The organism is Nocardioides sp. B129/18 (genome assembly GCF_055282735.1).
Genome location: NZ_JBUZJI010000003.1, coordinates 30,898 through 127,138, shown reverse-complemented (window position 1 = coordinate 127,138; position 96,241 = coordinate 30,898). Strand labels below are relative to the sequence as shown.

Below are 96,241 nucleotides of genomic sequence, written 5' to 3'. Positions count from 1 at the left end.
GCCACCGCCGCCGGCTTCGAGGTCAGCGGCGACGGCGCCGCGGTGCGGGTCGAGCCGGCGCCCACCGCGTCCCCGCCGCCGGGTCAGAGCGCGGCTGCGACCGCCGACGCGGCCGCGCACGCCGCTGACGCGCGCTCGCACGCCGACCGGCTCGAGCGCGCGCTGCGCGACGTCGCCTCCGACGTCGACGCAGCCCGGCGCCTGGCCCGCTCGCGGGTGCGTCCCGTGCCCGACCTCGACGGACTCGAGGGCGGCCGCGGCGTCGCCCCCGCCCTCGACACCGGCGACGACGGCCTCGACGCCGACCTGCGCCACCTCCTCGCCGCCTACGCCGGCGCCCACGCCACCCTCGACCGCATCCGGGAGTCCGCATGACCACCACGGGCGACCTCGTCGTCGACTACCGCGCCCTCAACGACGCCGCCGCGGCGATGAAGACGGCCGCCAGCGCCATCGACAAGGCCGCCGCGGCCTTCATGGCCGACAGCGACGTCCCCGACGACGCCTTCACCGACAAGGGCGAGAAGGCAGCGGAGTGGTACCGCGAGCAGCGCGAGGCGATGCACCTCTACCTCGCGGCGTCCAAGCAGGCCTACGACGACATCGGGAAGGCCTACTCCTCGGCCGCTCTCGTGCTGCAGGTCGTCGAGTCGCGGCTGGCCCGTCACGCGCACGGCGGGGGCCACTGATGGCCTTCGGACTGCCGGGCTGGCCCGGCGGCGACCCCGACCGCCTGCGCGAGGCCGCGAAGGCCTGGACCACCGCCTCCAGCGACCTCACCAGCACCGTCACGACCGCCGACGGCGTCGTCCAGCGGGAGTTCGCGGCCCTCCACGGCAAGACCAAGACCGCCTACCTCAGCGTCTGGAACACCTACGCCGGCAAGGAGCGCAAGGCCGCCGAGGGCGCCACCACGGTGGCCGAGCAGGTCGACAAGGTCGCCGAGACCATCGACGAGGGCCACACGAAGTACAAGCACATCATCGCCGGCCTCACCGCGGCGGCCGCCGTCGGCGTGGTCGTCGGCTTCTTCACCTTCGGCGCGGGAGACCTCGTCGTCGACAGCGCGGCCGTCGGCACGGCCGCCACGGCGATCGCAGCACTCCTGGAGTGGCTCGGCACCACCATCGAGGCCGCGGCGATCGCCGACGTCATCGGCGACATGATCGTCGGCGCGCTCGTGGGAACCGAGTTCTCGGTGTTCCTGCAGGAGGGCGAGAGCCTCGGCGCGGGCAACGGCCTGTCGGTGCCCGACTTCTCCGACACCGCCGTCGCGGCGCTGACCGGGAGCCTGCTCGGCGCCGCATCGAAGGCCGGCGAGATCGTCGGCGACCTCAAGGGGCTCTCGGCCAGCGAGACCCTGCTGCTCAAGGGACTCAGCAGCGCCGGCCTGAGCGCCGGCGGGGCCATCACCAGCTCCGAGCTCGACGGCAAGGGCCTCGGCGACCTCGAGGACGTCCTGCTCGCAGCGGCGCTCGGCGCCGGCGGCGCCGGCCTGGAGTCCAGCCTCGCCGCGGCCAAGGGCACGATCGCTCGGATCTCCGCCCTCGGCGACAACGAGTCGCGGATCGCCGTCGACCTCGCAGCCCTCTACAAGGAGGACCCCGAGCTGCTCACGGCCATCCGCAACGACCCGTACCAGAGCGACGACATCCGCTACATGGCCGGCCAGTACCAGCAGCTCTTCGCCCACGACTCCGCGATCCTCGACAACGTGCCCGAGCTCGCCACCCTCCTCAAGCAGGATCCGGCCGAGGTCACCCGCGTCGTGCAGATGAACCAGGAGCTGGCCAGGATCGCGCACGACGTCCACATCCCGCACCCCGTCCGCTACGCCGTGTTCCGCAGCCTCGCCCACCACAGCACCGAGATCAGCGTGTCGTTCGAGGGATCCAGCGACGAGGTCAAGGACTGGGTCAAGGCACACCGCGAGGTCATGGAGGAGCTCGAGGAGAAGCTCAAGGAGGTCGGCGAGTGAGCGACGGCACCGCCACCCGGCACGACGTCGTCCGGATCCAGCCGGAGATGGGCCGCGAGCAGCGTCGCGCGGCGATCGAGGGGCTGCGACGCCGTGACGCCGTCGTCGAGCTGCCGGCCAGCTGGGAGCTGCGCCACGGCGACGCCGTGCACCGCGACCACCGCGACCCCCATCGGGGCGTCGCGAGCCTGCAGGGGCGGGCCCACCAGGTGCACGCCGAGCGAGCGGTGCCCGAGTACCGCGGCAGCGTCTTCGCCCCTCGCCGGAGCCTGCTCGACGTCCCGCTCTCCTTCGACGGCGACGTCGACCCCGCCGACGGCGTGGTCCGAGGCCGCGTCCGCTTCGAGAGTCGCGCCTACGGCCGCGCCCAGATCGTCCTGACGCTCGCGCTCGTGCCCTTGCTGACGTTCCTGGGATCGCTCGGCGGCTACGGGATCGTGCCGAGCCTGGCCGTGGCCGTGCTCGTCGCCGTGGCGCTCGGCTCGATCGTCGTCATCACCCCCCGCCGCCGCGCGGCGGCGATGCTGCGCGACCTCCAGCGGTTCGCCGCGCTCGCGGCCGGCGTCGAGGTCCCGTCCCGGTATCCGACGACGCCTCGCCCGCGCCGGGTGACATGAGCGAGCCGCCTGTCGCGTCGGTGCTCCCCGAGATGACGAAGGACCAGCGACGCGAGGCCATCGCGGCGCTGCGTGATCCGGCAGCCGTCGTCGAGGTGCCGGCCAGCTGGGAGCTGTGCCACGGCGACACGGTGCATCGCGATCACCAGTACTACGACCTCCGGGGGACGATCGAGTTCACCGGCCGGGCTTCGCGGGGCCACGCCGTGCGTCAACCGCCGGAGGATCGGGGGAACGTCTATGCCCCGCGGCGGAGCCCGCTGGACCCCCCATGACTTGCTCGGGCGACGTCGACCCGGCTCGGAAGGTGGTCCGCGGCACCGTCGACCTCGACGTGCGCTCGTACAACCGTCCGTTCCTGCTGCTCTCCCCGGCCATCATCGGTGGAATCGCGATCCTCGCGAGGCTGGACGACCAGTCATGGCTGGTGGGGGTTCTGATCGGTCTGGCCCTCGCAGCGGTGATGATTCGCCTGGGGTGGATCACCCCGCGGCGACGGGCCACGTGGATGCTGCCCGACCTCCAGCGCATCGCCGCGCTCGCCGCGGGCGTCGAGGTCAAGGCGCGCTACCCCGCCCAGGTGCGGCGTCCCCGCGAGCTCTGACCTCTCGCGCCACCGCCCCTGCGGGCGCGACTGGCCCTGCGGGCGCACCCGGCCCTAGGCTCGGGCCGCGGACAGGCTGGCCGGGCGACCGCGTCGTCCCGAACGAGAGGGAGGGACGCCGAGGAAGGTCCGGGCTCCACAGGGCAGCGTGGTGGGTAACGCCCACCCGGGGTGACCCGCGGGACAGTGCCACAGAGAACAGACCGCCTCCCCGCGCGAGCGGGGCGGTGAGGGTGAAACGGTGGGGTAAGAGCCCACCAGCGACCGGGGTGACCCGGCCGGCTCGGCAAACCCCACGCGGAGCAAGGTCGAACAGCACACGCTCGAGGGCGGCCCGCCCGAGTGTGCGGGTAGACCGCTGGAGCCCATCGGCGACGGTGGGCCGAGATGGATGGTCGCCCCCCGACGGCCCGTGAGGGCCCCGGGGACAGAACCCGGCCTACAGGCCAGCCTGTCCGCATCAGGCGCACCTCGCGGCGCGCGAAAGAGTTCTTCAAGGCCGCGCTCCTAGGTTCTCGGGACGTCACCCCTCCGACCCCGGGAGCCCTGCGATGAACCGCGTCCGACCCCTGCTCGCCCTGCCCGTCCTCGTCCTCCTCGGCACCTCGCTGCTCGCCGGCTGCGGCGGCGACTCCGAGCAGGAGCGGGCGAACCGCCAGGTGGAGGCCGTCCTCGGCGACGGCGCGAGCGTCGACGTCGACGACGACTCGGTCACCTTCGGCGACGGAGACCGCACCGTCACCACCGGCGCCGACCTGCCTGAGGACTTCCCCGAGGAGATCCGGCTGCTCGACGGCGACGTGCTCAGCGCGACGAGCGCGCTGGAGGGGAGCACCCGCACGTTCGCCGTCGTCATGACCCTCGACCAGGCGCCCGCGGACGCGGCGGCCGCCGCCCGCGACGCCCTCGTCTCGGGCGGCCTCACCGTGGCCTCGGAGAGCACGATGGACCAGCTGAGCATCGTGCGGCTCAGCGGCGAGGGCTACGACGTCGGCATCAACGCGGTGCCCGCCGACGACGGCTCCGGGACGCAGCTGATGTACACCGTGACGCCGTCCGGCTCCTGACCCGCGCGGGCCTCCGCACGGCAGTGCGCTAGGTTGTTCGAAGCGGCCTGCGCGCCGCACCGCTCCTAGCTGAAGAAGACCGGCACTCGGGAGTCGCACCTGCTGGGAGCTCCATGTCCCACGACGCCCTGCGTCGCCCCCTGGTCGTGCTCCACCTCGACGACTACCCCGTCGCCGTGGCGGGCCTGCGCCAGCTGCTCGCCCCCCATGCCCACCGCATCCGTCTGCTCCACCCCACCCCGGCCGCGGACTCCCCCCGTCCTGACGTCGTCCTCTTCGAGCCCGCTCGCATCTCCCCTGAGACGCGGGACCTCCTCGAGCGCCTCGAGGCCGACGAGCAGTCGCTGCGCGTCGCCTACAGCTGGGACGACGCCGGTCGTCGTCACCAGCCCTTCGTCTCCAAGTCCCTCGGCGCGCTCGAGCTGGTGGCCCGGCTCGAGGAGCTGATCCGCGAGCGCCGCCGCACCCGGCAGGTCCGGCTCGGCACGGCCCTCGAGGAGGCGCTCGGCAGCACCGGCACCGCCGGCGTGTTCGAGGCGCCCGAGGCCGAGTGGGTAGCGGAGCCGTCGGCCACCAGCGCCGTCTCCCCGGTCGGCCGGGTGCACCGCCTCTCGCGTCGCGAGGAGCAGGTGCTCGCGCTCGTCGGCCACGGGCTCACCAACCGCGAGATCGGCATCGAGCTCTACGTCAGCGTGAACTCGGTGAAGACCTACATCCGGGCGGCCTACCGCAAGGTCGGCGTGAACCGGCGCTCGCAGGCGGTCAGCTGGTGCGTGCAGCACGGGCTCTCCCCCGCGCTGCTCGGCCAGGAGGTGCGCCAGCAGATCGCCACGTCCCCCGGCTCCCTGGGGCAGCCGATGCCCACGGTCGAGCCGGAGGAGCCCTCCGAGTCCGAGCCCGCCTGAGCGGGTCCTCCAGCCTCAGGCCTCCTCGAGGGACTCCCGACGCTCGACGATCGCCTCGGCGAGGTCGCGCAGCGGCTGGTTGCGGTGGCTCGACCAGCGCAGCAGCACCTGGAAGGACTGGTCGAGGTCGAGGCCGTAGCGCTGCATGAGCATGCCCTGCGCGGCGCCGATGAGATGACGTGAGCGCACCGCGCGCTGGAGGCCGTCGACCAGGCGGGCGGCGTCGAGGGCGAGCGCGGCGTGGGTGGCGTAGACCTCGGCGAGGTCGAGGTCCTCGCGGCTGAAGGCGCCCGGCGTGCGGGCGTAGAGGTTGATCGCGCCGACCGGCTGCGGAGCGGGGTCGTCGACCGAGGGCAGCGCCGGCAGCTGCACGCTGATGACCGAGCGGACACCGAGGTCGGCCGCGATCCGGCCCCAGCGGGGCCACCGGGGATCCGACGCGGTGTCCTGGACGATGTGCGGCTCGCGGCTGAGCGCGGAGTCCAGGCAGGGACCCTCGCCGGTGTCGTACTGGGCGGAGTCGACCTGCGCGGCGCGGTCGTCGGTGGCGCCCACCGTCTCCAGGCGGCCGCGGGCCCGGCGCAGCGTCAGCCCGGCCCCGTCGGCCGCGGTGACGACCTCGAGGCAGTGCGCGACGACCTGCTCGAGCGTCTCCTCCTGGCCGCGCTCGAGCGCGAGGTCCTGGACGAGTCGCGCGAAGTAGGGAGCGTCGCGGGTCTCGCTCCCCTGCTGGGTGGTCACGGCGTCAGTCTGCCCGACCGCTCGTGGCCCCGCGACCGCCCGAAGGTGGAGAGCCCACGGGCTCCAGCCTCACCCGGCGCGACGCCGGATCGGCCTGCGTGACGCGCAGGGCGATCTCCTCGCCCAGCGGCAGCGTGACGCCCTCGGGTGCCTCCACGCGCGCCTCGACGGCCGGGTCGGCCACCACGACGGAGCCGGTGCGGCCGTCCTCGCGCACCTCCACCACCACGCCGCGCAGCTGCTCGCCCACGCGTCCGGCCAATACGCCGGCCTCGACGAGGTCGAGCAGGCCGCGCTCGTAGGCCGACGCGCGACGGGCCGCGCCGGCGAGCTCCTCGGGCAGCGCCGGGAGCGCCTCGCGGGCCCAGGACGGCACGTCGGTGCCGGCGGTCAGGGCCAGGCAGACCTCGCCGACGTAGCGGTCGCCGAGACGACGCAGCGGCGCCGTGCAGTGGGCGTACTCGGTCGCGAGGGCGGCGTGGAGCGGCTGGGCCGGGAGCGCCCCGTCGAAGGCGACGTAGCCGCTGCCCCGCAGCAGCCGGGTGCACGCGACGAGCATCGCGGCGTGGGCCGGGACGCCGGGGTCGAGCGTGCGGACGAAGTCGGGGTAGAGCATCTCCGCGGGCCAGTCCAGGTGGAGCGCCCGGGCGGTGCGGTGCAGACGCTGCACGTCGCGCGGGTCGGGCGGGGGCAGCGTCCGCAGCAGGCCCACGCCGCCGTAGACCATCATCGCGGCGGCCGCGAACCCGGTCAGCAGCGAGATCTGGGCGTTCCACTCCTCCACCGGCAGCTGACGGCGGTACTCCAGGCCCCAGCGGTCGCCGTCGACGACGATCTCCTGCTCGGGCAGCGGGAACGAGACCCCGCCGCGAGCGGCCTCGCGCCGCAGCCGCAGGCGACCGACCTCGCCGAGCAGCACCAGCCACTCCGGGGCGTCCGGCGTCTCGACCATGGCCTGGGCCTCGTCGTAGGTGAGCTGACGGGTGGAGCGCACGCGCGCCCGCTCGACCCGCGCGTCGATGCGCTCGCCCTCGGCGGTGAGGCGGATCGTCCACAGCAGCGCCGGCCGCACCTGCTCGGGCAGGAGCGAGGCGGCGTCCTCGCTGAGCACCGGCGGGTGCAGCGGCACCTTGGCGTCGGCGCCGTAGAGGGTCTCGCCGCGGCGGTGGGCCTCGAGGTCGACGGGGTCGCCGGCCGTCACGAAGGCCGCGACGTCCGCGATCGCGTAGTGGACGACGTAGCCGTCGCCGTCGCGCTCGAGGTGCAGCGCCTGGTCGAGGTCGCGCGCGCCCTCGGGGTCGATGGTGACGAAGGGGAGGTCGGTGCGGTCGAGGTCCGGCAGTCGCGGGGCGCGGGCGGCCTCCTCGGCGGCGCGCAGCACGTCGTCGGGGAACGCGGTGGCGACGTGCAGCTCGGCCTGCAGGGCCGCGACGCCGTCGCGCAACAGGGCTGCGGCGACCTCGGCGTCGGTGGCATCGGCACGGACCCGGAGCACGCGGTTGCTCGGCATGAGGGCACGATAGCCACACCATGCTCATCCTCCTGCCGCCCAGTGAGGGCAAGGCCGTGCCGACGCGCGGCAAGCCGCTCGACCTGGACTCCCTCTCCTCCCCGTCCCTCACCGACGCGCGCGCCCGGATCCTCGACGCGCTGGTCGAGCTGTGCTCCGGCGACCCCGCCGCCGCGGCGGCCACCCTGGGCGTCGGCAGCACCCAGCACGACCTCGTCGAGCTCGACGCCGGCCTGCGCACCGCGCCCACCGCCCGCGCCGACGCGATCTACACCGGCGTGCTCTACGACGCGCTCGGCCTCGCGACCCTCTCGGCCGCCGCCAAGCGCCGCGCGACCGCCCGCGTCGGCGTCACCTCCAGCCTGTTCGGCCTCGTGCGCCCCGCCGACCGCATCCCCTCCTACCGCCTCTCCGGCGACACCACCCTCCCCGGCCTCGGACCGGTGGCCGGCGTCTGGCGCGAGCACCTCGGCCCGGCTCTCACCGACGCCCTCGGCCCGGGTCTGCTGGTCGACCTCCGCTCGACCTCCTACGCCGCCTTCTGGCGCCCGCCGGCCGACCTCGCCCCGCGCGTCGCGACCGTGCGCGTGCTCCACGAGGTCGGCGGCGTCCGCAAGGTCGTCAGCCACTTCAACAAGGCCACCAAGGGCCGCATCGTGCGCGCGCTGCTCGAGGAGGGCGCCGCCCCGCGCACGCCGGCTGCCCTGGCCGAGGTCCTGCGCGACCTCGGATGGGTGGTCGAGCTCGGTGCTGCCGGCGCGAAGGGCACGCAGCTGGACGTGGTGGTGGCGGAGCTCTAGGCCTGTCGCCTCTCCTCGGGGCCTGCTTCTTGCCTCCTCCTCGCCGTCGCCGACCTCCTGGTTCGCCTCGCGTTGAAAGGCGCAGCCAGGCGGGCGGGGCATCCGGCCCTGCATCGGTGCGCGGCCGCCGCCGGTCCCGGTGGTCGAGCGCCACTCCGGTGGTCGATCACCATCAGACCCCGGTGCTCGAGCCTGTCGAGACCCCCCGCAGCCGCGCACATCGGGTATGCACAAGGCCTTCAGTTCGAACTGGTGTTCGGATAGAATGAGGCATGGCCACTCGGAAGCCCCCCACCGCACCGCGCAGCGAGATCCTGCGCGACGCGATGCAGGCCCGGGCACTCGAGGACGCCGCCGGCCGGGAGATCCTTCAGCGGGCCGCGGACTGGGCGCTGGCCCACGTGGTCGCTGATGCCGGTGATGCTGCGTTCCTCGACGGCTGTCACACCCTCGTGCCGTTGGCCGGCGACGGGGCGCCGATGGTCTCGGAGTACGCGTGTGACGAGATCGCCGCGGTGCTGGGCATGACCACGGAGTCGGGGCGGATCTTCGTGGGCCAGGCCCTCGAGGCCTGCTGCCGTCTGCCGCGGCTGTGGACGCGGCTGGTCGACGGGGAGGTCACGTCCTGGCAGGTGCGCCGGATCGCGGAGCGCACGATGATCCTGTCGGCGGAGGCGGCTGCTCGTGCTGATGAGCTCCTCGCCGCGTACGCCCATTCGATCGGGCCGGTCGCGATCATGCGGGCCGTCAATCTGGCCGAGCAGCAGGTCGATCCCGAGGCTGCCGCGATCCGCCAACGGCTCGAGGCCGACGACCGCAGGTTCGACGTCGCCGTCGACCAGCCCAGTCTGGATGGCACCGTCGACGTCCACGGCCGGATGGACCGGGAGGACGCGATCGACCTGGACGCCGCTCTCGCGGAGTTGGCCCACCAGGCCCTCGCGCTCGGCTCCACCGACTCCCTCGACGCACGTCGTGCGTGGGCTGCTGGACAGCTCGGGCGGGAGCACCTCGACCTCCCAGACCCGTCGGTGGTCGAGCCTGTCGAGACCCCCGCACCCAGACGCCGACGCGAGACGATCCTCTACGTCCACCTCTCCGCCGACGCCCTCGGCGACATCGGCCCCATCGCGACGCTCGAGGCCACGCGATCCCCGCTGCTCCTCGACGCCGTGAAGGGCTGGTGCGCAGGCTCGTCGAAGGTGACGATCCGGCCCGTCCTCGACCTCGCCGCCGAACGTCACTGCGAGTCCTACGAGGCTGCACCCCTCCTCCGCGAGCAAGTCATCGTCCGCGACCGCACCTGCGTCTTCCCCCACTGCCGACGCCCCGCCAGGCGCGCCGACCTCGACCACATCGACCCGTTCGACTCCGGCGGCCCGACCTCGTCGTGGAACCTCGCCTGCCTGTGCAGGCACCACCACCGGTCGAAGACGCATTCCGGGTGGCGCTACCGGCCCGACCCCGAGCATCCAGGGCACCATCTGTGGACCAGCCCCACCGGCGTCTGCTTCCGACGCGGACCCACCGGCACCGTCATGCTCCTCGACGACCCCGCCGAGCAACCAGCGACCACCTGAGCACCCCAGCCCGCGACCGAGGCCCGGTCCCGGGCTGCCGGTGCGCCGTCACTCGCTCAGGCGGCGGTGGCGACGCAGGCGGCGCAGGCCGTCGGCGTCCGGAGCGGTGGCGGGGCGAAGAGCGGCCTCGAGGCGCGGGCGGACGACGTCGGGGTCGAGATCCAGGCCGATGGCGACGAGGTCGCTGGACTCCCCCGCCGGGTGGTCGACCACGTGCAGCATCCGGCCCACCACGTGCACCACCTGGCCGCGCGACCCCGAGGGCGTCGGCACCGTCAGCGTGCCCTTCATCCGGTAGGCGCCCGGGGGCGGGTCCTCGAGGAGGTCCAGCAGCGGTCCCGGGTCGACCGGGCCCGGCACCGAGACGCTGACGGGCGCCGCGTGCGTGTGGCCGTGGTGGGCATCGTGCCCGTGCCCCGGAGACGGGTGGTCGGCCCACGGGTCCTCGCCGCGCAGGAGCGCGCCGAGCGGGAGCTCGTCGGGCGGGTCCTCGGTGGCGGCGACGTCGTAGACGAGGGCGGGGTCGAGGCGGCCGCGGTCGAGGGCGACGACGGGCGCGGTGGAGCCGGCCTCGCGGACCCTCGCCTCGATCCGGGCCAGGCGCTCGGCGCGCTCGGACTCGGGGACGAGGTCCAGCTTGGTGACGCCCACCAGCGAGGCGACGGCATGCCGTGCCGGCGGGGTGCCGCGGCCGTCGGGGTCGACGGTGCGGAAGTGCTCGACGGCGTCGACGAGGTCGACGACGCCTCCGAGACGCGCGTGCTCGGCCCCGCTGAAGCGGATCATCCGGGCGAGGGCTCCCGGCTCGGCGACGCCGCTGGCCTCGACGATGACGGCGTCGAGCGCCAGGCGCGGGGCGGTGAGGCGCTCGAGGGCCTCGTCGAAGCCGTCGGAGTCGTCGAGGCAGCACAGGCAGCCGCCGGAGATCGCGGCCGCGGAGTCGACCTGGCCGGCCACGAGGGCGGCGTCGACGTTGATGACGCCGAAGTCGTTGACGACCACGCCTAGCCGCGCGCCGGGCCGGCGCAGCAGGTGGTTGAGCACCGTGGTCTTGCCGGCCCCGAGATGGCCGGTGAGGGCGATGACGGGGACGCGACGCATGGCTCAGATCCTGCCTCGTAGGGTCGGGGCATGACGATCCGGCATGTCCTCTTCGACGCCGACGGCGTGCTGCAGCACGTGCCCGACGGCTGGTTCGCCCCGCTCGAGCCACTGCTGGGCGAGCAGGCCGAGGCGTTCGTGCAGCGCGTCTGGGAGCTCGAGCATCCGATGATGCAGGGCGAGGGCGACTTCGTCGAGGTGCTCCAGCAGGTGCTCGACGAGCACGGGAGCAGCCGCACGCCCGCAGAGGTGCAGACGGCGGCCTGGCACGACATCGCGCTGATCGAGGAGTCCATCGACCTGGTGCACGCCGTGCGCGCCGCGGGCTACGGCGTCCACCTCGCCAGCAACCAGGAGCGCCACCGGGCCGCCTACATGCGCACCACCCTCGGCTTCGACGAGCTCTTCGACGTCAGCTGCTACTCCTACGACCTCGGCCACGCCAAGCCGTCGCCGGCCTACTTCGAGGCCGCGGTGGAGCGCATCGGCATCGCGCCGCAGGAGGGCCTGTTCATCGACGACCGCGCCGACAACGTGGAGTCCGCCCGCAGCGTCGGCCTCGCGGGGGTGCACTGGCACCACGAGCTGGGCCACGCGGCGCTGCGCGAGCAGCTGGCCGCGCACGGCGTCGTGCTCAGCTGCTGACGAGCGGCTCCGGCTCCATCTGACGCTGCCAGAGCACCGCGCCGGTGCCGTCGTGGAGCCGGACGTCGAGCACGCCGGAGGCGGCGATCGCCAGCTCGCCGAAGTACTGGTTCTCCGGACGCGGGGTGATGTCGAGCCGGTCCTCCTGCTCGCCCTGGGAGAAGACCACCTGCGGGCCGAAGGTCGCGTCGAGCACGGCGTCCTTGGTGTGGAACGGCGAGGCCGCCATCGGCCCGGAGACCAGCTCCCAGAACGGGTCGAAGTCGGTGAAGGCCGCGCGCTCGGGGTGGTAGTGGTGCGCGGCGGTGTAGTGGACGTCGGTGGTCACCCACAGCACGTTGCGGATCCGGTGCCGCTTGATCGCGGCGAGCACCCGCGCGATCTCCGGCTCGCGACCGAGCGGACGCCTCGGGTCGCCGTTCGCGGGGCCGTCGAGGTCGGTGGCGCGGTTGGACGGCGTGGAGAGCGGCTGGTCGGCGGAGATGACCTTCCAGGTGGCCCGCGAGGCCTTGAGCGAGGCGATGAGCCACTCCTCCTGGCGCTGGCCGAGGATGCCGGCCTCCCGCTCGGTCTGCGGGTCGTTGGCGGCGTTCGGCGCCCGCCAGCTGCGCATGTCGAGGCAGAACAGGTCGAGGTGCTGCCCGCGCGGCACCCGCCGGTAGAGGCGACGCGGGACGAAGCCGTCGTCGCCGCGGTCGGCGAACCGGCCGATCGGCACCGGCTGGTACTCCTGCCACGCGCGGCGGCCCCGGGCGGCGAGCACGTCGACGCGACGCTCGCGGTAGCGGTCGTCGTCGAGCACCTCGCCGGGATACCAGTTGTTGCAGGTCTCGTGGTCGTCCCACTGCACGACCGACGGCACCGTGCGGTGCATCGCCAGGACGTTCTCGTCCATGAGCTGGTAGCGGTGGCGTCCGCGGAACTCCGTCAGGGTCTCGGCGACCTTGGCGACCTCGGGCGTCATCTCGTTGACCCAGGTGGAGCCGTCGTCGACCCGGCGGCGCTCCACCATCGGCTCGTCGGCGTAGATGGTGTCGCCGTTGTGGACGAACAAGTCCGGCTGCAGCGCGGCGATGGCGGCGAAGGTGGTCATGCCGCCGCGGGCGCGGTCGATGCCCCAGCCCTGGCCGTTGACGTCGCCGGACCACACGATCGTCTGCGCCGCGGCGTGGACCGGCGCGGTGCGGAAGGTCAGCACCTGCGCGGCGGTGCGCTCCCCCGGACCGTGCTCGAACCAGACACGAGCCGTGTGGTCGCGCCCCGGACGCAGCCCGGCCAGTCGGGTGCGCGCGGTGAGGTCGAGCCGCCCGTCGGTCCACGGCCCGCGGACGACCCGCGACGCGCGACCGTCGTCGACCTCCAGCATCAGGCGCCCCGGGCGGGGTGCGCGCGCCCAGACGATCGCCGAGTCGGTGCTCACCTCCCCCGAGCGCACGGCCGAGACGGGCTCGGAGAGCCGCAGCAGCGACGGCGCCTCGCGACGCACCAGCAGCGGCGCCGCGACGACCGACAGGCCGCCGAGGACGCTCGCCCGGCGACCGACGCGCAGGGCGGTCGAGGCGGAGGTGAGGGAGGGGGTGGGGAGCTCGCTCCAGGAGGCCACGTCCCGTCACGCTGGTGGGGCCGGACGACCCCGCGGCCACCGGCAGTGGACGCCGAGGTGGCCGTCACCTCAACTCTGGCTCACCAGCCCCGTCTCCTACCCGTCACCAGATGCCCGGCTCCAGCGTCGAGCGCGACGGCGGCAGCGCGTTGTAGAGCCGCAGGGAGGGGCGCAGGCCCCCGCCGTCGTGGTCGGGGTGGTAGCCGATGACCGACACCGACGCCGGGGTGAGCTCCATGCGGAAGACCGCCGCGAGGGGCGCGTCGAGGGCATCGGCGACGAGGGTCTTGATCGGGGTGACGTGGCTGACGACCACCACGGTGCGGCCGGAGTGACGCTGCAGGGTGCGCTCGAGCCCGGCGTGGACGCGGGCCTCGACGTCGCGGAAGGACTCCCCGCCGGGCGGCGGGGTGTCCAGCGAGCCGAGCCACGCGCTCAGACCGGACTGGTCGCGCTCGGCGACCTCGCTGAAGGTGAGGCCGTCCCAGTCGCCGAACTCCATCTCGGCGAAGCCGGGCTCCTCCTCGACCGGCAGGCCGAGGGCGTCGGCGACGATCTGCGCGGACTCGCGGGTGCGACGCACCGGCGAGGCGACGATCGCCGCGACGTCCTCGCCGAGCCCGGCCAGCCACGCGGCGGCCGCCTGGATCTGCGCGCGGCCGTCGTCGCTGAGGCCGGGGTTGTCGCCGCCCAGGCCGCCGGAGAACCGCTTGGCGGCGGTGTGCACGGTGACGCCGTGCCGCAGCAGGATGAGAGTGGTCGAGGCTGCGCCGGCGGCCGACCAGCCCCGGGCCGGAGCCTGCTGGGAGGCGGCGTCCTCGGAGGTCTCGACCTCCTCGACGAGCGAGTCGTCGCCGGGCGCGGTGGAGATCTCGTCGCCGTCGAGGGCGAGGTTGACCAGCCGGTCGGCCGCGGTGTTCTGCGCCCGCGGGACCCAGGTGTAGGTGACGTCGTCGGGAGCCAGGGCCCGGGCCCGCTCGGCGCGGGCGGCGAGGTCGGGGTGCTTGATGCGCCAGCGGCCCGAGAGCTGCTCGACGACGAGCTTGGAGTCCAGGCGGGCCTCCACCGCCGCGCCGGGCGCGTGGTCGCGGGCCAGGCGCAGCCCGGCGATGAGGCCCTCGTACTCCGCGGCGTTGTTCGTGGCGACGCCGAGGCGTCGGCCCTCCTCGGCGATCACCGCGCCGGTGGCGGCGTCGGTGAGCACGGCGCCGTAGGCGGCCGGGCCCGGGTTGCCGCGCGAGCCGCCGTCGGCGTGGACGACGACCGCGCGGGTCACAGACCCGACTCCGAGGTGCGCACGAGGATGCGCGAGCACTCCTCGCAGCGCAGCACCTCGTCGATCGGTGCGGCCTTGATCTGGGCCAGGATCGCGGGGTCGAGGGTGATCTGGCAGCCGGTGCAGCGACGCTGGTGCAGCGGGGCCGCGCCGATGCCGCCCTTGCTGGCGCGCAGGCGCTCGTAGAGGGCGAGCAGCTCGCCGGGGATCGCCTCGGCGAACGGGCCGCGGGAGCGCTCGACGTCGGCGAGCCGGGCGTCGATCTCGGCGAAGCGGGCGTCGCGGGCCTCGGCGAGGGCGGCGAGGCGCTCGTCGGCGGCGGCGAGCTCGCCGGCGAGGGAGTCGAGGGCCCCCTGGGCCTCCTCGACGCGCTCCATGACCTCCAGCTCGTCGTCCTCGAGGCTGCGGATGCGCCGCTCCAGCGAGGAGAGCTCGGCGACGAGGCGCTCGAGGGCCTTCGGGTCGGACACCTGGCCGGCGTCGACGCGCTGCTGGTCGCGGGCGCGTCGGGCCTTGGCCTGCTCGACGTCGGCGTCGACCTTGGCCTGCTCGGCGGCGAGGTCGTCGACGACGATGCGCTGGTCGGTGATGCGTCCGGCGAGCTCGGCCCGGCTGCGGGCGAGCCCCGCGATCTCGGCCACCTCGGGCACGGCGCCGCGCTGGTGGCGCAGCTGGTCGGCGGAGGTGTCGAGGTCCTGCAGCTCCAGGAGCTCGAGCTGGACGGACGGTTCGGCTCTCACCAACGGGCTCCTCTGCGAACGGCTACCTACGAAGTGTCCACGGGTCGGTGCACGTGGTGCTGACCCGGACGGACACCGTAGCGCCGTCGGCGGCCTCGCCCACGATCGCGGCCTCCAGCCGCCGCGCCAGCACGGGCAGCCAGGTCCACTCGGCGGCCCAGTGGGCGACGTCGACGAGCGCGGGGCCGCCCTCCTCGAGGTGCTCGGAGGCGGGGTGGTGACGCAGGTCGCTGGTGAGGTAGACGTCGGCGTCGGTGCGCGCGACGTCGCCGAGCAGGAAGTCGCCCGCGCCGCCGCACACCGCGACCCGGCGCACCGGGCGCTCGGGGTCGCCGGCGGCCCGCACGCCGTGGGCGGTGGCGGGCAGCGCTGCGGCGACGCGCTCGACGAAGCCGGCGAGGGTGGTGGGCTCGACGTCGCCGATGCGTCCGGTGCCGGTCGTGGCCAGACCCGGGTCGGCGAGCTCGACGACGTCGTAGGCGGGCTCCTCGTAGGGGTGCGCGGCGAGCATGGCGGCCACGACGGCCGAGCGCGCCCGCCGGGGAAGCACCACCTCGACGCGCTCCTCCTCCACGGTCTCGGGCACGCCGATCTCGCCGATGGCGGGCCGGGCGCCCTCGAGCGGACGGAACCGGCCCTCGCCGCGGGTGGAGAAGGAGGCGGAGTCGTAGTCGCCGATGCGTCCGGCGCCGGCGTCGGCCAGCGCCGCGCGCAGACGGGCGGCGTCGGGCACCGGGACGTAGACGGTGAGCTTGTCGCGCGGCTGCGCCGGCGCCGGGAGGATCGGCGCGAGCCCGGTGAGCCCGACCGCGTGGGCGAGCGCCTCGGAGACCCCGCCCTCGGCCTGGTCGGCGTTGGTGTGGGCGGTGAGGAGCGCGCAGCCGGCCTCGGCCAGCGTCAGGACGGTGCGGCCCTTGGCGGTGGCCGAGGTGAACCCGTGCACCGGCTTGAGGAAGAGCGGGTGGTGGACGATCAGCAGGTCCGCGCCCCACGCCGCGGCCTCCTGGGCCACCGCGGGCGCGGGGTCGACGGCGAGGAGGACCTTGCGCACGGGGCGGTCGAGGCGCCCGTGCACCAGGCCCACCCGGTCCCAGGAGTCGGCGGTGCCCGGCGGATACCAGGCGTGGACCAGGTCGACGACGTCGCTCAGCGTGGGCACGCAGGCGATCCTGCCAGGCCGGTGGCCGGCGGCGCCTCTAGTTGACCTGGCGGTCGCGCCCCTCCCAGTACGGCGCGCGCAGCTTGAACTTCTGCAGCTTGCCGGTGGCGGTGCGGGCCAGCTCGTCGCGGAACTCCACCGACGTCGGCGCCTTGTAGCCGGCCGCCTTCTCCTTGCACCAGGCGATCAGCTCGGCCTCGGTGGCCTGCGCGCCCTCGGCGAGGACGACGAGCGCCTTGATGGTCTCGCCCCACTTCTCACTCGGGACGCCGATGACCGCGACCTCCGCGATGGCCGGGTGGGAGAACAGGACGTCCTCCACCTCGATCGAGGAGACGTTCTCGCCGCCGGTGATGATGACGTCCTTCTTGCGGTCGCTGATGGTGAGGTAGCCGTCGTCGCCGATGACGCCGCCGTCGCCGGTGTGGAACCAGCCGCCGGCCAGCGCGCGGGCGCTCTCCTCGGGCTGGTCCCAGTAGCCCTCGAGCACGACGTTGGAGCGGGCGAGCACCTCGCCGGCGCTCTCCTCGGAGTCGTCGATCGCGAGGGTGACGCCGAGCGCCGGCGCCCCGGCGCGGGTCAGCAGGGCGGCGCGCTCCAGCGCCGGCAGGTCGTCCCACTCGGCGCGGCGCCGGTTGATGGTCAGCAGCGGCGAGGTCTCGGTGAGTCCGTAGATCTGGATGAACTCCCAGCCGAGCTCCTCCTCGACGCGCGCGACGGTCTTCGTCGGCGGCGGGGCGCCGGCCATGATGATGCGCACCTTGTCGCGGCCGGGGATCTCGCCCTCCCAGGTCTGCGCGGCCTCGAGGATCGAGGCGGCCACCGCGGGCGCGGCGCACATGATGGTGACGCCGTGGTCGCGCACGCGACGGAGGATCTCGGCGCCGTCGATCTTGCGGATGACGACCTGGGTGGCGCCGACGCCGGTGGTGGCGAAGGGCATGCCCCAGCCGTTGGCGTGGAACATCGGCAGCGTGTGGAGGTAGACGTCGCGGTCGCTGAGCGTGGTGTGCATGGCGAAGGTGACGGCGTTGGTCCAGATGTTGCGGTGGGTGATCTGCACGCCCTTGGGTCGCGCCGTGGTGCCGGAGGTGTAGTTGATGCAGGCCGTGGCGGTCTCGTCGTGCTCCCACGGCACGGGCTCGACGCCGGGGGCGGCGTAGAGGTCGGCGTCGTCCTGCCCGATGACGACCTTGATCTCGGCCTTCACCTCCGCCAGCTCCTCGGCCAGCTCGGGGTCGATGACGAGCATCCGCGCGCCCGAGTGCTCGACGATGTAGGAGACCTCGTCGGGACGCAGGCGGAAGTTCACCGGCACCAGCACGCGTCCGAAGCCGGCGACGCCGTAGAAGGCGGTGAGCAGGCGGGCGCTGTTGTGGGAGACGTAGGCGACGCGCTCGCCGACCCCGATGCCGAGCTGGTCGAGGCGAGCGGCGTGCCGGCGGGCGAGATCGCCGAGCTCGGCGTAGGTGAGCGAGCCCTCGGCGGCACCCCCCAGGGCCGGGGCGGGCTGCATCGGCTCGTCGACGACGCCGACGCGATCGCCGTAGACGGCGACGGCGCGGTCGAGGAAGTCGGTGACGCTGAACGGGACGTGCATGGGGCCCTCCTACGACGGGTCGTGTGACGCCGACCACCCTAGGCCGCCGTCGTAGGCCGCCACCTCCGGCCCGGCTCGGGGATCGCCGTCCGGTCGCCGCCTGCGCCCGACGGCGCTCGGGCGGCGCCGAGCGGACCCCGGTGAGAGTTCGCTCATGAGATGACATCCGCGCAGGCGCCGCGAGATGATCGCCACACCATGAACCGCTCCTGGCCCGCCGTCGCGATGCTCGGCCTCACCCTGCCCCTCGTCGGGTACGTCGCCGGCGTGGTCACCACCGCCGGCGCCGACACGCCCCCGAGCCGCCCGCCGCTGCTCATCGGCCAGGAGCTCGACCCCGCGGCGACCCTCGCCCCGACCCGCAGCCCGGCGCCCTCGCGGGCGCCCGCCCCCTCCGCCACGCCCGGCTCGGACGCGCCCGCGTCCGCCGGCGGCAGCACGACCGGCGCACCCGCCTCCACCGGCGACCAGACGCCCGCCGGCACCGCCGGCACCTCGCGCACGGGTTCGCGCGGCTCCAGCGGCGACGCGAGCCGCTCCTCGTCCACGGGCACGCAGGGCTCCCGCGGCTCACACGGCACGCGCGGATCGGTCCGCGGCGCCGAGGACCAGGTGGGCTCGGTCCGCGGCGGCGGTCGCGGCTCGGGCGTGCGCGACATCGACCCCGAGGTCGAGGACGTCCCCGGCGCCGAGCTGAGCGCCGGCCCCGGACAGGGCGGCTCCGACGACTCCGACGACGACTCCGGTCACGGGTCAGGTCACGGGTCGGGCCACGGGTCGGGCCACGGGTCAGGTCACGGGTCAGGTCACGGGTCAGGTCACGGGTCAGGTCACGGGTCGGGCCACGGGCGCGGCCATGACCGGGGCGACGACGGCGACGACGGCGGCCGCGACCGTCGCGGACGCTGACGCCCCGCGGGCAGACCGACCGCGCCGCCGGCGGCGGCCGGGGCGCCAGGGAGGACGACATGCCAGCGAGCGCGCGCCCGCGCAGCCGCACCCGCGGCCTGCGCGGCCGGCTGCCGCTGCTCTCGGTGCGTGTGCGCATCATGGCGGTGGTCGCGCTCCTGGTCACCGCGACGCTGACCCTCGCGGGCCTCATCGTCTTCGCCGTCGAGCACGAGCGCATCGACGAGCAGACCACCCAGCAGATCGACCAGGAGCTCGCGGAGCTCACCCGGCTCCAGCGCTCCCCCGACGACTGGGTCGTCGACGGATCCCCGCGCGCCTCCGACCTGCTCGACACCTTCCTGCGGCGCAACGTGCCCGAGCCCGACGAGATCCTCGTCAGCTGGTACGACGACCAGGCGCAGCGGTCCTCGCCCTCGGGCAGCGCCGACGAGGCCGGCTCGCCCGAGGTGGCCCGCACCGTGCGCGCGCTGCTGCCGGCGGGCGGGTCCACCGAGGTCGATCTCGGCGAGTACGGGCGCACGCGGATCACCGTCCAGGCGGTCTCCTCGGGAGCCGATCCCGAGGCCGGCGCCCTGGTGATCATCACCTACCTCGAGCCCGGGCAGCAGGGCCTGCGCGAGACCCTGCGCACCTACCTCGTCGTCGCCCTGCTCTCGCTCCTGCTGGTCATCGGCATCGCCGGCTGGGCCGCGGGACGCCTCCTCGCGCCGTTGCGCGTGCTGCGCCAGACCGCGGAGGAGATCTCCGACTCCGACCTCTCGCGCCGCATCCCGACCAGCGGCAACGACGACATCACCGCCCTGACCCGCACCGTGAACACGATGCTGGAGCGGCTGGAGGAGTCCTTCGCCGGTCAGCGTCGCTTCCTCGACGACGCCGGCCACGAGCTGCGCACCCCGCTCACCGTGCTGCGCGGGCACCTCGAGCTCCTCGACGCCGGCGACCCCGCCGACGTCGAGGAGACGCGGACGCTGCTGCTCGACGAGATCGACCGGATGTCGCGCCTGGTGGGCGAGCTCATCCTGCTGGCGAAGTCCGACCGTCCCGACTTCCTCACGCCCGGCGCCACCGACGTCGCCGCGATGACCGACTCCGTCGCGGCCAAGGCGCGGGGGCTGGCCGATCGCACGTGGGTCGTCGACGCCCGCGCCGAGGTCACGGCGATGCTCGACGACCAGCGCCTCACCCAGGCGCTCCTCCAGCTGGCCCACAACGCCGTCAAGCACACCGACCGCGGCGACGTGATCGGCATCGGCTCCGCGACCGAGGGCGGCCTCCTGCGCCTGTGGGTGCGCGACGTCGGCCCGGGCATCCCCGCCGCCGACCGCGCGACCGTGCTGGAGCGCTTCGGCCGCAGCGCCGTCACCGCCGACGACGAGGGCTTCGGCCTCGGCCTCTCGATCGTCCGCGCGATCGCCGAGGCGCACGGCGGCACCGTGGTCATCGAGGACGCGGTGCCCCGGGGCGCACTGGTCGAGCTCCGGGTGCCCCTACGCTTCCCTGAGCCGCCCACCATCGAGGAGCTCGCATGGCCCACATCCTGATCGTCGAGGACGAGAGCAGGATCTCCTCGTTCCTGGCCAAGGGGCTGCGCGCCGACGGCCACGAGACGACGGTGCTGCCCGATGGCCAGGCCGGTCTCGACGAGGCCCTCACCGGGCGTCACGACCTGATGGTCCTCGACATCGGGCTGCCGACCATCGACGGCTACACCGTGCTGGAGCGGCTGCGGGCCAGCGGCTCGACGATGCCGGTGATCGTGCTGACCGCCCGCGACTCCGTCACCGACACCGTCTCGGCCCTCGACGGCGGCGCCGACGACTACATGGCCAAGCCCTTCCGCTTCGCCGAGCTCCAGGCCCGCATCCGGCTGCGCCTGCGGATGGCCGAGGCCGCCAGCGCCGGCCCGGAGGTGCTCCGGGCCGGTGCGGTGGAGCTCGACCTGCGCACGCGCCGGGCCAGCGTCGGCGAGCAGTCGGTGGACCTCTCGGCCCGCGAGTTCGCGCTGGCCGAGTACCTCATGCAGCACGCCGGCCAGGTGCTCACCCGTGAGCAGCTGCTCGAGCGGGTCTGGGGCTTCGACTTCGACCCCGGCTCCAACGTCGTCGACGTCTACATCGGCTACCTGCGCCGCAAGCTCGGCTCCGGCGCGATCACGACGGTGCGCGGCATGGGCTACCGCTTCGAGTCCTGAGGCTCGCTCAGAGAGCCCCGTCGAGGATCAGCACGACGCCGAAGAGCGCGAACAGCACGGCCGCGCCGATCTTGATGACCTTCTCGGGCAGGCGACGGCCCAGGACGGCGCCCACGACGATCGCGAGGGCGTCCGCGGCGACCATGCCCAGGGTCGAGCCGATCCAGGTGCCCAGCCAGCCCTCCTGGGTGGCCAGGGTGATGGTGGCCAGCATCGTCTTGTCGCCGAGCTCGGCGAGGAAGAACGCGACGCCGACGGCGATCAGCGCCGCGCCCGTGCTGTTGCGGGCCTTGGCGGCCTCGTCCTCGGTGAGCTCGTCGCCACGCAGCGTCCAGGCCGCGAAGCCGAGGAACGCGACGCCGGCGACGATGGAGATGACGCCCTGGTAGTCGGCGAACTGGTCGCCGATCACCGCGCCGATGCCCACCGAGGCGAGATGGACGACCGCCGTCGCCACCGTGATGCCGATCAGCACGTCGCGGGCGCGGTAGCGCGCGGCGAAGGTCATCGCCATCAGCTGGGACTTGTCGCCGAGCTCGGCCACGAAGATGACCGCCGTGCTCAACAGGAAGGCGTACATGGGTTCCTCTCCTCGTGCCCGGCCGAGGAGAGCGCCTGTCGAGGGGACTCTTTCGACCAGGCGATGTCGGTGCCCGCGGGTGCGGGCACGTGCCATGGTCGAAAGTCTCGTCCGCCACCGCGAGCGGTGGCCTGCCGTACCGGACCGCAGGGCGGTCAGTGTGTCGACACGGCTGTTGGGGACTACTCCCTTTCGAGGCAGGACGCTAGCGCAGCGATCGCGCCCGCCCCAAACCGAGGGGACGGGCGCGATCGTCGTGCGCGAGCGGGATCCGATGGGATCCGGTGGGATCAGCCGGCCGGCCAGGTGGCCGTGGTGACCTCTCCCCCGCGGACCTCCACGGTGAGCAGGACGTCGTCCTGCCCCTTGTGGAAGAGGTGGTAGCGCCCCTCCTGGAGCTCGGGGAAGACCAGCGACGGGACGACGCCCGACGCCGTGGGCCGGGCGACGACCGCGACGTGCGGGCGGTGGTGGTGCCCGTGCCCGTGGTCGTGATCATGACCGTGGTCGTGACCATCGTGATCGTGATGGTCGTGACCGTGGTCGTGCCCGTGCGCCATCGGCTGGCCGTCGGCGCGGTCGATGTCGATCTCCTGGTCGATCATCGAGGCCGGCGTCGTCACGATGAGCGCGCCGACGTCGTCCCCGATGTCCAGGAGCACCGAGCCCTGGCCCGCCCACGGGTTCTCGGAGGTGGCGGCGCTCACGACGCCTGGTCCACCGAGGTGGTGCCGGGGGTCGTCTGGTAGCCGCCGCCGGGGTGCCCGAGGTACGGGAAGCTGTCGAGCAGCGGCGAGTTGGTGTAGGACGAGCCGTCGGCCACCGACCCGACGACGGAGTCGACGGTGTAGCTCTTGTCGACCAGCGGGATCGTCGCTCCGGCCACCGCACGCAGCGCGATGGTGGTGACGTCGTCCTCGAGCCGCCGCCCGTTCGGGAACCCGGCGAGGTCGCCGCCGACGACGCCGAGCTCGCTCACGTTCGCCTTCGCGGTCGGCTTGATGGCCAGGTTCAGCCGCAGCATGTCGGCCTGGGTCTTGCCGGTGTAGTTCGCGAAGCCCGGGACGATGCCCTTCGGGATGCCGGTGAGCAGGATCGCGGCGAGGTCGGCGCGGTCCTTGGTGTAGGCCTTGAGGTTCGGGAACGCCCCCGGGTAGAGCACCGGCAGCAGACCGGCGAGCTCGGGCTTGGTGACGTACTTGGCGTAGGTGGCGTCGTCGGAGGGCTCCGAGGCGTTCCACTTGTCCTTGCGGGCCATCGGGACGAGGACCTCGTTGAACAGCGGGTTGGCCAGGCGGGAGACCTGCTTCCACGGACCGTTGCCCTTGTAGGTGCCGGTGGCCTCGTCGTAGACCCGCGACGCCCGACGGCTCGCGGTGGCCCACACGCCGATCGTGGAGGCGCTCGACTCGGGGTTGGTCGGCACCGTGCCGTCGCGGGTGAGCTCGCTGATCGGCACCTGCACGGCGATGGTGTGGACGTTGTAGGACTGCACCGAGTTGATGCCGTCCATCTTCGCCAGCGGGATCAGGTGCGCCTGATTGAGCGGACGCAGACCGCCGAGGTCGAAGATCGAGCCGAGGTCGACCCAGAACGCGTCGGCCCGCTGTCCGGCGAAGGCCTTCGCGCCGCCGGGCAGGTTGGCGATGGCCGACGTCGCGAGCTGGGCGTAGTTCGGGGTGCTGCGCGGCCCGACGTTGACGGGCGGGCAGGGCAGGCCCCGCGCCACGAAGGAGCTCTTGCCGTCCTTGCGACGCAGGATCGAGTACGTCTGCGGACGGTTCCAGGCCGTGCTCGTGAGCGAGGTGATCTGGCCGGTGTTGTAGAGGAAGGTCTCGGGGTTGCGCACCTTCGTGCTGAACCGGAACTGGTAGGTCAGGTTGGCCTGGGCGCCGGGACGGTTGGCGATGTGGATCTCGTAGAGGACGTCGTCGCCGAACTCGAAGAAGTTGGGACCGCTGTCGGGCTTCTGGAGGGGGATGAAGTTGGCGATGATCGTGACGAACGACGGCCGGTCAGGGCTGACGAACGCGTAGACGTCCGTGCTGTCGGCGACGGGGTCCTTGGAGATCTCCGGGGCTTCGCGGTGCGAGGACATCAGCGACCTCCCGCCGCGTTGAGGATGCGGGTGACGAGGTCGCGGTCGCGCAGCACGACCTCGCGCTCGCCCACGTGCAGCCGGACGCGGTCCGCGCTGGCGTCGTCGATGATCGCGACGACGGGCTCGGTGGCCCGGTCGGCGCGGGGAACGGCGGTCGCCGCGCTGGCCCGTCCCGCCGTCAGGCTGATCGCTCCGGCGGCCGCACCGGCCCCGGTCATCGCGATCAGTCCTCTCCTGCTGGTCTCGCTCATGACGCTCCTTCCGGCCGCCGCGTCGCGACGGCTCCCGATGGACGTGGTGATCCACGCCACAACGCATTCGACGCCGACGGCCCATCGGATGGGAAGGGCGGCACCTCATCCGATCGGGTGCCTGGAGGAGACGGTGGGCGCAGAGGGATTCGAACCCCCGACCGCTGGTTTGTAAGACCAGAGCTCTACCGCTGAGCTATACGCCCTCGACCGCGGACGCCGGGTCCGAGGCGGCGCTCAGCCTAGCCAAGCGGGGCCGCTGCTCGCCCGGCGGCATCACGGGCTGGAGAAGCGAAGAGCCGGACCGCTGGCGTCTCGGGTCACCAGCGGTCCGGCAAGAAGAACACTACGGGGGCGCCCAAGGGCTGTCCGGCGAACGGCCGAAACACCGGGGAGATGTCCGGATCCTGGACCAAGCGGGCTAGACGACCGCCGCGAGCTGACGCAGGTGCTCGTCGAGGTCGCGGCCCTCGGGCATCGCGTTGTGCACCGACCAGCGGAGCATGCCCTCCTTGTCGACGACGTAGGAGGAGCGGCGCGGGGCGCCGGTGCGCTCGTCGAAGACGTCGTAGGCCCGGGCGACCTCGCCGTGCGGCCAGAAGTCGGAGAGCAGCGGGAAGTTCAGGCCGTCGGCATCGGCGAAGGCGCGCAGCGCGAACATCGGGTCGCACGAGATCGCGAGCACCTCGGTGTCGAAGGTGACGAACTCGTCGAGCCGCTGCCGGATGCCGGCCATCTCGCCGGTGCACACCCCGGAGAACGCGTAGGGGTAGAAGAGCAGCGCGACGGCCTTGGTGCCGCGGTAGTCCGAGAGCGTGACGTCCTGGCCGAACTGGTCGCGCAGGGTGAAGTCCGGCGCCGGCCCGCCGAGCACCAGACCGGCCTCGGCCGGGGCGCCGGTCGGCGCATCGGGTCGGGTCACGAGGAGGTCAGCTCCCGCTTGAGGACCTTGCCGGTGGCGTTGCGGGGCAGCTCGTCGAGGAAGACGACGTCGCGCGGCACCTTGTAGCGCGCCAGGTTGTCCTTGACCCAGGTGCGCACGTCGTCGTCGGAGAGGCTCTCCCCCGGACGCACGACGACGAAGGCGCGCAGCCGCTTGCCGAAGTCGGGGTCCTCGACGCCGATGGCGGCGACCTCGACGACCGCGTCGTGACGCGCGATGCAGTCCTCGACCTCCTTGGGGAAGACGTTCTCGCCGCCGGAGACGATCATCTCGTCGTCGCGGCCCTCGACGTAGAGGCGGCCGTCGGCGCCGAAGCGGCCGACGTCGCCGGTGGACATGAGGCCGTCGACGACCTCCTTGCTGCCGCCGCCGGTGTAGCCCTCGAAGAGCAGGCCGTTGCCGACGAAGATCCGGCCGGGCTGGCCGGCCGGAACCTCGCGGCCCTGCTCGTCGAGGATCTTGACGATCGTGGCGTACGGCGGGTGCCCGGCGGTGCTCGGCGCGGCACGCAGGTCGCCCGGGCCGGCGATGGCGGCGTAGGCGACCTCGGTGGAGCCGTAGGTGGAGTAGAGGTTGTCGCCGAACTGGTCCATCCAGGTGAGCGCGAGGTCGCCGGGCAGGGCCGAGCCGGAGGAGGCGACGACCTCGACCGAGGACAGGTCGTGACGGTCGAGGGTGTCGGCCGGCAGCGCCAGGATGCGCTGGAGCATGACCGGGATGACCACGAAGGAGGAGCAGCGCTCCTGCTCCAGCACGGCCAGCGCCGACTCGGGGTCGAAGCGGCGCCGCAGCACGATCGTGGACCCGAGCAGCATCGAGAGGGCCAGGTGGCCGAAGCCCCAGGTGTGGAACAGCGGCGCGGCGATGTGGGTGCGCCAGCCGTAGCGCAGCGGCAGGCCGGAGAGCAGCGAGACCGCCGCCTCGACGCCGGCCTCGCTGCGCGGGGCGCCCTTGGGCGTGCCGGTGGTGCCGGAGGTGAGGATGACGATGCGCGCGTGCCGCTGCGGCGGCGTCAGGTCGGCGGGGTCGTGCGCGGCGATGAGGCCCTCGAGGGTCGGCAGGCCGTGGTCGTCGGTGTCGGTCCAGGCCAGGACGCGCTGCGCGACCGAGGACTCCCCCACCAGGCCGTCGAACTCCTCGTCGTAGACCAGCACGGACGGCTGGTCGCGCTCGAGCACCTCGCGCAGCTGCGGGCCGGCGAAGGCGGTGTTGAGGTAGAGGATGTCGGCGCCCAGCTTGGCGGCGGCGTTGGTGGCGTCGATGAAGCCGCGGTGGTTGCGGGCCATGATCGCGACGCCGTCGCCCTCGCCGACGCCCATCGCGGCGAACGCGCGGGCCAGCGCGTTGGAGCGGGCCTGCATCTGGCCGAAGGTGACCTCGCCGAGCTCGTCGACGATGCCCACGCGATCGGGCTCGCGGATCGCGAGGCTGGCGAAGCCGCCGGCGGGGCCGGGGCCCCAGTCCGAGAGCGTGCGCGCCAGGCGCGCGAGCACCAGCGGCGAGTACGGCCGGATGATGCCGGCGCGCGAGAGGACCTTGAGGCTGGTGCCGGCCGCGGAGGCGCCGGAGACGAGCTTGTTCAGCACGGGTGGACTCTAGCCCGCACGGGTGGTCGGGACGCACCCCCGACCACCGCCGGTGGACGTCGCGATGCTCACCTCGAGGCCGGCCTCGACGCCGGCCTCGACGCGCGGGACGGTCCGCGGCCGCACGGGCCCTCTCAGGAGACGGACTTCGGCGCGACCAGGCGGGTGGCCGACCAGTCCTTGCTCACCGAGGCGGTGGTGGTCTGCGAGAGGCCCGCGATGGGCGCGGCCTCGGCGATGTCGGCGGGGTCGACGGCGCCGGGACGACCGACCTTCGGCGTCAGCAGCCAGATGGACCCGCCGCCGACGAGGTCGGTGAGGGAGTCGACGAGGCCGTCGACGAGGTCGCCGTCCTCCTCGCGCCACCACAGCAGCACGGCGTCGACGACGTTGCCGTAGTCGCCGTCCACCATGTCGGCGTCGATGAGGTCCTCGATCGAGACCCTCAGGGCGTCGTCGGTGTCCTCGTCCCAGCCGAGCTCCTGGACGACCTGGCCCGGGGCGAACCCGAGCCGGGCGGCCGGCCCGGCGGCTGCTGCGTCACCGGTGGTGTCACCGGCCGTGCCGGTCTGGGTGGACCCGCCACCCGCGGTCGCGCTCAAGGGTTCCTCCTGATGCTCATGCTCTGGCCCGGGTCGCTCCCGGGTGGTGAGTAGTCCAGCGGATGTGCGAGGGCCGCGCAACCTCTTCGCACAGGTCCCTGACATCTTCTGCCGGCCCGAGTGCCCCGGAGAAACCGCAGGTCGCGACCGTCGAGGGTCCGATCAGGGCGTCCCTGAGGCGCCCCGGGAGGGCTCCGGCGAGCGGCATATCGGACGTCGTGGACCGCACTCCGGTGAGCCTGGCGGACCCGCGTCCCGCACCCCTCCGGACGTACTCGCGGGTAGATTCCTCAGCGCGGATTCGCGTGCCACGATGAGGGTGTGACCGAGGAAACCACCACGCCTTCAGGCACGACTCGCACCGGCGGCACCCCGTCGGTCATCCACGAGGGACTGCCCACCCAGCTGCCCGACATCGACCCGGACGAGACCCACGACTGGCTGGACTCGTTCGACTCGCTGATCGCCGACCGTGGCCGCTCCCGAGCGCGCTACCTGATGCTGCGCCTGCTCGAGCGGGCCCGCGAGATGCAGGTCGGCGTGCCGGCGCTGCGCAGCACCGACTACATCAACTCCATCCCGCCGGAGCGCGAGCCGTGGTTCCCCGGTGACGAGGAGGTCGAGCGCCGCATCCGCGCGTTCATCCGCTGGAACGCCGCCGTCATGGTCTCCAGCGCGAACCGCAAGGGCCTGGAGGTCGGCGGCCACATCGCCACCTACCAGTCCTCCGCGAGCCTCTACGAGGTCGGCTTCAACCACTTCTTCCGCGGCAAGGACCACGAGGGCGGCGGTGACCAGGTCTACATCCAGGGCCACGCGTCGCCGGGCATCTACGCCCGCGCCTTCCTCGAGGGCCGGCTCTCCGAGGAGCAGCTCTACCGGTTCCGCCAGGAGGTCCAGCACGGCCCCGGCGCCGGCCTCTCCTCCTACCCGCACCCGCGGCTGATGCCGGAGTTCTGGGAGTTCCCGACCGTCTCCATGGGCCTGACCGGCCTCAACTCGATCTACCAGGCGCGGTTCAACCGCTACCTGCAGAACCGCGGCGTCAAGGACACCTCCCAGCAGCGCGTGTGGGCCTTCCTCGGCGACGGCGAGATGGCCGAGCCCGAGTCGCTGGGCGCGATCCGCATCGCCGCCCGCGAGGAGCTCGACAACCTCACCTGGGTCATCAACTGCAACCTGCAGCAGCTCGACGGGCCGGTCACCGGCAACGGCAAGATCATCCAGGAGCTCGAGGCCAACTTCCGCGGCGCGGGCTGGAACGTCATCAAGGTCGTGTGGGGCCGTGAGTGGGACCCGCTGCTGGCCCGCGACGTCGACGGCGTCCTGGTCAACCGGATGAACACCACCCCGGACGGCCAGTTCCAGACCTACAGCACCGAGGACGGCGCCTACGTCCGCGACCACTTCTTCGGCTCCGACCCGCGCCTGCGCGCGATGGTCGAGCACATGAGCGACGGCCAGATCTCCAAGCTGCCGCGCGGTGGTCACGACTACCGCAAGGTCTACGCCGCCTTCGACGCCGCCACCAAGCACGTGGGGCAGCCGACGGTGATCCTGGCCAAGACCATCAAGGGCTGGACGATCGACGCCCTCGAGGGCAAGAACGCCACCCACCAGATGAAGAAGCTCACCCAGGACGACCTGCGCAAGTTCCGCGACCGGCTCTACCTGCCGCTCTCGGACCGCGACCTCGCCCGGGCCTACGAGGAGACCGGCACCGCGCCGTTCTTCCACCCCGGCGAGAAGTCCCCCGAGATCGAGTACATGCTCGAGCGCCGCGCCCAGCTCGGCGGCTCGCTGCCGCGCCGCGTCGTGCGCGCCCAGCCGCTCAAGCTGCCCGGCGACGCCGTCTACTCCGAGCTCAAGCAGGGCGGCGGCAAGCACAAGATCGCCACCACCATGGCGGCCGTGCGCCTGCTCAAGGACTGGATGAAGGACCCCGGCATCGGCGCGCGCATCGTCCCGATCGCGCCCGATGAGTACCGCACCTTCGGCATGGACTCGATGTTCCCGAGCGCCAAGGTCTACAACCCGCAGGGCCAGCTCTACGACTCCGTCGACCGCAAGCTGCTGCTCAGCTACAAGGAGTCCGCCTCGGGCCAGATGCTCCACGAGGGCATCTCCGAGGCCGGCGCGATGGCCTCGGCCACGGCCGCGGGCTCGGCGTACTCCACGCACGGCGAGCACATGATCCCGTTCTACATCTTCTACTCGATGTTCGGGTTCCAGCGCACCGGCGACTCCATCTGGGCCATGGCCGACCAGCTCGCCCGCGGCTTCCTCGTCGGCGCCACGGCCGGACGCACCACGCTCACCGGCGAGGGCCTCCAGCACGCCGACGGCCACTCCCCGCTGCTGGCGGCCTCGAACCCGGCGATCGTGCACTACGACCCCGCGTTCGCCTACGAGGTCGGCCACGTCATGCGCGCCGGCCTGGAGCGCATGTACGGCTCCACCGAGGAGCACCCGCACGGCGAGGACGTCATCTACTACCTCACCGTCTACAACGAGCCGGTCGAGCAGCCCGCGGAGCCGGCCGACGTCGACGTCGAGGGCATCCTGCGCGGCGTACACCGCGTCTCGGTGGCCGACAACGAGGGCCCGCGCGTGCAGCTGCTGGCCTCCGGCGTCGCCTACCCGTGGATCAAGGAGGCCGCGCGCCTGCTCCGCGAGGAGTGGGGCGTCGCCGCCGACACCTGGTCGGTCACCTCGTGGAACGAGCTGGCCCGTGACGCCGTCGCCGCGGAGGAGCACAACCTGCTCCACCCCAGCGACACCCCGCGCACGGCGTACGTCACCGACAAGCTCCAGGGCGCCGGCGGTCCGTTCGTCGCCGTCTCGGACTACATGACGGCCGTCCCGATGCAGATCGCCCGCTGGGTGCCCGGCGACTACTGCGTCCTGGGGGCCGACGGGTTCGGCTTCGCCGACACCCGCCCCGCCGCCCGCCGGTTCTTCCACATCGACGCCGAGTCGGTCGTCGTCCGCACGCTCCAGGCGCTCGCGGACGCCGGCGAGATCGACCCCGCGCTGGTGCAGAAGGCCTTCGACCAGTACCGCATCGACGACCCCACCGCGGTCGCCGACCGCAAGCAGGAGGGCGGCGACGCCTGACGTCGTGCCCGCCTCGGAGGGGGTCTCGCGCTGCGGCGCGGGGCCCCCTCCGGCGTCCGAGCCCCGGTCACCGACTCGAGGAACGCCCCGGAGAACGACGAAGGCCCGACCATCTGGTCGGGCCTTCCGTCCTCTGCTCCCCCGGTTGGACTCGAACCAACAACCCTGCGATTAACAGTCGCATGCTCTGCCAGTTGAGCTACAGGGGATCGCTTCAGGAGCGGTGAGTACCGTACCAAGACCGGCGTCCGGCCAGAAATCGGGGTGGCCCCCGATGACGGCCCCGGGTCAGGGGTCCAGGCCGAGCTCACCGGCGAGATCCGCACGGGCCCGCGCGACGGCCTCCCGGACCGCGGGGCGGTCGGGGTCGAGACCGGCGTCGAGGACGTCGGTGAGCACCAGGGAGCCGTCGCCGCGGCGGCGCACGGCCACCCGCACGCCCAGGCGCCCGGAGATCGGCACGTGCCGCTGCAGGACCACCGAGGCGGTGACCCGCTCGCGCACCAGCTGCAGCAGGCGGGTGGCGTCGACGAGGTCGAGGACGAGGGTGCGGTCGTCGGTGGTGCGGACGGTGAGCCGCTCCTCCTCGGCGTCCCAGCCGGCCTCGTCGACCTCCTCCCAGGCCACCCGCCCGGGGCCGGGGACGTAGAGCGCGCGCAGCGTGCCGGCCACGACGCCGCCGTCGCGGGTGGGCGCGGAGGCCAGCGCCCGCTCCCCCGCGGCGATGGCCAGGGCGGTGAGGTCGGGGCCGGTCGAGCGACCGAACAGCCGGCTCACGCGGGCCCCACGATCCGGTCGCGCAATCCCCGCCGGTGCTGCTCGAGGGTGGCCAGCTCGGCGAACATCCGCTGGTAGCCGTCGGGGTCGTCGACGGGGTTGGTGCGCTGCAGCCGCGACTTCACGTCGGCGATGCGACGCTGGGCGGTGAGCTCGAGCAGCCGGAAGACGTGGACGGCGACGTAGCCGGCGTCGGGATCGCGGGCGGTGAGCAGCGGCTCGACGGCCAGCGCGGAGACCGCCGAGGCGACGAGCGGCTCCGTGGCGGCGTCGCGGACCCGGCCGGCCCAGGCGGCGTCGCCCGATCCGGCGGCCGGCCCGCCGGCGGCGGCCACGAGCTCCCAGACGGCGCGGTAGATCGGGTGGGTGAAGTCCTGCGGGCCGATCTCGGCGGTGCTGCGGCCGATGGCCATCGGGTGCTGGAGCACCAGCTTGAGGGTCTCGCGCTCGAGGGCGAAGCGAGGGTCGCGCAGGTCGGGCAGCTGGCGGGGCGGCTCCTGGCCCTCCCCAGGCGCGGCGGTCGGCGAGGGCGCCTGCCGGCGGGGCGGCGCCGCGGACTCGCCCCGGGCGTTGCGGGCGGCCGCGCGACGCACCTCGGCGCTGGCCTGGTCGGGGTCGACGCCGACGAGCTGGGCCAGCTCGCGGGCGAAGGCGTCGACCTTCGAGCGGTCGCGGACGCTGGAGACCAGGCGCGCCCCCTCGCGCAGGGCGTCGATGCGGCCGTCGGCGCGGTCGAGGTCGTGGCGGCCCACGACGTTGGCCAGCACGAAGCGGTACAGCGGCACCCGGCCGGCGACGAGCTCGCGGACGGCCTCGTCGCCCTGCTGCAGGCGCAGGTCGCAGGGGTCCAGGCCGCTCGGGGCGACCGCCACGTAAGTCTGGGAGACGAAGTTCTGGTCGCCGCCGAAGGCGCGCATCGCGGCCTTCTGGCCGGCGGCGTCGCCGTCGAAGGTGAAGATGACCTCGCCGCGGAACTCGTCCTTGTCGTGGAGGAAGCGGCGCAGCACCCGGGCGTGGTCGTCGCCGAAGGCGGTGCCGCAGGTGGCGACCGCGGTGGTGATGCCGGCGAGGTGGCAGGCCATGACGTCGGTGTAGCCCTCGACGATGACCGCCTGCGCACCGCGGGCGATCTCGCGCCGGGCGAGGTCGATGCCGTAGAGCACGTGGCTCTTCTTGTAGATCGTGGTCTCGGCGGTGTTGAGGTACTTCGCCTCGATGCGGTCGTCGTCGAAGATCCGCCGCGCGCCGAAGCCGATGGTGTCGCCGGTGGCCTCGCGGATGGGCCACATGAGGCGCCCCCGGAACTTGTCGTAGGCCGAGCGGCCGACGGCGGTGAGGCCGGCGGCCACGAGCTCGTCGGTGCTGAAGCCGCGGCCGCGCAGGTGGCGCGTGAGCGCCTCGCCGTCGCGCGGGGAGAAGCCGACTCCGAAGTGCAGGGCGGCGGCCTGGTCGAAGCCGCGCTCGGCGAGGAACTGGCGAGCCACGAGGGCGTCGGGCCCGCCGAGGTGCTCGGCGTAGAACTCCTGGGCCTGACGGTGGGCGTCGACCAGCCGGCTGCGGCCCGGGCCGCGCGGACGATCGCGGTCGTCGTCGTTCTCGTCGCGCTCGAGCACCACGCCGGCCTTGTCGGCCAGCTGCTCGACGGCCTCGGCGAAGGAGAGGCCGCCGATCTCCATGACGAAGTTGATGACGTCGCCGCCGGCCTGGCAGCCGAAGCAGTGGTAGAAGCCGCGGCTGGGCGTCACGTGGAAGGACGGCGACTTCTCGTCGTGGAAGGGGCACAGGCCCTTCATCGAGCCGCCGCCGGCGTTGCGCAGGGTGACGTACTGCGCGACGACCTCGTCGATGCGGGCCTTCTCGCGCACCTCCGCGATGCTCTGCTCTCGGATGCGGCCGGCCACGAGCGCGATCCTACGGTCGCGGACCCACTCAGTAGTCGCCGGTCATCACGTTGTGGAGAGGCTCCCCCGCCGCGAAGCGCCGCAGCTGCGCTGCGACCAGCCGGCGGGCCCGCGGCCACATCGCGCTGCTGGCCCCGCCGACGTGCGGGGAGACCAGCAGACCGGGAGCCGACCACAGCGGGCTGTCGGCCGGCAGCGGCTCGGGATCGACGACGTCGAGCGCGGCGGTGACCCGCCCCGCGTGGAGCGCCTCGACGAGGTCGTCGGTGACCACGACGGGCCCGCGCGCGAGGTTCACCAGCAGGGCGCCGCGGCGCATCCGGCCCAGGAACGCGGCGTCGACGAGGCCGCGGGTCTGCTCGGTGAGCGGCACGATGAGGACGACGACGTCGGCCTCGGGCAGCAGATCGGGCAGCTCCTCGAGCGCGTGGACGCCCTCGCGCGCGGTGCGCGCGACCCGCACGACGGTGGTCTCGAAGGGCGCCAGCCGGGCCTCGATGGCCTGGCCGATGGAGCCGTGCCCGACCAGCAGCACGGTGCGGTCGGCCAGCGACGGGCGCCAGTGCGGCTCCCAGGCGGCGCGGTCCTGCGCACGGACGAAGCCGGGGACGCCGCGCAGCGAGGCGAGGATCAGCGTGAGCGCGAGCTCGGCGGTGGAGGCGTCGTGGATGCCGCGCCCGTTGCACAGGGCGACGCCCTCGGGCACCCGGCCGCGGACGTGGTCGACGCCGGCGGTGAGCAGCTGCACGGCCCGCAGCGAGTCCATGCGCTCCATGACCTCGCCGACCGAGGGGTCCATCCGATAGGGCGCGACGTAGAAGGCGACGTCGGCGACGGAGTCGGGCACGTGCTCGGTGGGGTCGACGACCTCGTAGCGCAGCCCGGCCGGCGGCTCGCCGAGCTCGCTGGGGTCGAACGGCAGCCAGACCAGGGGGCTCTCCGAGATGCTCATGCGCTCAGCCTGCCGCGCCGCACAACCGCGCATGCCACGAGACGGCCGTGACGTCGGTGAGCGAGGCGACCTGGTCGAGGACGACGCGGAGCCGGGCGGCGTCGTCGACGGCCTCGTGCCAGTCGTCGGCGAAGGGCCGGTCGAGGGCGTCGGGGCCGCGTTCGCGCAGCACCTCGACGAGCTCGGCCAGCAGGGTGCGCTGGCGCTCCATCTCGGCCAGCCGGTCGTCGGCCTGCATGACGTAGTGGGCGGCGATCGCCTTGAGCACGGCGATCTCGAGCAGCGTGCGCTCGGGGACGACGAGGTCGGCGCGATAGCGCACCAGCGGCCCGTCGGCGACCTGCGCGGTGGCCGACTGCACGGCGCCGCAGAACCGGCCGATGAGGTCGCTGGTGAGGTTCTTCAGCGCCGCCTGGGAGCGGCGTGAGCCGTCGTGCGGAGCGGTGGGCCAGCCGCCGACGCGGCGCAGGCCCGCGAGGACGTCGTCGAGCTCGGCGTCGTCGACGGCGCCGTGGACGCCCTCGTCGATCAGGCGCCACCCGCGCAGCGTCGCCCACACGGCGGAGGTGTCGAGGTCGTGCAGGGAGAGCCGGCCCGCGACGACGCCGTCCTCGACGTCGTGGACGCTGTAGGCGACGTCGTCGGCGAGGTCCATCACCTGCGCCTCCAGGCAGCGGCGGGCCGGGCGTCCGGCCCACGGGCCGGAGGGCGCGCCCTCGCGGAGCCACGTGAAGACGGGGAGGTCGTCGGCGTAGGCGCCGAACTTCGCGGCCGTGGGGCCCTCGGCCCCGCGCGTCCAGGGGTACTTGGTGCAGGCGTCGAGGGTGGCGCGGGTGAGGTTGAGGCCCACCGAGCGGCCCTCGGCGTCGAGGCTCTTGGCCTCCAGGCGCGTGAGCAGCCGCAGGGTCTGGGCGTTGCCCTCGAAGCCGCCGCAGGGCTCGCCGAGCGCGGCCAGCACCCGCTCGCCGTTGTGGCCGAACGGCGGGTGGCCGAGGTCGTGGGCCAGGGCGGCGGTCTCGGCGATGTCGGGGTCGCAGCCGAGGGCGCGGGAGAGGTCGCGCGCCACCTGGGCGACCTCGAGGCTGTGGGTGAGGCGGTTGCGGACGAAGTCGTCGCTCTGCGGGCCGACGACCTGGGTCTTGGCCGCCAGCCGCCGCGAGGCCGCGGCGTGCACCACGCGGGCGCGATCGCGCTCGAAGGGACGGCGCTCGGGCGCCTCCACCCGCTTCGGGGGCTCGGGCACCAGGCGGGCGCGGTCGGCGTCGTCGTAGTGGTCCATCGCGTCCGACCCTAGGGGGCCGGTCCGACACCGTGGCGGCAGGCCCGCGCCGACCTGCGGAACCCCGTCCGCGGGCGGCCTGCGGTCCCTAGACTCCGAGCCATGACGGGCCGTTCCCCCAGCCTGCGCGGAGCCGTCGGGCGATGACGCTCGCGGTCACCCCCGGCTACGCCGCCCTCTCGGCCGATCTCGCCGACGAGGTGATCGGGGCTGCGCTGCGTCCCGACGGCGCCGCGACGTGGGAGCGGCGGGGCGATGAGATGATCGCCCGCCTCCTGGCCGAGGACTGGATGCGCGTGGTGGCGTCGGCCCGGCGCGACGACGGCGGGCTGCCCGCGGCCCTCGCCTGGCGCTGCGCCTACGGCCTGCACCACCTCGGCCAGCTCCAGGACGCCCGCGCCGTGGCCGAGGCCGGCGCGTGCGACGCCGGAGCCCTCGACGCCGACCGCGCCCGCGTCGCGGCGATGCGCGCGGCCACCGCCTGGAACCGCGGCGACGAGGCCACCTGCCGCGTCCATGCCGCCGAGGCGCACGCCCTGGCCGGCGACGACCCCGCCGCGGGCGCCTTCACCTGGGTCTCCCAGGCCCTCCTGGCCGCGATCGCCGGCGACCGTGACGCCAACGCGCGCGCCTACGACCGGGCGATGACCTGCGCCCGCGAGGTGGGCGACCGGCTCAGCGAGGAGCGCATCCTCAACAACCTCGGCTCCGCGGCCCTCGAGGAGGGGCGCTTCGCCGAGGCCGCCGAGCTGCTCGCCGCCGGCCTGGCCGTCAACGACGTCACCGGCCACCACTCCGGGCTGGCCGTGCTGCGCCACAACCTGGCCGAGGCGATGGCCGGGCAGGGGCGTCTCGACGAGGCGCTGCTGGAGGTCGAGGCCGCCCGCACCCTGTGGACCGCCGTCGGCTCCCCCAGCGCCGCTGCCGCCTGGCAGCTGCTGGCCGACGTCCAGGCCGCCCGCGGCAACGCCACCCAGGCGGCACTGGCCTACCGCGAGGCCGTGCGGCAGGCCGAGGCGCAGGACGACGTCCAGACCCTGGTGCCGGCGCTGGCCGGCCTGGCGCGCGTCGTCGCGGCCGAGGACCCGCACGAGACCGAGATCGTGCTGACCCGCCTCCTGGCGCGCTCGGGCGCCGTCGGCGGCGCCGGGCAGCACCTCGCGGCGGGCTGGGTCGTCCTGCAGCGCGGCGAGGCCCAGCGGGCCCGCGCCCACGCGGCGACCGCCGTCGAGGAGGCCGGACGCCACCGCGACCTGCCCCGCCTGGCCGAGGCGCTGCTGCTCGCGACGCTCGCCGAGGACGAGCCCTCCGCCGACGACCCGCGCCCGCGGGAGGCCGTCGACATCGGCACCCGGCTGCGGGCTCCCCTCACCACCGCGGTGGCCGAGCTGGTGCAGGCCGAGCTGGCCCGCGATCCACTGCGCACCCGCCTGGCGCGCGAGCGGCTCGTCGTGCTCGGCGTGCACGACGACGCCGCCCGGATCGCCGGCCCCGTGCAGGCGGTGCGCTCGCGACGTCCGGCCCCCGGCGTCCGCGTGCAGGTGCTCGGCCGCCTCGTCGTGCACCGCCATGGCGTGCCGGTGGCGGCGAGCGAGTGGCCCTCCCGCAAGGCCCGCGACGTGCTGGCGGTGCTGGCCGGACGCGGGCCGCAGGGCATCAGCCGGGCCGCGCTGGGCGCCCTGCTGTGGCCCGAGGCCTCCGACATCGGCAACCGGCTCTCCGTGGCGCTCTCGCACCTGCGCTCGACCCTCGACCCCGACCGCCTCCACGGCTCCGACCACTACCTGCAGGCCGGGCGCGACCACCTGTGCCTCGACCTCGACCACGTCTCCGTCGACGTCGTGGAGTTCCAGCAGGCCGCCCGCGCGGCGCTCGAGGCGCACCGCGCCGACGCCCCCGACGCCGTGCGGCTCCTCGAGGCGGCCGCCGCCCTGCACACCGGCGAGGTGCTCGAGGCCGAGGCCGCGCAGGAGTGGAGCGCCGACCTGCAGGACGACGTCGAGACCACCGGCCGCGCGCTGGTCGACGCCCTCGTCGAGCGGCACGCGCGCGGCTCCGACCCGGCCGCCGTGGTGCCGTGGGTGGCCCGTCTGCTGGCGATGGACCCCTACGACGAGCCCACCTACGAGACCGCGATCAGCACGCTGTGGCGACTGGGCCGCTACGGCGAGTCGCAGCGGTTCCACCGCACCTACACGCTGCGGATGCGCGAGCTCGGCGTCCCGGCCCGGGCCTGGGAGGACCTCCGCGGAGGGCGTGACACACTCCCGGCATGAGCAGCCCGGAGGTCCTGTGGAGCCCGCCGCTGGACGGCACGACGCGACTCGAGCGCTTCGCCGCGCGACTCCACGCCGAGGGCCTCGTGGGGCCCGAGGCGGAGCGCGAGTACGCCGCCCTGCACGCCTGGTCGGTGACCGAGCCCGACGCCTTCTGGCGTGAGACCTGGCGCGAGATGGGCCTGCCCGGACGGGGCGCCGACTCCCCCGCGCTGGCCGAGGCGAGCATGCCCGGCGCCCGCTGGTTCCCCGACCTGCAGGTCAACTACGCCGAGGCCGTGCTGGCCCTGCCCGGCCGAGCCGACGACGACGTCGTCGTGGTGGCGGAGTCGCAGAGCCGCGACGAGGTGCGCCTGACCGCCGCCGAGCTGCGCGAGCAGGTGGCCCGCGCCCGCGCCGGGCTCGTGCGCGCCGGCGTCGGCCGCGGCGATCGCGTGGCGGCGTACGCGCCGAACATCCCCGAGACCGTCGTGCTGCTGCTGGCCGCGGCGAGCCTCGGCGCGGTGTTCTCCTCCTGCGCCCCGGAGTTCGGCACCCAGAGCGTCATCGACCGCTGGCAGCAGATCGAGCCGACGCTGCTGCTCGCCGTCGACGGCTACCAGTACGGCCGCAAGGCGATCGACCGCGCCGAGGAGGTGGCCGAGATCCGTCGCAGCCTCCCGTCGCTGCGCACCACCGTGTGGCTGCCCTACCTCGACGCCGACGCCTCCGCCCCCGAGGGCGCCTGGACCTGGCAGCAGCTCCTCGGCGGGGACGACGAGGGTGGATCGCTGGAGTTCGAGCCGCTGCCGTTCTCCCACCCGCTCTACGTGCTGTTCTCCTCGGGCACGACCGGCCTGCCGAAGCCGATCGTCCACGGCCACGGCGGCATCGCCCTCGAGCACGCGAAGGTGCTGGGCCTGCACCACGACCTCGGCCCGGACGACCGGTTCTGCTGGTTCTCCACCACCGGCTGGATGATGTGGAACTACCTGGTCTCCGGGCTGCTGGTCGGCGCCACGATCGTGCTGGTCGACGGCGACCCCGGTCACCCCGACCTCGGCGCGATGTGGCGCGTGGTCGAGCGCCAGCGGGTCACCGTGTTCGGCACGAGCGCGCCGTTCCTCATGGCCTGCCGCAAGGAGGGTCTGCGTCCGGCCGACGAGGTCGACCTCGGCGCGCTGCGTCAGGTGGGCTCCACCGGCGCACCGCTGCCGCCGGAGGGCTTCGACTGGATCCACGAGGCCGTGGCGCCGGGCGTGCACATCGCCTCGGTGAGCGGCGGCACCGACGTCTGCTCGGGGTTCGTCGGCGGCGCACCGACCGTGCCGGTGTGGCGCGGCGAGATCTCCTGCCGGCTGCTGGGCTGCGCCGTGGAGGCCTTCGACGAGCAGCGGCGTCCGGTGCGCGGCAGCCTCGGGGAGCTGGTGATCACCTCGCCGATGCCCTCGATGCCGGTGGGCTTCTGGGGCGACGAGGACGGCGAGCGCTACCGGGCGGCCTACTTCGCCGACATCCCCGGCGTGTGGCGCCACGGCGACTGGATCACGATCACCGAGCGCGGCAGCTGCGTCATCACCGGCCGCAGCGACGCCACCCTCAACCGCGGCGGGGTGCGGCTGGGCACCGCGGAGTTCTACACCGTCGTCGAGGCGCTGCCGAGCGTGCGCGACAGCCTCGTCGTGCACCTCGAGGACGACGAGGGCGGCGCGGGCCGACTGATCCTGCTGGTGGTGCTCGAGCCCGACGTGGAGCTCGACGACGACCTGCGACGCGAGATCGCCGGCGCGCTGCGCTCGCGGCTCTCCCCGCGACACGTGCCCGACGACGTGCTGGCCGTCAGCGCACTGCCGCGCACGCTGTCGGGCAAGAAGCTCGAGGTGCCGGTGAAGCGGATCCTGCGGGGCGCGAGCCCCGAGGACGCCGCCGCCGCGGGGGCGCTCACCGCGCCCGAGGCGCTCACCGAGATCGCGGAGCTCCGCGACCGGGTGCTCGGTCGTCCCTGAGGCGGCCCCCGCCGATGCCGGCCCCGGGCAGGTTGCGGCGCGGGTCGGGCGGCCGCCCCGGACGGGCGGCGAGGTCGGCCGGCATCTGCAGGTCGACCGGACGCAGCTCGGGCGCGGGCACCCAGCGCATCGCCAGCGCCCACGGCAGCTCGCCCCCGCCGGAGGCCCAGGCCACCAGCCCCTCCCACTCCGGGGGCCTGCCGGGCCGCTCACGGCGCCGCCACTCCACCAGCACGCCGAGGTGCACGGGGCCGTGACCGAGACTGCCCCGCAGGTCGATCCACACCGGCTGCGGGTCGATGGCCTGGAAGAGGAACCGGTCCGACGCGCCCACCCCTGAATTAGAACACACGTTCGAGTGTCACGTGACTGGGTCCCGGGATCCTCCGGGCTCCCCCGGACGGACTCCGGCCGGGGGCGACCGGCCTGGGAGACTCGCGCCATGCAGAGCGCTCCGGACTCCCCCGTCATCGTCGTCGGCGCCGGGATCTCCGGCGTCGCCTGCGCCCGCGCCCTCCAGGCGGCCGGCGTCCCCGTGCACCTGATCGATCGCGGCCGGCGCATCGGCGGCCGGATGGCCAGCCGGCGATTCGACGAGCGTCCGGTCGACATGGGCGCCTCCTACTTCACCGTCTCCGACCCGCGGTTCGCCGCCGTCGTCGAGGACTGGCGCGCGCGGGGCCTGGCCCGGGAGTGGACCGACACGTTCACGGTGCTCGAGCCCGGCGCGCCGGCCACCACCAAGACCGGCCCGATGCGCTGGGGCGCGGCCGCCGGGCTGCGCAGCCTCGTGGAGGACCTCGCCGCGCCGCTGGAGGTCGAGCAGGCCGCCGTGGCCGACGTCCGGCTCGCCGAGGACGGCCTGCGCGTCGACGAGCGTCCCGCCCGCGCGGTCGTCCTGGCCATGACCGACTCCCAGGCCCGCACCCTGCTCGGCGCCGGCCTCGAGGACGACGCCGCGGTGCTGACGCGGCCCTCGGAGCCGGTGATCGCGACGGTGGCCTGGTGGCCCGAGCGGCTCTGGGACCTCGACGGCGCGTTCGTCAACGGCGACCCCGACCTGGCCTGGATCGCCGACGACGGCTCGCGCCGCGGCGACGGCGCGCCCGTCCTGGTGGCCCACTCGACGCCGGAGCTCGCCCGGCCGCACCTCGAGGACCCCCCGCAGGCCGGCCCGCCGATGGTCGCCGCCCTGCGCCGGCTCCTCGACCTGCCCGAGCCGGCGGGCACCTACGTGCACCGCTGGTCGCAGGCGCGGCCCACCGGCGAGCGCGAGGCGCCGTTCCACCTCTCCGAGCGCGGCCTCGGCGTGTGCGGCGACGGCTGGGGCGAGGTCAGCAAGGTCGAGGGCGCCTGGCTCTCCGGCACCGCGCTCGGCGAGGAGCTGGCGCGCCGCCTGGCGTGATCACCCCGAGGCGACTCAGCGCGCGATGACGAACCCGACGCGCGTCGGCGTCCCGAGCCCGGCGACGTTGACGGCCCGGATCTCGACGCGGTGCCGTCCGGCGCTGAGCCGGGAGAGCCACACGGTCGGCTGCGGGCCGAACACGACGGCCCGCACCCAGCGCGGCCTGCGTCCGTCGAGGGAGACCCGGTAGGAGCGCACCATGCCGCCGTGGTCGGACACCACGCCGTGCCAGCGCAGCTGCGCGCTGCGGCCCTGGCGCACGACGCGCAGCGAGGCCACCCGGCTGGGCGGGAGCGCGCCGAGCACCGTGGTCGTGCTCTCCACGGTGCCGCCGGCGTGGTCGACGGCGGTGACGACCACGGCGTGCTCACCGCCGACCGGCACCGACGCGGTCAGGGCGTAGTCGACCGGCTCGTAGGCGTCCGAGCCGTGCGGGAGGTACCAGCCACCGGGGCGTCCCTCCGCCGTGCGGTCGTGCACCTCGCCGGTGACCTCGACGCCGTCGACCGTCGCGCTCAGGGAGGCGAGGTCGACGCCCTCGGGGAGCACGCCGTAGACCTCGACCAGCTCGGCGCGGCACCGCTCCTGACCCACGCAGGCCGCCGGCACCAGGTCGATCGTCGGCGAGCCGGCGGGCGGCTCATCGGCCCCGGCCGGAGCCGGAGCGGTCAGCGGCGCGAGCGCGAGGAGGAGCAGCGCGGACGCGGCGCCCGCGCGACGGGGAGGTCGCATCGGGCCATCATGGCGGGTCCGAGGCCCCTGTGGGGGCCGGACACGAGGGCAGGACGCCTCGGATCAGCTCACCGACACGTGCACGTGGTCGTAGTGGTCGGCGGTGGCCGAGCCACGGCTCTCCATCATCCGCCAGCCCTCGGAGGCGCGCTCCGGGGTCCAGATGCGCTGACGCCAGATGACGTCGTAGAGCCCGAGCTCGGAGGCGTGCGAGCGCAGGTACTCCGCGATCTGGGTGCCGAGGGTCACGTCGCTGGTCATGATGTCCAGCGCCTTGCCCGAGGCGTGCTCGCCGTGGGCGTCGTAGCCGCCGTAGCTGGTGATCTGCGGGAAGGCGTGGCAGACCGCGCGGTAGACCGCGACGGCACCGGGCGTCAGGCCGTTCTCGACCGAGCCGTCGGGGCAAGGCGCGCTCGAGAGCCCGGCGGGCGCCGCGGGCTTCGGCTTCGGCTTCTCCTCGGCCAGGTAGCCGGCGGTGACCCAGCGCGAGGCGCCCTTCACGGCCAGCTCGACGCGACCGTTCGCGGAGCGACCGGTGACCAGCACCTTGTCGCCGGACTCGACGAGCCCGACCTTGCGGGCGTCCTCGCCCGAGGTGGTCCACAGGTTGAGGTCGGCGGTGGCCCAGCGGTGGGCCGTCGCGGCGCGGACGGCCGCGCGGGTGCGGGCCAGCCTCGCCGACGCGGCGGTGGCCTCGCGAGCGGCCTTGCTGCGGTCGATCGAGCCACGCGAGAGACGCTCGCGGCGCGGGGCGGCCTCGGCCGCGCGGGCCACGCTCACCGTGCGGGCGACGGCCTGCTCGAACGACGCGCTGAGCAGCCGCTGGCTGGCGGCGTCGGCGCTCGGCGCCGGCTCGGCACCGCCCTGCAGCGCGCCTCCGAGGAGGACGGCGCCGGCGGTCACGCCGGCCGCCACCGGGAGGGCGACACGGGTGGTGCGGCTGCGGATGAGGTGGTGCAGGCGGGCGGTGTCCCGCTTGTGGCCGTGATCTGCCACAGCGCTGATCCTTCGCTGTCGGGGCCCCCGTCGCGGTGCGTCGCGGGGGTGAGCCGGCCCGGGATCACGAAGGACCGCTGCGGGCGACTCGTCGTCGAGTCAAACATGCGGGCGGGCGGCTGTCCGAATCTTCCACAGTTCAGCAGGGCTCCTTGATCCGTCGCCTCCGGTGAGCCGCGCCACGCGTTCGGCGGTCTTCTCGCAGGTGACACGCAGGGATCCGCGGACGCGGGGTGACCGGGGCCACGGGGGCGGGTGTGACCGACGCGACCAGTCCAGTCCACCCGCACGCTCAGCCGCCGGAGGTCTCCGCGGCGTCCTCGGCGAGCACCCGGCCCAGGCCGATCTCGTCCTCGAGCCAGCCGTCGGGCAGCGCGACGCGGTCGCGCGGGGAGCCCTGGCGTCCGCGCGGGAGGCCGAGCTCGCTGCGCGGGAACTCCTCGTCGGGGTCGAGCTCGGCCAGCAGGACGTCGAGCTCGGCGAGGGTCGAGATGAGCGCGAGGTCACGGCGCAGCCGGCCCCCCGCGGCGAAGCCCTTGAGGTACCAGGAGACGTGCTTGCGGAACTCCTTGCAGCCGCGCTCCTCCCCCATGTGCTGGCACAGCAGCTCGGCGTGGCGCCGCATGATGTCGCGGACCTCGCCCAGCCGCGGGGTCTCGGGGACGACCTGCGCGCCGGAGAACGCGGCGGCGAGGTCGCGGAAGAGCCAGGGCCGTCCCAGGCAGCCGCGGCCGACGACGACGCCCGCGGCGCCGGTCTCCTCGACCATGCGGACGGCGTCGGAGGCCTCCCAGATGTCGCCGTTGCCGAGCACCGGGATGTCGACGTGCTCGACGAGGCGGGCGATGGACTCCCAGTCGGCTCGCCCGGAGTAGGCCTGCGCGACAGTGCGGCCGTGCAGGGCGATCGCGGCGGCGCCGGACTCCTGGGCGATGCGGCCGGCGTCGAGGTAGGTGAGGTGGTCGTCGTCGATGCCCTTGCGGGTCTTCATCGTCACCGGGACGCCGTGCGGCTCGGCGGCGGCCACCGCGCGCTCGAGGATCGCGCCGAGGAGGTCGCGCTTCCACGGCAGCGCGCCGCCACCGCCCTTGCGCGTCACCTTCGGGACCGGGCAGCCGAAGTTGAGGTCGATGTGGGCGACGCCGTACTCCTCGCAGAGGATCGCGGCGGCCTTGCCGACGTAGACGGGGTCGGTGCCGTAGAGCTGCACCGAGCGCACGGTCTCCAGCTCGTCGAAGACCAGCATGTCGCGGGTGTGCTGGTCGCCCTCGACCAGCCCGCGGCTGGTGATCATCTCGCAGACGTAGAGGCCCGCGCCCTGCTCGGCGCACAGCCGACGGTAGGCGGCGTTCGTGATGCCGGCCATCGGCGCGAGGACCACCGGGGTGGCGACCTCGAGCGGCCCGAGTCGCAGGCCGGTCACGACGCCGGAGACGCCGAGGACGCTGCAGCCCGGGGCGCGCGGTAGGGACGCACCACGCCCGACCACGTGATGGGGTCGAAGTCCTGGGTGGGCCGGAAGCTCACGGCCTCGACGTCGCCCTTGCGCGGCACGAGGTAGACCAGGCAGGTCGAGACGGAGTCGCCCGGGCCGAACGTCGTCGGGAAGGGCTTGCTCGGGCAGGCCTTGAACGGGGCCACGAACGACGAGGCCTCGACGAGCGTGTTCTGCCCGTCGACCACGTAGAGCGGCACGGGCCGACCGCCGAGGTCGGTCTCGCCGACGTTGGTGATGCGGGCCCGCACGAAGTACGGCGCGGTGGTGCGCACCTGGTCGGAGAGCTCCAGGCCGCCGAAGGTCTGGGCGAAGGAGGTGCTCTCGACCTTGGTGACGGTGACCGAGAGCGCCCCGACGACCTTCTGGGTCGGCTGGTAGGCGACGTAGGCACGGTCACCGATCGCGAGCTTGGTGCCCTGGGGCGTCAGGCGCACGTTGATCGGCACCGGCAGGTAGTCGTCGGAGCCGGTGCTGACCGTCGGCGACGCGGACGGGCTGCCCGTCGCGCCGCTGGTGCCCTCACGGGACCCGGCGGAGGCGGGACTGGCGTCGGAGGAGTCCTCGGAGCAGGCCGCGAGGGCGCCGAGCGCCAGCACGGCGACCGCCACGACGGCGCCGTGTCGCGCGCTGCGCCGAGCTCCTGCGTCGGGGCGCAGCCCTGTGAACCTCACGTCGACTCCCTCCTCCTGACCCTCGTGCACCAGTCTGCCCCACCGGGGCGCGCGCACGCGGCTCAACAGCCCAGGAGTCGCTCGGCGAAGTAGGCCGTGACGCCGGAGAGGCTGATGCGCTCCTGGCTCATGGAGTCGCGCTCGCGGATGGTGACGGCGTCGTCCTCGAGGGTGTCGAAGTCGACCGTGACGCAGTACGGCGTGCCGATCTCGTCCTGGCGGCGGTAGCGACGGCCGATCGCGCCGGAGTCGTCGAAGTCGACGTTCCAGGTGCGACGCAGCTCCGCGGAGAGCGCCTTGGCCTTCGGCGAGAGGTCGGCGTTGCGCGAGAGCGGCAGCACCGCGACCTTGACCGGCGAGAGGCGGGGGTCCAGGCGCAGCACGGTGCGCTTGTCGACGCCACCCTTGGTGTTGGGCGCCTCGTCCTCGTGGTAGGCGTCGACGAGGAAGGTCATCAGGCTGCGCGAGAGGCCCGCGGCGGGCTCGATGACGTACGGCGTGTAGCGCTCGCCGGCGGCCTGGTCGAAGTAGGAGAGGTCCTGACCGGAGTGCTTGGAGTGGGTGGAGAGGTCGAAGTCGGTGCGGTTCGCGATGCCCTCGAGCTCGCCCCACTCCGAGCCCGCGAAGTTGAAGCGGTACTCGATGTCGACGGTGCGCTTGGAGTAGTGGCTGAGCTTCTCCTGCGCGTGCTCGTAGTGGCGCAGGTTCTCCGAGCGGATGCCGAGCTCGGTGTACCAGCGGGTGCGCTCGTCGATCCAGTGCTGGTGCCACTCCTCGTCCTCGCCGGGCTTGACGAAGAACTCCATCTCCATCTGCTCGAACTCGCGGGTGCGGAAGATGAAGTTGCCCGGCGTGATCTCGTTGCGGAAGCTCTTGCCGATCTGCGCGATGCCGAACGGGGGCTTCATCCGCTGCGAGGTGACGACGTTGGCGAAGTTGAGGAAGATGCCCTGCGCGGTCTCGGGGCGCAGGTAGTGCAGGCCCGACTCGTCCTCGATGACGCCGAGGTAGGTCTTGAGCAGGCCGGAGAACTGGCGCGGCTCGGTCCAGGCGCCGCGGGTGCCGCAGTTGGTGCAGGCGATGTCGGCGAGGTCGACGTCGTCGGGGTTCTCGATGCCCTTCTTCTCGGCCACCGCCTCCTGGAGGTGGTCGGCGCGGAAGCGCTTGTGGCACGACTGGCACTCGGTGAGGGGGTCGCTGAAGGTGTCGACGTGGCCGGAGGCCTCCCACGTCTGGCGCGGCAGGATGACCGAGGAGTCGAGGCCGACGACGTCGTCGCGGCTCTGCACCATCGCCTTCCACCACTGGCGCTTGATGTTGTCCTTCAGCTCCACGCCCAGCGGGCCGTAGTCCCAGGCGGACCGGGTGCCGCCGTAGATCTCACCGCACGGGTAGACGAATCCGCGGCGCTTGGCGAGGGAGACGACGTTGTCGACGGTGGACGGGGGCGGCTTGGCCACGACGGCTGCTCCTGGCGGGTGGGCGGGACGGCTGGCTGCCGGCCCAGGAGGCCTCAGCCTAACGACCGCACGTCGTGGTGGTTGAGGGCGGTGCCGTCCTCGACGACCTCGTAGGCGGAGGGCTCGTCGATCGCCCGGCTGAGCACCGGGACGGCCGTGAGCTTGACGTCGTAGCCCGACAGCGCGCGACGGTAGGCCCCGACGTGCTCCCAGCGGGTGACCAGCGTCCACAGCTCGGGCTCGTCGACGGCGCGCCCGATGGTGCCCTCGAGGTAGCCCGGTCGCGCGGCCAGCGCGCCGCGGGCGGCCTCGAGGTCGGCGCGGAAGGCCTCGGCCTCGGCGGGCGCCACGCGGAAGCGGTTGACGACGAGCACGGCTCCCCCGGCCTCAGGCGCTGCCGTAGCGGCGGTCGCGCTCGGCGTAGATCTCGATGGCCCGCCACAGCGCGAGGCGGTCGACGTCGGGCCACAGCACGTCGGTGAAGACCATCTCGGAGTAGGCGGCCTGCCAGAGCATGAAGTTGGAGAGCCGCTGCTCGCCGGAGGTGCGCCACACGAGGTCGGCGTCGCCGAGGTCGGGCAGGTAGAGGTGGCGGGCGAAGACCTTCTCGTCGACCTTGTCGGGGTTGAGCCGGCCGGCGGCGACCTCGCGGGCGATGGAGCGGGCGGCGTCGGCGAGCTCGGCCCGGCCGCCGTAGTTGACGCACATCGTCAGCGTCATGACGTCGTTGTGCCTCGTGAGCTCCTCGGCGACCTGGAGCTCCTTGACGACCGAGCGCCACAGCCGCGGCGCGCGACCGGCCCAGCGGACCCGGACGCCGAGCTCGTGCATCTCGTCGCGGCGCCGGCGGATGACGTCGCGGTTGAAGCCCATGAGGAAGCGGACCTCCTCCGGCGAGCGGCTCCAGTTCTCGGTGGAGAAGGCGTAGGCCGAGATGGCCTTCACGCCGATCTCGATGGCGCCCTCGACGACGTCGAAGAGCGAGGACTCGCCCTCCTGGTGGCCGCGGGTGCGGGGCAGGCCGCGCTCCTTGGCCCACCGGCCGTTGCCGTCCATGACGATCGCGACGTGCCGGGGCACCAGCTCGGGCGGCAGGGCGGGCGGACGGGCGCCGGAGGGGTGCGGCGTGGGCGGACGGACGGCGCGCTTCACGGTCGGTGAGCCTAGCCCGCGGCGGGCGCGGGTCAGCGCTCGACGTGCTCCAGGGAGCGCAGCCCGCGCTCGAGGTGCCAGGCGAGGTAGGCGGTGACCAGGCCGCTGGCCTCGCGGGAGGTGCGCGGCTCGGCCTGCGCGACGACGTCCCAGTCGCCGGCGAGGAGCGCGCCGAGCAGGACGACGGCGTCGGCCGAGGGGCTGGCCGAGCCCGGGAGCCGGCAGGTGGTGCAGAGCATCCCGCCCATCGACGGGTTGAACCACCGGTGCGGGCCCTCGAGGCCGCAATGGGCGCAGGCCTCGAAGGACGGCGCGTAGCCGGCGACGGCGAGCGAGCGCAGGAGGTAGGAGTCGAGGATCGCCCCGGGCGGACGATCGCCCGCGGTGAGCGCGCGCAGGCCCCCGACGAGCAGGAGGAACTGCTGCAGCGAGGGCTCGCGCTCCTCGGTGACCAGCCGCTCGGCGGTCTCGAGCATCACGGTGCCGGCGGTGTAGCGCTCGTAGTCGAGTCCGACGCCTGCGTGGAAGGGGGTCAGGGTCTCGGCCTGGGTGACGGTGTCGAGCGAGCGGCCCTCGGCCAGCTGCAGGTCGACGTGCATGAACGGCTCGAGGCGCGAGCCGAACTTCGAGGTGGTGCGGCGCACGCCCTTGGCCACGGCGCGGATGCGCCCGTGGTGGCGCGAGAGGAGGGTGATGATGCGATCGGCCTCGCCCAGCTTGTGGGTGCGCAGGACGATCGCCTCGTCGCGGTAGAGCGGCACGTCCCCATTGTGACGGGTCGACGTGCGTCGGCGGCGCTGGGCGCGCGGGCGTCAGGCCCCGACGGTGCGCCGCCCACGCCGAGCGCCGCGCCAGCAGGAGTGCGCGAACGCGGTGGCCAGGCCGTTGAGCCGCTCCGGCGAGAGGCGCCACTCCAGGATCGAGCGGGCCTCGACGAACGTCGCCTGCGGCAGCTCGGCGGCGAGCATCGCGGCGTCGGCCGCGGGGTGGATGGGATCGGCGGGGTGCCCGATCACCAGGGCGGGGACCTCGATGGCGCGCCGCTCGCGCGAGGGCGGCGCGACGCGTCCGAAGAACAGGCCGTGCACGACCGCGCCCATCGGCCCGGGCCGCTGGTCGAGGGTGTCGAGCACGATGCCGGCCCAGAACGGCACCGCCCGGCGCGGCACCCACCGGGTGGCCAGGCGCACCGCCGTCACCGACAGCGGGGCGAAGCGGGCGGCGAAGAGCAGCGGCGCGAAGGCGAGGATGCCCGCCTCGACGGCGTTGTCGAGCACCGGCATCTCGACGAGGAGACCCCGCACGCGCGTCGGCGCCGTGGCCGCGACCTCGAGGGCCACGTTGGCGCCCAGCGAGGTGCCGCCGACGACCGCCTGCGCGGCGCCGAGGTGATCGAGCAGCGCCACGACCTGCTCGCCGAACGCCGACACCGAGTAGGCCAGCGGATCGGCCGGCTTGTCGGATCGGCCGTGGCCCAGCAGGTCCAGCGTGACGACGTGGAGTCCCTCGGCCGCGAGCGCGCGCGCCAGCGGCTCCTGCATGCGTCGCGGCATCAGCTGCCCGTGCAGCAGCACCACCCAGGCGTCACCGCTGCCGTACTCGGTGTACTCCAGACGGTCGCGGTGGCCGTCGACCTCGAGGAAGAACTGACCGACGCTCTCGGAGACCAGCATGGCGCGACCCTAGTGCGGCGGACGGCGTCGCGGGGACCGTCTTGGGGTGGATCGGTGGCCTCAGCCCCCGATCAGGTCAGGGAGAACTGGACGTTGTCAGGGGTAGCTTCCCCTGACAACGTCCGGTCTCCCCGGATATCCGGGGAAGCCGCCGCCCCTCACGGCCAGCTCAGCGGCCGCCCGCCCAGCACGTGCAGGTGGGCGTGGAAGACCGTCTGGCCGGCGTCGGCGCCGGTGTTGAAGATCAGGCGGTAGCCGGTGAGGGACTCCTGCTCGGCGACGGCCGCGGCGGCGGTGACCAGCTCGGCGGAGGCGACGGGGTCGGCCTCGGCGAGGGCGGCGGCGTTCTCGTGGTGCGCGCGCGGGACGACGAGGACGTGGGTGGGCGCCTGCGGGGCGATGTCGCGGAAGGCGAGGGTGCGCTCGGTCTCGTGGACGATCTCGGCCGGGATCTGGCCGGCGACGATCTGGCAGAACAGGCAGGCGCTCATGGGGCCGAGCGTGCCACACGCGGCGCGTCGGCTGGCCTGGCCGTCCGCGCGCCCCCACCCTGTCGGGGTGACGATCGCCGCGAAGACAGCCACCCTCGCCACCAGCCTGCTCGTCGTGACGGCGGCGCTGGCCGGCTGCAGCGGCGACGGGAGCGACGACCAGACGCCGTCGGCCCAGGACTCCCCCGCCGCGTCGGCGTCGCAGAGCCCCTCGACGAGCCCGACCGACGCCGCCTCGCCGAGCGCGGAGCCCACCCAGCCCACCCAGGGAACGACGACGGTGCCGATCTACTGGGTTGGCGACACCCCGCAGGGGCCCCGGCTCTACCGCGAGTTCCGCCGCGTCTCCGGGACGCCGCTGCAGGCCGCCGCCGACCTCCTCACCGACGGCAAGCCCCTCAGCCCGCGCTACCGCACCCTGTTCCCGGGCGGCACGTTCGCCTCGGTCACGGTGCAGGACGGCATCATCGTCGCCACGGCGCGCGACGAGGCCTGGCAGACGCCCGGACGGCTCTCCGAGGCCCAGGGCGAGCTGGCGGTGCAGTCGCTGGTCTACACGCTGCAGGGCAGCGCGCGGAAGCGGCTGCCGGTCGAGGTGCGCGTCGAGGGCAGCGACGAGGCCGACTTCCTCTTCGGCTACGACACCGCCGGCGGCGTGAAGGCCGCCGACCAGCTCACGACGCTCTCCCCCGTCAGCATCACGACGCCCGAGACCGGCGCCGTCGTCACCGGCGGCAGCCTGAAGGCCTCCGGCGTCGCGAACAGCCCCGAGGGCAACGTGCCCTGGACCGTCACCGACGCCGGCGGGAGGACCGTCCTCGACGGCTTCGCCACCGCCGACGGCGCCATGGACGCGCTCTACCCGTGGGCCACCACCGTCGACGTGTCGTCGCTGGCGCCGGGCGCCTACACGTTCACCGCACGCACCGACGACGCCGAGAGCGCCGCGAAGAACGCCTCGGACTCCCGGACGTTCACCGTCCGCTGACGGCCGGCGACCCGGGCGGCCCGGGCGGTCCGCTCACAACCAGCGGTCGGTGCGGGCCAGCAGCGCCGCCGCGGCCGCGACGCCGGCCGTGGAGGTGCGCAGCACCTCGGCGCCCAGCCGGACGCTGCGCGCCCCCGCGGCGGTGAGGGCGGCGAGCTCGTCGTCGGGGATGCCGCCCTCGGGCCCGACGACCAGCACGACGCGGCCGGCGGCCGGCACGGGGCAGGACGCGAGCGCGGCCTCGGCGTCCTCGTGCAGGACGAGGGCGAGATCGGCGTCGGCGATGAGGGCGACGACGTCGGCCGTGGCGGCGAGCGGGTCGACCTCGGGACGCCAGACCCGGCGCGCCTGCTTGGCGGCCTCCCGGGCCGTGGCGCTCCAGCGGGCATGACCCTTCTGCGCGCGCTCGCCCTTCCAGACCGCCACCGAGCGCGAGGCCGCCCAGGGGACGATCCGGGCGACGCCGATCTCGGTGAGCACCTCGACCGCGAGCTCGCCGCGGTCGCCCTTCGGCAGCGCCTGGACGACGACGAGCGCCGGCTGCGGCTCGGGCACCCGCTCGACGTCGAGCAGCGTCACCGCGAAGAGCCGCTTGCCGGTCTCGACGACCTCGCCGCGACCGCTGGTGCCGCGCCCGTCGGTGAGCACGACCTGCTCGCCGACGCGCAGGCGTCGCACGGCGACGGCGTGGTGCGCCTCGTCGCCGTCGACCTCGACGCGGTGGCCGGGCTCGGCGCCCGAGAGATCGGGGACGAGATGGACGGGCAGGCTCATCGCGCGATCCTCCGCCAGCGGTCCACGAGGTCGGGCTCAGTGCTGGTTGAAGGCGTCGCGCAGACGCCCGAACACCGACTTGTGGCTGCCCGGACGCACCTGGCCGTCGGGCGCCTCCTCGCCGCGGATGGCCGCGAGCTCGCGCAGCAGCTCCTCCTGGCGAGGGTCGAGGCGGGTGGGCGTCTCGACGGCGACGGTGACGATGAGGTCGCCCCGGCCGCCGCGCAGCGAGGGGACGCCGCGCCCGCGCAGCACCTGCTGGTGGCCCGACTGGGTGCCGGGGCGGATGTCGAGCTCGAAGTCGGTCTCGAGCTCGGTGGGCGCCTCGGGGTCGGCGACGACGTCGGCCTCGAGCGTCGGCAGCGTCAGCACGGTGCCGAGCGCGGCGGCGGTCATCGGGACGGTGACGGTGCAGTGGAGGTCGTTGCCGCTGCGGGTGAAGACCTCGTGGTCGGCCACGTGGACCTCGACGTAGAGGTCGCCGGCGGGGCCGCCGCCGGGGCCGACCTCGCCCTGCTCGCTGAGCTGCACCCGGGTGCCGGTGTCGACGCCCGCGGGGATCTTGACGGTGAGGGCGCGACGCGAGCGGACGCGACCGTCGCCGCCGCACTCGCGGCAGGGGTCGGGGATGAGGCTGCCGAACCCGCGGCACGCGGCGCAGGGCCGCAGGGTGCGGATCTCGCCGAGGAAGCTGCGCTGCACGTGGGCGACCTCGCCCTGGCCGCGGCAGGTCTCGCAGGTGACCGGGGTGGTGCCGGCCGCGGCGCCCTGGCCCTGACAGGTCGAGCAGACGACGGCGGTGTCGACGGTGAGCTCGCGAGCCACGCCGAAGGCGGCCTCGGCGAGGGTGACCTCGAGCCGGATCAGCGCATCCTGTCCTCGACGAACGCGCGGACGCGGACCACGACCCTGGCCAGCCGCCGCGCCACCTCCGCCGAAGAAGGCGTCCATGATGTCGGTGAAGGAAAACCCGGCACCCTGGCCGAAGCCTCCTGCTCCCCCGCCGAACGGGTCGCCGCCGCGGTCGTAGGCCGCGCGCTTCTGGGGGTCGGAGAGCACCTCGTAGGCGGCGGTGACCTCCTTGAACCGGTCCTGGGCGTCCGGGTCGGGGTTGACGTCGGGGTGCAGCTGGCGCGCGAGCTTGCGGTAGGCCTTCTTGAGCGCGTCGGCGTCGGCGTCGCGGGAGACCCCGAGGAGGTCGTACAGGTCCTGGCTCACCAATGGTCCTTCGCTTGGGTCGGGGACGGGCTGGTCTGGCGGAGTCGGTCGGGTGGGGTGGGGGTGGACGAGGGCCGGGCTCAGGCCTCGTCGAGGATGCGGGAGACGTAGCGGGCCACCGCGCGCACCGCGGCGATGGTGCCGGGGTAGTCCATGCGCGTGGGCCCGACGATGCCGAGGGTGGCCAGGCTGTCGGCCGGCGGGCCGTAGCCGGTGGAGACCACGCTGGTGGAGGCCAGCTGCTCGTAGGGGCCCTCGGTGCCGATGCGGACGGTGACGGCGCCGCCGGTGCTGGCCTCGCCGAGCAGCTTGAGCAGCACGACGTGCTCCTCGAGCGCCTCGAGGAGCGGGCGGACCGCGGAGTCGAAGGAGTCGCCGTAGCGGGCGAGGTTGGCCGCGCCGCCCACGGCGATGCGGGCATCGGAGCGGTGGTCGCTCATGGCCTCGACGAGGGTCTCGACGACGGTGGGCGCGGGGTCGTCGCGGTCCGGCTCGTCGGCGAGGGTGGCGGTGAGGGCCGCGGCGGCGTCGGCGATGGTCTCGCCGACCGCGGCGAGCAGCACCCGCGAGCGCAGGGCGGCCAGAGCCTCCTCGGAGATCTCCGAGGGCAGCTCGACGACGCGCTGCTCGACGCGGCCGGTGCTCAGGATCAGGACGGTCAGCAGCCGGGCCGGCGTCAGCGCGACGAGCTCGACGTGGCGCACCGTGGAGCGCGAGAGCGTCGGGTACTGGACGATCGCGACCTGGCGGGTCAGCTGGCTGAGCAGGCGCACCGAGCGCTGGACGACGTCGTCGAGGTCGACCGCGCCGTCGAGGAAGGTGGAGATCGCCTTGCGCTCGGCGGTGCTGAGCGGCTTGACGGTGGTGAGGCGGTCGACGAAGAGCCGGTAGCCCTTGTCGGTGGGCACGCGGCCGGCGCTGGTGTGGGGCTGGGCGATGAGGCCCTCCTCCTCCAGCACGGCCATGTCGTTGCGGACGGTGGCCGAGGAGACGCCGAGGGCGTGCCGCTCGACGAGCGCCTTGGAGCCCACGGGCTCCTCGGTGGCGACGTAGTCCTCGACGATGGCGCGCAGCACGGCGAGCCGACGGTCCTCCTGCACGGGTCGCCTCCTCGCGGCCGGGGGTGGGGCTGGGTGATGCCGGGGTGGGGCGGACGCGCCGCGCTGGCACTCCCGCGTTCCGAGTGCCAAGCCTACTCCGCGACGAGGAGCCGGTGGGGATGGACCCGCAGGCGGTGGAGGCTTTAGGTTAGGCTTGCCTTACTCAATCGGAGGAGCCGCCATGATCCCCCTCGCCACCCCCGTCCCGTGCGACGACGCCACGCTCGCCCGCAGCATCCTGGCCTGCCCCGCGAACGCCCAGCTCGCGGTCGAGGACGCCGAGCACCTCGACCTCTCGCGCGTCGTGCTCTGCGACGTCGACGGCGTCGCGACCTTCGGCTGCCCGGCCGACTCCTCCCTCGCCGAGGCGGCCGCCGCCGGCCGCGGCGCCGTGCTCACCACCACCAGCGGGCTGCCCGGCCACCCCGGCACGCTCACCGTGCTCGGGCGGCTGGAGACCGTGCGCGTCGAGCACTGCCCCTGCCCGTGCTCGGAGGGCGAGCGGCACGTCGTGCGCCTGGTCGCGCGGCACGTCAGCCTCCAGGCCGGCCAGGGCCCGCGCCGCCTGGTGCGCGCGGAGCGGTTCACCGACCCCGCGCTCGCGCTCAACCCCGGCCATCTCGCCCGCACCGCCCACCACGCCAACCACCACCACGCGGAGCTGCTGCGCGAGACCGTCGCCGCGGCCACCGGCGTCGCCGCCGGCAGCGTGATCAGCGCGGAGATCACCGGGCTGACCGCGTCGGGGGTCGAGATCGCCTGGGTCGACGCCGACGGCGCGCACCGCCGCGGACTGGCCTTCCCCCGCGCGGCCGTCGGCACCGACGACCTCGCGATCCTCCTGCGCGACCTCCTCCACGCCGCCGCCCGCTGACCGCGCTCCCGGTGGTCGTAGGGTCGGGGCCGTGGAGCTGCGCGAGATCGCCGACCGGGTCTGGGTGGCCCGCGAGCCCTGGTACGACGTCAGCCTGAGCGTCATCGGCGGCGAGGGCGGCGTCGCGGTGGTCGACACCCACGCCTCCGCCGCCGCCGGACGTGTGCTGCGCGACGCCGTCCGCGCGCTCGGCGCGGGCCCGGTGCTCGCCGTCGTCAACACCCACGAGCACTTCGACCACGTCTTCGGCAACGTCGCCTTCCGCGAGGACGACCCCGCCGTGCCGATCCACGCCCACGAGCAGGCCGTCGAGGCGCTCGAGGCGCTGGTCGGACGCGAGCTCGGCCCCGACGACCTCGCCGGCGACCCCCGTCGCGAGGAGGTGGTGACCACCCCCGTCGTCGCGCCGGACCACCCGTTCTCCTCCGCTCGCGTGCTCGACCTCGGCGGACGGCTCGTCGAGCTGGTGCACCCCGGCCGCGGCCACACCGCGGGCGACCTCGTCGTCCGGGTGCCCGACGCCGACGTGCTGCTGGCCGGCGACCTCGTGGAGGAGTCCGGCCCGCCGGCCTACGGCGCCGACAGCCACCCCATGGACTGGCCGCTCACCCTCGACATCGTGCTGGGCCTGACCACCGCGGCCACCGTCGTCGTGCCCGGCCACGGCGCGATCGTCGACCGCGACCACGTCGAGGAGCAGCGCGCGCACATCGGCATCGTCGCCGAGACGATCCGCGACCTCGCCGAGCGCGGCGTCCCGCTCGAGCAGGCCCTGGACGTGGCCGAGTGGCCGTTCCCGCGGGAGTCGCTGCGCCACGCGCTCGCCCGCGGCTACGCCCAGCTGCCCCTCGCGCAGCGGCGCCTGCCGCTCCTCTGAGGCCCGCCCACCCGCTGGCCGACCCGCTGGCCCACCCGCTGGCCCACCCGCTGGCCCACCCGCTGGGGCGGTGCTCCGGGGAGCTCGGCGAGGGAGCGTGGAGCCATGAGCGAGCACCCGCACCACGCCCACGCCGACATCACCGACGACGAGCTTCCGCCCGACCTGGTGCCGGGCGAGGACAACCCGCTCGCCCGGCCGCTGGAGGACGGCGAGACCGCGGGCGACCTGCTCCACGACGGCAAGCACGCCGCCGAGGACGAGGCCCGCGACGGTCACGGCGACGGGGATCACCCGGCCGGCGCCTGACCGCGGCGCGTCGCACCGGGGCTGCGGGGCCGCCGGTGCCTAGCCTGCTGCGGTGAGCGACCGATACGGATCCGACGTCCTCAGCGGCGACTGGCGCGCCCCCAAGCGCGGCCGCGCCGTGGAGCACCCCGCCGACAAGGGCCTGGTCGTCGAGGAGGTCACCACCGACTGGTGCGGCGAGATCGTCGCCGTCGACCGCGACCTGCACACCGTGACGCTGGAGGACCGCCGCCAGCGACGCCGCACCTTCCCGCTCGGCGCCGGCTTCCTGCTGGAGGGGCGCCCGGTCATCCTCACCGCTCCCCTGCGCGCCGCCGCCCCCGCGGCGCCCGCGCGCACCGCGTCCGGCTCGATCGCGGTGCCGAACGCGCCGGCCCGCGTCGCGCGGGCCAGTCGGATCTTCGTCGAGGGCCGCCACGACGCCGAGCTCGTCGAGAAGGTGTGGGGTGACGACCTGCGCATCGAGGGCGTGGTCGTGGAGTACCTCGGCGGCGTCGACGACCTCGCCGACCACCTGCGGGACTTCCGGCCCGGACCGCAGCGCCGCGTCGGCGTGCTCGTCGACCACCTCGTGCCCGGCTCGAAGGAGAGCCGGATCGCGCAGGGCATCGCGCGCTCGGCGGTCGGCCAGCACGTGCTCATCGTCGGCCACCCGTTCATCGACATCTGGGAGGCCGTGAAGCCCGAGCGGCTCGGCCTGCAGGCCTGGCCCCGCATCCCGCGCAACGTGGAGTGGAAGCACGGCGTGTGCCAGCACCTGGGCTGGCCGCACCGCGATCAGGCCGACATCGCCCGCGCCTGGAAGCACATCCTGGGCCGCGTCGGCTCCTTCGCCGATCTCGACCCGGCCCTGCTGGGCCGGGTCGAGGAGCTCATCGACTTCGTGACGGCGCCCTGACGCGGGCGGATCCGAGGATCAGGTGCCGGGGCGGAGCGGCAGGCCCTGGGCGTCGCGGGTGTCGTCGTTGACCAGCATCATGATGCCGTCGATGAACGGCCACAGGCTGCCGATGCCGCATGTGAGGATCGTGACGACCAGCTGCCACACGCCGGTCTTGGTGTCGCCGATGTAGAGCCGGCCGATGCCCAGCGGGATGAGCAGCTGGAGCAGCGCGGCGATGATCTTCGACTTCTCCGAGTACGGCAGGCCGGTGCGCGGGTGGACGCCGTACGGCGCGCCCGGCGGGGCGTAGCCGCCACCCGGGACGCCCGCCGCCGGCGGCGCCCAGCCGCCGTTCGGGGGCGGGGCCCACTGCTGGCCCGGCTGCTGCTGACCGGGCTGCGGGTAGCCCGGCTGCGGGTGACCCGGCTGGGCGTACGGCTGCTGCGGAGGGGGCTGCTGGCCGTAGGGCGGCGGCTGGGGCGGCTGGGCCTGCTGGCCGTAGGGCCGGGTCGGCTGCTGCGGAGGCTGCTGCTGAGGCTGCTGGGGGTCCTGCTGGCCCCCGGGCTCCTGGCTCTCGGTCATGGCAGCACCCTACGGACGACGGCGTCGGCCAGCAGGCGCCCGCGCCGGGTGAGCACGAGTCGGCCGGCGTCCCAGGCCTCCGACTCGGCCAGGCCCTCGGCGACGACCTCCGCCGCGGCGGCGCGCCCGGCGTCGTCGAGCACCGTCAGCGGCAGGCCGCTGCGCAGGCGCACCTCCAGCAGCACCCGCTCGACGCGGCGGTCCTCGGCGCTCAGCACCTCACGCCCCTGCGCGGGACTCTCGCCGGCGGCGAGGCGGGCGGCGTAGGGCACCGGGTGCTTGCGGTTCCACCAGCGCACTCCGCCGACGTGGGAGTGGGCGCCCGGGCCGACGCCCCACCAGTCGGCGCCGGTCCAGTAGAGGACGTTGTGGCGGCACTGCGCCGCCTCGTCGCGCGCCCAGTTCGACACCTCGTACCAGCGCAGGCCGGCCGCCTCGAGGAGGGCGTCGGCCAGGAGGTACTTGTCGGCGAGGTCGTCGTCCTCGGGCGCGGGGATCTCGCCGCGGCGCACCTGCCGGGCCAGCGCGGTGCCGTCCTCGACGATGAGGGCGTAGGCCGAGAGGTGGTCGGGCTCGCAGGCCAGGGCCGCCTCGATCGAGCGTCGCCAGTCCGCCACCGACTCCCCCGGCGTGCCGTAGATGAGATCGAGGCTGACCTGCTCGAAGCCGGCCTCGCGGGCCCAGGCCACCGCCTGCGGCACCCGGCGGGGATCGTGGGTGCGGTCGAGCACCCGCAGCACGTGGGAGACGTCGGACTGCATGCCGAATGAGATGCGGGTGAAGCCGGCCGCGCGCAGCCCGGCGAGGGACTCCGGCGTCACGGAGTCGGGGTTGGCCTCGGTGGTGACCTCCGCGCCCTCGGCCAGGCCGAGCTCGTCGCGCACGGCCTGCAGCATCGCGCCGAGCTCGGCGGGCGTCAGGAGCGTGGGCGTGCCGCCGCCGACGAAGACGGTGTCGACCGGCCGCGTCGGCCCCAGCACCCGGCGGGCCAGGACGAGCTCCTGCGCCGCGGTGGCGGCGAAGTCGCGCCGCGAGACGCCCGGCCCGAGCTCCTCGGCGGTGTAGGTGTTGAAGTCGCAGTAGCCGCAGCGGACCGCGCAGAACGGCACGTGCAGGTAGACGCCGAGGCCGCCGGCGCCGACGTCGGCGAGCGCGGAGGCGGGGAGGGCGCCGTCGGCGGGAGCGGGATCGCCGTCGGGGAGGGTGCTGGGCACGGCGCCATCCTCACACGCGGGACCGCGCTCACCGGAAGTCGCGCGAGCGCAGGCGGCCCTCGAGGGCGGAGGCGGCCTCGGGATGGAGGTCGGCGAGGCTGGAGAGCCGGTCGGCGACCAGGTTGGTGACGCCCTCGCGGCGCTCGACGATGCCACGCACCACCATCGCCTGGGAGCGGGTGGCCACCGCCCGGTGCCTGCGCCACAGCCCCTGGCCGCAGACGACGTTGAGCATGCCGGTCTCGTCCTCGAGGTTGAGGAAGGTGACGCCGCCCGCGGTGCCCGGCCGCTGCCGGTGGGTGACGACGCCGGCCACGCTGACCCGCCGCCTGTCGGCCACCGCGGGCTGCTCGCCGATGAGGTCGACGACGCTGTGCACCCCACCGGCGCGCAGCGCCGGCCGCAGGTGGGCGAAGGGATGGTCGCCGGGCGTGACCCCGGTGGCCCACAGGTCGGCCAGCAGCACGCCGACGTCGTCCATGCCCGGCAGCGAGGGCGGCGGGGCCGCGACGACGAGGCCCTCGAGGTGCTCCTCGCGCTCGGTCCAGCCGGCCGCCCACAGCGCCTCGCGGCGGTCCATGCCCAGGCCCTCGAAGACCCCGGCGGTGGCCAGCGCCTCGAGCTGGCCGGCGTCGAGCCCGGCGCGGCGGGAGAGGTCGGCGAGGTCGCGGAAGGGACGCTCCTCGCGCGCGGCGACGATGCGCGCGGCGGCGTCGTCGCCGATGCCGCGCACCGAGGCCAGGCCCAGCCGCACCGCGAACGCGCCGTCGCGCCGGTGCAGCGGGGTGGGGTCGGGGGTGCCCTCGACGAACGGCGGCGCCTCGCCGCCGTGGTCGAGCCGGCACTGCGGCAGGCCGGTGGCCCGGGGGCGCTCCCCCGGCGGCAGGTCGACCAGCGGCTCGAGCCCGGCCTGGGCGCCCGAGCGCAGCAGGTCGGGACGCCGCACCTCGACGTCGTGCCGCTCGGCGTCGCCGACCAGCGACTGCGGGGAGTAGAAGCCCATCGGCTGCGCGCGCAGCAGCCCGGCCAGGAACACCGCCGGGTAGTGCAGCTTGAACCACGAGCTGGCGTAGACCAGCAGCGCGAAGGAGAGCGCGTGGCTCTCGGCGAACCCGAAGTTCGCGAACGAGCGGATCTGCAGGTAGATCGCGTCGGCCCGCTCGCCGGTGAGGCCCTTGCGGGCCATGCCGTCGTAGAGCTTGCGCTGGATCCGCTCGATGCGCTCGATGCCGCGCTTGGAGCCCATCGCCCGGCGCAGCAGGTCGGCGTCGTCGGCGTCGCAGTCGCCGAGCACCATCGCCATCTGCATCAGCTGCTCCTGGAACAGCGGGACCCCGCGGGTGCGCTCGAGGATCGGGACGACGCTGGGGTGGGGGTAGGTGATCGGCTCCTGGCCCATCACCCGGCGGATGTAGGGGTGCACCGCGCCGCCCTGGATCGGGCCGGGGCGGATCAGCGCGATCTCGACGGCGAGGTCGTAGAAGGTGCGCGGACGCAGCCGCGGCAGGGTGCCGATCTGGGCGCGGCTCTCGACCTGGAAGACGCCCACGGAGTCGGCCCGGCAGAGCATGTCGTAGACCGCCGGCTCCTCCTTGGGCAGCGAGTGCAGCTCCCAGTGCTCGTCGAGCTCCTCGGCGGCGATCGCGATCATGTGGTCGAGCGCGCTGAGCATGCCCAGGCCGAGGAGGTCGAACTTCACCAGGCCCATCGAGGCGCAGGCGTCCTTGTCCCACTGCAGGACGGTGCGCTGCTCCATGCGCGCCCGCTCGATGGGGCAGACCTCGCCGATGGGCTGCTCGGTGAGCACCATGCCGCCGGAGTGGATGCCGAGGTGGCGCGGCGCGCCGAGGAGCTCCTCGGCCAGCCCGATGACCGCCGGCGGGATCGCCTCGCCGGGCCGCTTCTCCCCGCCGCGGGTGGGGGCGGCGGTGCCGACGCCGTCCTCGAGCTGGGCGGCGACCACGGAGGTCCAGCTGGTGACCTGCTTGGACCAGGCGTCCTGCTGGCCCGGGGAGTGGCCCAGCGCCTTGGCGGCGTCGCGGACGGCCAGCTTGGGCCGGTAGGAGATGACGTTGGCGACCTGGGCGGCGTTGAGCCGGCCGTAGGTGTCGTAGACCCACTGGATGACCTCCTCGCGACGGCGCGCGTCGAAGTCGACGTCGATGTCGGGCTCCTCGTCGCGGTGCTGGGAGATGAACCGCTCGAAGGGCAGGCCATAGCGCACGGGGTCGATGGCGGTGATGCCGAGCGCGAAGCAGACCGCCGAGCTGGCCGCCGAGCCGCGGCCCTGGCAGAGGATGCCGTGACGGTGGGCGAAGTCGACGATGTCGTGGACGATGACGAAGTAGCCGGGGAAGTCCTTGCGCTCGATGACGTCGAGCTCGCGCTCGACGCGCACCCGCGCCTCGGCCTCCTGCACGGTGCCGACGTAGCGCCGCTCGAAGCCCTTCCAGGTCAGCTCGCGCAGCCACGACGCCGGGGTGTGGCCCTCGGGGATGCCGCGCTTGGGCAGCCGCGGGGCGGCCTTGTGGAGGTCGAAGCCGAGCTCGCGCGCCAGCGTGACCGACCGCTCCACCGCGCCGGGGTGCCGGGCGAAGCGCCGGGCCATCTCCTCCCCCGAGCGCAGGTGCGCCAGCCCCGAGACCGGCAGCCAGCCGTCGAGCTCGGCGAGGCTGCGCCTGGCCCGGATCGCGGCCATCGCCTGGGCCAGCCGCCGCTGGGCGGGCGTGGCGTAGTGGACGTTGTTGGTGGCCACGACGGGCAGCCCCTGCTCGGCGGCCAGGCCGGCCAGGACGTCGTTGGCGACGGTGTCGCCGGGGTGGCCGTGGTCGATCAGCTCGACGACGACGCCCTCGCGCCCGAAGCACTCCACCAGCCCGCGCAGCGCCGCGCCGGCCGCGGCCGGACCCTCGTCGGCCAGCGCCTGACGCACCGCGCCCTTGCGGCAGCCGGTGAGCACCACCCAGTGCCCGCGGCCGCGGTCGACGAGGTCGTCGAGGCGGTGGTCGGGGCGCCCCTTCTCATCGCCGCGCAGGTGCGCCTGGGTCATCGCGCCGGCCAGCCGGTGATAGCCCTCGACGCCGCGCGCCAGCACCAGCAGGTGGGTGCCGGCGGGGTCGGCGACGCCGAGCTGCGGGGCGTCGAGGCCCAGGCTCAGCTCGGAGCCGTGGACGGTGAGCAGATGCGGCTGGGCGCGGGCGGCCTCGGCGAGCATCGGCGCGCCGTGGAAGCCGTCGTGGTCGGTGAGCGCGAGGCCGGTGAGGCCCAGGCGCACCGCCTCGGCGACGAGGTCCTCCGGCGGGCTGGCGCCGTCGAGGAAGCTGAAGTCGCTGTGGGCGTGCAGCTCGGCGTAGGGCACCACCGGGCCCTCGGGCGGACGCACGTCGGCGACGTCGGGACGCCGCTTGCGGGTGGAGATCGGCGCCTCCGGCGGCGGCGCGGAGCGTCCGGAGAGGCGTCGCTCCAGCTCGCTCCAGGGCACGGCGGGATTGCTGAAGCCCATCAGGCGACCCCGCTCGCCTGCTCGGTCGGCTGCTCACTCATAGCCGGCCACGGCCTCCCACAGCCCGTCGCGGCAGGTGATCAGCCACGCCCGGCCGTCGGCGGCGACGAGCTGGAAGCGCATCAGCGGCCCCCGCTCGCCACCGCCGGGCTCCCACCAGGCCTCCTCGGCCGGCCAGGGGCCCGCCCAGCCGACGACCGGGTGCCAGCGGTCCTCGACGTGGAGACGGGCGGGCTCCCCGGACAGCACGCCGCGCTCGTCGACGCGCACCGGACGAGCCGCGGCGTCCTCGACCCGCGCGGGCCAGGGGGTGGGGAAGACCCGCGCGGGCGCGGGTCCGAGGATGCGGCCGGGCCAGGCCGGCTCGAGGGGACGCAGGCCGGTGGGCCGCTGCCCCCACGGCACCAGCGTCTGCCGCTCGGCCGGGGAGCGGCCGCCCTGCAGCACCGGCTGGAGGACGCGGTCGTGGCCCAGCAGGCCCTGCAGCCGGGCGATGCCGCGCTCGACGCGGGCGTCGGTGCCGCCCCACAGGCCATCGGCGTGCACGTGCTCGGGGACGACGCTCTCCGGCTCCAGCCGCACGCCGGTGACGGCGGCGCCGAGGCTGCCCAGCCCCACGCCCTGGCCGGCGCCCTGCCCGGCGAGCTGATAGCGCAGGCGGTCGAGGACGTCGACGGCGGTGAACCAGCGCGGGTGCAGCCAGGTGCGGCCCAGCACCGGCGGCTCGCCCTCGGTGCGCACCTCGATGTGCAGCTCGGTGCAGACCAGGCGCCGGGCGGTGAGCCCGGCGATCAGGGCCTCGGCGGTGCGCCGGGCGGAGAAGCAGATGGCCTCGGAGGAGTCGAGGGCCGGCTCGAAGGCGATCTCGACGCCGAGGTCGGGCGGCGGGGTGCGGGGGCTGAAGCGCTGGGCGTCGACGCCGTCGAGCACCTGGTGGACCCGCGCGACGGCCAGGCCGAAGCGAGCCCGGACGTCGGGCGCGGGCAGGGTGGCCAGCGCGCCGAGGGTGTCGATGCCCAGGCGGCGCAGCAGGCTGACGGCGTCGGCGTCGTCGAGCACCTCGACGGGGAGGTCGGCCAGGAGGTCGCGCGAGCGGCCCGGCGGCACGATGCGGCACTCCTGGGGACCGGCCAGGCGGGCGGCCTGCTCGGCGGTGAGGAGGTCGTCGGCCACGCCGACCCGGCAGTCCCAGACCCCGGCGCGCACCAGCCGCTCGGCGACGACGGCGGCGGTGGCCTCCTCGTCGCCGTAGTAGCGGCCCGGGGAGCGCATGGCGGCCAGCCCGGGGCGCAGCAGCGCGACGCCGGGACGCAGCTCCTCGAGCACCGCGAGCACCGGCTCGAAGGCGCGGGCGTCGCGGTCGGGTCGGTCGGGCAGCACCCGCAGCTCGGGGCAGCGGCTCTGGGCGTCGCGGCGCCGCATGCCGCGGCGCACGCCGAGCTCGCGGGCCGGGGCGGTGCAGGCCACGACCCGGTTGGCCGCGAACACCGCGGCCGGACGGCGTCCGACCGCGAGGCTCTCCCCCGGCGCGCCCGACGCACCCGCGTCGGAGGCGGCCGACGGCTCGCCCGCGGCCTCCCACAGCGCGGCCACGACCGGCCAGTCGGGACACCAGACGACGAAGACGCGCATCAGCCGGCCGCCTGACGGAGCAGGGGCGCCCCGGGGGCGCGCACGGGAGTCCCCCCGACCAGCGCGGCGGCCTCGCCGTCGAGCACGACGCGGACGGGCGGCGCGGCGCCGCGCTGCACCTCGACGACGGCCCGGCGGCTCGCCAGCAGGCCCTCGCCGTGCCCGACGCCGCTCCACGCGACCTCCGTGAGCCGCAGCCGGGCCGTGGCCCGCGGCCACTCCCCCAGCACCACCAGCGCCGCGGAGCGCTCGCGCAGCCGGGCGGCCAGCCGCTCGGTGACCGACGGGGCGAGCCCGGCGCCGCGGCGTCCCTGCCGGCCGGACGAGCGGGGCGGGCGGACCACCACCAGGCCCGCGACGTCGATGACCGCCCCGAGCGCCTCGAGCCACTGCTCGCCCGGCTCGGGGACGACGATGGTGCGGGAGAGCTCGACGCCCCACGCCGCGGCGGCCTCGGCGCCGAGGTCGTCGACGCCGAGCACCGCGCCCCAGGCGCCGGCCCGCGAGGGGCCGGCCAGCAGCATCAGCGCCAGGGTGGTGGAGTCGACCTGGTAGGCCCCGCCGGCCCGCAGCCGCAGCACCGGCGCGAGGGCCGGGTGGGTGACCAGCTCGACGCCGGCCTCGGCCGCGCTCAGCCCCGGGCGCTCCAGGCGCGAGATGCGCTGACGCAGCAGCGCGAGCTGGTCGTGCTGATCGCCGGGGAGGCCCGGGCCGCCGGAGACGGCGTCCCGGGCCTCACGCGGGGTCGGGGTCGAGAGGGCCACGCCCCATGATCGAACATCTGTTCGATCGATGCAACCGGAGCGGGCAGATCCTCAGAAGATCCCCGGACGATCACCGGACGATCACCCGGGGATCCCCGGCGCTCAGGCGTAGAACGCGTCGATGCGCTCCTTGTTGCGCTCCTCCACCACGTTGCGCTTCACCTTGAGCGACGGCGTCAGCTCGCCGGACTCGATGGAGAGGTCGTGGTCGAGGATCTCCCACTTCTTGATGGTCTCCCAGCGGTTGAGCTGGGCGTTGAGCTCCTCGACGTAGCCGCCGATCGCGGCACGCATCCTCTCGTGCCGGGCGATGTCGGCGTACGCCAGCCCCTCCAGGCCGTTCTCCGCGGCCCACGAGGTGGCGGCGTCGGGGTCGATGGTGACCAGCGCGACGACGAAGTTGCGCTCGTTGCCGAAGACCATGAACTGGCTGACCAGCGGGCAGATCGCCTTGAACTTGGCCTCGATCGCCGGCGGGGCGATGTACTTGCCGCCGGAGGTCTTGAAGAGGTCCTTGATGCGGCCGGTGATGCGCAGGTGGCCGTCGGCGTCGAGGGCGCCCTTGTCGCCGGTGTGCAGCCAGCCGTCGGCGTCGAGCGCCTTGGCGGTCTCCTCGGGCAGGTTGTGGTAGCCGGCCATGATGTGCGGGCCGCGCAGGAGCACCTCGTCGCCGTCGCCGATCCTGATCTCGGTGCCGGGCAGCGCGGGGCCGACGGTGCCGATCTTGTAGTCGTCGGGGTGGTTCACCGAGGCGCCGGCGGCGTTCTCGGTCATGCCGTAGCCCTCGAGGATGAGGATGCCGGCGGCGTGGAACCAGCTCGCGATGTCGGCGTTGAGCGCCGCGGAGCCGGAGATGAAGAACTTCACGCGTCCGCCGAAGCGCTCGCGCACCTTGGCGAAGACCAGCTTGTCGAAGACCCGGTGCTGCACCTTCAGCGGCAGCGGGACGGGCTTGCCGGCCCGCTTCAGCTCGTCGACCGCCTGGCCGACCTTGAATGCCTGGGTGAAGATCTTCTCCTTCGCCCCGCCCTCGGAGGCCTGCATGGTGATGATGCGGGCGTAGGCCTTCTCGAAGATGCGGGGCGCGGCGCCCATGAAGGTCGGCCGCACCACGGCGAGGTTGTCGATGATCTTGTCGACGCGGCCGTCGATCGCGGTGGCGAAGCCGCAGGCCAGCTGCGAGGAGAGCAGCACCTTGCCGAACGCGTGGGCCATCGGCAGCCAGAGGAACTGCAGGTCGTCCTCGTGGAGGATGTCCTGGACGCGGATCGCCTCGCCCTCGTAGACCCACGAGCGGTGCAGCAGGCGCACGCCCTTGGGGCGGCCGGTGGTGCCGGAGGTGTAGATGAGGGTGGCCAGGGCGTCGGGCTCGATCGCCCGGGCGATCTCCTCGACGGCGCCGGGGTGCTCGGCGAGGTAGGCGTCGCCCTCGGTGGCCAGCTGCTCGAGGCCGACGACCCAGCCCTCGGGGGCGTCCGCGGCGTCGACCTTCTCGAAGGTGACCACGCGCAGCACCTCGGGGAGCTGGTCGCGGTACTGGACGAGCTTGGCGACCTGCTCGGCGTCCTCGGCGAAGACGACCTTGGAGCCGGAGTCGGCGAGGATGTAGGCGACGTCGTCGCCGTTGGTGGAGGGGTAGACGGTGGTGGTGGCGCCACCGGCGCACATGATCGCGAGGTCGGCCAGGATCCACTCGTAGCGGGTGCCGGCCGCGATGCCGACCCGCTCCTCCGAGCCCAGGCCGAGGGCGAGGAGACCGGCGGCGAGGCGCTCGACCTCCGTGCCGGCCTGGCGCCAGGTGACCGACTCCCAGGCGGTGCCCACCGGGAACCGGAAGGCCTCCGACTCGGGGCTCGTGGCCACCCGGTCGAGGAACTGGACGGCCACGTTGCGGGGCAGGTGGTCCACGAAGCTGGTGTCTCGCACGATCGCCATGGCGAGTAACTTAGATCACGGAGCCTACTGGCGGGTCAGATGTCCGCGAGCACAGGCGAATCGGCCCGCGAGCGCAGCGCGTGCCGCACCACCGGGCCGGTCGAGGCGGCCGCCGCGAGCAGGATCGCGCCCAGCAGGAGCCAGCCGATCAGCCCCAGTCCGAGCGGCAGCAGGGCCATCACCGTGGGCGCGGCGAGCGAGGAGACGCCGTAGCCCAGGCTCCACACGCCCTGGTACTGCCCCATCGACTCCTCGCGGGCCAGCTCGAAGGAGAGCAGGAAGCTCGACGACGCCTGGCACAGCTCGCCGACGACGTGCACGAGGGCCCCGCCGACCAGCAGCACCGCCGCGAGCGTCGCCCCGGCCTGCAGGGGCCCGCCCTCCTCGGCCAGGCCGAGCAGGACGCACGCCCCGACGAACAGGACCCCCGAGACCAATGCCGCCCTGGCCGCCGCCACCGGGGTCGCCACTCGGCGGGCCACCGCGACCTGGGCCAGCACGACCACCACGGTGTTGATCACGAGCAGCACCGAGACCAGCGCGTGCGGGGCCCGGGTGTGCTCGACGACCCACAGCGGCACCGCGAGCTCGAGGATCCAGTAGTGCATGGTCAGCACCGAGGAGACCGCCACCACCAGCACGTAGGGCCGGTCGCGCAGCGCCACCAGCATCCCGCCGCGTCCGCCGGCCGGGCTCGGCGCGACGTGCGGCAGGCCGAGCAGCACCACGGCGGCCACCAGGTAGGTGAGGACGTCGAGGTACATCACGGCGCGGTAGGCCTCGCGGGTGTCGGCGTGCAGCGCCAGGGCCGCGACGCCGGTGCCGAGGGTCATGCCGATGTTGGTGATCGAGCGCAGGTAGGCCTTGGTGGCGCCGCGCTCGGCGCCGGTGGTGACCACCGAGATCAGCGCGTTGCGCACCGTGTTCGCGCCGGCCTGGAGGATCGCGATGACCGAGGAGAGCACCACGAACTGCCACCACGCCTCGACGAGCAGGTAGACCGCCGAGACCGCGGCGACGCCGACCAGAAGCACCACCTGCACCTCGCGCGGACCCCGGCGGTCGGCGAGGTGGCCCAGCGGGATGCCCGCCCCGAGCGCGAGGGCGCCGGCGATGCTCAGGCCCAGGCCGACCTGCGCCACCGAGAGCCCGACGATGCGGGTGAAGTAGAGGGCGCTCAGGGTGAAGGAGATGCCGTTGCCGGTGGTGTTGACCAGGGTGGCCAGGGCCATCCGGCGCAGGCGCGGATCCTCCGGGACGCCCCTCATCCGAGCAGGAGGTCCTCCCGGCCCTCGGCGAGGTCGCGGACGTACTGCTCGGCCTTCGCGCGCGCCTTCGGCACGAGGTCGGGGACGTCGAGGAGCCGCGGCAGGAGCGGACGATCGCCGTTGAGGGCGCGGAACATCGTCGAGACCGTCACGCCGTGGCCGGGGCGGTGCACCACCTCGACGGCGTCGCCGGCGGCGACGACGCCCTCCTCGAGCACCTTGAGGTAGGGGCCGGGACGCGCCTCGACGGTGAAGCGGCGCACCCAGGCGCGCTCGTCGTAGCCGCCGAGGCCCATCCAGCGCTTGAAGTCGTTGCAGGGGGTGCGGATCGAGCGGACCTCGAGCAGCGCGGTGCCGACGCGCCAGCGCTCGCCGACCTCGGCCTCGTTGACGTCGATCCCCTCGGTGGTGAGGTTCTCCCCGAACCGCCCCGGAGCGATCGGCGCGCCGAGACGCTCGGCCCAGATGCGCAGGTCCTCGACGGCGAAGGCGTACACGGCCTGGTCGACGCCGCCGTGGTGGCGGGTGTCGGAGACCTCGTCGCCCTCGAGCCCGAGGCGGCGCACGGCCACCGGTCCCTCGACCGCGGCCTTGTCGATCGACGTGCGGCCGATGCCGGCCCACGACGCCTCCCGAGGGCCTCCGACGTTCACCGAGATCACTCGTGCGCTGCCCTGCATGCCCGACGGCCTCCCCTGGCTCATGGCCGCATCCTCGCACCGGGCCCCGTCCTCCATCACTTGCATTTCCGGAAAGCGATTCCTACGCTTTCCCACATGGAAAGCTCTCGGACCGACCTCGAGGAGGCTCGTCGCGCCATGCTGCGCGCCGAGGTCTCCCCCTTCATCGACTACCCGCGCCTCGGCGCCTGGTACCCCGTCGCCTGGGGCCTGTGGACCGCCCTCCTGGTGACCACCGTCCACGTCGACGTCGAGAACCCCGTGCTCCAGCTCGGCATCGCCATCACGCCCACGCTCCTGGCGCTGGCCTTCCTGGGGTGGTACTCGCGCCGCCACGGCGCGCTGCCCACGTCCAGCGCCCGACGCCCCCCGGCCATCACGGCGCTGGTGCGTCGCCTCTGGGCGCTCATCGGCGTCGTCGCCGCCGTCACCGTCGCGGTCGACCTGCTCGCCGGGCGGCCCTGGTCGGCGATCGTCGGCGCCGTGCTCGCCGGCAGCACGATCGCCTGGTACGAGCACGCCTACGGCGTCGTCGCCGACCGCATCCGGGCGGAGCTGGCGTGATCGAGGAGCTGGACCCGCTCATCCACGCTCCGAAGCGGCTGGCAGCCATGGCGATGCTCGACGTCTCGGGCCAGGCGACGTTCCCGGCCCTGCGCGAGCGGCTGGCGGTGAGCGACTCCGACCTCTCCAAGCAGATGAGCGCCCTGGAGGCCGCCGGCTACGTCGGCGTGCGCAAGTCCGGCCGCGGACGGGGCAGCACCACCACCTTCTCCATCACCCGCGCGGGCCGCGCCGCCTACCGCCGTCACCGGGCCGCGCTGGAGGCGATCCTCGCCGCCACGGACCCCGCAGCGGCTCCGGACATGCCCTAGCGTCGGGGCATGACCTCCGCCGACCCCGTGCTGGTCACCGGCGCCTGCGGCCTGGTGGGCCGCGCCGTCGTCGACGCGCTGATCGACGCCGGCCACCCCGTGCTCGCCTCCGACCTCGGCACCGCCGAGCACCGCCGCTGGGCCGCCGGGCTCGGCGCGCGGCACGGGGAGCGCGGGCTGTTCCGTGCCGACTGGGCCGACCTCACCTCCGCCGAGGCCACGCGCCACCTCGTGTGGTCGGCCCGGCCCCGGGCCGTCGTGCACCTGGCGGCCGTGATCCCGCCCGGCTGCTACCGCTCCCCCGCAGTGGCACGGAGGGTGAACGTCGACGGCACCCGGCACGTCGCGGAGGCCGTCGCGGCGGCACCGGGCTCGCCGCACCTCGTCCTGGCCTCCAGCGTCGCGGTGCACGGGGCGCGCAACCCGCACCGCACCGACGCGCTGCTCGGGGCCGAGACGCCCGTCCGCCCCTCCGACCTCTACGGACGCCACAAGGCCGAGGCGGAGTCGATCGTCCGCGCCCACCCCGGCAGCTGGACGATCCTGCGCCTCGGCGGCGTGCTCACCACCACGCCCTCGGGGCTCGACGCCGACGCGATGGACTTCGAGGGCATGCTGCCCGCCGACCAGCGCATCCAGACCGTCGACGTCCGCGACGTCGCCCGCGCGTTCGTCGCCGCGGCCGCAGGCCCGGTCGAGCCCCTGGCGGGCCGCACCCTGATGATCGGCGGCGACGCCACCCACCGGCTGCGCCAGCGCGAGATCACGCCCGCCATCACCGGCGCCCTCGGTCTGGAGGGCGCGATGCCGCCCGGTCGCCCCGGCGACCCCGACGACGACGCCGCGTGGTTCGCCACCGATTGGATGGACACCGCCGAGGCCCAGGAGCTCCTGGACTTCCAGCGCTGCTCCTGGCCCGCGATGCTCGCCGAGATCCGCCGTCGCACCGGCCTGCGGCGCTACCTGCTGCGGCTCGCCGGGCCGGTCGTCCACGAGACGGTGCGCCGCCGCCCGGCCCGCCGCCGCGTCGCCGGCCGGTCCTTCGCCGACCCGTGGGGCGAGTCGCCGCCGCGTTCGGCGAGCCGGATCCGGAGGGCTGAGGATTTCCCCGGCTGACCGGGGAACTTCTGGAAGGTCAGGGGAACTTGGAGGCTCTGACGCAGAAGTTCCCCTGACCAATCTCGTCGTCATCCACAGGCGACGTCCCACGGGAGACGGCCCGCCTCAGTCCTGCACCGCCTTGGCGACGGCGACGCACGTCGTCAGCCAGGACGCCGACGACGCCAGGCGCGTGACGCCCGCGGCGTCCTCCTCCAGGCGCCACAGGGCGTTGACCATCATCCGCAGCACCACCCAGTCGCGGGCGCGGTCCTCGTCGAGCCCGGCGGCGTCGATGACGGCGTGGAAGCGGAGTCGGACGCCGTCGCGGACGTCGCCGGCGAGCTCGTCGAACCGGTTCCACAGCAGCGGGGCGGGCTCGAAGTGCGGGTCGCCGGAGAGCGGCTTGGGATCGATCACCCGCCAGGCGCCCGAGGCGTCGGCCAGCACGTTCTCGTAGTGCAGGTCGGTGTGCAGCAGGCGCCCGTCGGTGGCGGCGTCGGTGGCGAAGGACGCCGCCAAGTGGGCGGCCTGCTCGACCATCCGTCGCGGCAGCGGCGCCGAGCGCGGCAGCGCTGTGAGCCGCGCGGCCCAGCCCTCGCAGAGCACCGACAGCAGGCGCAGCTGCGGTGGGGCCGGGCGGTGGAGCGCGCCGTAGAGCTCGCCCACGGCCTCGCAGGCCGCGACGTCCCACTCCTCGCTGAGATCGCGCACGGTGAGGCGCTCGAGCAGGAGCGCTCCCCGCCGCGGGTCGGCGCGCAGCAGCGTCGCCGCTCCGTGCCCGTGCCAGTGCTGCATCGCGAGCGCCTCGTGCTCGGACTCCTCGTCGAGGAACCCCACCTTGAGCACGGCGTCGGCCCGATCCCGCGTGCGCACCGGGACGACGAGCGCGCAGTGCCCGTGCGTGCCCTCGCCGTCGAGCGCGAGGTCCCACTCCCCCAGCAGGTCGCGGACCAGCCGCGGCGCGCCCTCCACGAACGCCGCCCAGGCCGGGCCGCGGGCGGCGATGGTCTCGAACGAGGCCGGGACACGCAGCGGGGACACGCCTGCATCCCATCACGCACCCGGTCACCGGCCGCCTCCGCCTGGGCCCTGCCCAGCCACGGGCGTAGCGTCGCCCCGTGCTCCTCCGCGACGTCCGACGCCTCGACCTCGGCACCTTCGTGCGCCCGGCGTCCGAGACCGGCACCGGCGCGCCGCGGGTGGAGCCGGTGCACGCCTACCTCGTGCCCATCGCCTCCGGGCTGCTGCTCTTCGACACCGGCCTCGGCGAGGCCGATCCGGAGACCGAGGCGCACTACCGACCGCGGCGCACTCCCCTGCCGCGGGCGCTCGCGTCCGTCGACGCCGACCTCGACGACGTCGCGCTCGTCGTCAACTGCCACCTGCACTTCGACCACGTCGGGGCGAACCCGATGCTGGCCCGACGCCCGATCCTCGTGCAGGCCCGCGAGCTCGAGGACGCCGGCCAGGAGGGCTACACCGTCCCGGAGCTCGTCGAGGCGCCGAGGCTGCGCTACGAGCGGCTCGACGGCCCGGCCGACGTCGCCCCCGGCGTCCGGATCGTGCCGACCCCCGGGCACACCGCCGGCCACCAGTCGCTGCTGGTGGAGTGCGACGACGGTCTGCTCGTGCTGGCCGGCCAGGCCCACGACACCGCGTCGCACTGGTCGAGCGACGTGCTCGCCGCGCGCGCCCCGGCGCTCGGGCACGAGGAGCCCCTGCCCGCCCCGAGCCCGTGGCTGGCCGGGATCCTCGCGCTCGACCCGCAGGAGGTGCGGTTCGCGCACGACGCCGCGGTGTGGCGCCCCTGACCGTCGCGAGGACGCAGGGCTCCGCTCAGATCGTGCGGATCCAGTGGTCCGCAGGCGCCTCGGGCTTGTGGGGCACCGTCTCGCGGGTCTCGACCCAGCCCTCGCCCCACGCGGCCGTGGCCACTGAGCGCCAGAACGGACCTGCGCCCTCGTTGTCGTGCTGGAAGGGGATCTCCCAGCCGCCGGGGTGCAGGCCGATGACCTCGCGCGCCATCCGCGTCCCGTAGCCGCCGCGGCGCGCGGCCGGGACCACGAAGAACGCCTGCATGAGGTGCTTGCGCTCGACGCCGGGACGCACCAGCGCGAAGCCGACGGGGGCGTCCTCGCCGGTGTTCGGGTGCGGCTCCCAGGCCAGGTGGCCGTGGCGATCAGGCGCCGGGTAGGCGTCGAGCCACTCGTGGCGATAGCGGCCGTCGGCGTACGGGAACCCGCCGACGGCCGGGGCGAGGTCGTGGCGGAAGTCCTGCCACAGCCAGGCGACGACGTCCCACTGGTCGTCGGCGACCGGCCGCAGCGCCACGTCCGGGCTCTACTTCTTGCGCTCGGTGGCGCCCGCGCCGTCGGAGGAGAGCGCGGCCACGAAAGCCTCCTGGGGGACCTCGACGCGGCCGACCATCTTCATCCGCTTCTTGCCCTCCTTCTGCTTCTCCAGCAGCTTGCGCTTGCGGCTGATGTCGCCGCCGTAGCACTTGGCCAGGACGTCCTTGCGGATCGCGCGGATGTTCTCGCGGGCGATGACCCGGGCGCCGATGGCCGCCTGGATCGGCACCTCGAACTGCTGGCGCGGGATGAGCTCCTTGAGCTTGCCGGCCATCATCACGCCGTAGGCGTAGGCGGCGTCGCGGTGGACGATCGCGGAGAAGGCGTCGACCGGCTCGCCCTGCAGCAGGATGTCGACCTTCACCAGGTCGGCGGCCTGCTCGCCGGAGCGCTCGTAGTCGAGCGAGGCGTAGCCCTTGGTGCGCGACTTCAGCTGGTCGAAGAAGTCGAAGACGATCTCGCCCATCGGCAGGACGTAGCGCATCTCGACGCGGTCCTCGGAGAGGTAGTCCATGCCCTGCAGCGCGCCGCGCTTGGTCTGGCACAGCTCCATGATCGTGCCGATGTAGTCGCTCGGGCTGAGGATCGTGGCCCGGACGACGGGCTCGTGGACCTCGTTGATCTTGCCCTCGGGGAACTCGCTGGGGTTGGTGACGACGTGCTTCGAGCCGTCCTCCATGACGACCTCGTAGACGACGTTGGGCGCGGTGGAGATGAGGTCGAGGCCGAACTCGCGCTCGAGGCGGTCGCGGGTGATCTCCATGTGCAGCAGGCCGAGGAAGCCGCAGCGGAAGCCGAACCCCAGCGCGCCGGAGGTCTCCGGCTCGTAGGTGAGGGCGGCGTCGTTGAGCTGCAGCTTCTCCAGCGCCTCGCGCAGGTCGCCGAACTGGTCGCCGTCGATCGGGTAGAGGCCGGCGTAGACCATCGGGTTGGGGTGCTTGTAGCCGCCGAGCGGCTCGGTGGCGCCGCCGTGCAGCGTCGTGACGGTGTCGCCGACGCGCGACTGGCGCACGTCCTTCACGCCGGTGATGAGGTAGCCGACCTCGCCGACGCCCAGCTCGCCGGCCTTGACCTGCTCGGGGCTGATGACGCCGACCTCGAGCATCTCGTGGGTGGCGCTGGTCGACATCATCTTGATGCGGTCGCGGTGGTTGAGCTTGCCGTCGACCACGCGGACGTAGGTGATGACGCCGCGGTAGGTGTCGTAGACGGAGTCGAAGATCAGCGCCCGGGCCGGCTTGTCGGCGTCGCCGACCGGGGCGGGGGTCTGCGCGACGATGTGGTCGAGCAGCGCCTCGACGCCGAGGCCGGTCTTGGCGCTCACCTGGAGGACGTCCTCGGGCTCGCAGCCGACCAGGCCGGCCAGCTCGGCGGCGTACTTCTCCGGGTTGGCGCTGGGCAGGTCGATCTTGTTGAGCACCGGGATGATCTGCAGGTCGGCGCCCATCGCGAGGTAGAGGTTCGCCAGCGTCTGCGCCTCGATGCCCTGCGCGGCGTCGACGAGCAGGATCGCGGCCTCGCAGGCCTCCAGCGAGCGGGAGACCTCGTAGGTGAAGTCGACGTGGCCCGGGGTGTCGATCATGTTGAGCACGAAGTCGCCGGCCGGGGCGCCGAGCGCGTTGCCCTCCTCGACGCGCCAGGGCATGCGCACCGCCTGGCTCTTGATCGTGATGCCGCGCTCGCGCTCGATGTCCATGCGGTCGAGGTACTGCGCCCGGGCGCTGCGCTCGTCGACGACGCCGGTGAGCTGCAGCATCCGATCGGCCAGCGTCGACTTGCCGTGGTCGATGTGGGCGATGATGCAGAAGTTGCGGATGACCGACGCGTCGGTGCGGCCGGGCTGGGGCGCGGCGTTGATCGGGACAGCGGGCACGGGGTTCGTCTCGGGTCTCTCGCTCGGGTGGCGGTGCTGCGGGTGGCTGCGGGCTGGCTGGCTCCAGTGTCCCATCCCGCACCCGGCTGGGCCGAACCGATGGCCGAACCACGGTCCGGACCGCTGCCTGGACCGCTGCCTGGACCGCTGCCTGGACCGCTGCCTGGACCGCTGCCTGGACCGGCTCAGCCGCCGGGCGTCACCAGGCCGCGGTCGAAGGCGTAGACGATCGCCGCGGCGCGGTCGCGCAGGCCCAGCTTGAGGAAGATCCGCCCGACGTGGCTCTTCACCGTGACCTCGGAGATCACCAGCGTCTCGGCGATCTCGCCGTTGCTCAGGCCACGGCCGATGAGCCGGAGGACCTCGCACTCGCGCGGGCTGAGCTCCTCGACGTCCGGGGCGGCGGTCGCGGGCTCCGGCGCGGCCCGGTACGCGCTGAGCACCCGGGCGGTGACGCCGGGGTCGAGCAGGGCGTGCCCGGCGGCGACCGCGTGGACGCCCCGGACGAGGTCCTCGGCCGGGCTGTCCTTGAGCAGGAACCCCGCGGCGCCGGCGCGCAGGGCACCGGAGAGGAGGGCGTCGTCGTCGAAAGTGGTCAGCACCAGCACCGGCGGGGAGTCCGGCTGCGCGGCGAGCCGCTCGGTGGCGGCAATGCCGTCGACGCGGCGCATCCGCAGGTCCATGACGACGACGTCGGGCCTGGTCGTGGCGACCGCGGCGGCCACCTCGTCACCGTCCTCGCACTCCCCCACGACCTCGATGCCGTCGCGGCGGCGCAGGATCCGGCGCAGCCCCGATCGCACGAGCTCCTGGTCGTCGACGAGCAGGACGCGCACGAGGGCGTCGGGCTCCGGCTCGCCCGGCAGCCCGGACTGCGCGGACCGCGCGGACCGCGCGGACTGGCCCGTGCTCACTGGGTCACCACCCGGCGGATGGTCGAGAGCGCCGGCAGCGGGCAGCGGGCCCGCAGCGAGGCCGGCACCTCGCGGCTGGCACGCGGCAGCACGACGCGCACGGTCCACAGCGGACCCTCCAGGCCCGCGGTGAGACGGGCGCCGATCTGGTCGGCGCGCTCGGCCATGCCACGCAGCCCCGAGCCGCCGACGCCGCGCACGGCGCCGCGGGGCGCGGCGTTGCGGATCGTCAGCAGACCGGCGTCGCCGTCGAGGTCCAGGCGCACCAGCGCGCGGGAGCCGGGCGCGTGCTTGGCCACGTTCGCCAGCGACTCCTGGACGATGCGGTAGAGCGCGAGGGAGGTCGCGGGCGGCACCTCGGCGACGTCGCCGGAGCCCGGCGTCCACACGACGTCGAGGCCGGCCGCGCGGTAGTCCTCGACGAGCGCCGGCAGGTCGGCGACGCCCGGGAGCGCGGTGCGCTCCTCCTCGCCCTGCCCGAGGACGCCCACGACGCCGCGGATCTCGCTCATCGTCTGGCGACCCACGCGCTCGGCGTCGACGAGCGCGGCGACGACCTCCTCGACCTCCCCGCCGTCCTCGAGGTCGCGGCGCGCGGCGGTCAGGTGCAGCAGCGTCACGCTCAGGGAGTGCGCCACGAGGTCGTGGACGTCACGGGCGATGCGCTGCCGCTCCTCCAGCGCCGCCTGGCGCGCGTGCTCGACCTGGCGGCGCTCGCCGTCCTCGACCCGCAGCTGCTGGAAGCGCAGGATGAACCCGACGTCCCAGCCGATGACGATCGCGGTCATCCACACGCCGCCGGCGCCCATCGGCAGCGTGCCGTCGACGACCAGGACGAGGATGAGGGGCAGCGTGGCCGCGCAGAGCAGGCCGCTGCGCAGCAGCGGGAGGCAGGCGCCGACCTCGCCGACCATGACCACGAGCAGGAACGGCGCGAAGTCGTAGTCGACCGGGTGCAGGTGCATCAGCGCGAGGGTCGCGCCGCCGGTGAGCAGCCAGTAGAGCGGTGCGGGGGCGATCCGGCCGCGCACGGCGCCCAGCCACGGGGAGAGCGCGACGCCGACCAGCAGCGCCGCCCACGGCATGTCGCCGACCGGGCGCTGCAGCACCGTGATGAGGGCCGTGCCGAGCAGGGCGCTGTGGATGAGCGCCGGGATCCAGAGCGGGAACCCCGGATACCCGTTCGCGACCCACCGGTCGTGGGTCGCGGCCACCCGCAGGGTGACTCGCATCAGCAGGGCGCGCACGAGCCTCAGCGTAGGACTCCCCGAGCCCGGCCACATCCGACTCCGGGCGGAGCGCGGGACCGAACGCTCCGCCCCTGGCAGGGCGTCGAGGATCCGCCCGTCGACGGCCGCGGACCGGGCGCCCTGCGTCCTAGCGTCGAGCCATGCCGACCCTCACCTCCTCCCCCCGCCCGGCCCCCGCCTGGGAGCGCCACCACCTGCGCTCGGCAGGGCTGCGGGCCGTGCTGGCCGACGCCGACCGGCGCCTGGCCGCCGGCGCCCGCCTCGCCGAGCTGCGCCTCACCGTCGTCCCCGAGGGCTACGACGACCTCGACGACCTCCTCGTCCAGGTGCAGGGCACCTGGCTGCGCCGCCTCCACGTGCGCCTGGAGCAGGCGTGGGAGGTCGGCGTCGCCTCGCCGCAGCAGGCCGCCGCCGACGCCCTGGCCGCCACCGCCCGTGACCTGCCCGGCGTCCACGCCCTCCTCCGGGCGCACGCCGAGCATCCCGCCCTGCGGCGCCTCCCCCGCGCCGAGGCGCAGGCGGCCGCCCTCATCGGAGCCGTGCCCGAGCCCGGGCGCCGCTCCGCCTGATCCCCGGCGGGGCTCCCTCCCGGCCCCGCCGGCCCGTGCGAGAGTGCAGGACGTGACCGGCCACATCCCGCACGGCGCGACCGCGCGCCGACTCCAGTGGAGCTTCCTGCCGCCGGCCCTGCGCTCGGCCGTGGAGTCGCGCTGCGGCTCGCCGGTGGTCGACGCGCTCTCCTGCGACGCCGGGTTCACCCCCGGCATGGCCTCGGTGCTCACCTGCCTCGACGGCTCGCGTCACTTCGTCAAGGCGGCCTCCGTGCCCGCCCAGCGCGCCTTCGCCGACGCCTACCGCGAGGAGGCGCGCAAGCTCGCCCGCCTGCCCGAGGGCGTCCCGGCGCCGCGGCTGCTGTGGACCATCGGCGTCGGCCCCGACGGCGGACCGGCCGACGACGGCTGGGACGACTGGGTCGTCCTCGGCATCGAGCACGTCGAGGCCCGCCCGCCCGAGCGGCCCTGGCGGCGCGAGGAGCTCGACGCCGTCCTCGACGCGCTCGCCGCCACCGCCCCGCTCCTCGACCCGGCCCCCGAGGACCTCGAGCTGCCCCCGATCGCCGAGGAGTTCGGCTCCTGGCCCGGGCTGTGGCGTCGCCCGGCGCTGGCCGCCCTGCCCCGCGCCGCGGAGTGCACCGCGCTGGCCGACGCGTTCGTCCCGGCCACCGCCGGCGACGCGCTGGTCCACACCGACCTGCGCGACGACAACGTCCTGATCGCCGACGACGGCCGGGTGCTGGTCTGCGACTGGAACTGGCCGGCACGGGGCGCGGCCTGGCTCGACCTCGTCCTGCTGCTCATCGGCCCGCGCGGCGACGGGCTCGCCGTCGACGACGTCCTGGCCACCCACCCGCTCCTGCGCGAGGTCTCCGCCGAGCACGTCGACTCCTTCCTCGCCCTCTGCCTGGGCTACTTCCTGGCGATGGGCGCCGAGGCCACGCCCACCACCTCGCCCTACCTGCGCATCGCCCAGCGGTGGCAGGCGCGGGTCGTCCGCCGCTGGCTCGCCGAGCGGCGCGGCTGGCACGATGAGATCGCGCTCCTCGACGCGACCGAGGAGTCCGCCGCCAGCGACCCGCGGCACGCCCCGCAGAATGACCGGCTGGAGGACCTGCCGATTTGAGGCGGTCCGAGCGCCACTGTTAACCTCGTGCGTCGCGTGTCTGGCTGCTGCCTGCGCCGACCGCGGCTCGGCCCCCGACTCACTGCTCGGCCGAGACTCCAGACTCAGCTCCGCATCCGATTCGATCCGAAGGCATCTCAGTGGCGAACATCAAGTCCCAGATCAAGCGCAACAAGCAGAACGAGAAGCGCCACGAGCGCAACAAGGCCGTCAAGACCGGCCTGAAGACCGCCGTGCGCAAGTTCCGCGAGGCCGCTGAGGCCGGCGACAAGGACCAGGCCGTCGCGCTCGGCGCCGACGCCTCCCGCAAGCTGGACAAGGCCGTCTCCAAGGGCGTCATCCACAAGAACCAGGCCGCGAACCGCAAGTCGGCCATCGCCAAGAAGGCCGCCTCGCTCTGACGCAGGCCCCCGGCTTCTCGAAGGCCCCCACCGCTCGGCGGTCGGGGGCCTTCGGCGTTCCCGGCTTCGGTGGTCGAGCCTGCTGAGACCCCCGCACCACCCCAGCCGTCCCACCGGGGTCGGTGGTGGTCGAGGCTCAGCGGCGCTCGCGCAGACCGGCGATGGTGAGCACGAGGCGCTCGAGGGTGTAGGCGGGGTCGGAGGCGGCGCCCTTGATGTCGGCGTCGGCTCGGGCCACCGCGCGGATCGCCGCGGCGAGCCCCGGCGGGTTCCAACCGCGGGACTGCTCGCGCAGGGTGCGCAGCTTCCACGGCGGGACGCCCACCTCGCGGGCCAGGTCGGCGTCGCGGGCGCCGCGGCTCGCGCCCTGGAGCCGGGCCAGGCCGCGGGCGCTGCCGGCGAACGCGGAGGTGACCAGCACCCCCGGAGTGCCGTTGTCGAGCGCCCAGCGCAGCTCCTCCAGCGCCCGCTGGCGCTGGCCGGAGAAGGCGGCGTCGGCCACGGCGAAGGACTTCGCCTCGGCCCGGCCGCCGAAGTAGCGCTGCACCCGCTCGGCGGTGAGGGTCTCGCCGGGGAAGTCGTGGGCCAGCTGGTCGGCGGCGGCGGCGAGGGAGCGCAGGTCGTTGCCGATGGCCTGGACGAGCAGCCCGGCGGCCTCGGGGTCGATGCGGCCGCCGTGACGGCGGATCTCCGCCCCGACGAACGACGGGAGCTCGCTGGCCTTGAGCTCCTCCGAGCGCCACTCCGAGACGGCGGGCAGCTTGCGCAGCTTGTTCAGCGTCCCCGAGCCCTTGGGGCCGCCGCCGTGCACCAGCACGAGCGCGACGTCCTCCACCGGCGCGGTGGCGTAGTCGACCAGGCCGGCCGCCGACTCCTCGGGGAGGTTCTCCAGCGCCCGCACGACGATGCAGCGGGTCGTGGAGAACAGCGACGGCGCCGCGAGCTCGCCGAGGGTGGCGAGGGTGAGGTCGGCGGCAGGGCTGTCGGCGAGCTCGGCGTCGACGTCGTAGGCGCGGACCACCTCCCGCACGGTCTGGACGGAGCGCTCGTTGAAGAACTCCTCCTTGCCGGTGACCAGGACGACCCGGCCGAGGAGGTCGCCGATCTGGGGTCCGGAGGTGCGCGTGCCAGCCATGATGCGCTCAGCCTGTCACACCGCGCCGACACCGCCGTCGACTCCCCGGGCACCCCTCAGCCGACTCCTCAGCCGACTCCTCAGCCGACTCCTCAGCCGTCCGTCGCCGTCGCCAGGTCGCCGTCGGTGCCGGTGACCGCCAGCGAGCCGTCCTGATCCGTGCGCAGCACCCGCATCCCGGCCCGGCGCAGGTGGTCGAGGAGAGGGCCGTTGGGATGGCCGTAGTCGTTGTCGGCGCCCACGCTGACGAGCACCACCGAGGCCTGCAGGGAGTCCAGCCAGGCCAGGCTCTGGTAGCGGCTGCCGTGGTGGGGCAGCTTGAGCACGTCGGCCCTCAGGTCGGGACGCTCGCGGGCGAGGGCCTGCTGGCCGTCGGGCTCGAGGTCGCCGGTGAGCAGCATCGAGAGCCCGCCGCTGCGCACCAGCAGCACGACGCTGGCGGCGTTCGCCGTGCTGCCGTCGCCCGGGCCGGTGCGCGGCGGCCCCGGCTCGGGCCACAGCGGCTCGAAGCGGGCCTGGCCGACGTCGAAGGCGGGGCCGCGCGTCAGCACCCGCACCGGCACCCGGTGCTCGGCGGCCACCTCGCGCACCTCCGCGACGCCGCCGGGCGGGTCCTGGAGCGTGGTGACCAGCACGGCTCCGACCCCGCGGCCGTCGAAGACGCCGGCCAGGCCGTCGACGTGGTCGGCGTGGTAGTGGGTGAGCACGACCAGCGGGACGCTGCGCACGCCGAGGCGGTCCAGGCACCGGTCGACGAGCGTCGGGTCCGGGCCGGCGTCGACGACCACCGCCTCCCCCGCCGAGCCGGTGGACACGACCAGCGCGTCGCCCTGGCCCACGTCGCAGGCGACCAGACGCCAGCCCGCGGGCGGCCAGCCCGGGCTGGGCGGACGGACGAGCACGACGACGGCGAGCACCGCGAAGGCGGCCAGCCCTCCTGCCGGACGCGCTACCAGCCGCGGCCCGAGCACGACCATCGTCACGCAGAGCAGGGTGAGCACGAGCAGCCGCACGACGCCGCCGCCGGAGTCGACGGCCGCCAGCGGCACGTCGGCCAGGGTGCGCGCCACCAGCACGATCCATCCGACGCACCAGGCGGCGAGCGTGCCGACCAGGCGCCCGACCGCCACGCTGGGCACGGCGAGCAGTCCGCCCACCAGGCCCAGCACCGTGGCCGGACCGACCGCCGGGGCCGCGAGCAGGTTGGCGGCCACGGCGACGAGGCTGACCTGGCCCGAGAGCCCGGCGACGAGCGGAGTGCAGGCCAGCTGGGCGGCCACCGGCACCGCGATCGCCTCGGCGAGCCAGCCCGGGAGCCAGCGGCCGAGCGCGTCGCGCCAGCGCGGGCCCCACACGAGGATCCCGCCCGTCGCGAGCACCGACAGCGCGAACCCCGCCGAGGTGGCCAGCGTCGGCTCGGCGAGCAGCAGGAGCGTCACCGTGACCCCGAGCGCGCGGGTGCCGCGTCGACGTCCGTCGCCGCGGAAGGACAGCAGGGCGACGCCGCCCATGACCGCCGCCCGCAGCACGCTCGGCTCGGTGCGCGCCACCAGGACGAACCCCGCGATGCCCGCGGCGGCCAGCACCAGCGACCACCGGCCCCGCACGCCGCACCACCGGCCGACGCCGAGCAGGGCCGCCAGCACGAGGGTGAGGTTGGTGCCCGAGACCGCGAGCAGGTGGGTGAGGCCGGTGGTGCGGAAGTCGGCCGCGAGCTCGGGCGGCACGGCCACGTCGTCGCCGTCGACGAGCGCCGGCACCAGGGCGCGCTGGGCCTCGGGGCGATGGGCGACGCTGTCGCGCAGCCCCTGCCGCACGCGCGCCGCCATCCGCCACCACACGTCCGGCGGGGCCCGCACCGTCGGCGGCCCCCGCGGATCGAGCACGGCGGCGACATCGCCCTCCCCCGGCGCCAGCCGGCCCCGCGCCTCGACAGTGGCCCCCAGCGCGACCGGGGCCCACGACGGGTCCGCCATCACCAGCACCGGCGTGCGCACCGCCCATCCGCGCCCCCGCCCCTCGACGCGGAGCACCTGGGCGTGGAGGAGCAGGAGGTCCTCGAAGCGGCCGGCCACCGGGCGGGGGTCGTCGGTGACGCGCATCAGCACCGTGACCGACGCCCGCTCCTCGGCCAGCCCGCTGACCGGACCGTGGCGGAGCGGGTCGCCGTGGCCGATCGTCACGACCGCGCCCGCCGCGGCGCCGAGCAGGAGCACGGCGACGGTGCGACGTCCGAGGTCGCGGGAGCGTCGGGCACGCGCGGCCGCCACGAGACCCACCAGGACGCCGGCGCAGGCCAGGATGCCCGCCCAGCGGGCGACCTCGCCGTCCTGGACCCGCGTCGCGCCCGCGAGCGCACCCACCCAGCAGGCCGCCGCGACGGCCGGCATCCGCAGATCGACCTCGGGGACGGCGTCGAGCCTCACACGGTCACCAGCGGCGCGAGCTGACGCAGGGTGGCGTCGCCGATGCCGTCGACCTCCAGCAGCTCGTCGACGGAGGCGAACGCGCCGTGCTCGGTGCGCCAGGCCACGATCGCCTGCGCCGTGACCGGGCCGACCTGGGGCAGGGCCTCGAGCTGCTCGGGCGTGGCCGTGTTCAGGTTCAGGGGCGCCCCGGCAGCCGGGGCCGCGGCCCCTTCGGCCGCCGCAGCGCCCGGCACCGCGGCTGGAGCGGCGCGCCCGACGAGGATCTGCTCGCCATCGACGAGCACGCGCGCCAGGTTGAGCGCGCTGAGGTCGACCCCGCTGCGCGCTCCGCCGGCCGCCTTCAACGCATCGACCACCCGCGAGCCGGCCGGAAGCACCGCGATGCCGGGGCGACGCACCCGCCCCGCGACGTCGACGGTGACCCGGCCCGACGGGCTCGCCGAGGCTCCCGCAGCGGCCGGCGGCGTCGAGGCCGTCGAGCCGGCGGCTGCGTCGGACCCGGCCGACTCGGCTGGGCTCAACGGCGCGCCCGGGGGCACGCCGCCGGTGGAGATCGGGGCCGAGACGGGCACCGGACGGGCCCGCACCATCGACCAGCAGGCCCAGGCCAGGCCCAGGCACACCAGGACGGCGACGACGGCGACAGGGCCGGGCCCGAGCAGCCCCCGCGCACGCCCCAGCGCGTCGTGGATGCCGGCGACCCCCTGCACCCGGGCGCGCAGCCATCCGCCGACGTCGCGGCGATCGCGATCGTCGCGGCGCGACGCGTGACGCCCGGGCATCGGCACCCGCCACGGGTCGGGCTCCTCGCCCTCGTCCGCGCCGAGGTCGACCGACGCCTCCGCGCGCCCAGGCGCGTGATCGAGGGCGTCCTCGAGATCGGCACCGGCCAGCCCGGGCAGAGCCCGGCGCGGCGCCAGCCGGGTGTGACCGGCCCACCAGTCCGCCTGCGCGGGGGCCGCCCCGGCCTCGGACACGGTCTCGGGCGCCGCTTCAGCGACGGCATCGGAGGGCGCCGAGCCGTCGGTGGCCCGGGCCAGCTCGGCGCGCAGCTGCTCCCAGCGCCGGGCGAGGGCGTCGTCAGGGGGTTCGGGGCTTCGCGAGCGCATGCCCTCGACGCTAGGAGCGCGCAGGCTCGTCCGGCAGGGCCCGCAGCGGATCTGTGGAGGAGCCGGCAGGCAGCCCGCCTGTGGAGATCAGGCGGCTCCGGACCCGTCCTCGAATCCGGCGTCGGGCTCGTCCGCAACGTCCACCGGCGCGGGAGCCGACGGATCGACCGGGGCCACGCAGACCGCGATCATGCCGGGGCCGACGTGCGCCCCGAGCACCGCGCCCAGCTCGCCGCTGGCGATCTCGCCCACGACCTGCGCGCCGAGGCGCTCGGTGAGCCGGTCGGCCAGCGCCACCGCGCGGTCGGCGTTGGCCAGGTGCGCGACGGTGACCTCGACGGCCGCCTCGCCGGCGGCGGTGACCGCGTGCTCCTCGAGCCGGGCGAGCGCGCGGGCCGAGGTGCGCACCCGCTCCAGCGGCCCGACGCGGCCGTCGGTGATCTGCAGCAGCGGCTTGACCGCCAGCGCCCCTCCGAGCAGCGCGGCCGCCGCGCCGACGCGTCCGCCGCGCCGCAGGTACTCCAGGGTGTCGACGTAGAAGAACGAGGCCGTGGCCGCGGCCCGCAGGCGGGCCTGCTCGGCGACCGTCGCGGCGTCCTCCCCCCGCGCTGCCGCGGCCGCCGCGGCGAGCGCGGCGTAGCCGGTGGCGACGCCGACCTGCCGGGTGTCGACGACCGTCACCGGCACCGCGACCCGGCTCGCGGCCAGGCGCGCGGACTCCACCGTGCCGCTCATCTCCGCCGAGAGGTGCACCGAGACGATCGCGGTGGCGCCTTCGGCGGCCAGTCGCTCGTAGAGCGCGGCGAACACCTCCGGGCCCGGACGCGAGGTCGACACCGGCGTCCACTCCCGCAGCGCGGCCGCGACGACGTCGGGCGTCACCTCCGGCGAGCCCTCGTCGTGCACCGCGGCACCGATGATCACCTGCAGCGGCACGACGCGCACGCCGGCGGCCACGGCGACCTCCGCGGGGAGGCTCGCCGTGGAGTCGGTGACGACGACGACGCTCACCGCAGCGTCACACCACCACGTTGACGAGCTTCGGCGCGCGGACGATCACCTTGCGCACCGAGCGGCCGTCGATGGCGCGCAGCACGTCGGCGTCGGCCAGGGCCAGCGCCTCGAGGTCGGCCTCGCTGATGTCGGGCGCGACCTCCAGGCGGGCCTTGACCTTGCCCTGGATCTGCACGACGGCGGTGACGCTCTCCTCGACCAGCAGCGCCTCTTCGACGACCGGCCAGCCGGCGCGGGCGACGGTGGGCTCGTGGCCCAGGCGCTCCCACATCTCCTCGGCGGTGTACGGGGCGACCAGCGAGAGCAGGATCGCGACGGCCTCGACGGCCTCGCGCACCGCGGGATCGGCGGCGCCGCAGCCGGAGTCGATGGCCTTGCGGGTGGCGTTGACCAGCTCCATGGTGCGGGCGACGACGACGTTGAACCGGTAGCCCTCGACCAGCTGCGCGCACTCGTGCAGCGTCCGGTGGGTGATCCGACGCAGGGCGACGTCGCCGCCCTCGGCCGAGGTGCCCGGCGCGGAGTCGACGTCGCCGGCCAGGCGCCAGGCGCGCTGGAGGAACTTCAGCGACCCGGCGGGCGAGACGTCGGCCCAGTCGATGTTGTCCTCCGGCGGGCTGGCGAAGATCAGCGTCAGGCGGACGGCGTCGACGCCGAACTCCTCCAGCTGGGCGCCCAGGTTGATGCCGTTGCCCAGCGACTTGCTCATCTTGCGGCCGTCGTTGATGACCTTGCCCTGGGACAGGTAGGCCGTGAACGGCTCGTCCCAGTCGATCAGGCCGGCGTCGCGCAGCACCTTGGTGAAGAACCGCGCGTACAGCAGGTGCAGCACGGCGTGCTCGTCGCCGCCGATGTAGAGGTCGATGGGGCCCCACGCCTTGGCCAGGGCGGGGTCGAAGGCCTGCGTGGCGTCGTTCGGCGAGAGGTAGCGCAGGAAGTACCACGAGGAGTCGACGAAGGTGTCCATCGTGTCGGTGTCGCGGGTGGCCGCGCCGCCGCAGGACGGGCACACGACGTCGACCCACTCGGTGGCCGAGCCCAGGGGCGAGGTGCCCTTGGGCTTGAGGTCGGCGCCGCGCAGGTCGGGCAGCCGCACCGGCAGCTGGTCGTCGGGGACGGGGACCTCGCCGCAGGCCTCGCAGTGGATGATCGGGATCGGCGCGCCCCAGTAGCGCTGACGGCTCAGCAGCCAGTCGCGCAGGCGGAAGTTGACCGTGCCGGTGCCGTGGCCGTCGGCCTCCAGCAGCTCGATGACGCGACGGATCGCGTCGGCCTTGTCGGTGAGGCCATCGAGCGGGCCGGAGGCGACGTAGGTGCCGTGGCCGGTGGTGGCGACGCCGGACTCGGCGGGGTCCTCGGCGCCGGTGTCGACGACCATGCGCACCGGCAGGTCCATGACACGGGCGAAGTCGAGGTCGCGCTGGTCGTGGGCGGGGACGGCCATGATCGCGCCGGTGCCGTAGTCGGCCAGGACGTAGTCGCTGGCCCACACCGGCAGCCGCTCGCCACTGACCGGGTTGACGGCGTGGACGCCGAGGAAGACGCCGGTCTTGGGGCGGTCGGTGGCCAGGCGGTCGATGTCGGAGGCCTTGCGGATCTCCGTCAGGTAGTCCTCCAGCGCCGGACGCTGCTCGTCGGAGACCAGCGTCGAGGCCAGGGCGGCGTCGGCCGCGACCACCATGAAGGTGGCGCCCCACAGGGTGTCGGGGCGGGTGGTGAAGACGGTGACCGGCTCGTGGCCCTCGATCTCGAAGGTCACGTGCGCGCCCTCGGAGCGTCCGATCCAGTTGCGCTGGGCGTTGACGACCTTGTCGATCCAGGTGGGCTGCAGCTCGTCGAGGCAGTCGTGCAGCTCCTGGGCGTAGGCGGTGGTGCGGAAGTACCACTGCGTCAGCTCGCGCTTGGTGACCTCCGCGCCGCAGCGCTCGCAGGTGCCGTCGGCCAGGACCTGCTCGTTGGCCAGCACCGTCTGGTCCTGCGGGCACCAGTTGACCGGGGAGTTCTTGCGGTAGGCCAGGCCACGCTGGTGGAACTGCAGGAACAGCCACTGCGTCCACCGGTAGTACTCGGGGTCGGAGGTGTGCAGACGCCGGGTCCAGTCGAAGCTCGTGCCGTAGCGGCGCATCGAGGCCAGCTGCGTCTCGATGTTGGCGTAGGTGTAGGTGGCGGGGTGCTCGTCGTTGCGGATGGCGGCGTTCTCCGCCGGCAGTCCGAAGGAGTCCCAGCCCATCGGGTTGAGCACCTCGAAGCCGCGCTGCCACCAGTAGCGGGAGATGACGTCGTGGATCGCGAAGACCTCGGCGTGACCCATGTGGAGGTCGCCGCTGGGGTAGGGGAACATCGTCAGGGCGTACTTCTTGGCCCGCTCCCCCGCGAGCACGGCGGCGTCGTCGGCCCGGAAGGGCTGCAGCCCCTCCCACACCGGCAGCCACTTCTCCTCGGCCGCCCGGACGTCGTAACTCTCGCTCGCCTGCGTCTCGCTCATCTTCTCTCTCACCTGATCTCGGACCGGACCTGTCTCTCCTGGGCACGAAAAAGCCCCTCGGGCAGAGGGGCGGCCGCGTCGAGTCGTGCGTGTCGACGCGGCTAGGTAAGCAGGAGGCTCCGGCGCATGCCCCGATGCTATCGCGAGGCGTCGGCGCCCGACGTCAAGCACCTGTCGGCGTCCTGGGGAGAGGCGGGAGATTGGTCAGGGGAACTTGGGCGTCAGGGGCCCCAAGTTCCCCTGACCTTCCAGAAGTTCCCCGGTCAGCCGGGGAACTTCCGGCTCCCCCGGCTCACCACCCACCTCACTAGGGTGACCCCATGACCGTCACCGAGATGTTCCGCCTCGACGGCCGGGTGGCCGTCGTCACCGGCGCCAGCAGCGGCCTGGGCGTCGCGTTCGCGCAGGGCCTGGCCGAGGCCGGCGCCGACGTCGTGATCGCGGCCCGCCGCGTCGACCGGCTCGCCGAGACCGCCCGCCTCGTGGAGGCCGCGGGCCGCCGGGCGCTGCAGGTCGAGACCGACGTCGCCGACCCCGCCGCGTGTCAGCGGCTGATCGACCTGGCCATGGAGGAGTTCGGGCGGGTGGACGTGCTGGTGAACAACGCCGGCATGGGCACCGCCGTGCCCGCCACCCGCGAGACCGTCGAGGAGTTCACCCGCGTCATCGACGTCAACCTCAACGGCTGCTACTGGCTGGCCCAGGCGTGCGGCCGGGTGATGCAGCCGGGCTCGAGCATCATCAACATCTCCTCGGTGCTCGGCATCACCACCGGCGGCCTCCCGCAGGCGGCGTACTCCGCCTCGAAGGCCGGCCTCAACGGCCTGACCCGCGACCTCGCCCAGCAGTGGACGGGCCGCAAGGGCATCCGGGTCAACTCCATCGCGCCGGGCTTCTTCGCCTCCGAGATGACCGAGCAGTACCCGCCGGGCTACCTGGAGGCCCAGCAGTCGCGCATCCCCGCGGGCCGCAAGGGCGACCCGCGCGAGCTCGCCGCCACCGTGGTGTTCCTCGCCTCCGAGGCCGGCGGCTACATCACCGGCCAGACCATCCCCGTCGACGGCGGCATGACGATCGCCTGAGCCGGGAGCCACCGGGAGCCACCGCACACGCCCCTCGGCGTCTGGCTGGGTCTGGCCGGGTGCTCCCGGTCAGCGCTGGCGGAAGGCCACGCAGACCGACGGACGCGGGAAGTCGTCGCTGTGCGGCCAGGTGCTGGTCGGCGTCTCGAAGGTCGCCGTGTCGCTCTCGCCGGGGTGCTGGACGGCGAAGAACAGCGAGCGGTTGGCGTCGCCGACGAACGGGCCGCAGGTCTCCGCGCCGCGGGGCACGGTGAGGAACTGCTGCACGTGGCCGCGCTCGGGTCCGGCGACCGGCACCCGGAAGAGGCCGTCGTTGGAGCCGAGCACGTTGCCGTCGGTGGCGATCCACAGGTTGCCGGCGGTGTCGAAGGCGACGTTGTCGGGGCAGCTGATGGGGCTCACCTTCGACTTGTCGAACCCGCCGAACCAGGTCTCCGAGGCCGCGGGGTCGCCGCACACCAGGAAGAGGTCCCAGGCGAAGACGGTCGCCGTGTGGTCGTTGCGGCTGGCCGAGAGCTCGAGGATGTAGCCGTTGCGGTTGCCCGACGCCGAGGTCAGCGGCTGGCCCAGCGCGGAGCGCACCATCGAGGTGGCCAGCGGGTTGGCCTCGTCCACCGGGGTCGAGGACGACCCGCGGTTGGAGTTGTTCGTGAGCGCCGCGTAGACCTTCTGGTTCACCGGGTTGATGTCGACGTCCTCGGGACGGTCCATCTTGGTGGCGCCGACCTTGTCGGCGGCCAGGCGGGTGAAGATCAGGACGTCGTTGACGCTCATGCCGTCGACGAAGGACTCGGTGTCGGAGGCCAGCGCCACCCACTCGCCCTTGCCGTCGTAGACGCCGTCCTCGGAGCCGTCGCCGGTCAGCCGCGCGACGTAGAGGGTGCCGGTGGAGAGCAGCGTCTTGTTGTGCGCGCGGGCGCGGGAGGTGCTGGCGGGGTCGAACTTCTCCGCCGAGACGAACTTGTAGAGGTAGTCGCCGCGCTCGTCGTCGCCCATGTAGACCACGACGCGCTTGTCCTTGGCGACGACGACGTTCGCGCCCTCGTGCTTGAGACGGCCGAGCATCGTGTGCTTGCGGGGCGCCTCGGTGGGCTTGAGCGGGTCGATCTCGACGATCCAGCCGAAGCGGTGCACCTCGTGCGGCTCGACGCCGAGGTCGAAGCGGGAGTCGACCTCGCTCCAGCCGCGCGAGCCCGAGCCGGTGATGCCGTAGCGGGCGTACTGCGCGGTGTAGCGGGAGTCGAGGCTGCCGTTCTTGTCGAAGTAGCCGTTGAAGTTCTCCTCGCCCGAGAGGACCGTGCCCCACGGGGTCAGGCCGCCGGAGCAGTTCGCGAACGTGCCGCGCGCCAGACGACCGGAGGGGTCCTGGCGGGTTTTGAGGCGGTCGTCGCCGGCCGCGGGGCCCTCGATCACGAAGGGCGTCGTGGCGGTGATGCGACGGTTGTACGCGGCCTTGCGCAGGTTCGACTGACGACGCCAGGAGCCGGGCACCAGGCCCCGGGTGATCTGGACGACCGAGAGGCCGTGGCTGGCCATCGCGATCCGCTTGATCTGCGCGGAGGTGTACTTGCCCGTCGGGAACATCATGTTCTCGTTGGTGTACTCGTGGTTGGTGACCAGCAGCGCCTCGCTGCGGCTGCCCTGGATCGGCAGGACGCCCACGTAGTCGTTGTTGTAGCCGAACTGCTGCGCCGCGGCCTCGGGGGTCTGGGCGTAGGGGTCGAAGGCCGGAGCACCCGCGACGACCGGGTCGCCCCAGCGGATGATCACGTCCATGTCGAAGCCGCGCGCGGTGGTGACGGCGTCGCGCTTGTTCGGGGTGACGGAGGTGAAGGCCGCCCGCGCGAGGTCGTCGGTGGCGGTGGCGCGGCGACCGGCCGCGGAGACCGACGCCGGGGCCGCGGCGACGGGGCCCGCGAAGCCGGCGGCGAGGAGCGCGCCCGCGCCGGCGGCTCCGCCGAGCAGGGCCCGGCGGCCGACGATCTTGGCGATCTCGTCCTGGATGTGGCCGTTGGTGCTGGTGTTGGGCTCGGGCTGGTCGCAAGCGCTGGCGCAGCGGAAGTGGCAGGTCGCGTAGCTGCGCGAGCCGTGCCGCAGTCCGCCGCGCACCTCGGCGAGCGGAAGGAGGCGGCGGGACTCGGGGGCGAGGGTCATGCGGGTGACTCCGGTTCAGTCGGGGTTCGGTCGAGGTCGGGTCGAGGTCGGGTCGAGGTCGGGTCGGTGGTGACGGGATCGGGGTGCTCGCGAGCGCGGGCCGACGAGGTGGTCGGCCCCGGGTGTCGCGAGCGACGCGGCCGTGACGGTCCGGCCCGAACGGGACCGGCGCGGACGCGGGGCTGTGGGGTGGTGGCGGTGGAGCCGGCGGGTCAGCGCCGCGCGGCGGGAGCGCCGCCGTGCTGCGCGACCTGGCTGCCCTGGCTGCTCTGGTCGACGCGGTCGGCGTCCGGCGAGACGGGGTCGCCGGAGAACACGGCGCCGTAGAGCACCGAGCCGGCGACGAGGCCGGCGAGGAGGAGCGCCGCGTCACGACGGTCGCGCGCGGGGCGCGGCGGCCAGTCGGTGCGCGGGCTGGTGCGCGGAGTGGTGCGGGAGTGCGTCACGACGATGCCTTCCAGGCAGGGTCCGAGTCGCTCGTGGGGTTGCGAGCAGGCACAACCCACCAGTCGAGGGTGAACGGGTCGCGGCCCTCAGATGACGCGTCGGTGAGCGTCGCGGTACGCCTCGCCGGGGGTGCGTCCGGTCCAGCGTCGGTGGGCGCGGATGAAGGTGGTGGCGTCGGCGTACCCGAGCCGGCGGGCGACCTCCTGCACCGACAGCGAGGCCGGCGCGGCCAGCAGCGAGGCGGCCACGGCCGAGCGGACGGCGTCGAGCACCTCCTGGTAGGCGGTGCCCTCGGCGGCGAGCCGACGACGCAGCGTGCGCTCGCTCCAGCCGAGGTGGGCGGCGACGTCGGCCGCGGGCGCGCCGTCGAGGAGCCGCTGGGTGACGACGACGCGCACCTCCCGCGCGACCGGCCCGCTCTCGCGGCGGGTCTGGGCCAGGTCACGGCACAGGGCCTCGGCGGTGGCCCGCTCGACGGGCGCGCCCGCTCCGGCCACCGGCGCCTCGAGGTCGACGGCCGGGAAGCGCAGCAGCGCCTGGTCGGGCCCGATCACCAAGGTGGCGCCGACGCCGGGCGCGAGCTCGCCGAGCACGCCGGCGATCGCGGTGGCGTCGCGCGCGACGAGGAAGCCGCGGACGTCGGCGGGGATGCCGCTGCCGTCGAGGATGACCACGACGTCCTCGCCCTCCAGGCGCGGTCGCGGCAGCACGAAGGCGTGGCTGAGGTCGAGGTAGCGCAGGAACAGCTCGACGAGGTCGAGCACGGTGCGGCTGGTCGCCAGGGCGTACCCGAGGGCGCCGAAGGTGGCCGCGCGGTAGGCGTGCCCCAGGGCGGCGCCGCCGGCGGGACGCAGCCGCTGGAGGGTGCGCACGACGCGCAGCTCCTGCGCGGCGGTCACCTCGGCGGGCCGCTCGGGCCCGCCCCACACCGTCTCGAGCCCGGTGCCGGCCAGGAGCACCCGGCGGGTCAGGCCGAGCCGCTCGCCGTGCACCAGGAGCAGCTCGAGGCCGACCGAGGAGCGCGGGAAGGACCAGTCGTCGGCGGCCGGCTCGCCGAGCGCGACCCGACGCGTGCCTGCGCCACCGCCCGCCTCGTCGACCATGTCCGGCATTGTCGATCCTCCGGGGCCTCGATGCCAGTAGCGTCCCCGGTGTGAGTCCTCGCGTCGTCATCATCGGAGCCGGCTTCGGCGGCCTGGGCACCGCCCGGGAGCTGCTGCGCCGCGGCATCACCGACCTCACGGTCCTCGAGCGCGCCGACGACGTCGGCGGGGTGTGGCGGGAGAACACCTATCCCGGCGCCGCGTGCGACGTCCCGTCCCCGCTCTACTCGTGGTCGTGGGCGCCGAAGTCGGACTGGAGCCGTCGCTACGGCACCCAGCCCGAGATCCTCGACTACCTGCGCGAGACCGCCCGCGCCGAGGGCCTCCTCGACCTCGTGCGCACCGGCGTCACGGTCGTCGCCGCCGAGTTCGACGCCGACGCCGCCACCTGGACGGTCCGCTCGGACGCCGGCGAGACCTGGACGGCCGACCTGCTCGTCTTCGCCACCGGCCAGCTCTCGAACCCCGCGACGCCGCCGATCCCCGGCGAGCTCGACGGCCCGACGTTCCACTCCGCCCAGTGGCGTCACGACGTCGACCTGCGCGGCAAGCGGGTCGCGGTCATCGGCACCGGCGCCTCGGCGATCCAGTTCGTGCCCGGCATCGTCGACGACGTCGCCTCGCTGACGATCTTCCAGCGCTCGGCGCCCTACGTCGTCCCGAAGCCCGACCAGGCCTACCGGGCGCTGCACCACCGGCTCTTCGAGCGGGTGCCCGTCGCGCTCACCGCCGAGCGGGTCTCGTGGCTGTGGCTCACCGAGCGGTTCAACGGCGCCCTCACCGGCGGCTCCCCGATCAGCGGCCCGCTGCTGCGCACCATCGAGCGCGTCTGGCGCGCGACGCTGCGCCGCCAGGTCCGCGACCCCGAGCTGCGGGCCCGCCTCGTCCCGGACTACCCGCTGGGCTGCAAGCGCCTGCTGTTCTCCAACGACTGGTACCCCGCCCTGGCCCGCGAGCACGTCGACGTCGTCACCGAGCGTGTCGAGCGCATCGAGGGCGCCGGGGTGCGCACCACCGACGGGACGCTGCACGAGGCCGACGTGCTCATCTGGGGCACCGGCTTCGCGGCCACCTCGTTCCTGCACGGCATCGAGGTCACCGGCCCCGAGGGCGCCCTGGCCGACGCCTGGGCCGGCGGCGCGCGGGCCCACCTGGGCATCACCGTCCCGGGCTTCCCGAACCTCGCCATCGTCTACGGCCCGAACACGAATCTGGGGGGCTCGTCGATCATCGGCATGCTCGAGGGCCAGGCCGCCTACATCGGCGAGCTGGCCACGGCGCTCGCCGAGGGTCGCGCCCGCACCGTCGCCCCGCGAGCCGACGTCGTCGACGCCTACGACGCCGAGATGCAGCAGCGGCTGGCCGACGGCGTCTGGTCGGGCTGCAGCAGCTGGTACGTCGAGAAGACGCCCGGCGGCGGCACCCGCATCACGACCAACTGGCCCGGCCTGGTGGGCGAGTACGTCGAGCGCACCTCCCACGTCGACTGGGACGAGCTGGTCGTCACCCGCTGACCGGCGAGACGGCCGGGGCGCTCTCGAGCGCCCGGGCCTTGGCCCAGCGGTAGTCGGCCTTGCCCGAGGGCGACCGCTCGACCTCCGGCACCCGGATGACGGCCTTGGGGAGCTTGTACCGGGCGACGTGCTCGGCGGCCGCGGCGACGAGCTCGTCGTCGCTGATCTCGACGTCCTCGCGCAGGGCGACGATGGCCACCGGCTCGCTGCCCCACCGCTCGGAGGGGCGCCCGACCACGACGACGTCCCGCACGGCCGGATGGGCGCCGACGGCCCGCTCGACCTCCTCGACGAAGATCTTCTCCCCGCCGGAGTTGATGGTGACGCCATCGCGTCCGAGCAGCCGGATGCTTCCGTCCTCGAGGAGGTCGGCGCGGTCGCCCGGCACGGAGAGCCGCACCCCGTCGATCACCGGGAAGGTGCGGGCGGTCTTCTCGGCGTCGCCGAGGTAGCCCAGCGGCACCCGGCCGCGCTGGGCCAGCCAGCCGCCGCCCTCGCCGGGCTCGAGCACGCGGGTGAGGAGGTCGTCGACGACCGTGGTGGTGGGCACGGGCGTGAAGGTGGCCGTGGCGGCCTCCATGCCCTTGAGCGACATCGAGCTCATCTGCAGCCCGGTCTCCGAGGAGCCGGCCGCGTCGAGCACGATCAGGTGCGGGACGAGCGCGAGCAGCCGGTCGCGCACCGCCGGGCTCAGCGGGGCGCTGCCGTTGTTGACCGCCATCAGGCCCGACAGGTCGTGACGACCGGTCTCGATCTCGGCGATGAGCGGACGCACCATCGCATCGCCCACGACCGGCAGGCTGACGCAGCGCTCGCGCACCGCGACGGTCAGCACGTCGGCGGGGTCGAAGGTGTCGACGCGGTCGGGCAGCACGATCGCTCCCCCGCCGCTGATCAGGTGGAAGGTCGACCACTGGGCGGCGCCGTGCATGAACGGCAGCGCCATGAGGGTGCGCATGCCGCCGCCGGCCGCCACGGCAGCCGCGGCGATCTGCTCGTAGGCGGTGTACGGCTCGTTCGTGCCGAACGGGGTGCCGCCCATCGAGGTGACGTAGATGTCGTCGTTGCGCCACAGCACGCCCTTGGGCATGCCGGTGGTGCCGCCGGTGTAGAGGACGAACAGGTCGTCGCCGGTGGGCTCGGGCAGCGGGTCGCCGGCGGGGACGGAGGTCAGGGCGTCCTCGTAGGCGACGGCGCCGGGCAGCAGCGCGTGCCCGGAGTCGTCGGCCACCTGGACGAGCACGCGCAGGTCGGGCAGGTCGGCCCGGATGCGCTCGACGGCCGGGGCGAACTCGGCGTGGTAGATCAGCGCGGTGGTGCGGGCGTCGAGCAGCAGGTACCGCAGCTCGTCGTCGACGTAGCGGTAGTTGACGTTGAACGGCGCCACGCGAGCGCGGTAGCCGGCCACCATGCCCTCGAGGTACTCCGGGCCGTTGCGCAGGTACAGCCCGAGATGGTCCTGCCCGGACTCGTGACCGGCGAGCTCGCCGCGCTCGACGTGCAGGCCGAGGCCCTGGGCGTGCAGGAAGCGGGCCAGTCCGTCGACGCGGGCGTCCATCTCGGCGTAGGTGCGCCGCAGGTCGCGCCAGACCAGCACCTCCTGGTCGGGCACGGCGGCCGCGACCGTGGCGAAGACGGTGGAGAGGTTGAAGCCGTCGCGCATGCGCACTCCTGGGAGAGACCCCGAGAACCTGTTCTAGGCCGGGATGCTAGCGCGGTGTGACGTCGGGCACATCCGGCTCGCGGCGGGCGAGCAGGCTCCAGGCGGCGAGCCCCACCGGCGCGAGGAGCGCGAGCCCGATGAGCGCCATGCCGCAGCGCCCGGCGAGCAGCAGGGCGTGCGAGGTGACGTGGACGTCGTCGGGCGCCGGACCGACCAGCGGCCGGATGTCGCGACGTCGCGGGGTGTCGAAGCCGAGGATCCCGAGCCCCATCAGGAGGAGGCCCGCGGCGAACGCGGGGATGAACGCGGCGAAGGCGGCCACCCCGGGCCGCCCCGCGCGGAGCAGGGACCCCACCGACCAGAGGCCTCCCACGAGCAGCGACAGGATCATCGCCAGACACAGACCGGAGGGCACGGCGATCGCCGAGGCGAGCAGCGCGATCAGCCCCGCCGTGGCCGCGTCGCTCGGTGCGGCACCGACGAGCGCCAGCAGGAGGACGACCAGGAGGGCGTGCCCGATCCACACGCCGACGCCGGCTGCCAGGCCGCGCAGGCACCCGACGAGCTCCTCGCGCTCGGCGCGTCGCTGGGCGGCGCGCCCCCGGGGACGACGGGGAGCCTCCCCGCCCGGAGCCGCGGCCGCGGTCCGGACTCCCAGCGCCAGCCACACCGCGGCGATCACCAGGGGCGGCGCCAGAGGCAGGAGGTAGGCCAGGGGACGCTCCGTGCCGTCGTCGCCGGCCAGGACGGCGAAGGCAGCGGTGGCGGGCGCGGAGGTCAGCACCCACGCCAGCACGAGCCAGCGTGCGGGGATCCGGCGGCGGGTGTCGTCGGTCACGACGCCGATCCTCCCCCGCCGGGGATGCGAGGAATCACGACGTCCCGGGATAAGTTGCCAAGGACAACCAACAGTTCTGCGCTCAGGAGAGACCCACCCGATGTCGGTGCACGACAAGACCCCACCCGCACCCGCGGCCCCCGCCGACCCGCACGCCCCGTCGGCCGAGGCGCTCGCCGCCGAGGCCGAGATCCGCGGCCACACCTCCGCCGCGCGCGCCCGCGCCGAGCTGCTCATCGTCGGCACCGCCGCCCTGGCGGTCTCGATGGCCCAGACCCTCCTCGTCCCGGTGCTGCAGGTGCTGCCCGGCCGCCTGGACGCCACTCCGTCCGACGTCGAGTGGCTGCTGACCTCCACGCTCCTGGTCGCCGCCGTCTCGGTGCCCGTGATGGGCCGCCTCGGCGACATGTTCGGCAAGCGCCGGATGCTGCTCATCGCGCTCAGTGCGCTGGTGATCGGCTCGCTGCTGTGCGCCGTCACCAGCGACCTCGCCCTGCTGATCGTCGGCCGCGGCATCCAGGGCGTCTCGATCGCCGCGATCCCGCTGGGCATCAGCCTGCTCAGCACCCTGCTCCCCCGCGAGCGGGTCGGCTCGGCCATCGCCGTCGTCAGCGCCATGCTCGGCGTGGGCGGCGCGCTCGCCCTGCCCATCGGCGGCCTGGTCGGCGAGCACGCCGACTTCCACGTGCTGTTCTGGATCACCGTCGTCGTCGGCGCCGCGTCCCTCATCGCGACGCTGCTCGTCGTCCCCGAGTCGCCG

The 96,241-nt window shown here is 74.3% G+C and carries 89 protein-coding genes, 2 tRNA genes and 1 other RNA gene; 34 read left to right on the top strand and 58 right to left on the bottom strand.

Features of this window, described 5'->3' with window-relative positions; genetic code table 11:
• The 9 genes from ACZDWJ_RS03425 to ACZDWJ_RS03385 all read left to right on the top strand — a co-directional run.
• On the top strand, nt 1–375 hold a 375-nt coding region (locus ACZDWJ_RS03425), incomplete at its 5' end, for a hypothetical protein (protein ID WP_463519512.1).
• Nucleotides 372–689: a hypothetical protein gene (locus tag ACZDWJ_RS03420; RefSeq protein WP_463519511.1), complete on the top strand. Its 318-nt coding sequence runs from the start codon at nt 372–374 to the stop codon at nt 687–689. The genes ACZDWJ_RS03425 and ACZDWJ_RS03420, both read left to right, overlap by 4 nt.
• On the top strand, nt 689–1,978 hold the full coding sequence (locus tag ACZDWJ_RS03415) for a WXG100-like domain-containing protein (protein ID WP_463519510.1): 1,290 nt from the start codon (nt 689–691) through the stop codon (nt 1,976–1,978). The genes ACZDWJ_RS03420 and ACZDWJ_RS03415 overlap by 1 nt, the downstream gene beginning before the upstream one ends.
• The gene (locus ACZDWJ_RS03410; protein WP_463519509.1) at nt 1,975–2,595 is read left to right on the top strand and encodes a hypothetical protein; all 621 of its coding nucleotides are present in this window, start codon (nt 1,975–1,977) and stop codon (nt 2,593–2,595) included. Before ACZDWJ_RS03415 ends, ACZDWJ_RS03410 begins: the two co-directional genes overlap by 4 nt.
• A complete protein-coding gene (locus ACZDWJ_RS03405; RefSeq protein WP_463519508.1) occupies nt 2,592–2,870 on the top strand; it encodes a hypothetical protein in 279 nt (92 codons plus the stop codon). Before ACZDWJ_RS03410 ends, ACZDWJ_RS03405 begins: the two co-directional genes overlap by 4 nt.
• Nucleotides 2,867–3,199, top strand: coding sequence for a hypothetical protein (locus ACZDWJ_RS03400; RefSeq protein ID WP_463519507.1), 333 nt, complete (start codon nt 2,867–2,869; stop codon nt 3,197–3,199). Before ACZDWJ_RS03405 ends, ACZDWJ_RS03400 begins: the two co-directional genes overlap by 4 nt.
• Before the next feature lie 72 nt (nt 3,200–3,271).
• Nucleotides 3,272–3,657: RNase P RNA component class A (rnpB, locus tag ACZDWJ_RS03395), an RNA gene on the top strand.
• Nucleotides 3,658–3,750: 93 nt separating this feature from the next.
• Nucleotides 3,751–4,266 (top strand): hypothetical protein, encoded by a 516-nt coding sequence (locus tag ACZDWJ_RS03390; protein WP_463519506.1) that lies wholly within the window; start codon nt 3,751–3,753, stop codon nt 4,264–4,266.
• A gap of 113 nt (nt 4,267–4,379) precedes the next feature.
• Entirely contained in the window at nt 4,380–5,171 is a 792-nt protein-coding gene (locus ACZDWJ_RS03385) for a helix-turn-helix transcriptional regulator (RefSeq protein ID WP_463519505.1), read from the top strand.
• A gap of 15 nt (nt 5,172–5,186) precedes the next feature.
• On the opposite strand, the gene ACZDWJ_RS03380 is transcribed toward ACZDWJ_RS03385, so the two are convergent.
• The gene (locus tag ACZDWJ_RS03380; RefSeq protein WP_463519504.1) at nt 5,187–5,912 is read right to left on the bottom strand and encodes a GAF and ANTAR domain-containing protein; all 726 of its coding nucleotides are present in this window, start codon (nt 5,910–5,912) and stop codon (nt 5,187–5,189) included.
• 4 nt (nt 5,913–5,916) lie between these two features.
• Nucleotides 5,917–7,422: an RNB domain-containing ribonuclease gene (locus ACZDWJ_RS03375; RefSeq protein ID WP_463519503.1), complete on the bottom strand. Its 1,506-nt coding sequence runs from the start codon at nt 7,420–7,422 to the stop codon at nt 5,917–5,919.
• A 20-nt stretch (nt 7,423–7,442) separates the two neighbouring features.
• On the opposite strand from ACZDWJ_RS03375, the gene yaaA reads away from it, so the two are divergent.
• Nucleotides 7,443–8,222 (top strand): peroxide stress protein YaaA, encoded by a 780-nt coding sequence (yaaA, locus tag ACZDWJ_RS03370; protein ID WP_463519502.1) that lies wholly within the window; start codon nt 7,443–7,445, stop codon nt 8,220–8,222.
• A gap of 272 nt (nt 8,223–8,494) precedes the next feature.
• Entirely contained in the window at nt 8,495–9,802 is a 1,308-nt protein-coding gene (locus ACZDWJ_RS03365; protein WP_463519501.1) for an HNH endonuclease signature motif containing protein, read from the top strand.
• Between the two features lie 48 nt (nt 9,803–9,850).
• On the opposite strand, the gene ACZDWJ_RS03360 is transcribed toward ACZDWJ_RS03365, so the two are convergent.
• Entirely contained in the window at nt 9,851–10,903 is a 1,053-nt protein-coding gene (locus tag ACZDWJ_RS03360) for a CobW family GTP-binding protein (RefSeq protein WP_463519500.1), read from the bottom strand.
• 30 nt (nt 10,904–10,933) lie between these two features.
• Here ACZDWJ_RS03360 and ACZDWJ_RS03355 point away from each other — a divergent pair, with 30 nt between their 5' ends.
• Nucleotides 10,934–11,548 (top strand): HAD family hydrolase, encoded by a 615-nt coding sequence (locus tag ACZDWJ_RS03355; protein WP_463519499.1) that lies wholly within the window; start codon nt 10,934–10,936, stop codon nt 11,546–11,548.
• On the opposite strand, the gene ACZDWJ_RS03350 is transcribed toward ACZDWJ_RS03355, so the two are convergent.
• The 5 genes from ACZDWJ_RS03350 to ACZDWJ_RS03330 form a co-directional block, all read right to left on the bottom strand.
• The gene (locus tag ACZDWJ_RS03350) at nt 11,538–13,151 is read right to left on the bottom strand and encodes an alkaline phosphatase D family protein (protein ID WP_463519498.1); all 1,614 of its coding nucleotides are present in this window, start codon (nt 13,149–13,151) and stop codon (nt 11,538–11,540) included. The genes ACZDWJ_RS03355 and ACZDWJ_RS03350 overlap by 11 nt on opposite strands.
• Before the next feature lie 103 nt (nt 13,152–13,254).
• Entirely contained in the window at nt 13,255–14,427 is a 1,173-nt protein-coding gene (locus tag ACZDWJ_RS03345; protein ID WP_463519497.1) for a bifunctional RNase H/acid phosphatase, read from the bottom strand.
• A complete protein-coding gene (locus ACZDWJ_RS03340) occupies nt 14,424–15,167 on the bottom strand; it encodes a zinc ribbon domain-containing protein (protein WP_463519496.1) in 744 nt (247 codons plus the stop codon). The genes ACZDWJ_RS03345 and ACZDWJ_RS03340 overlap by 4 nt, the downstream gene beginning before the upstream one ends.
• Nucleotides 15,168–15,189: 22 nt before the next feature.
• Complete coding sequence (locus tag ACZDWJ_RS03335) at nt 15,190–16,326, bottom strand: Nif3-like dinuclear metal center hexameric protein (protein WP_463519495.1); 1,137 nt, start codon at nt 16,324–16,326, stop codon at nt 15,190–15,192.
• A gap of 37 nt (nt 16,327–16,363) precedes the next feature.
• A complete protein-coding gene (locus ACZDWJ_RS03330; protein ID WP_463519494.1) occupies nt 16,364–17,926 on the bottom strand; it encodes an AMP-binding protein in 1,563 nt (520 codons plus the stop codon).
• A 198-nt stretch (nt 17,927–18,124) separates the two neighbouring features.
• Here ACZDWJ_RS03330 and ACZDWJ_RS03325 point away from each other — a divergent pair, with 198 nt between their 5' ends.
• From ACZDWJ_RS03325 to ACZDWJ_RS03315, 3 genes are read left to right on the top strand one after another with little or no spacing between them, the layout of a single operon-like run.
• On the top strand, nt 18,125–18,835 hold the full coding sequence (locus ACZDWJ_RS03325) for a hypothetical protein (RefSeq protein ID WP_463519493.1): 711 nt from the start codon (nt 18,125–18,127) through the stop codon (nt 18,833–18,835).
• Nucleotides 18,836–18,894: 59 nt separating this feature from the next.
• Complete coding sequence (locus ACZDWJ_RS03320) at nt 18,895–20,382, top strand: sensor histidine kinase (protein ID WP_463519492.1); 1,488 nt, start codon at nt 18,895–18,897, stop codon at nt 20,380–20,382.
• Nucleotides 20,367–21,032 (top strand): response regulator transcription factor, encoded by a 666-nt coding sequence (locus tag ACZDWJ_RS03315; protein WP_463519491.1) that lies wholly within the window; start codon nt 20,367–20,369, stop codon nt 21,030–21,032. Before ACZDWJ_RS03320 ends, ACZDWJ_RS03315 begins: the two co-directional genes overlap by 16 nt.
• Nucleotides 21,033–21,039: 7 nt before the next feature.
• Here the strand turns inward: ACZDWJ_RS03315 and ACZDWJ_RS03310 are convergent, their stop codons facing one another.
• The 8 genes from ACZDWJ_RS03310 to ACZDWJ_RS03275 form a co-directional block, all read right to left on the bottom strand.
• Nucleotides 21,040–21,612, bottom strand: coding sequence for a TMEM165/GDT1 family protein (locus ACZDWJ_RS03310; RefSeq protein ID WP_463519490.1), 573 nt, complete (start codon nt 21,610–21,612; stop codon nt 21,040–21,042).
• A 290-nt stretch (nt 21,613–21,902) separates the two neighbouring features.
• Nucleotides 21,903–22,319: a hypothetical protein gene (locus ACZDWJ_RS03305; protein WP_463519489.1), complete on the bottom strand. Its 417-nt coding sequence runs from the start codon at nt 22,317–22,319 to the stop codon at nt 21,903–21,905.
• Nucleotides 22,316–23,710, bottom strand: a complete 1,395-nt coding sequence (locus ACZDWJ_RS03300; RefSeq protein ID WP_463519488.1) for a DUF4331 domain-containing protein — start codon at nt 23,708–23,710, stop codon at nt 22,316–22,318. The genes ACZDWJ_RS03305 and ACZDWJ_RS03300 overlap by 4 nt, the downstream gene beginning before the upstream one ends.
• Complete coding sequence (locus ACZDWJ_RS03295) at nt 23,710–23,964, bottom strand: hypothetical protein (RefSeq protein WP_463519487.1); 255 nt, start codon at nt 23,962–23,964, stop codon at nt 23,710–23,712. The genes ACZDWJ_RS03300 and ACZDWJ_RS03295 overlap by 1 nt, the downstream gene beginning before the upstream one ends.
• A gap of 134 nt (nt 23,965–24,098) precedes the next feature.
• A tRNA-Val gene (locus tag ACZDWJ_RS03290) sits at nt 24,099–24,170 on the bottom strand.
• A gap of 215 nt (nt 24,171–24,385) precedes the next feature.
• The gene (locus ACZDWJ_RS03285; protein WP_463519486.1) at nt 24,386–24,886 is read right to left on the bottom strand and encodes a peroxiredoxin; all 501 of its coding nucleotides are present in this window, start codon (nt 24,884–24,886) and stop codon (nt 24,386–24,388) included.
• Nucleotides 24,883–26,493, bottom strand: coding sequence for an AMP-binding protein (locus tag ACZDWJ_RS03280; RefSeq protein ID WP_463519485.1), 1,611 nt, complete (start codon nt 26,491–26,493; stop codon nt 24,883–24,885). Before ACZDWJ_RS03280 ends, ACZDWJ_RS03285 begins: the two co-directional genes overlap by 4 nt.
• A gap of 134 nt (nt 26,494–26,627) precedes the next feature.
• Complete coding sequence (locus ACZDWJ_RS03275) at nt 26,628–27,095, bottom strand: DUF3052 domain-containing protein (RefSeq protein WP_463519484.1); 468 nt, start codon at nt 27,093–27,095, stop codon at nt 26,628–26,630.
• Between the two features lie 381 nt (nt 27,096–27,476).
• On the opposite strand from ACZDWJ_RS03275, the gene aceE reads away from it, so the two are divergent.
• Nucleotides 27,477–30,212: a pyruvate dehydrogenase (acetyl-transferring), homodimeric type gene (gene aceE / locus ACZDWJ_RS03270; RefSeq protein ID WP_463519606.1), complete on the top strand. Its 2,736-nt coding sequence runs from the start codon at nt 27,477–27,479 to the stop codon at nt 30,210–30,212.
• 136 nt (nt 30,213–30,348) lie between these two features.
• Here aceE and ACZDWJ_RS03265 read toward each other — a convergent pair.
• The 5 genes from ACZDWJ_RS03265 to ACZDWJ_RS03245 all read right to left on the bottom strand — a co-directional run bounded on the left by ACZDWJ_RS03265 (nt 30,349) and on the right by ACZDWJ_RS03245 (nt 35,121).
• Nucleotides 30,349–30,421 (bottom strand) — tRNA-Asn (locus ACZDWJ_RS03265).
• A gap of 79 nt (nt 30,422–30,500) precedes the next feature.
• Nucleotides 30,501–30,989 carry a hypothetical protein gene (locus tag ACZDWJ_RS03260; RefSeq protein WP_463519483.1) on the bottom strand — a complete coding sequence of 163 codons (489 nt, stop codon included), beginning with the start codon at nt 30,987–30,989 and terminating at the stop codon, nt 30,501–30,503.
• On the bottom strand, nt 30,986–32,890 hold the full coding sequence (gene dnaG / locus ACZDWJ_RS03255; protein ID WP_463519482.1) for a DNA primase: 1,905 nt from the start codon (nt 32,888–32,890) through the stop codon (nt 30,986–30,988). The genes ACZDWJ_RS03260 and dnaG overlap by 4 nt, the downstream gene beginning before the upstream one ends.
• Before the next feature lie 28 nt (nt 32,891–32,918).
• On the bottom strand, nt 32,919–33,842 hold the full coding sequence (locus tag ACZDWJ_RS03250; RefSeq protein ID WP_463519481.1) for a 2-hydroxyacid dehydrogenase: 924 nt from the start codon (nt 33,840–33,842) through the stop codon (nt 32,919–32,921).
• Between the two features lie 4 nt (nt 33,843–33,846).
• Nucleotides 33,847–35,121 (bottom strand): deoxyguanosinetriphosphate triphosphohydrolase, encoded by a 1,275-nt coding sequence (locus ACZDWJ_RS03245; protein WP_463519480.1) that lies wholly within the window; start codon nt 35,119–35,121, stop codon nt 33,847–33,849.
• 143 nt (nt 35,122–35,264) lie between these two features.
• On the opposite strand from ACZDWJ_RS03245, the gene ACZDWJ_RS03240 reads away from it, so the two are divergent.
• Together ACZDWJ_RS03240 and ACZDWJ_RS03235 are read left to right on the top strand one after the other, a co-directional pair.
• Nucleotides 35,265–37,397: a BTAD domain-containing putative transcriptional regulator gene (locus ACZDWJ_RS03240; protein WP_463519479.1), complete on the top strand. Its 2,133-nt coding sequence runs from the start codon at nt 35,265–35,267 to the stop codon at nt 37,395–37,397.
• Nucleotides 37,394–39,382: an acetoacetate--CoA ligase gene (locus tag ACZDWJ_RS03235; RefSeq protein ID WP_463519478.1), complete on the top strand. Its 1,989-nt coding sequence runs from the start codon at nt 37,394–37,396 to the stop codon at nt 39,380–39,382. Before ACZDWJ_RS03240 ends, ACZDWJ_RS03235 begins: the two co-directional genes overlap by 4 nt.
• Here the strand turns inward: ACZDWJ_RS03235 and ACZDWJ_RS03230 are convergent.
• Nucleotides 39,336–39,716 (bottom strand): hypothetical protein, encoded by a 381-nt coding sequence (locus ACZDWJ_RS03230; RefSeq protein WP_463519477.1) that lies wholly within the window; start codon nt 39,714–39,716, stop codon nt 39,336–39,338. The genes ACZDWJ_RS03235 and ACZDWJ_RS03230 overlap by 47 nt on opposite strands.
• Before the next feature lie 108 nt (nt 39,717–39,824).
• Between ACZDWJ_RS03230 and ACZDWJ_RS03225 the strand changes: the two genes are divergently transcribed.
• A complete protein-coding gene (locus ACZDWJ_RS03225) occupies nt 39,825–40,787 on the top strand; it encodes an NAD(P)/FAD-dependent oxidoreductase (protein WP_463519476.1) in 963 nt (320 codons plus the stop codon).
• A gap of 15 nt (nt 40,788–40,802) precedes the next feature.
• Here ACZDWJ_RS03225 and ACZDWJ_RS03220 read toward each other — a convergent pair whose 3' ends face one another.
• The 10 genes from ACZDWJ_RS03220 to ACZDWJ_RS03175 all read right to left on the bottom strand — a co-directional run bounded on the left by ACZDWJ_RS03220 (nt 40,803) and on the right by ACZDWJ_RS03175 (nt 49,463).
• Complete coding sequence (locus tag ACZDWJ_RS03220) at nt 40,803–41,522, bottom strand: fibronectin type III domain-containing protein (RefSeq protein WP_463519475.1); 720 nt, start codon at nt 41,520–41,522, stop codon at nt 40,803–40,805.
• 63 nt (nt 41,523–41,585) lie between these two features.
• Nucleotides 41,586–42,518, bottom strand: coding sequence for a mucin-2 protein (locus tag ACZDWJ_RS03215; RefSeq protein ID WP_463519474.1), 933 nt, complete (start codon nt 42,516–42,518; stop codon nt 41,586–41,588).
• Between the two features lie 292 nt (nt 42,519–42,810).
• Nucleotides 42,811–43,941, bottom strand: coding sequence for a tRNA dihydrouridine synthase DusB (gene dusB, locus ACZDWJ_RS03210; protein WP_463519473.1), 1,131 nt, complete (start codon nt 43,939–43,941; stop codon nt 42,811–42,813).
• Complete coding sequence (locus tag ACZDWJ_RS03205; protein ID WP_463519472.1) at nt 43,938–44,687, bottom strand: hypothetical protein; 750 nt, start codon at nt 44,685–44,687, stop codon at nt 43,938–43,940. Before ACZDWJ_RS03205 ends, dusB begins: the two co-directional genes overlap by 4 nt.
• A 62-nt stretch (nt 44,688–44,749) precedes the next feature.
• The gene (locus tag ACZDWJ_RS03200; RefSeq protein WP_463519471.1) at nt 44,750–46,147 is read right to left on the bottom strand and encodes a glycine--tRNA ligase; all 1,398 of its coding nucleotides are present in this window, start codon (nt 46,145–46,147) and stop codon (nt 44,750–44,752) included.
• 53 nt (nt 46,148–46,200) lie between these two features.
• The gene (locus ACZDWJ_RS03195) at nt 46,201–46,521 is read right to left on the bottom strand and encodes an antibiotic biosynthesis monooxygenase family protein (protein WP_463519470.1); all 321 of its coding nucleotides are present in this window, start codon (nt 46,519–46,521) and stop codon (nt 46,201–46,203) included.
• A 13-nt stretch (nt 46,522–46,534) separates the two neighbouring features.
• Entirely contained in the window at nt 46,535–47,299 is a 765-nt protein-coding gene (locus ACZDWJ_RS03190) for an isoprenyl transferase (protein ID WP_463519469.1), read from the bottom strand.
• A gap of 32 nt (nt 47,300–47,331) precedes the next feature.
• Nucleotides 47,332–48,060 carry a DNA repair protein RecO gene (recO, locus tag ACZDWJ_RS03185; protein WP_463519468.1) on the bottom strand — a complete coding sequence of 243 codons (729 nt, stop codon included), beginning with the start codon at nt 48,058–48,060 and terminating at the stop codon, nt 47,332–47,334.
• A gap of 51 nt (nt 48,061–48,111) precedes the next feature.
• Nucleotides 48,112–48,972: an alpha/beta fold hydrolase gene (locus ACZDWJ_RS03180; RefSeq protein WP_463519467.1), complete on the bottom strand. Its 861-nt coding sequence runs from the start codon at nt 48,970–48,972 to the stop codon at nt 48,112–48,114.
• A gap of 158 nt (nt 48,973–49,130) precedes the next feature.
• A complete protein-coding gene (locus ACZDWJ_RS03175) occupies nt 49,131–49,463 on the bottom strand; it encodes a histidine triad nucleotide-binding protein (protein WP_463519466.1) in 333 nt (110 codons plus the stop codon).
• 67 nt (nt 49,464–49,530) lie between these two features.
• Here ACZDWJ_RS03175 and ACZDWJ_RS03170 point away from each other — a divergent pair, with 67 nt between their 5' ends.
• Complete coding sequence (locus ACZDWJ_RS03170) at nt 49,531–50,451, top strand: Gmad2 immunoglobulin-like domain-containing protein (RefSeq protein ID WP_463519465.1); 921 nt, start codon at nt 49,531–49,533, stop codon at nt 50,449–50,451.
• Between the two features lie 33 nt (nt 50,452–50,484).
• Here ACZDWJ_RS03170 and ACZDWJ_RS03165 read toward each other — a convergent pair whose 3' ends face one another.
• The 3 genes from ACZDWJ_RS03165 to hrcA form a co-directional block, all read right to left on the bottom strand.
• Entirely contained in the window at nt 50,485–51,225 is a 741-nt protein-coding gene (locus tag ACZDWJ_RS03165; protein ID WP_463519464.1) for a 16S rRNA (uracil(1498)-N(3))-methyltransferase, read from the bottom strand.
• A gap of 36 nt (nt 51,226–51,261) precedes the next feature.
• Nucleotides 51,262–52,443, bottom strand: coding sequence for a molecular chaperone DnaJ (gene dnaJ / locus ACZDWJ_RS03160; protein WP_463519463.1), 1,182 nt, complete (start codon nt 52,441–52,443; stop codon nt 51,262–51,264).
• Nucleotides 52,444–52,523: 80 nt separating this feature from the next.
• The gene (hrcA, locus tag ACZDWJ_RS03155) at nt 52,524–53,543 is read right to left on the bottom strand and encodes a heat-inducible transcriptional repressor HrcA (RefSeq protein WP_463519462.1); all 1,020 of its coding nucleotides are present in this window, start codon (nt 53,541–53,543) and stop codon (nt 52,524–52,526) included.
• A gap of 181 nt (nt 53,544–53,724) precedes the next feature.
• Between hrcA and ACZDWJ_RS03150 the strand changes: the two genes are divergently transcribed.
• The 4 genes from ACZDWJ_RS03150 to ACZDWJ_RS03135 all read left to right on the top strand — a co-directional run bounded on the left by ACZDWJ_RS03150 (nt 53,725) and on the right by ACZDWJ_RS03135 (nt 56,501).
• Entirely contained in the window at nt 53,725–54,417 is a 693-nt protein-coding gene (locus ACZDWJ_RS03150) for a hypothetical protein (RefSeq protein WP_463519461.1), read from the top strand.
• Nucleotides 54,418–54,448: 31 nt separating this feature from the next.
• Complete coding sequence (locus ACZDWJ_RS03145; RefSeq protein WP_463519460.1) at nt 54,449–55,294, top strand: MBL fold metallo-hydrolase; 846 nt, start codon at nt 54,449–54,451, stop codon at nt 55,292–55,294.
• A 105-nt stretch (nt 55,295–55,399) separates the two neighbouring features.
• Nucleotides 55,400–55,603, top strand: a complete 204-nt coding sequence (locus ACZDWJ_RS03140) for a hypothetical protein (RefSeq protein WP_463519459.1) — start codon at nt 55,400–55,402, stop codon at nt 55,601–55,603.
• 52 nt (nt 55,604–55,655) lie between these two features.
• Nucleotides 55,656–56,501, top strand: coding sequence for a DUF3097 domain-containing protein (locus tag ACZDWJ_RS03135; protein ID WP_463519458.1), 846 nt, complete (start codon nt 55,656–55,658; stop codon nt 56,499–56,501).
• An 18-nt stretch (nt 56,502–56,519) separates the two neighbouring features.
• On the opposite strand, the gene ACZDWJ_RS03130 is transcribed toward ACZDWJ_RS03135, so the two are convergent.
• The 8 genes from ACZDWJ_RS03130 to ACZDWJ_RS03095 all read right to left on the bottom strand — a co-directional run bounded on the left by ACZDWJ_RS03130 (nt 56,520) and on the right by ACZDWJ_RS03095 (nt 68,087).
• A complete protein-coding gene (locus ACZDWJ_RS03130) occupies nt 56,520–57,068 on the bottom strand; it encodes a TM2 domain-containing protein (protein WP_463519457.1) in 549 nt (182 codons plus the stop codon).
• Complete coding sequence (hemW, locus tag ACZDWJ_RS03125; RefSeq protein ID WP_463519456.1) at nt 57,065–58,282, bottom strand: radical SAM family heme chaperone HemW; 1,218 nt, start codon at nt 58,280–58,282, stop codon at nt 57,065–57,067. Before hemW ends, ACZDWJ_RS03130 begins: the two co-directional genes overlap by 4 nt.
• A 28-nt stretch (nt 58,283–58,310) precedes the next feature.
• Nucleotides 58,311–61,784, bottom strand: coding sequence for an error-prone DNA polymerase (locus ACZDWJ_RS03120; RefSeq protein ID WP_463519455.1), 3,474 nt, complete (start codon nt 61,782–61,784; stop codon nt 58,311–58,313).
• A 33-nt stretch (nt 61,785–61,817) separates the two neighbouring features.
• Nucleotides 61,818–63,416, bottom strand: coding sequence for a DNA polymerase Y family protein (locus tag ACZDWJ_RS03115; RefSeq protein WP_463519454.1), 1,599 nt, complete (start codon nt 63,414–63,416; stop codon nt 61,818–61,820).
• Nucleotides 63,416–64,180, bottom strand: a complete 765-nt coding sequence (locus ACZDWJ_RS03110; RefSeq protein WP_463519453.1) for a hypothetical protein — start codon at nt 64,178–64,180, stop codon at nt 63,416–63,418. The genes ACZDWJ_RS03115 and ACZDWJ_RS03110 overlap by 1 nt, the downstream gene beginning before the upstream one ends.
• A gap of 102 nt (nt 64,181–64,282) precedes the next feature.
• Nucleotides 64,283–66,115: an AMP-dependent synthetase/ligase gene (locus ACZDWJ_RS03105; protein WP_463519452.1), complete on the bottom strand. Its 1,833-nt coding sequence runs from the start codon at nt 66,113–66,115 to the stop codon at nt 64,283–64,285.
• Between the two features lie 35 nt (nt 66,116–66,150).
• Nucleotides 66,151–67,383, bottom strand: coding sequence for an MFS transporter (locus ACZDWJ_RS03100; RefSeq protein ID WP_463519451.1), 1,233 nt, complete (start codon nt 67,381–67,383; stop codon nt 66,151–66,153).
• Nucleotides 67,380–68,087, bottom strand: coding sequence for an MOSC domain-containing protein (locus ACZDWJ_RS03095; RefSeq protein ID WP_463519450.1), 708 nt, complete (start codon nt 68,085–68,087; stop codon nt 67,380–67,382). The genes ACZDWJ_RS03100 and ACZDWJ_RS03095 overlap by 4 nt, the downstream gene beginning before the upstream one ends.
• A gap of 72 nt (nt 68,088–68,159) precedes the next feature.
• Here ACZDWJ_RS03095 and ACZDWJ_RS03090 point away from each other — a divergent pair, with 72 nt between their 5' ends.
• The 3 genes from ACZDWJ_RS03090 to ACZDWJ_RS03080 are packed head-to-tail and all read left to right on the top strand — an operon-like array spanning nt 68,160 to nt 70,054.
• The gene (locus ACZDWJ_RS03090) at nt 68,160–68,627 is read left to right on the top strand and encodes a hypothetical protein (protein WP_463519449.1); all 468 of its coding nucleotides are present in this window, start codon (nt 68,160–68,162) and stop codon (nt 68,625–68,627) included.
• On the top strand, nt 68,624–68,938 hold the full coding sequence (locus ACZDWJ_RS03085) for a transcriptional regulator (RefSeq protein WP_463519448.1): 315 nt from the start codon (nt 68,624–68,626) through the stop codon (nt 68,936–68,938). Before ACZDWJ_RS03090 ends, ACZDWJ_RS03085 begins: the two co-directional genes overlap by 4 nt.
• 9 nt (nt 68,939–68,947) lie before the next feature.
• Nucleotides 68,948–70,054 (top strand): NAD-dependent epimerase/dehydratase family protein, encoded by a 1,107-nt coding sequence (locus ACZDWJ_RS03080; protein ID WP_463519447.1) that lies wholly within the window; start codon nt 68,948–68,950, stop codon nt 70,052–70,054.
• Nucleotides 70,055–70,162: 108 nt separating this feature from the next.
• Here ACZDWJ_RS03080 and ACZDWJ_RS03075 read toward each other — a convergent pair whose 3' ends face one another.
• A complete protein-coding gene (locus ACZDWJ_RS03075; RefSeq protein WP_463519446.1) occupies nt 70,163–71,080 on the bottom strand; it encodes an aminoglycoside phosphotransferase family protein in 918 nt (305 codons plus the stop codon).
• Between the two features lie 77 nt (nt 71,081–71,157).
• Here ACZDWJ_RS03075 and ACZDWJ_RS03070 point away from each other — a divergent pair, with 77 nt between their 5' ends.
• A complete protein-coding gene (locus ACZDWJ_RS03070) occupies nt 71,158–71,850 on the top strand; it encodes an MBL fold metallo-hydrolase (RefSeq protein WP_463519445.1) in 693 nt (230 codons plus the stop codon).
• Nucleotides 71,851–71,875: 25 nt separating this feature from the next.
• Here the strand turns inward: ACZDWJ_RS03070 and ACZDWJ_RS03065 are convergent, their stop codons facing one another.
• The 4 genes from ACZDWJ_RS03065 to ACZDWJ_RS03050 all read right to left on the bottom strand — a co-directional run bounded on the left by ACZDWJ_RS03065 (nt 71,876) and on the right by ACZDWJ_RS03050 (nt 76,424).
• The gene (locus ACZDWJ_RS03065) at nt 71,876–72,370 is read right to left on the bottom strand and encodes a GNAT family N-acetyltransferase (RefSeq protein WP_463519444.1); all 495 of its coding nucleotides are present in this window, start codon (nt 72,368–72,370) and stop codon (nt 71,876–71,878) included.
• A 9-nt stretch (nt 72,371–72,379) separates the two neighbouring features.
• Nucleotides 72,380–74,263, bottom strand: coding sequence for a translation elongation factor 4 (lepA, locus tag ACZDWJ_RS03060; RefSeq protein ID WP_463519443.1), 1,884 nt, complete (start codon nt 74,261–74,263; stop codon nt 72,380–72,382).
• Nucleotides 74,264–74,448: 185 nt separating this feature from the next.
• Nucleotides 74,449–75,177 (bottom strand): response regulator transcription factor, encoded by a 729-nt coding sequence (locus tag ACZDWJ_RS03055; protein WP_463519442.1) that lies wholly within the window; start codon nt 75,175–75,177, stop codon nt 74,449–74,451.
• Nucleotides 75,174–76,424 (bottom strand): sensor histidine kinase, encoded by a 1,251-nt coding sequence (locus ACZDWJ_RS03050; RefSeq protein ID WP_463519441.1) that lies wholly within the window; start codon nt 76,422–76,424, stop codon nt 75,174–75,176. Before ACZDWJ_RS03050 ends, ACZDWJ_RS03055 begins: the two co-directional genes overlap by 4 nt.
• Before the next feature lie 143 nt (nt 76,425–76,567).
• Between ACZDWJ_RS03050 and ACZDWJ_RS03045 the strand changes: the two genes are divergently transcribed.
• The 3 genes from ACZDWJ_RS03045 to rpsT all read left to right on the top strand — a co-directional run bounded on the left by ACZDWJ_RS03045 (nt 76,568) and on the right by rpsT (nt 78,508).
• On the top strand, nt 76,568–76,996 hold the full coding sequence (locus ACZDWJ_RS03045) for a hypothetical protein (protein WP_463519440.1): 429 nt from the start codon (nt 76,568–76,570) through the stop codon (nt 76,994–76,996).
• A gap of 52 nt (nt 76,997–77,048) precedes the next feature.
• On the top strand, nt 77,049–78,107 hold the full coding sequence (locus ACZDWJ_RS03040) for a phosphotransferase family protein (protein WP_463519439.1): 1,059 nt from the start codon (nt 77,049–77,051) through the stop codon (nt 78,105–78,107).
• 140 nt (nt 78,108–78,247) lie between these two features.
• The gene (rpsT, locus tag ACZDWJ_RS03035) at nt 78,248–78,508 is read left to right on the top strand and encodes a 30S ribosomal protein S20 (protein ID WP_463519438.1); all 261 of its coding nucleotides are present in this window, start codon (nt 78,248–78,250) and stop codon (nt 78,506–78,508) included.
• A gap of 136 nt (nt 78,509–78,644) precedes the next feature.
• Here rpsT and holA read toward each other — a convergent pair whose 3' ends face one another.
• From holA to leuS, 5 genes are all read right to left on the bottom strand, one after another.
• Complete coding sequence (gene holA / locus ACZDWJ_RS03030; RefSeq protein ID WP_463519437.1) at nt 78,645–79,643, bottom strand: DNA polymerase III subunit delta; 999 nt, start codon at nt 79,641–79,643, stop codon at nt 78,645–78,647.
• Nucleotides 79,644–79,735: 92 nt separating this feature from the next.
• Entirely contained in the window at nt 79,736–82,069 is a 2,334-nt protein-coding gene (locus tag ACZDWJ_RS03025) for a DNA internalization-related competence protein ComEC/Rec2 (RefSeq protein ID WP_463519436.1), read from the bottom strand.
• Entirely contained in the window at nt 82,066–83,181 is a 1,116-nt protein-coding gene (locus ACZDWJ_RS03020; protein ID WP_463519435.1) for a ComEA family DNA-binding protein, read from the bottom strand. The genes ACZDWJ_RS03025 and ACZDWJ_RS03020 overlap by 4 nt, the downstream gene beginning before the upstream one ends.
• An 87-nt stretch (nt 83,182–83,268) precedes the next feature.
• Nucleotides 83,269–84,192, bottom strand: a complete 924-nt coding sequence (locus tag ACZDWJ_RS03015) for a DegV family protein (protein ID WP_463519434.1) — start codon at nt 84,190–84,192, stop codon at nt 83,269–83,271.
• Nucleotides 84,193–84,199: 7 nt separating this feature from the next.
• Nucleotides 84,200–86,680: a leucine--tRNA ligase gene (leuS, locus tag ACZDWJ_RS03010; RefSeq protein ID WP_463519433.1), complete on the bottom strand. Its 2,481-nt coding sequence runs from the start codon at nt 86,678–86,680 to the stop codon at nt 84,200–84,202.
• Nucleotides 86,681–87,000: 320 nt separating this feature from the next.
• Here leuS and ACZDWJ_RS03005 point away from each other — a divergent pair, with 320 nt between their 5' ends.
• Nucleotides 87,001–87,762 (top strand): SDR family NAD(P)-dependent oxidoreductase, encoded by a 762-nt coding sequence (locus tag ACZDWJ_RS03005; RefSeq protein ID WP_463519432.1) that lies wholly within the window; start codon nt 87,001–87,003, stop codon nt 87,760–87,762.
• Between the two features lie 69 nt (nt 87,763–87,831).
• Here the strand turns inward: ACZDWJ_RS03005 and ACZDWJ_RS03000 are convergent, their stop codons facing one another.
• From ACZDWJ_RS03000 to ACZDWJ_RS02990, 3 genes are all read right to left on the bottom strand, one after another.
• On the bottom strand, nt 87,832–89,916 hold the full coding sequence (locus tag ACZDWJ_RS03000; protein ID WP_463519431.1) for a PhoX family protein: 2,085 nt from the start codon (nt 89,914–89,916) through the stop codon (nt 87,832–87,834).
• A 212-nt stretch (nt 89,917–90,128) separates the two neighbouring features.
• Nucleotides 90,129–90,362 (bottom strand): hypothetical protein, encoded by a 234-nt coding sequence (locus ACZDWJ_RS02995; RefSeq protein ID WP_463519430.1) that lies wholly within the window; start codon nt 90,360–90,362, stop codon nt 90,129–90,131.
• Between the two features lie 87 nt (nt 90,363–90,449).
• The gene (locus tag ACZDWJ_RS02990; protein ID WP_463519429.1) at nt 90,450–91,475 is read right to left on the bottom strand and encodes a helix-turn-helix transcriptional regulator; all 1,026 of its coding nucleotides are present in this window, start codon (nt 91,473–91,475) and stop codon (nt 90,450–90,452) included.
• Between the two features lie 41 nt (nt 91,476–91,516).
• Here ACZDWJ_RS02990 and ACZDWJ_RS02985 point away from each other — a divergent pair, with 41 nt between their 5' ends.
• A complete protein-coding gene (locus ACZDWJ_RS02985; RefSeq protein WP_463519428.1) occupies nt 91,517–92,980 on the top strand; it encodes a flavin-containing monooxygenase in 1,464 nt (487 codons plus the stop codon).
• On the opposite strand, the gene ACZDWJ_RS02980 is transcribed toward ACZDWJ_RS02985, so the two are convergent.
• Both ACZDWJ_RS02980 and ACZDWJ_RS02975 read right to left on the bottom strand, forming a co-directional pair.
• Nucleotides 92,970–94,643 carry an acyl-CoA synthetase gene (locus ACZDWJ_RS02980; protein WP_463519427.1) on the bottom strand — a complete coding sequence of 558 codons (1,674 nt, stop codon included), beginning with the start codon at nt 94,641–94,643 and terminating at the stop codon, nt 92,970–92,972. The two genes, ACZDWJ_RS02985 and ACZDWJ_RS02980, sit on opposite strands and share 11 nt — an antisense overlap.
• 46 nt (nt 94,644–94,689) lie before the next feature.
• Entirely contained in the window at nt 94,690–95,481 is a 792-nt protein-coding gene (locus tag ACZDWJ_RS02975) for a hypothetical protein (protein ID WP_463519426.1), read from the bottom strand.
• Nucleotides 95,482–95,581: 100 nt separating this feature from the next.
• Here ACZDWJ_RS02975 and ACZDWJ_RS02970 point away from each other — a divergent pair.
• Nucleotides 95,582–96,241 (top strand): MFS transporter (locus ACZDWJ_RS02970; RefSeq protein ID WP_463519425.1); only part of this gene is annotated, 660 nt, incomplete at its 3' end.

Bases quoted from the DNA above. Each gene is read 5' to 3' on its own strand.
- ACZDWJ_RS03420 (WP_463519511.1), top strand. From the start codon at position 372: ATGACCACCACGGGCGACCTCGTCGTCGACTACCGCGCCCTCAACGAC.
- ACZDWJ_RS03415 (WP_463519510.1), top strand. From the start codon at position 689: ATGGCCTTCGGACTGCCGGGCTGGCCCGGCGGCGACCCCGACCGCCTG.
- ACZDWJ_RS03405 (WP_463519508.1), top strand. From the start codon at position 2,592: ATGAGCGAGCCGCCTGTCGCGTCGGTGCTCCCCGAGATGACGAAGGAC.
- ACZDWJ_RS03400 (WP_463519507.1), top strand. From the start codon at position 2,867: ATGACTTGCTCGGGCGACGTCGACCCGGCTCGGAAGGTGGTCCGCGGC.
- ACZDWJ_RS03390 (WP_463519506.1), top strand. From the start codon at position 3,751: ATGAACCGCGTCCGACCCCTGCTCGCCCTGCCCGTCCTCGTCCTCCTC.
- ACZDWJ_RS03385 (WP_463519505.1), top strand. From the start codon at position 4,380: ATGTCCCACGACGCCCTGCGTCGCCCCCTGGTCGTGCTCCACCTCGAC.
- ACZDWJ_RS03375 (WP_463519503.1), bottom strand. From the start codon at position 7,422: ATGCCGAGCAACCGCGTGCTCCGGGTCCGTGCCGATGCCACCGACGCC.
- yaaA (WP_463519502.1), top strand. From the start codon at position 7,443: ATGCTCATCCTCCTGCCGCCCAGTGAGGGCAAGGCCGTGCCGACGCGC.
- ACZDWJ_RS03365 (WP_463519501.1), top strand. From the start codon at position 8,495: ATGGCCACTCGGAAGCCCCCCACCGCACCGCGCAGCGAGATCCTGCGC.
- ACZDWJ_RS03360 (WP_463519500.1), bottom strand. From the start codon at position 10,903: ATGCGTCGCGTCCCCGTCATCGCCCTCACCGGCCATCTCGGGGCCGGC.
- ACZDWJ_RS03355 (WP_463519499.1), top strand. From the start codon at position 10,934: ATGACGATCCGGCATGTCCTCTTCGACGCCGACGGCGTGCTGCAGCAC.
- ACZDWJ_RS03330 (WP_463519494.1), bottom strand. From the start codon at position 17,926: ATGCACGTCCCGTTCAGCGTCACCGACTTCCTCGACCGCGCCGTCGCC.
- ACZDWJ_RS03325 (WP_463519493.1), top strand. From the start codon at position 18,125: ATGAACCGCTCCTGGCCCGCCGTCGCGATGCTCGGCCTCACCCTGCCC.
- ACZDWJ_RS03320 (WP_463519492.1), top strand. From the start codon at position 18,895: ATGCCAGCGAGCGCGCGCCCGCGCAGCCGCACCCGCGGCCTGCGCGGC.
- ACZDWJ_RS03315 (WP_463519491.1), top strand. From the start codon at position 20,367: ATGGCCCACATCCTGATCGTCGAGGACGAGAGCAGGATCTCCTCGTTC.
- ACZDWJ_RS03310 (WP_463519490.1), bottom strand. From the start codon at position 21,612: ATGTACGCCTTCCTGTTGAGCACGGCGGTCATCTTCGTGGCCGAGCTC.
- ACZDWJ_RS03300 (WP_463519488.1), bottom strand. From the start codon at position 23,710: ATGTCCTCGCACCGCGAAGCCCCGGAGATCTCCAAGGACCCCGTCGCC.
- ACZDWJ_RS03295 (WP_463519487.1), bottom strand. From the start codon at position 23,964: ATGAGCGAGACCAGCAGGAGAGGACTGATCGCGATGACCGGGGCCGGT.
- ACZDWJ_RS03250 (WP_463519481.1), bottom strand. From the start codon at position 33,842: ATGAGCATCTCGGAGAGCCCCCTGGTCTGGCTGCCGTTCGACCCCAGC.
- ACZDWJ_RS03245 (WP_463519480.1), bottom strand. From the start codon at position 35,121: ATGGACCACTACGACGACGCCGACCGCGCCCGCCTGGTGCCCGAGCCC.
- ACZDWJ_RS03240 (WP_463519479.1), top strand. From the start codon at position 35,265: ATGACGCTCGCGGTCACCCCCGGCTACGCCGCCCTCTCGGCCGATCTC.
- ACZDWJ_RS03235 (WP_463519478.1), top strand. From the start codon at position 37,394: ATGAGCAGCCCGGAGGTCCTGTGGAGCCCGCCGCTGGACGGCACGACG.
- ACZDWJ_RS03225 (WP_463519476.1), top strand. From the start codon at position 39,825: ATGCAGAGCGCTCCGGACTCCCCCGTCATCGTCGTCGGCGCCGGGATC.
- ACZDWJ_RS03220 (WP_463519475.1), bottom strand. From the start codon at position 41,522: ATGCGACCTCCCCGTCGCGCGGGCGCCGCGTCCGCGCTGCTCCTCCTC.
- ACZDWJ_RS03180 (WP_463519467.1), bottom strand. From the start codon at position 48,972: ATGCTGGTCTCCGAGAGCGTCGGTCAGTTCTTCCTCGAGGTCGACGGC.
- ACZDWJ_RS03175 (WP_463519466.1), bottom strand. From the start codon at position 49,463: ATGAGCGCCTGCCTGTTCTGCCAGATCGTCGCCGGCCAGATCCCGGCC.
- ACZDWJ_RS03165 (WP_463519464.1), bottom strand. From the start codon at position 51,225: ATGAGCCTGCCCGTCCATCTCGTCCCCGATCTCTCGGGCGCCGAGCCC.
- ACZDWJ_RS03150 (WP_463519461.1), top strand. From the start codon at position 53,725: ATGATCCCCCTCGCCACCCCCGTCCCGTGCGACGACGCCACGCTCGCC.
- ACZDWJ_RS03140 (WP_463519459.1), top strand. From the start codon at position 55,400: ATGAGCGAGCACCCGCACCACGCCCACGCCGACATCACCGACGACGAG.
- ACZDWJ_RS03130 (WP_463519457.1), bottom strand. From the start codon at position 57,068: ATGACCGAGAGCCAGGAGCCCGGGGGCCAGCAGGACCCCCAGCAGCCT.
- ACZDWJ_RS03120 (WP_463519455.1), bottom strand. From the start codon at position 61,784: ATGGGCTTCAGCAATCCCGCCGTGCCCTGGAGCGAGCTGGAGCGACGC.
- ACZDWJ_RS03115 (WP_463519454.1), bottom strand. From the start codon at position 63,416: ATGCGCGTCTTCGTCGTCTGGTGTCCCGACTGGCCGGTCGTGGCCGCG.
- ACZDWJ_RS03105 (WP_463519452.1), bottom strand. From the start codon at position 66,115: ATGGCGATCGTGCGAGACACCAGCTTCGTGGACCACCTGCCCCGCAAC.
- ACZDWJ_RS03100 (WP_463519451.1), bottom strand. From the start codon at position 67,383: ATGAGGGGCGTCCCGGAGGATCCGCGCCTGCGCCGGATGGCCCTGGCC.
- ACZDWJ_RS03095 (WP_463519450.1), bottom strand. From the start codon at position 68,087: ATGAGCCAGGGGAGGCCGTCGGGCATGCAGGGCAGCGCACGAGTGATC.
- ACZDWJ_RS03090 (WP_463519449.1), top strand. From the start codon at position 68,160: ATGGAAAGCTCTCGGACCGACCTCGAGGAGGCTCGTCGCGCCATGCTG.
- ACZDWJ_RS03080 (WP_463519447.1), top strand. From the start codon at position 68,948: ATGACCTCCGCCGACCCCGTGCTGGTCACCGGCGCCTGCGGCCTGGTG.
- ACZDWJ_RS03045 (WP_463519440.1), top strand. From the start codon at position 76,568: ATGCCGACCCTCACCTCCTCCCCCCGCCCGGCCCCCGCCTGGGAGCGC.
- holA (WP_463519437.1), bottom strand. From the start codon at position 79,643: ATGGCTGGCACGCGCACCTCCGGACCCCAGATCGGCGACCTCCTCGGC.
- ACZDWJ_RS03020 (WP_463519435.1), bottom strand. From the start codon at position 83,181: ATGCGCTCGCGAAGCCCCGAACCCCCTGACGACGCCCTCGCCCGGCGC.
- leuS (WP_463519433.1), bottom strand. From the start codon at position 86,680: ATGAGCGAGACGCAGGCGAGCGAGAGTTACGACGTCCGGGCGGCCGAG.
- ACZDWJ_RS03005 (WP_463519432.1), top strand. From the start codon at position 87,001: ATGACCGTCACCGAGATGTTCCGCCTCGACGGCCGGGTGGCCGTCGTC.
- ACZDWJ_RS03000 (WP_463519431.1), bottom strand. From the start codon at position 89,916: ATGACCCTCGCCCCCGAGTCCCGCCGCCTCCTTCCGCTCGCCGAGGTG.
- ACZDWJ_RS02990 (WP_463519429.1), bottom strand. From the start codon at position 91,475: ATGCCGGACATGGTCGACGAGGCGGGCGGTGGCGCAGGCACGCGTCGG.
- ACZDWJ_RS02980 (WP_463519427.1), bottom strand. From the start codon at position 94,643: ATGCGCGACGGCTTCAACCTCTCCACCGTCTTCGCCACGGTCGCGGCC.